This is a genomic window from Variovorax sp. GW822-FHT04A09 (assembly GCF_058801005.1).
This window is the reverse complement of the sequence record NZ_JBXAMV010000006.1, coordinates 224,652-333,203: the sequence shown is the minus strand read 5'-3', so window position 1 is coordinate 333,203 and position 108,552 is coordinate 224,652. Positions and strand designations below refer to the sequence as shown.

Below are 108,552 nucleotides of genomic sequence, written 5' to 3'. Positions count from 1 at the left end.
CGAGCAGGCCGCCGTCACCACCGAGGACGCCACCCAGGAGGCCGTCATCACCCAGCACACCGCCGAGCAGACCGCCGTCACCGCCGAGGACGCCACCCAGGAGGCCGTCGTCACCCAGCACACCGCCGAGCAGACCGCCGTCGCCGCCGAGGACGCCACCCAGGAGGCCGTCGTCACCCAACACGCCGCCAAGCAGACCGCCGTCGCCGCCGAGGACCCCACCCAGAAGGCCGTCGTCGCCGAGCACGCCACCGAGCAGACCGCCGTCGCCGCCGAGCAAGCCGCCCAGCAGGCCGTCGTCACCCAACACGCCGCCGAGCAGGCCGCCTTCGCCGCCGAGGACGCCACCCAGGAGGCCGTCGTCACCCAGCACGCCACCAAGCAGACCGCCTTCGCCGCCGAGCAAGCCGCCCAGCAGGCCGTCGTCGCCCAGCACGCCACCGAGCAGGCCACCTTCGCCGCCGAGGACACCACCCAGGAGGCCGCCCTCGCCGAGCACGCCACCGAGCAGACCGCCTTCGCCGCCGAGCAAGCCGCCCAGCAGGCCGTCATCACCCAGCACGCCGCCGAGCAGACCACCGTCGCCGCCGAGGACACCGCCCAGCAGGCCGCCGTCGCCACCCAGCACGCCGCCCAGCAGGCCATCGCCACCGATCAGGTTGGCCACGCCGTCGGTCACGAAGTCGACCTGCGTGTCCACCGCGTTCAGCAGGCCGTTCGTCGCGCCGGCGCCGAGCAGCTGGTCGACCACCGGGCTGACCAGGCCGCCCACGCCGTCCGTCACGTCGTCGACGAGGCTGTCGGCCGGGTCGAGCACGTTCGGGTCGTTCGGCGTGAAGCTGGAACCGAGCACCGGGGCCAGCAGGCCGTCGACCGTGTCGGTCAGGCTGTCGGTCAGTTGCGAGACCGGGGCCAGCACGTCGCCCAGGCCGAGGTCGCCGAGCACGCCGTTGTTCAGGCCGTTCACCAGCCCGGCCACCACGCTGTCGGCCGGGTCGAGCAGGGCCGCGCCGGTGCCGGGGGTGCCGCCACCGCCGATGCCGCCGAGCACGCCGCCCAGCAGACCGCCGACGAGGCCTTCTTCACCGAGCAGGCCGCCCACGGGGCCGTCCTCGCCCAGCAGGCCACCGACCACGCCGTCCGGTCCGAGCAGGCCGCCGACGCCGTCGCCGCCGAGCAGGCCACCCAGCGGGCCGTTGTCGCCCAGCAGGCCGCCGAGCAGGCCGTCGTCGCCGAGCAGGCCGCCGATGGGGCCGGTGCCGCCGAGCAGACCGCCGACCAGGCCGTTGTCGCCGAGCACGCCGCCCAGCACGCCGTCGCCGCCGAGCAGGCCGCCGATGGGGCCGGCATCGCCGAGCAGGCCACCGACCAGGCCGTCGTCACCCAGCAGGCCGCCCAACGGGCCGTCGCTGCCGAGCACACCGCCCAGCAAGCCGTCGTCGCTCAGCAGGCCGCCGACCAGGCCGTCGTTGCCGAGCAGGCCGCCGATGGGGCCGCCTTCGCCGATGACACCGCCGAGCACGCCGCCCAGCAGGCCGTCGTCGCCACCGAGCAGGCCGCCCAGCGGGCTGTCGGCGAGCAGGCCGGAGATCGCGCCGTCCTGGCCGAGCAGGCTGTCGATGAGGCCGCCCTGGCCGAGCAGTTCGCCGGTGAGGCCTTCCGAGCCAGCCAGGCCGGCCAGTGCGCCGTCGCCGCCGAGCAGGCCGCCCACGAGGCCGTTGTCGCCCAGCAGGCCGCCGATCGCGCCGTCGTCGCCGAGCAGACCGCCCAGCAGGCCGTCCGCGCCGAGCAGGCCGCCGGTCAGGTTGCCGACGGCGCCGTCGCCCAGCAGGCCGCCGACCAGGCCGTCTTCGCCGAGCACGGTGTCGAGCAGGCCGCCGACGGCGGTGTCTTCACCCAGCAGGCCGCCGACCAGGCCGTCCGGTGCCAGCAGGCCACCGACCAGGCCGTCTTCGGCCAGCACGCCGGCCACGAGGCTGCCTTCGCCGAGCACGTTCTCGAGCAGGCCGCCGAGCGCGCCGTCGTCGCCCAGCAGCTGGTCGGTGACACCGCCCAGGCCGAGGGCGTCGGTGAGGCCGCTGACGATGCCGTTGTCGCCGACGAGGTTCTCGAGCCCGTTGTTGAGCGCGTCGGTCACGTAGTCGACCTGGCCGAGCAGGCCGTCCAGGATGGCACCGGCGGCGCCGGCACCGAGCAGCGGATCGAGCACCGGGCTGAGCGCTTCGCCGAGCGGGTCGGTGATGCTGCCGACGGTGTCGTCGATCGGGTCGAGCTGGTTCGGGTTGTTGGCCTGGAACTCTTCGCCGAGCAGCGGAGCGAGCACGTCGTCGACGACGTCGGTCAGGTCATCCACCACCCCCGCCACCGGGGTCAGCGAGCCACCAAGGCCGAGCGCGTCATCCAGGCCGTCGACCACGCCACCCACGATGCCGTCGGCTGGGTCGAGGAGGTGGTCGGCGTCTGCGTCGGAGTCGGAATCGCTGTCCGAGTCCGAGTCCGAGTCCGAGTCGGAGTCGGAGTCAGAGTCGGAGTCACTGTCCGAGTCCGAATCAGAGTCGCTGTCCGAGTCAGAGTCTGAATCCGAGTCACTGTCCGAGTCGGAATCAGAGTCGCTATCCGAGTCGGAGTCGCTGTCCGAATCCGAGTCAGAGTCCGAATCAGAGTCGCTGTCCGAATCCGAGTCGCTATCGCTATCGCTGTCGGAGTCGCTGTCCGAGTCGGAGTCAGAGTCAGAGTCCGAATCGCTGTCCGAGTCCGAATCGGAATCCGAGTCGCTATCCGAATCCGAATCCGAATCCGAATCCGAATCCGAATCCGAGTCAGAGTCGCTGTCCGAATCCGAGTCGCTGTCAGAGTCCGAGTCGGAATCCGAGTCCGAGTCAGCGTCCGCATCGGACTCACCGCCCGGGCCGCCCACGAACAGCGGGAAGCCGGTGGTGCCACCGTCGCCGCCACCGCCGCTCAGTGCAGCACCCAGCGCCGCGGCGCCCAGGGCGCCCAGCGCGAATTCACCCAGGCCGATGCCGCTGCCGGCCGCGGTCTTCTTGGTCACTGCCAGAGCGGCCGCATCGGCGTCGCTGTCCGGCGGGGTCACCTGCAGGTCGCCCGAGGCGACGTCCACATTCACTTGTTCGAGGCCACCGGGCAGCTTGGTCGAGCCGATGGTCGCATCGGTGCCGCCGGTGAAGACGCCGGCCAGCGGCGCCTTGTTGGAGGCCGATCCGGGGAACAGCACGTTGGCCTGGCCGCCGTCCGGCACGATCACGCGGTCGCCGGCCATCAGGGTCTGATTGCCGTCCACCGGAATGCGGACACCCTCGCGCATCACTGCAACGCCGGGCGTAGCATTGGACAATGTGCCCACGCTGGGCGACGCCACGGCCGCAGGCGCGGCGGAGGCGCCGGCGCTGATGCCCGGCGTGCCGAGCGGCGTGACGGTGGCTTGGGCGAGAACCACGGGCGCGCCAGTGGCGGCGAGCCCTTCGGTCGAAACGGTCGATGCTTGTGGAGCGGTCATGGCAGCCTCTGTGACAAAAGATGCATCTACAGGGGCAACTTGCGTGCCGCTTTTCCGCCGCCGTGCCAACGCCGCGCCATCGGCGCCTCAAGTGATTGATTTGTATGGATATTTTTCTGAAAACCGCGCAACGCACCGGCCTCCGAAACAGCCCGTAAGGAGGTCAATTCGCGATTCGTTACGTAACGATGTAACGCCTCGTACCCGGAACGCCGGGCGTGTCACGCGCACTTTCCACAGCCCTGGCGCCCACGCCGCGCCACCCGCTTTTTCTCTTTCCTTCTTCTCTCTTCTATATATGTTCAATCCCTCCCAGGAAGACGTGCGCCGCTTCTTCTGCGACGTGTACGCCAAGCACCGGCAGGGCCTGCCGATGGAGCCGCTGGAGACCATCGCGGCCGGCTGGATCGACGAGCACCCCGAGTACCACGAGGACCTGATCGACGCCGACGCGGCCGTGGCGCGGGTCTACGACGGATCGAACGGCCGCGAGAACCCGTTCCTGCATCTGTCGATGCACCTGTCGATCAGCGAGCAGTGCTCCATCGACCAGCCGCGCGGCATCCGCCAGGCCGTCGAGCTGCTGGCCGCGCGCCGCGGCTCGCTGCTGCATGCGCATCACGAGGCGATGGATTGCCTGGGCCAGATGATGTGGGAGAGCCAGCGCGCGGGGCGTCCCCCAGATGGCGATGGCTACGTAGCGTGCGTGCAGCGCCGGGCAACCAAGGACTGAGCGATCAGCCGGCGGCGCGCGGCGTTCCCTTTCGCGACGGCAACGCGCCCTGCGCTTTCGCCGCTTCGCGCAGCAGCCCCGCCATCGCGGCGCGCAGCGGCGACGGCTCGGCTTCGCTGCGCTGCAGGAGGCCGACCGGCTCCTCGGTGCCGGTGGTGTCGATCGGCAGGCGCACCAGGCGGCCGTCGGCCAGCTCGCTGCGGGCGGCGCCCAGCGGCGTGATCCACACCGCGTCCGACACCGCCACCAGTGCGCGCGCCACCGCCACGTCGAGCGTCTGCAGGGCATTGCGCGGCAGCGCGAGGCCGCGCGCCGACAAAAAACTCTCGGTGTTGTGGCGCGGGATCGTGCCCTCGCCGTACACGACCAGCGGATAGTCGAGCACCGCCTGCACCGGCGCCGGCTTGAGCGCGAGCGGATGGCCGGCGCGCACGGCGAACACCAGCGGCTCGGTGTGCAGCAGCTCGAAGCTCAGGCCGCCCATGAGGCGCGGATCGCTCATGCGGCCCACCACGAGGTCGAGCTCGCCGGCGCGCAGCTCGTCGAACAGCACGGCGTTGGCCGCGCTCTTCACCAGGATCTGCACCGCCGGCCAGCCCTCGCGCAGCCGCGCCAACGCCACCGGCAGCAGCGCGGGCGCCACACTGGGCAAGGCGCCGATGCGCAGGCGCTCGATGCGCCCGCCCGCGGCCGGCGCCACGGCCTGGGCGCTGGCGTCCATCGCTTCGAGCACGCGCAAGGCGTGGGCCAGCAGCTGTTCGCCGGCCGGCGTGAGGCCCTGCACGCCGCGGCGGCCGGCCTGGCTGCGTTCCACCAGGCGGGTGCCGACCACGGCCTCGAGCTCCGACAGCGTCTTGGACACCGCCGGCTGGCTCAGCGCCAGCCGCTCGGCCGCGCGCGCGAGGTGGCGCTCCTGGGCGACCGCGACGAAGGCGCGCAGGTGCCGCAGCTGCACGTTGCGCACGAAATCCTGGCGAAGCTCGGCGGGAGACTTTTTCAATGCCTTCTGGTTATTGAAACTGGAACAATCTTCAATTTACATCATTGATTGCGACTTCTACAGTGCGGGCTTCGGATTCGTCCCACGACAGGAGACAACGTACATGACCAAGACCGGCGGCGTTCAGCCCACCCTCACCCCGCGCGACTGGGACGCCCATCCCAGCTACATCTATCCCGGCTACAAGTCGACCGGCAAGCGCGGCCCGCAGAAGCCCCTGATCCCGCTGAAGGCCTCGCTCGGCGAGCTGCAGCAGCCGGTGTACGGCCACGACAGCATCGGCGAGTTCGACCACGACCTCACGCGCAACGCGCGCGTCAACGGCGAGCCGCTGGGCGAACGCATGATCCTCACGGGCCAGGTGCTCGACGAGCGCCGCCGTCCGGTGGCCAACACGCTGGTCGAGCTGTGGCAGGCCAACGCCTCGGGCCGCTACGTGCACAAGGTCGACCAGCACGACGCCCCGCTGGACCCCAACTTCCTGGGCGCGGGCCGCTGCCTGACCGACAGCGAGGGCCGCTACCGCTTCCTCACCATCAAGCCCGGCGCGTACCCCTGGGGCAACCACCCCAACGCCTGGCGCCCGCAGCACATCCACCTGTCGCTGTTCGGCCAGAGCTTTGCCAGCCGCCTCGTGACGCAGATGTACTTCCCCGGCGACCCGCTGCTGCAGTACGACCCGATGGTCACCGGCACGCCCGAGCGCTACCGCAACCGCCTCATTGCCGACTTCAGCCTCGACATCACCGAGGAAGGCTACGCCCTGGGCTACCAGTTCGACATGGTGCTGCGCGGCGCCGATGAAACGCCGTTCGAGAACCGCTGAAAGGAATTCCCCATGCCATTGATGACCGCACAGGAAGCCGACTTCGGCCAGACCCCCTCGCAGACCGTGGGCCCCTACTTCGCCTACGGCCTCACCGCCACGCAGTACGGCTACAACTTCAACCAGCCCTTCGACGCCGTGCTGGCGCTGGACACCGCCAGCGGCCAGCGCATCCGCCTCGAAGGCCGCGTGATCGACGGCGACGGCAACCCGATCAACGACGCGCTGGTCGAGATCAGCCAGCCCGACGGCGAAGGCCGCTACCCGCAGACGCCCGACGAGGCGCGCGCCCTGGGCTTTCGCGCCTTCGGCCGTGTCGGCACGGGCACCGACGCGCAGAACCGCTTCGTGTTCCACACCGTCAAGCCCGGCGCCGAAACGCCCGGCGAAGCCCCGCATATCAACGTGATCGTGCTCATGCGCGGCCTGCTGCTGCATGCCTTCACGCGCGTGTACTTCAGCGACGAGGCCGAGGCCAACGCGAAGGACGCCGTGCTGCAGAGCGTGCCGGCCGATCGCCGCCACACGCTGATCGCCGAGCGCGTGGAACAAGGCGGCGCGGTGACGTACCGCTTCGACATCCGCATGCAGGGCGCGGACGAGACGGCCTTCTTCGACGTCTGACCCCCGGGAAAATCCGGACGAAAAAAAGCCCGCATCAGCGGGCTTTTTCTTTGGATACCAGTCTGGCCTGGCTTACTGAGGCGCGTGATGCAGGCGCGATTCAGGCACGACCTTCAGTTCGCCAGGCAGCGAGCTGATGTAGGTGGCCAGCGTCTTCAGCTCGGCGTTGGTGAACTTCTTGGGTTCGACCTGTGCGGCCATCACGGCGTTCGAGCGGCCCAGGTGGGGGTTGTTCTTCACGCGGTACGACTTCAGCGCCACGAACAGGTAGTCGGCGTGCTGGCCGGCCAGCTTGGGCACGGTGCCGTCGTTCGGCGTGTTGAAGTTGGCACCGTGGCACTTGGTGCAGCTGTTGTCCTTGTCGCGCGCGATTAGCGCCTGGACGTTCTCGGACGCGGCCTTGGCCGGTGCGGCCGGAGGTGCGTCACCTTCCTTCACGCCCAGCTGGCTGTAGTAGGCCGAGAGGTCGGCGATGTCCTGTTCGGTGAGGCTGTCGGCGATGGCGCGCATCGTCGGGTGCTTGCGGTCACCGCCCTTGTATGCGGTGAGCGCGGCCGAGATGTAGGTGGCGCTCTGGCCCGCGATCATCGGGACCTTGTGGATCTCGGGGAAGCTCGCCTGGTAGCCGATGATGCCGTGGCAACCCACGCACATCTGGACCTTCTTGGCTCCGTCCTGGGCCTTGCCAGTGACTTGTTGGGCTTGGGCCGAGACCGTCACGCAAGCGACAGCAAGGGCAAACATCGTGGTCAACAACTTGTTCATTTTGCGCGCACAATCTCGTGGAGATACAGTTTTTCGAATCAACATTCGATTATATGCAAGGGTCCCACGGGAACCTCGCGCGGGCTGCACAAGAGACTGCGCAATGCAGATCGAGTGTGTTCTTTTCTCCACCCTGCCTCCGCTCCACTCATGAAATTCAAGGGCTCAGACAACTACGTCGCCACTCAGGACCTGATGCTGGCGGTCAATGCGGCCATCACACTCCAGCGCCCCCTGCTCGTCAAGGGCGAGCCCGGCACCGGCAAGACCATGCTGGCCGAGGAAGTGGCGCAAGCGCTCGACATGCCGCTGCTGCAGTGGCACATCAAGTCGACCACCAAGGCGCAACAGGGCCTGTATGAATACGACGCCGTGAGCCGCCTGCGCGACTCGCAACTGGCCGACGTGGACGGCGGCCAGCGTGTCAAGGACATCCAGAACTACATCATCAAGGGCGTGCTGTGGCAGGCCTTCACGGCCGACAAGCCGGTGGCGCTGCTGATCGACGAGATCGACAAGGCCGACATCGAATTCCCGAACGACCTGCTGCGCGAAATCGACCGCATGGAGTTCTACTGCTACGAGACGCGCGAACTCATCCGCGCCAAGCACCGTCCGCTGGTGTTCATCACCTCGAACAACGAGAAGGAACTGCCCGACGCCTTCCTGCGCCGCTGCTTCTTCCACTACATCAAGTTCCCCGATGCCGAGACGATGAAGCACATCGTCGCCGTGCACTTCCCGAACCTGAAGCAGGAGCTGCTCACGTCCGCGATGAAGACCTTCTACGACGTGCGCAACCTGCCCGGCCTGAAGAAGAAGCCCTCGACCTCCGAGCTGCTCGACTGGCTCAAGCTGCTGGTGGCCGAGGACATTCCGCTCGAAGCCCTGCAGAGCAAGGACGACAAGGTCGCCGTGCCGCCGCTGGTGGGCGCGCTGCTCAAGAACGAGCAGGACGTGACCCTGTTCGAGAAGCTCGTCTTCATGCAACGCAACAACCGCTAGGCCATGAGCCGGCAACCGCATTCCACCAGGCAGCTGATGAAGCTGGGCATCGCCCAGGCGGTGCTGTTCGTGGTGGGCGCGCTGATCGGGCGCGGGATCGGGCTCTTGCTCGGGCTCGACGCCTTCGGCACCGACAGCAAGTACGGCACGCGCGAGATCGTCGGCATTGCGCTGATCGGCCTGGGCGGCGGCGCCGGTGCACAGGCCGCGCGTGCGTGGTACGTGCACAAGTACGGCGACCCGCGCGCCTGAGCCCCAGATCCATCGAGACCTGCACGGAGACACGGAGAGTTTGCACATGGCGTTCGTCGAACCCGTCACGCTGAAGGCCCGCGGCCTCGCGCTGGTGCCGCTGGCACTCACCCACGAAGACGGCCTGCGCGCCGCGGCCGCCGATGGCGCGCTGTGGAAGCTGCGCGTCACCTCCGTGCCCGAGCCGCAGGACACGCGCGCCTACATCGAGACCGCCCTGAAGACGGCCGACCGCTTCGCCTTCGCCGTCACCGACGAAGCCAGCGGCACCGTGCTGGGCAGCACGAGCTTCCACGACATCCTGCCGGGCGTGAAGCGCGTGGAGATCGGCTACACCTGGTACGCCGAGCGCTGCCAGCGCACCCACGTCAACACCACCTGCAAGCTGCTGATGCTCACGCACGCGTTCGACACGCTGGGCTGCAACGTGGTGGGCTGGCGCACCGACAACTTCAACTTCGCCTCGCAGCGCGCCATCGAGCGCCTGGGTGCGAAGAAAGACGGCGTGATCCGTGGCCACGTGATGCGCCGCGACGGCACCATCCGCGACACCGTCATGTACAGCCTGCGCGCGGGCGAATGGCCCGAGGTGAAGGCCCAGCTGCAGTACCTGCTCGACAAGCCGCGCGACTGACGACGACACACAAGGAGCGCACCCCATGCTCATCGACTTCTTCTACACGCTGCGTTCGGCCAAGCTGCCGGTGTCGGTCAAGGAATACCTCACGCTGCTCGAGGCGCTCAAGTCCGACGTGGTGGGCCCGAACTCCGACGGCGCCTACGGCATCGACGACTTCTACTACCTCTCGCGCACCGCGCTCGTGAAGGACGAGAAGCACTACGACAAGTTCGACCGTGCCTTCGCCGCCTACTTCAAGGGCGTCGAGATGCTCACCGACTTCACGAAGGAAGTGCCGCTCGACTGGCTCAAGAAGACGCTGGAGCGCGAGTTCACGGCCGAAGAAAAGGCCAAGATCGAGAAGATGGGCTGGGACGAGCTCATGGAAACGCTCAAGAAGCGCTTCGAAGAACAGAAGGAACGCCACGAAGGCGGCAGCAAGTGGATCGGCACCGGCGGCACTTCGCCCTTCGGCAACGGCGGCTACAACCCGCAGGGCATCCGCATCGGCGGCGCGGGCAAGAACCGCAGTGCCGTGAAGGTGTGGGACCAGCGCGCCTACAAGGACTACGACGACACGCAGGAACTGGGCACGCGCAACATCAAGGTCGCGCTGCGCCGGCTGCGCAAGTTCGCGCGCGAAGGCCACGAGGAAGAGCTGGACCTGGACAACACCATCCACTCGACCGCCGCCAACGCCGGCTACCTCGACATCAAGATGCGGCCCGAGCGCCACAACAACGTCAAGGTGCTGCTGCTGATGGACGTGGGCGGCACGATGGACGAGCACATCCAGCGCGTCGAAGAGCTGTTCTCGGCCGTGAAGACCGAGTTCAAGCACCTGGAGTTCTACTACTTCCACAACTGCGTCTACGACTTCATGTGGAAGAACAACAAGCGCCGCTTCTCCGAGAAGTTCGCGACCTGGGACATCCTGCGCAAGTACAACAAAGACTACAAGCTGATCTTCGTGGGCGACGCCACGATGAGCCCTTACGAAATCTTGCAACCTGGCGGCAGCGTCGAATACAACAACGAAGAGGCCGGCGCCGAGTGGATCCAGCGCCTCACGCACACCTTCCCCAAGTTCGCCTGGATCAACCCCGAGCCCCAGGGCGTGTGGCAGTACCGCCAGAGCATCGCGGTGATGCAGCAGCTCATGTCCAACCGCATGTACCCGCTCACGCTGCGCGGCCTCGAAGAGGCGATGCGCATGCTGTCCAAGTAACCCGCGGCCCCGCACAAGTGGGGGGCAGCCGCCACACGGGTGCTGTCAGAATGCCCCCATGGTCAGGGTGGCATCCGTTCTTTCGCCGGCGTTGTGGCCGGCTTTGCTTTTTTCCGGCGTCCTGCTTTTGCAAGGCTGCAGCCTGCTGCCTAAAAAAGAGGCGGCGGACACGGGTGCGTCCACCGCGGGCGTGGTGCGCAGCGGCGACAGCAACGGAGACACCGCCAAGGACGATGACAAGGCCAAGGCCGACGGCCGGCGCAACGCCTTCACCGTCGACGTGCGCGGCCCCGAGACCGAGCGCGACTACCTCGCGCGCCACCTCGAAATCCAGCGCTACCGCGAGCTCGACGACCTGGGCGTGACCGAGGTCTCTCGCCTCATGGTCGCGGCCGAGGCCAATGCGCGCGAGCTGCTGGGCACGCTGGGCTACTTCACGCCCACGCTCACGCTCGAACTCAACGAAACGCCCGACAGCACCGAGGCCCCGCGCGAGGTCGTCATCACCGTGGCGCCCGGCGAGCGAACGAAAGTGTCGACCGTGCAGATCCGCTACGCCGGCCAGATCGCCAACGACCCCAGCGCCGAAGCGCAGCGCGACGCCATCCGCACCGGCTGGGCGCTGCGCGCCGGCGAGCCCTTCACCCAAGGCGCGTGGGACGACGCCAAGACCACCGCGCTGCGCAGCCTCACGGCCAAACGCTTTCCCACCGGCAGCGTGGAAATCAGCCGCGCCGAGATCGACGCCGACCGCCACGAGGCCCGCCTCGGCGTGACCTACCAATCGGGCCCGGCCTACAAGTTCGGCCCGCTGGTGCTGCGCGGCGTGGAGCGCTACGACGCCGACGCCGCACGCCGCATCGCGCGCCTGCCCACCGGCACCGACTACGACCAGCAGAAGCTGCTCGACGCCCAGCAGCGCCTGGCCAGCAGCGGCTACTACGACTCGGTGTTCCTCACGCTCGACACCGACAGCCACACGCCGCTGGCCGCGCCCGTGATCGCGCAGCTGCGCGAGGCGCCGCTGCAGAAAGTGGTGATGGGCGTGGGCTTCACCACCGACAACGGCCCGCGCCTGTCGATCGACCACACCCACAACCGCATGCCGCTGCTCGGCTGGCGCGCGGTGTCGCGGCTCTCGCTGGACAACGACATCCAGTCGCTGGGCACCGAGTGGAACGCCGTGCCCGACGACCGCGGCTGGCGCTGGTTCGCCGGCGGCGAACTCAAGAGCGAGCAGTCGGGCAGCTACGTGGTCGACAGCGGCCGGCTGCGCGGCGGGCGCAACAAGTCCAGCGACCACATCGACCGCAGCTACTTCCTGCAGTACGACTACGCGCACAACCGCGGCACCGACGCGCCGCCCTCGGCCTCGGCCGTCACCGCCAACTGGGGCTGGACCGGGCGCTACTTCGACGACAACTCGGCGCCCTCGCGCGGCTACGGCCTGGCGCTCGAGGTGGCTGCGGGCTACACGCTCACCGGCCAGCAGGTGCCCTTCACCCGCACCTACGCGCGCTGGCTCGGCGTGCTGCCGCTGGGCGCGGCCGAGGACAAGAACGCCCGTGCGCGCCGCAGCCGGCTGCAGATGCGGCTCGAAGCCGGCGCCGTCGCGGCCAAGGACAGCGCGCAGATCCCGTCCACGCTGATGTTCCTCACCGGCGGCGACACCACCGTGCGCGGCTACAGCTACAAGCAGATCGGCACCGTGCGCGCCGACGGCAAGACTGTGTCGGGCCGCTACCTCGGCGTGGCCAGCCTCGAATGGCAGCGCCCCTTCGTCTACAAGGACAAGCTCACCGAATGGGAGAGCGTGGTGTTCGTGGATGCCGGTGCCGTGGCCGACAAGCCCGGCGAGCTCAAGCCCAAGGTGGGCGTGGGCGTCGGCGCGCGCTGGCGCAGCCCCGTCGGCCCGGTGCAGGCCGACCTGGCCTACGGCGTCGACTCGAAGAAATTCCGCCTGCACTTCCGTCTCGGCTTCACCTTCTGACCCGCTTCATGCCGTCCACGCCCACCACAGCCACGCCCCGTCCCCGCTCGCGCACCCGCCGCGTGCTGCGCGCGCTGGGCTGGACGCTGGTGGGCCTGCTGCTCGTCGTGCTGCTGCTCGCCGCAGGCACCTGGTGGTGGCTCGGCTCGAACAAATCATTGGCCTTCGCGCTCGCCCAGGCCGCACAGCGCCTGCCCGCGGGCCAGACGCTCGAGAGCCGCGACGTGACCGGCTCGCTGCGCACCGGCGGACGCATCGGCTGGCTCAAGTGGCAAAGCGAGAGCCTCGCGGTCGAGGTGAACGACGCCACGCTCGGCTGGCAGCTCGCCCCGCTGTTCCAGCGCAAGGTGCAGCTCGGCGAGATCCACGCGGCGAGCCTGTCGATCGAACGCCGCGGCCCGCCCAGCGACACGCCGACCGAGCCGCTCACGCAGGTCGCGCTGCCCGTCGAAGTGGCCGAGGTGCCTTTCCGCATCGACGAGGTGCGCTGGGCCGGACCGCCCGCGCTGGAAGCCAAGGGCCTCGCGGGCCGCTACAGCTACCTCGGCGCGCAGCACGCGCTGGACATCGAAGGCGTCGACATCGCCGACGGCCACTACAGCGCCCGCGTGCGGCTGCAAGGCCCGGCGCCGATGGCGCTCGACGCCACGCTCGACGGCCGCGTGAAAGCCCCGCTCGCCGAAGACCGCCACATCGAAGTGCAGGCCAAGGCCTCCGTGAAAGGCACGCTGGCCGGCCCCGAGGCGCGCCTGCAGGTCGCCGCCGACCTGCAGCCCACCGAGCCCGACGCCGAAGCGCCCATGGCCGCCCAGCTGCGCGCGCAGATCGCCCCCTGGCTGCCGCAGCCCGTGGTCGACGCCAAGGCCGACCTGCGCAACGTCGACGCCGCCAGCCTCTGGCCCGGCGCGCCCCGGACCCGGCTCACCGGCACCGTCGAGCTCGCGCCCGACGCCGCCACCGGCCCCGCCGCGTGGAAGGCCTCGGCCGACATCCGCAACGCCGTCGCCGGCCCGTGGGACCAACAGAAGCTGCCGGTCGAGCAGGTCCAGGCCCAAGTCGGCTTCGACGGCACGACCTGGACCGTGCCCGAAGCCACCGTGCGCGCGGGGGGTGGCCGCATCGACGCCGAAGGCAGCTGGAGCCCCGCGCCCTCGCCCTGGCAGGTGCGCGCCACCGTGCGCGGCGTGCGGCCCGGCGCGCTGTACAGCGAGCTGTCGGGCGCGCCCGTCGGCGGGCAGATCAGCGCGCGGCAGGCCGAAGATTCCGACACCCTCGTCTTCGACGTGGCCCTCCGCGCCGAAGGCAACGGCGGCGCCGGCAGCAAGGCGCTGCCCGGCTTCGGCCTGGACCGCGCGCTGGCGCAGGGCCAGTGGAAAGACCAGGTGCTCGACCTGCGCACGCTGCGCGTCGAAGCGATGCGCGCCAGCATCGACGGCAAGCTGCAGGTGCGCGTGGCCGAGCAGGCCGCCAGCGGCAAGCTCACCCTCTCGCTGCCGGGCGGCAGCGCGCAGCTCGACGGCCGTATCGCGCCCACCACCGGCGGCGGCGACCTCCAGGCGCGCATCGACGACGCCGAAGCCCTGCAGCGCTGGGTGCAAGGCCTGCCGGGCCTGTCGAGCGTGTTCGCGAACGCCAGTGCCAAGGGCAGCGCCCGGCTCGACGCCAGCTGGCAAGGCGGCTGGCAGACCGTACAGCGCCGCATCGAGAACCCCGGCGCCCCCACCGCACGCGGCAACGCCGAGCCCAGCCTCAAGGCCGCGCTCACCGTGCCGCGCCTCGACCTGACCCTGCCCGCCGCCCAGCCCGGCGGCACGGCCACCAGCGTGCAGCTGCGCGCACTGCAAGCTGACCTTGCCGGCAGCATCGCCCAGGCCACGCTGACGCTCAAGGGCGAAGCCACCACCGGCACGCAGAAGCTGGCGCTCGACACCCGCGCCAGCGGCGGCCTTGCCAGCGCCAACCAGTGGCGCGCCACCCTCGCCAGCCTGCGCCTGCAAGCACAAGACACCGTCACCGCGCGCCCCGGCCAGGGCCCCTGGGTGCTGGAGCTGGGCCGCGAAGTCACGGCCACCGTGCGCGCCGCCGACAACCGCCTCGACGTCGAAGCCTCCGCCGCCGACGCCACCCTGCGCGGCCCGCTGCCCGGCACCGTGCGCATCGACTGGCAGCCGCTGCGCTTCAACCAGAGCGGCGCCGCGCCCAACCGCGTGTTCCGCCTGCAGTCCAAGGGCCAGATGCAGGGCCTGCCGATGGCCTGGGCCGGCGCGTTCGGCGCCAACGCCACGCTGAGCGAACTCGGCATCAGCGGCGACCTGCTGTTCAACGGCGACTGGGACATCGACGCCGGCGACACCCTGCGCGCCAAGGCCCGGCTCGCGCGCCAGAGCGGCGACATCCGCGTGCAGGCCGGCGAGGCCGCGCTCGTCACCCGCATCACGAGCACCGGAACCGGCACCGCGAGCGAACGCACCATGAGCTCGGCCAGCGGCAAGAACGAGGTCAACGGCGTCGATGTCACCGCCACGCCCGCCGGCCTGCGCCGCGCCGAACTGCAGCTCGACGCGCAGGGCGACGCCGTGCGCGCCACCCTGGCCTGGGACAGCGAACGCGCCGGCCGCCTCGACGCCGAGCTCGGGACCCGCATGCAGCAGCGCAGCGGCGGCTGGCAGTGGGCGCCCGATGCGCCCCTGAACGGCACCCTGCGCGCCGCGCTGCCCAACCTGGGCGTGTGGTCCATGCTCGCGCCGCCCGGCTGGCGCATCGCCGGCACGCTCGACGCCAATGCCACCCTGTCGGGCAGCCGCACCGCGCCGCGCTGGAACGGCACCCTCGGCGCCGACCAACTCGCGCTGCGCGCCCCGGTCGAAGGCCTCGACCTGCGCGACGGCCGACTGCGCGCCTCGCTCACCGGCGACCGCCTGGAGATCACCGAGTTCACGCTCAAGGGCGGCGCCGGCAGCAACGCGCGCATCGGCGGCCAGAGCGGCAACCGCAGCACCGCCGCCAGCGAAGCGCGCACCGACGGCGGCTCGCTCACCGCGCGCGGCGACCTCAGCTGGGGCAGCAACAACAGCGCGACCAGCACCGGCATCCGCATGGCCCTGCAGGCCGAGCTGCGCGCCCTGCGCGTGCTGGTGCGCACCGACCGCCAGGTGTCGCTGTCGGGCAACCTGCAGGCGCGGCTGGACGACGGCCAGTTCAACGTGCGCGGCAAGCTCAAGACCGACCGCGCCGTCATCATCCTGCCCGACGAGACCGCGCCCAGCCTGGGCAGCGACGTCGTCGTGCGCTCGGCCGCCAAGGACAAGGCCGCCGCCGAGGCCGCGCAGCGCGAATCCGCCAAGGCCGACGCCCAGGCGGCCAAGGCCGCCAAGCCCCAGACCGCCAAGCCGCCCGACATCGTCGTCACCTTCGACCTGGGTGACGACTTCGCCGTGCAGGGCCGCGGCATCACCACGCGGCTCGAGGGCGAACTCGAAATCCGCAGCACCCGCCTGGACGCCCCGCCGCGCATCACCGGCGAGGTGAAGACCGTGAAGGGCCAGTACCGCGCCTACGGCCAGCAGCTCGACGTCGAGACCGGCATCGCGCGCTTCAACGGCCCCTTCGACAACCCCGCGCTCGACATCCTGGCCATCCGCCCGAACATCGCACAGCGCGCCGGCGTGCAGATCACCGGCTCCGCGCAGTCGCCCCGCGTGAAGCTCTATGCGGAGCCCGCGCTGTCCGACGCCGAAACGCTGTCATGGGTCATCCTGGGCCGCGCCTCAGCCACCAGCGGTGGCGAGTCGGCCCTCTTGCAGCAGGCCGCCCTGTCGCTGCTCGGCAAGATCGGCGGCACCACCACCGGCGGCAGCCTGGCCAGCCGCTTCGGTCTGGACGAACTCGGCTTCAAGGGCCCCGGCAACGGCGGCGACCTGCGCGAGTCGGCCGTGACGCTGGGCAAGCGGTTGTCCAAAGACTTCTACATCACCTACGAACGCAGCCTGGGCGGCACCTTCGGCACCCTCTTCATCTTCTACGACCTGACCAAGCGCCTCACGCTGCGGGGCCAGGCGGGGCAGACGAGCGGGGTGGACCTGATCTACACGGTGAAGTACGACTGAGGGCGGCCGGGACACCCCAAGCTGGTAAAGTGCGGGCCGCGCCGCAGCAGCAGCGGCGCACACCGTCTTCGTAGTTCAATGGATAGAACGGGGTCCTCCTAAGACTCAGATACAGGTTCGATTCCTGTCGAAGGCACCAAGGCCCCGGTTCACGGCGTCTCACCCGCCAGCGTGCCATTGGCGAGCAGCACACTACAGGCCGTACCTTCTCCTCCTTGAGCGCCGCCGCGGGCTAGCGGAGCTCGACTTGAACTTCTTCGAGCGTCGGCCTGATCACGCCGACTTACCGCAGAAGCCCAGAATTGCGGCGGCAACATCCGCAGCAGCTTCGCGTTGGGGAAAGTGCCCCACCCCCGGGAGCACGATGCGCTCGTAGCGCCCCTGGAAGAACCGCTCCTTGCCAACGGATGTGTCCGGGTGATTGCATCTATCGGCGCCGCCATGCAGCACCAACGTCGGCAGCGAGAGCAAGGGCGCCGGATTCAGTACCTGCTGATCAGCTAGATAGGCTGGGGCACCGTCAGCAAAACCCCAACGATGCCGGTAGGAATGCAGAACTACAGCGCTCCAGTCTGGATTCTCGAATGCCGCGACAGCTTCCTCGAACTCCGGGTCGCTATACCAGCCCTCTGGAGACCATGTGTCCCACATCAGCCGAGTGAACGCGCGTGCATCTTGCTCGACCGCCTGCTGTCCACGAGGGGTTGCCATGAACCAGTGATACCAATAGTTCTGCGCCTGCGTGTAGCTGATCGTTTGCTTCGGATCGTTGGTGCCGTAGCCAACGGAAAGCAGCACCATCTCCGATGCGGCGTCAGCGCGCAGACCGCATGCATTGGCCACGGCGCGTGCGCCCCAATCGTGGCCCACGAGTAAAGGACGATCGACGCCGAGCGCGTCAATAAAGTCCAACAGATCTCGACCAAGTGCCGCAAGCTCGCCGCTGCGCTGCGTCTCCGGATCCAGGAAGCGCGTTGGGCCGAATCCGCGTAGAGCGGGACAGAGAACGCGAAAGCCTTTATCGGCGAGCCGTTTGGCCACGATGGACCAAGTCTCTGGACAGTCGGGCCATCCGTGCACAAGCACGGCGGTTCGACCGCCAGCAGGGTTCCACTCTAAAAACCCGATTTCCAGCGTTGGCGTTCTAACCAGTGAGTATCTGTTCATCTTGCGTGTCCTGTGGGGTGGCGAAGCCCAAGGCTAGTTCCTCCTGCCTTTCTGATTTGCAAATAATCATCTGGTATTGATCAAGATTTGCGATGAATCTAAAGTGTCGCAATGAACAACACCACGCCCGTTTTCGACATCACGCTGCTCCGAACCTTCCTCGAGGTTGTCGACTGCGGCGGGTTTGGGTTGGCGGCCGAACAGCTGTCCTTGACACCCTCCGCCGTCAGTGGACACATCAAGCGTCTGGAGGTCTCGGCGTCAAGCTTGCTCCTCAAGCGCACCACCCGCAGCCTTCAGCTCACTCCTTCGGGGCATCTTCTCCATGCCTATGCTCGAAGCATCGTAGGTTTGGAGCGTGAAGTCCGAGCGAGGTTGAGCAGCCCCGCGGCTGGGAGGTTGAGGGTCGGGGCCAGCGAGGACTTCGCAGGCACCTGGCTAGCGGACGTGCTCCAGACCTACAAGCGTTGGAATCCCGGTTCATCGATCGAGCTGAAGGTCGGCATTACTTCGGACCTTGTGAAGTTGCTCAATCGAGGACGCCTCGACGTTGTATTCGGCAAGCAATGTGCCGACATCGGGGCGACGGGTAGCTTGCTGTGGGAAGAGGAACTCGTTTGGGCGTACTCATCGGATGAAGTGTTCGACTCCGAGCTCGACCTGGTGCTGGCCATGTTTCCCGAACCATGTGTGTATCGCGATGCCGCGATCACTGCCCTTACCAAGGCGGGGAAGACCTGGAGCGTGGGGTTTGAAAGCGGCAGCATGGCTGGGTGCCTCTCCGCCGCAAAGGCGGGATTCGCGGTGACGCCCATTGCACTCAGCCAACTCCAAGACGGCCTACGCGCGTTGGGCGGTCCAGACGGTCTTCCCGCGCTCCCGCAAGTCCAGTTCTACGCCTTCACAAGGGCTGCGTCATCGGTTGCCGATGACCTGATCGCCTCGGTCACCTCGACCGGCAAGCGCCACCGCTTCTCTTCGTCTTCTCGACGGTAACGAGTGAGTCAGAGTTCGTCGGTGTTCCTGCGGAGGTAGCGTCAGGAAGCTTCCAGTACGGCTTTCCCTCGAATGTCCCGTGCGTAAAGCCTCTTGGCAACTTGATCCACTCGTCCTTCGAATCGACGGTGACCTGTGCCCGGCTTTCCTACGCGGTCGGCGAACGGTACGGCGTTTCGCACGTGCTCAGCAACGCAGTGGCGGCGATGGCGAATGCGTACGAGCGAATGGCTCTGCGTGACATGGTCCGGTGTTCCCTGGTCTTGTGGTGGTGCCGCTCGATGCCAAGGCAGCAGCGCACTGCGTACGCCCCGCCCCGCGCAGGAAAAAGGCGCCCCTCTACGACCCGACGGCGCGCCGGACTACTTTTGGATGCACCGCGTAACGGCATGCTGTCCTTCGTAGCAAGAGACAAGCAACAGGGGGCAAGCGATGAACAAGACCGAGGCCTTGGCGGCCATGGTGGAAGTGGCACGGATCGGGCGCGGCATGACACCTGCCGATGCACTCACGCAACTGGGCGAGCTGATCGCGCAGGAGTCGCCGGACGATCCGGCGCATGACGTGAAGGTCGAAAAGCTGCTGCGCCTCGGCGCCTGCATCTGGTCATTGCGGCGCGGGGTGTTCCTGCCCGAGCCGCCCGGGCGCAGCGACGAAGCGGCGGCTGCGCCGGTGCAGCGACCCCGCGAGATCGCACCCATCGGCACGGTGCCCGCGCGTGCATCGCACCCTGTCTCGCACCACCCGGTAATTCCAGCCCTGAGCACCTCGGTGCACTACGGGCTCGCGTCGGCCTTCACACCACCCGAAACTCCTCCACCACAAAGGCCGTGATCTCCGCCAGGAAGGTCTTGGCGTGCGCCATGGTGCGCTGGCCTTCGGGCGAGGCAAAGGCGGCGTTCAGCGTGTCGGGGTTCTCGAACCACAGCTCGACGATGCCGTCGATCGGCAGCTCGGCGTAGCCGCAGGGCGTGCCCTTTTCGAACTCGCGCGCGACGACCACGTTCTGGCGGTAGCCGGCCACGCCGGGCATGCGGCGCACGTGGTCGGCGTGCACCTTCCATTCGCGGCGGAAGTCTTCTTCCGACTGCGCGACCGGGCGGCGCAGGGTCGAGATGCGCTTGAGCATCGCCGGCCCCGCCGACGATGCGGGCGACGGCGGCGCGATGACCTCGGTCTGCTCGACCGTCACGATGTGCAGCCCACCCAGGAAGTGCCGCTCGTCGGCGCGGATCTCCGTCGCCAGCTCGCCGGTGTTGAAGGCTGCATCGGCCTGCGCTGCCGCATCGAACTGCAGCTGCGAGAAGCCATCGAAGTCCCACGGGCCGCGCGCGAAGTCGATGCCGCGCTGCAGCCGGTCGGTCACGCGGTTCTGGCGGTAGGCGCGCAGCGTGGGCAGGCGCGCGACGAGCGGGCCGTGGCGTTCGCGCCAGTGGCGGCTGAAGGCCTCGTCGGTCCACCCGGGCCGCTTGCGGATCAGGCCCATGCGCAGGGTCGTGGTCGTGGGTTCGGTCATCGGTCGGTCTCCTTGTGGGGTGGCGTGTTCGCTGCCTCGGCGCGCGCACGCGCCAGGCCGGGCGCACGCTTGGCGAGCCACACGCCGTGGCGCACGGGCCAGCGCTGGTACTGCGGGTCGGCGCCGAGCGCGGCGGCCGCGTGGTGCGGCCAGTAAGGGTCGAACAGGGCTTCGCGGCCGAGCGCGACGAGGTCGGCCTGCCCGGCGGCGAGCACGGCCTCGGCCTGCTGCGCGTCGACGATCATCCCGACGGCCTGCGTGACCACGCCGGCCTCGCGCCGGATGCGTTCAGAGAAGGGCACCTGGAAGCCCAGGCCGCGCGGCACGGGCAGCGCGCGCGTCTCTTCGGTGAGGCCGCCGGACGAGCAATCGATCACGTCGACGCCGCAGCGCTTCAGCTCGCGCGCAAGCACCACCGAGTCGTCGAGACTCCAGCCGTCGAGCGTGCCGTCCACGGCCGAGAGGCGGCAGAACAGCGGCTTGCCGGCGGGCCATGCGGCGCGCACGCGCTGCGCGATTTCCAAGGCGAGCGACATGCGGTTCTCGCGGCTGCCGCCGAGCGCGTCGTCGCGGTGGTTGGCGTTGGGCGACAGGAAGCTCGCCACCAGGTAGCCGTGGCCGAAGTGCAGCTCGACCACGTCGAAGCCGGCCTGGTCGGCGCGCACGGTGGCATCGACAAAGCGTTGCACGACCTCGGCCATGTCGGCGGCATCGAGCGCGCGCGGCGCCGACCAGCCGGGGCCGGCCGCGAGCGCGCTGGGGCCCAGGCGCTCCCAGGGTTCTTCATCGGCCGCCATGCGCGCCGGGTCGATGGCCGCCCCGCCCTCCCACAGCGGCTCGCTGCCGGCCTTGCGGCCCGCGTGCGCCAGCTGCACGCCGATGGCGCTGCCTTGCGCATGGACGAAGTCGACCACGGCCTTCAGCGGTGCGATCTGGCTGTCGTTCCACAGGCCGAGGTCGGCGGTGCCGATGCGCCCGCGCGGATCGACCGCGGTGCTCTCGGTGAGGATCAGGCCCGCGCCGCCGAGCGCGAACTTGCCCAAGTGCACCAGGTGCCACGGCGTGGCATGGCCGCGCTCGGCGGCGTGCTGGCACATGGGCGAGATGACGATGCGGTTGGCCAGCGTGAGCTCGCGCAGCTGCAAGGGCTGGAACAGCAGGGGAAGGGAAGAATCAGGCATGTGAAGAAATCAAGGGGCCGGCGCAGCCACGGGCCGCGTGCCGAGCCAGGTGCCGCTCATCACCGCGGCAAAGCCGAACAGGTGCCACCACGTGAGCACCTCGCCCAGCAGCAGCGCCGCGAACAGCACGCCGAACACCGGCACCCAGTAGAGAAAGACGGCCGTGCGCGCCACGCCGATGACGGAGATCGCACGGTTCCAGATGAGGTTGCCCGCGGCGGTGGCCGCGATGCCCGAGAACAGCACCAGCGCCCACGGCCACAGGCCGGGAAAGAGCTGCGCCGTGCCGAGCCGCGACGGCCCGAGCACGGTGTGCACCACGAGCATGAGCGTGCCGATCATGTAGATGACCCAGCTGATCGACAGCGGATCGATCTGCCGCGCCAGCCGCTGCACGCCCACGCCGCCGACCGCGAAGCTCACCACCGACAGCGCGAGCATCAGGTCGCCGATGCCGGCGCTCGACAGCCCCGCGCCCGGGTGGCTGAGCACCACCGCCGCCACGCCCGCGAAGCCCAGCGCCACGCCCACCATGCGGCGCGCCGTGAAGCGCTCGCCGAAGACCAGCGCGGCCATCAGCGCCGACACCAGCGGGCTCAGCGCCATGATGAGCGCGCCGTTGGTGGCGGTGGAACGCAGCAGCCCCTGCGCGAACAGGATCTGGTTGCCATAGACCATGAGGAAGGCGCAGCCCGCCATCACCGCGAGCTGCCGCGCCGTGAGCCGGGGCACGCCGCCGCGCCGCCACAGCACGATGGCGCTGAGCGCGATGCACGCCACGCCCATGCGCAGCGCCGCCAGCGGCAGCGTCTCGAAGGAGCCGGTGAGCGCCTTCACGGCCGAGACGTTCACGCCCCACACCAGCATCGCGAGCAGCATCCAGCCCTGCACGGACGCGGGCGTGGCGCCGTGCGAGGGCGCGGCTTGGTTCACCTCAGCTTTCGAGGGCGTTCCACATCTCGATGTCGCGCTCTGCGGTCCAGATGCGCGGGTGCACGTGGCCCGTGGCCTCGTCGTAGGCACGGGTCACGTCGAAGGGCATGCAGTGGTCGAAGATGACCCAGTGGCCGTAGGTCGGGCGCAGCGCGGCCACGGTTTCCTTGTAGATCACGTTGAGCGACTTGCCCTCGGCCACGCCGTTGTTCACCAGCGTGTAGACGTCGGAGATGAAGGCGCGCGTGGAGGCGATGGCCTTGCGCACGTCGGCGGCATTTTCCAGTGCGGCACCGCGGCCGGGCACCAGCTTCTCGAAGCCGAAGCCGGCCAGGCGGTCCAGCGTGGTGGGCCAGTCGCGGAAGTAGCAGTCGCCCGCGTAGGCCGTGCTCTGGTATTCGACGAGGTCGCCGGCGAAGCAGATCTTCTGGTCTTCGAGGTAGGCGATGGTGTCGCCCTTGGTGTGGCCACGGCCGACCTGCGCGATCTTCACCTCGAGCTTCTTGCCCAGCCACACGCTCATCGTGCCGTCGAAGGTCATGGTGGGCCAGGTAAGGCCGGCCGGCACCGACTCGACGTTGCGGAACAGGCGCGGGAAGCGGCCGATCTCGCTGGCCTTGTCCTGCTCGCCGCGCTCGACGATCAGGTCGTAGGTGTCGCGGCTGGCCAGGATCTGCTCGGCGCCTTCCTTGAAGTACGCCGACGCGCCCAGCACGCGCACCGCGTGGTAGTGGCTCAGCAGCACGTACTTGATGGGCAGCGGCGTGACTTCGCGGATACGGCGGATCACGTCCTGCGCCATCGCGGGCGTGGCCTGGGTGTCGACCACCATCACGGCCTCGTCGCCGATGAAGACGCCGGTGTTGGGGTCGCCCTCGGCGGTGTAGGCGTAGGCGTTCTCCGAGAGGCGGGTGAACGAGACCTTCTTTTCTTCGAGGTCGGCCTGGCTGGCGAATTTCTTGGTGGTCATGAGTGGTCCTTGGAAGTGAGAGGGAAAGTCAGTGCGTGCCGAGGTAGGCGGACTTCACCTTGGGGTTGTCGAGCAACTCGCGGCCGGAGCCTTCGAGCGTGATGCAGCCGGTTTCGAGCACGTAGGCGCGGTCGGCCACGCCCAGCGCCTGCTTGGCCATCTGTTCCACCAGCAGGATCGTGAGACCCGAGCTGCGCAGCTGGCGGATGGCGTCGAAGATGTCCTTGATGATGAGCGGCGCCAGGCCCAGCGAGGGCTCGTCGAGCAGCAGCAGGCGCGGCTCGCTCATGAGCGCGCGGGCAATCGCGAGCATTTGCTGCTCGCCGCCCGACAGCGTGCCGGACAGTTGATGCGCGCGTTCCTTCAAGCGTGGGAAGCGCGCGAACTCGCGTTCGATGGCGCGCTCCACGAAGGCCTTGTCGCTGCGGCGCGAGTAGGCGCCCAGCATCAGGTTCTCGCGCACGGTCTGGTCGGGGAACACGCCGCGCCCCTCGGGCGACAGCGCCACGCCCAGGCCCACACGCTGGTGCGCGGGCACGTGCGTGCAGTCCTTGCCGTCCACGAGCACGCGGCCTGCGGCCACGGGCTCCAGCCCGACGATGCTCTTGAGCAGCGTGCTCTTGCCGGCGCCGTTGGCGCCGATGATGGTGACGACCTCGCCCGCGCGCACTTCCAGGCTCACGCCCTTGACGGCCTCGATGGCGCCGTACGAGACCTTCACCGATTCGATTTTCAACATGATGGTTTCGGTCCTCTGGCTCAGGCGGGCACGGCGGCCATGTCTTCTTCGTCGTCCACGCCCAGGTAGGCCTCGACCACGCGCGGATTCGACTGCACCTCGGCCGGCTTGCCTTCGGCGATCTTCACGCCGTAGTCGAGCACGATCACGTGGTCGGAGATCGACATCACCAGGTCCATGTGGTGCTCCACCATCAGGATGGACACGCCGCACTTGCCGATGCGCACCAGCAGTTCGCCGAGCTCGGCGGTCTCCTGCGGGTTGAGGCCGGCGGCGGGCTCGTCGAGCAGCAGCAGCTGCGGCTCGGTGGCCAGCGCGCGCGCCAGCTCCACGCGGCGCTGCAGGCCGTAGGGCAGGCTGCCGGCGGGCCAGTGCGCCAGGTGGCCCAGGCCCACGAGGTCGAGCAGCTGCAGCGCGCGCTCGCGCGTGGCGCGCTCCTGCTTGCCGGCCGTGGGCCAGGCCACGAGCGACGACAGGAAGCCGTTGCTCATGCGGCTGTGCCGCCCGAGCATCACGTTGTCGAGCACCGAGAGGTCGGCGAACAAACGCAGGTTCTGGAAGGTGCGGCCCATGCCCAGGCAGCAGATGGTGTGCGCCGGCTGGCCCACGATGTTGCGGCCCAGGAAGCGGATCACGCCCGCGTCGGGTTCGACCACGCCGGTGAGCATGTTGATCATGGTGCTCTTGCCGGCGCCGTTCGGGCCGATGAGCGCATGGATGTGGCCGCGCTGCAGGCGGAACGACACGTCCTGCGCGGGCTTCACGCCGCCGTACGACTTGGTCACGCCCTGCACCACCAGCAGCTCGCCTTCGCCGCCGGGACCGATCTGGCCCGGCACGCCGTTGCCGGTCGCCCCTTCGCCGCGGTGGCGTGACTTCAGGAACCACTTGTTGAACAGGCCCACCACGCCGCCCGGCATCACGTACAGCGCGAACAGCAGCAGGAAGCCGTACAGGAAGTGCTGCGCCGAGGGCCAGCGCGCGAGCAGCGCGTCGGTCGCCGTGAGCAGCACCGCGCCCACGATGGGGCCGTACATCGAACCCGCGCCGCCGAACAGCACCAAGAGCAGGATGAAGATCGACAGGTGGAAGGTGATGAAGTCGGAGTTGATGTACTGGTTCTGCTGCGCCACGAGCGCGCCCGCGATGCCGCAGGTGACGGCCGCGACCACGAAGGCCATGACCTTGGCGCGGTACACGCGCACGCCCACCGACGACGAGGCGATCTCGTCCGCCTGCAACGACAGCAGCGCGCGGCCGAAGCGGCCCTGCAGCAGGTTGCGCAGCAGCAGGTGCAGCGCGGCGCTGAGCACGATGCCCAAAATCACCCATTGCACGCTGCTCAGGGGCTGGCCGTTCCAGGTCAGCGGGCGGATGCCGTAGATGCCCTGCGCGCCGCCGAACACGTCGGTCCATTCGCCCACGAGCTTCTCGACCACGATGCCGAAGGCCAGCGTGACCATCGCGAGGTACGGGCCCTTCACGCGCAGCGAGGGCAGCGCGATGAGCACGCCGCACACGCCGGAGACAACCGCCGCGATCACCAGCGCGAGCCACGGACTCAGCTCGGTGCGCGAGGTGATGAGCGCGACCGCGTAGGCACCGGCTGCGAACAGGCCGGCCTGGCCCAGCGATTTCTGACCTGCGTAGCCGACCAGCACGTTCATGCCGGCGGCGCACAGGTAGTAGACGCACATCATGAAGGCGATGCGCAGGTAGTAGTCGTTGCCGGACAGCGAGACGAGGCCGCACAGCACGGCCGCCACCAGCACCACGGCGGCGGGATGGGCGAGGCGCTTCATACCTTCTCCACCGTCGAGCGGCCGAACAGGCCCGTGGGCCGGAACGCCAGCACCAGGATCACGAGCGCGAACACCGCGACCTCGCGCCACTGCGCCTGCCAGAGGTTCACCATCGACTCGAGCACGCCGAGAAGAAAGCCGCCGATGACGCAGCCGCGCGGGTTGCTCAGGCCGCCGATCATGGCGCCCGAAAAACCCTTGAGCCCCACGGTCAGCCCCATGAAGAGCGAGGCCTGCGCGATGGGCGCGAGCAGGAAGCCCGACAGCCCCGCCAGCGCCGAGCTGACGACGAAGGCGCCGATCATCATGGCGTTGGTGTTGATGCCCATGAGACTGGCGACGTTGCCGTTCTGCGCCACGGCGCGCATGGCCTTGCCGATCATGGTGCGGTTCATCACGCGGTCGAAGCCGATCATCACGACCACGGCCACGCCCAGCGTGAGCAGTTCCTGCGGGCGCACGCCCACGCCGAACATGCGGATCACGGTGTCGCCCACGGGCGCGGGCACCACCACGGGCTTCGGGCCCCAGATGGCCAGGCCCACGCTCTGCAGGATCACGCCGAAACCCAGCGTGCTCATGACCCAGGCCATGCCCGGGCGGCCCGCGAACGGACGCACGCCGAGCACGTAGAGCAGCCAGCCCAGGAGGCCCATCACGCCGAGCGCGGCGACCAGCGCGAACAGCTGCGCGCCCGCGCCGGGCACGGCGTCGCCGAAGGTGGTGGAACTGAGCGGCTTGCCCAGCACGAGGAACAGCGCGCTCATGCCGATGAACGCGCCGGCCGAGACGAACTCGCCGTGCGAGAAGTTCAGCGTCTTGGTCGTCGTGAACGTGATGCTGAATCCCAGCGCCACCAGCGCATAGGCACCGCCGACGGCGAGCCCGCTGATGAGCGCCTGCAGGAGCGCTTCAACCATGGTGTGTATCTCCGTTGCAGAACGGGGCGGCGCCCCGTTCCTTTTGTGTCTCAGACGTTTATTGTTTGAAGTCGGCCGGCTTGAGCGCACCGATCAGCGCGTCGCTGTAGGGCAGCAGCTTGCCGTCCTTCCAGCGGATCCAGACCAGGTCCTTGGCCGTGAGGGCTTCGTGGTTGGTCTTGCTGAAGGGCTTCTCGTAGGTCTTGAGCACGCCCTGCACCGGCGTCTTCAGGTCTTCGAGCGCCGCACGCACGGCGGCGCCGTCGGTGCTGTTGGCCTGCTTCATGGCCTGGGCCAGCAGCAGCACCGAGTCGTAGCCGTGCAGCGCGAACGAGAACGAGCCCGGCGCCTTCAGCTTGCTGCCGATGCGGTCGAACAGCTTCTGCTGCACGGGCGTGCGCGTCTCGCTCACGGTGCGCATGAAGATCGGCTTCTCGGCCAGCGCCTTGCCGGCCGCGTCGTAGAAGGTGATGTTGTCGGCCGCCCACGAGGTGAGCGTGAGCGGGAAGTAGTTGATCTTCTCCATGCTGCGCACCAGCTGCGCGATGGGCGTGCCCTGCGCCCACACCACCACGGTGTCGACGTTGGCGGCCTTCATCTTGGAGAGCTGCGAGGTCATGTCGGTGTCGCCGACGCCGAAGCGCTCGGTGGCCGCGATCTTGATGTCCTGCAGCTTGGCGATTTCTTCCATGTCCTTCAGCCCGCCCTGGCCGTAGCCGGTGGTCTCTGCCATGAGGCCCACGACCTTGGAGCCGGCCGTGTTGCGCTTCACGTAGGCCATGAGCGCGGCGACCTGCTCGCGGTCGACCATCGAGACGCGGAACATGTAGTTGTCGGCGCCGGCGCTCATCGGCTTGGTGATGTCGGTGCCCGAGCCCACGTTGCCCAGCACCGGAATCTTCTTCTGGTTGGCGATGTGCTTCCAGGCCATGGCGTTGCCCGAGTTGGTGGGGCCGAACACGGCGACGACCTTCTCGTTGTCGACCAGGTCGCTCATGTTCTGGATCGACTTCGGCGGCGCCGAGACGTCATCGCGCGTGACCAGCGTGAACTTCCGTCCGAGCGCGCCGCCGGCGGCGTTCAGGTCGGCGATGGCCGCCTCCATGCCCAGCACCGCGGCCTGGCCGCTCTGCGCCGAAGGCGACGCCGAGAGGTCGCCGTTGTAGCCGAGCTTGATGTCTTGCGCGTAGGCGCCTGCCGAGAACGCAGCGAAGGCGGCGGTCGCGAGCAGGGTCTTGTACAGACGGATCGTTTTCATTCTTTGTCTCCTAAGGGTTGACGGACGGGGAACGGGAAATCGAAAAGGAAGAGGCGTGGCTCAGACGGCGAGGAAGCCGCCGTCCACCGGCAGCGTGATGCCAGTGACGTAGCGCGACATGTCGCTGGCCAGGAAGATCACCGGGCCCACCAGGTCTTCGGTCTGGCCGACGCGGCCCAGCGGGATGCGCGTCATGAACGACTCGAGGCGCTGCGGGTTCTCGCGCGTGGCGGCGGTCATGGGCGTCTCGATCACGCCAGGTGCCAGTGCGTTCACGCGCACGCCGGCCGGTGCGAGCTCCTGCGCCAGCGACTGCGTGAGCATCTTGATGGCGCCCTTTGAGGGCGAGTAGCCCAGGCTCGCGGCCTGCCCTGCATAGGCGGCGATGGAGGCGATGTTGATGATCGAGCCCTTCGTCTGCTTGAGCACGGGGATGAAGGCCAGCGTGGTGTTGAAGGTGCCGTGCACGTTCACGTCGATGGTCTTCTTCCAGTTGGCCGCGGCGTTCGGGCTGCTGGTGGTCTCGCGGATGATGATGCCGGCGTTGTTCACCAGCAGGTCGACATGGCCGACCTCTTGCGCCACGCGCGCGGCCAGCGCCTGGCAGGCCTCGGGCGCGGTGACGTCCAGCACGAACGACCAGGCCTCGCCGCCTTCGCTGCGCACCAGTTGCGCGGTCTCGGCCACGGTGGCTTCGTTCATGTCGGTGACGACGACGCGCGCGCCCGCCTGGGCCAGGCCGAGCGCGAGCGCGCGGCCATTGCCCTGGCCGGCGCCGGTGATCAGCGCGAGGCGGCCTTCGAGCAGGCGCGGTGCGACGTGAGGAGGAAAGGGCATGGTCGGCTCCTTGGGTTGACTATCGGAACGGGATCAGGCGCCGCGCGGCACCGCCACGGCTTCGCGCTGCTCGACGTGCAGGGGCACAGCCACTTCGGCCTGCGCGACCTGCAGTCCCGCGACATAGCCGAAGGTGAGCGCCGGGCCGAGCGTGATGCCCGCGCCGGGGTAGTTGCCGCCCATCACGCTGGCCGCATCGTTGCCGACGGCGTACAGGCCCTTGATCGGCTGGCGGTCGGCGTCGAGCACGCGGGTCTTCTCGTCAGTGACGAGGCCGGCGAAGGTACCGATGTCGCCGATGACCAGCTTGATCGCGTAGTACGGCCCGTTGTCCAGCGGCGCGACGCAGGGGTTGGGCGTGACATTGGCGTCGCCCTGGTAGCGGTTGTAGGCCTTGCTGCCCTTGCCGAAGGCGGGATCGTCGCCGGTGCGCGCGCCCTGGTTGAACTCCTGCACGGTGGCTTCGAGCGCGGCGGGGGCGATGCCGATTTCTTTCGCCAGCTCGCCGATGCTCGCGCCGCGCTTGAGGTAGCCGGTCTTCAGGTGGCGGCCAATGGGCAGCGGCGCGGGGGCGACGCAGCCCAGGCCGTAGTCGCGCAGCGCCTTGTGGTCGCACAGCAGCCAGGCCGTGACCTCGGGCTCGCCCTCGCAGGCCTTGACCATCGCCTGCACGAAGTCATGGTACGAGTTGCCTTCGTTGGCAAAGCGCTTGCCCTTGGGTGTGACCGCGATCACGCCGGGCTTGGCGCGGTCGATGAAGTGCGGCATGACGCCCTTGCTGCCGTCGGGGCGCGTGGTGACCGAGGCCGGCACCCAGGCCGCGGCATGCGGGATGGTGCCGTCGACGCGGCCGCCCACGGCCTCGGCCAGGCGCAGGCCGTCGCCGGTGTTCGTGGAAGGCGACGGCGAGTAGTGCTCCTTGCCGGTGGGTGCGTGCGGGAACAGTTGCTTGCGGCGCTCCACGTCGTAGGGGAAGCCGCCGCAGGCCAGCACCACGCCGCGCCTGGCAGTGATGCGCACCGTCTTGCCTTCGTGCTGCACCACGGCGCCCGAGACGCCGTCGTACTCGACCACGAGTTTCTTCACGGGCGACGAGAGCCACACGGGAATGTCCAGGTCCATCGCGGCCTTGGCCAGGCGGCCGGCCAGCGCGTTGCCGTTGGTCAGTGTCATGCCGCGGCCGTGGCGGACCACGTCCAGGAAGTGGCGGGTCAGGCGCTTGGTCACGTACCAGAACGAGGTCGGCGACTTGAAGGCCCGCATGAAGTGTTTGATCTCGGGGCCCGAGCCCAACATCATCCCGAACACCGTGAGTTCGGGCAGCGGCGGCGCCAGGTGCTTGATGCGCGCACCGAGCTCGCGGCCGTCGAACGGACGCGTGACCATCGAGCGGCCGCCGGGCTGGCCGCCGGGCGCTTCGGCGTGGTAGTCGGGGAAGACGGCCGGCATGTCGAACTGCACGCAGGTCTGGCGCGTGAAGAAGTCGATGGCCTTGGGGCCCATGTCGAGGAAGGCGCCCACGCGCGCGGCGTCGAAGTGCGTCGTGGTCTCGTGCTTCATGTAGTCGAGCGCGGCGCCGGGCGGCTCATGGATGCCCTGCTCCGTGGCCAGGCGCGTGCCCGGAATCCACAGCCAGCCACCCGAGCGCGCGGTGGTGCCGCCGAAGCGCGGCTCTTTCTCGACCACCAGCACCTTCAAACCCTGCGACGCCGCCGTGACGGCGGTGGCCATGCCCGACGCGCCGCTGCCGACGACGAGGACATCGCATTCCCACGTGTTCTGTTCCATCTCTGCCTCTGTTCGCTCTCGTGTTGTGTGTACGACTTAAGTTGCGGCGGAGTGTAGGCAGCGATGTTGATATGGTCAAGTCGTTTAGTTACTATCAGATGATCAGTCATCGTCGATTGAACACGACAATATCAGTAGAAACCCTGATGGCTATACTCGCTCCCACTCTCAACCCCCACGCCGGGCGCCCCATGGAAAAGCCAAGACGTGGCATTCAATCCGTCGAAATCGGAACGCAATTGCTGGTCGCGCTCGGGCGGCACGTGGCGCCCATGGCGCTGCGCGACCTCGGCAAATCGGCCGGCATTCCGGTCGGCAAGGCGCACCCCTACCTCGTCAGTTTTCTGAAAGTCGGCTTCGTGGTGCAGGACGGCGCCGGCCGCTACGAGCTGGGCCCGCTGGCCCTGCAGCTGGGCCTGGCCAAGCTGCAGCGGCTCGACCCGATCAAGGAGGCGTCGCCCCTCATCGAGGCGCTCGCGTCCGAGACCGAGCAGAGCATCGCGGTCGCGGTCTGGGGCAACTTCGGGCCGACCGTGGTGCGGCTGGAAGAACCGATCCACCCGCTGCACGTGAACCTGCGCACCGGCACCGTGATGTCGCTGGCCTACACGGCCACGGGCCGGCTGTTCGCGGCCTACCTGCCGCCGAAGGTGGTGGAAAAGATGATGCTCGAAGACCTGGCGCGCACGCGTCCGGCCGACGGGCGCGGCGCCAGCGAAGAGCTGTCGAAGTCGCAGATCGAGGCGCTCCTGGTCGAGACGCGGTTGCACGGCATCTCGCGCACGCTGGGCCAGCCGATTCCGGGCATCGACGCCTTCTGCGCGCCGGTGTTCGACTCGACCAACAACCTGGTGCTGGGCATCACGGCCATGGGCCCCGAGGCCACCTTCGACAGCGACTGGAACGGCCGCGTGGCCGTGCCGCTGAAGGCCTGCGCGCTCGAAATCTCGCGCCGCCTGGGCTTCGTGCCCACCGACGAAGCGGGCTGAACCGCCGGCCCGAGCCGTGTAGGCAGGCGCTCACGCGCTTGGTTTGCCTTATCCCGCACGCGCGGGCCGCAGACGCGGCCACCGTAGAGGCCTACCTACCTCACGGAGACCGGTCATGAAAAGCATCATCCTTTGGCTCTGCGGCGTCCCGCTGATCGTGATCATCGGGCTGAAGGTGTTCGGCATTCTCTGACCGGCCACGCGCCACGGCGAACGATCCCGCTTCCTCCTCACGGCGCTTCTTGCGTCGTTACAGCGCCCCTCCCGGGGCGCTTTTTTTGCGGATAGATCCGGTCAGTGCCGCTCAGTGGGTGTCGCGGCGCAGCTGCTGCACGTCTTCATGCAGCGAATGCGCCCAGCTGCGGCGTTCGCGACTGTACGAAGGCTGCGGCTCGCCGAAGCGCACGATGGCCAAGAGCGGCGGCGCGCGCAGCGTGTTCCACACCGAGGCCAGCAGGCTGTCGTCGTCGATGTAGCGCGGCGCCTGGCTGGTCTCGCCGGTGGCGGCGTCGGCAAAGCGCAGCGCGGCCGGGATCACCGGCGCGCCCGAGGAAATCGCGGCCTGCAGCAGGTTGGCATGGAACGGCAGCAGCCCGCGCCCGTCGCTCGTGGTGCCTTCGGGGAACACGCCGATCAGGTCGCCGCCGCGCAGCGCCTCGGTCATGTGGTGCACCACGCGCATGGCGTCGCGCCGACGTTCGCGCTCGATGTAGAGCGTGCCGGAGCCGGTGGACAGCGTGCCGATCACCGGCCACTGCTTGACGTCCGACTTCGACACGAAGCGCACATGGCGCGCCGCATGGATGGCGGTGATGTCGAGCCACGACAGGTGGTTGCAGATGAGCAGCGCCGGCCCGTGCGCGGGCGGCTCGCCCTGCACGCGCAGCGTGACGCCCATGATCTGCAGCATGCGCGCCGACCAGGCCTGCACGCGCGCGTTGCGCTCGTCCTGCGGCAGGCGGGGGAAGGTGAAGCGGATCGTCCACCAGCCCGACAGCGCATGCGAGGCCGCATGCAGCAGGCGCCAGCCGGCCTTCAACGAGTGCAGCATCTGGACGCGGGCCCTCTTCTTCTTTTTGACGGCGTGCCGTGTGGCGGGCGGCTGTCGCTCAGCCGTGCACGACGCGACCGGCCACCAGCGTGTGGCGCGCGCGCCCCTGCATCGGGTAGCTGGAGAACGGCGTGTGCTTGCCCTGGCTGCGCAGCGCCTCGGGCACCACCTGCCATTCGAGCGACGGATCGGCGATGCACAGGTCGGCCACGCCGCCCTCGGCGATGCGGCCGATGCCGCTGGCCGCGTCGGCCGCGTTCAGCAGGCGCGCCGGCGCCGAGGTGACCACCTCGATGGCGCGCGACAGGCCCGCGCCGCTGCGCTCGCCCCACTGCAGCGCGAGCGGCAGCAGCAGTTCGAGGCCGGTGGCGCCGGGCTCGGCTTCGGCAAAAGGCAGGGTCTTGGCGTCGGCCTCGACCGGCGTGTGGTCGGACACCAGCGCGTCGATGGTGCCGTCGGCCAGCGCGGCCGAGAGCGCGTCGCGGTCGCCCTGCTGGCGCAGCGGCGGGTTCAGGCGCGCGCGGCTGTCGAAGAAGCCGATGTCGGTGTCGGCCAGGTGCAGCGAGTTGATGCTGACGTCGCAGGTGATCGGCAGGCCCTGCGCCTTGGCCTCGCGCACCAGCGCCACGCCGCGGGCGCTGGAGATGCGGCACAGGTGCACGCGCGCGCCGGTGCTCTTCATGAGCTCGATGATGGTGAAGATGGCTATGGTCTCGGCCGCCACCGGCACGCCGCCCAGGCCCAGCCGCGTGGCGAGCGCGCCGCTGGCGGCCACGCCCTTGCCGAGGTCGCGGTCCTGCGGGCGCAGCCACACGGTGTAGCCGAAGGTGCTGGCGTACGACAGCGCGCGCTGCAGCACCTGCGTGTCGGCCAGCGGCACGTCGGCCTGGCCGAAACCGATGCAGCCGGCCTCGGTGAGCTCGGCCATTTCGGTGAGCACGCCGCCGGCCAGGTTGCGCGTGAGCGCGCCCAGCGGGAACAGGCGCGCGCACTGCAGCTTTTCGGCGCGGAACTTGAGCATCTCGACCAGGCCAGGCTCGTCGAGCACGGGGTCGGTGTCGGGCGGGCACACGAGGCTGGTCACGCCGCCCGCGATGGCCGCGGCCATTTCGCTTTCGAGCATGCCTTCGTGCTCGTAGCCCGGCTCGCGCAGGCGCGCAGCGAGGTCGACGAGGCCGGGGGTGACGATGCAGCCCGTGGCGTCGAGGGTGCGCTCGGGCTTGAAGCCCGCCGGTGCGCGTCCGATGCCGGCGATCCTGCCGTCGGCGATGGCGATGTCGGTCTGTGTGTCGGTGCCCGAGGCGGGGTCGATGACGCGGCCGTTGGTGATGAGGATGTTCATGCTTCGTTACCGGCGACGATGCTCATGACGGCCATGCGGACCGCGATGCCGAAGGTGACTTGCGGGAGGATCACGCTCTGCTTGCCGTCGACCACGGCGGAGTCGATCTCGACGCCGCGGTTGATCGGGCCCGGGTGCATCACGATGGCGTCGGGCTTGGCCAGCTGCAGCTTTTCCTGCGTGAGGCCGAAGGTCTTGAAGAACTCCTGCGACGAGGGCAGTAACGCGCCGCTCATGCGCTCGTTCTGCAGGCGCAGCATGATGACGACGTCGCAGTCCTTGATGCCTTCTTCGAGCGTGTGGCACACGCGCACGCCCATGCCGGCCATGTCGGCGGGCACCAGCGTCTTGGGGCCGACCACGCGCACTTCGGCGCAGCCGAGCGTGGTGAGCGCATGGATGTCGGAGCGCGCCACGCGCGAATGCAGCACGTCGCCGACGATCGCGACCGTGAGGTTCGAGAAGTCCTTCTTGTAGTGGCGGATCGTGTACATGTCGAGCAGCCCCTGCGTCGGGTGCGCGTGGCGGCCGTCGCCGGCGTTCACCACGTGCACGTGCGGCGCGACGTGCTGCGCGATCAGGTAGGGCGCGCCCGACTCGCTGTGGCGCACCACGAACAGGTCGGCGGCCATGGCGCTCAGGTTGGCGATGGTGTCCAGCAGCGACTCGCCCTTGGTGGCCGAAGAGCGCGCGATGTCGAGGTTGATGACGTCGGCCGACAGGCGCTTGGCCGCGATCTCGAAGGTGGTGCGCGTGCGCGTGCTGTTCTCGAAGAACAGGTTGAACACGCTCTTGCCGCGCAGCAGCGGCACCTTCTTCACCTCGCGGTCGCTCACGCTCGTGAAGTTGGCGGCCGTGTCGAGGATGTGCGTGACGATGTCCTTGGGCAGGCCCTCGATCGACAGCAGGTGGATCAGCTCGCCGTTCTTGTTGAGCTGCGGATTTCGCTTGTAGAGCATTACTTGTTGTCCTCCACCTTGAGGCTGAAGGCGCCGTCGTCGGCGCGCGCGAGGGCTAGCAATTGGGTGTCGGGCAGCTTGAGCGTCGTTGCCGCGAAGTCGGCTGCGACGGGCAGTTCGCGGCCACCGCGATCCACCAGCACGGCCAGGCGCACGCAGGCGGGGCGCCCGAAGTCGAACAACTCGTTGAGCACCGCACGAATCGTGCGGCCGGTGTAGAGCACGTCGTCGAGCAGCAGCACGTCGGCGCCGTTCACGTCGAAGGGCAGCGCGGTCTGCGCGCTGGCCGAGAGGCCGCGGCGCGCGAAGTCGTCGCGGTGCATCGCCGACGAGATGACGCCGGGGGCACCGGCCAGGCCCAGGTCTTTTTGCAGGCGCTCGACCAGCCAGGCGCCGCCGGAGGTGATGCCCACCAGTTTCGTCTCGGGGCGCATCAGCGCCTTCACGCCGGACAGCAGCGTCGTGTAGAGCGCTTCGGCATCGGGGATTGAACTCACGGGAGACTCCTCAAAAACTGTTCCAGGATGATGCAGGCCGACGCCGCGTCGGCGTCGCGGGCGCCGGACGACAAGGCTTCGGTGGTGCTGTAGCGCTCGTCGACCTCGAACACCTGGAGATTGAAACGGCCGCGCAGCTGGCGCGCGAACTTCTGCGCGCGGCGGGTGTTCTCGTGCGGGGCGCCGTCGGGGTGGTAGGGCACGCCGACCACCAGGGCGTCGGGCTGCCATTCCTTGATGCGCGCCTCGACCTGGGCAAAGCGGGCGTCGGCGCCCTCGGCCTTGATGGTGGCCTGCGGGGTCGCCGTGCGCAGCAGCCGGTTGCCGCTGGCCACGCCGGTGCGCTTGGCGCCGAAATCGAAGGCCAGGAAGCTCTGGAAATGCGCGGGAACGGGAACGGAAGCAGGGGCGGATGCGGGCGCGTCGGACATGACGTCGCTCATGCGTGACCCGCGTCGGGGGACAAGGTCCACGCTTCGAGCCCCAGCAGCATCAACGCCTTGTCGTAGCGCTTTTCCACCGGTGTATCGAAGATCACGGCCGGGTCGGCCAGCACCGTGAGCCAGCTGTTCTCGGCCAGTTCGGACTCCAGCTGGCCCTCGCCCCAGGCCGAATAGCCCAGCGAGACCAGCACCTTGCGCGGGCCGGCGCCGGTGGCCAGGGCCTCCAGCACGTCCTTGGAGGTGGTCATTTCGAGCCCGCCGGGGATGGTCATGGTCGAGGCGTAGACCGATTCCTCGGGCTTCTCGGCCTGGGTGAACACCGGCTCGTGCAGCACGAAGCCGCGCTCGGTCTGCACCGGGCCGCCCTGGAAAACGGGGGCGTCGCCCAGTTCGGGGCGGGCCAGATGCAGCTCGATCTTCTCGAACAGCACCTTGAGGTTGATGTCGCTGGGTTTGTTGATCACCAGCCCGAGCGCACCGCGCTCGCTGTGTTCGCAGAGGTAAACGACGCTGCGGTTGAAAGTTTTGTCTTCCATCCCCGGCATCGCGATCAGAAAGTGATGCGTCAGGTTCATCGGGGCAGAATCGGCAGCCATATGCCCCCGATTTTACTGGCCGTAGACAAGACCTATCCCAAAGGGCTCATGTGGTTTCGCAGGGACCTGCGGGTGGACGACAACGCGGCGCTGTACCGGGCCCTGCGGGCCTGCCGGCAGGTGGTCTGCGTTTTCGTGTTCGACCGGGCGATCCTGGACGCCCTGCCCCGCGCGGACCGGCGGGTCGAATTCATCCGCGAATCGCTGGTGGAGCTCGAAGCCGAGCTGCGCGGCCTGGGCAGCGGGCTGATCGTGCGGCACGCGGTGGCCGCCGAGGAGATCCCGGCGCTGGCCCACACGCTCGACGTGCAGGCGGTGTTCGCCAACCGCGACGACGAACCCGACGCACTGGCGCGCGACGCCCGCGTGCTCGGCGCGCTGGCCAACACGGGCATCAGCTTCCACACCTTCAAGGACAGCACCGTCTTCGACCGCGACGAGGTCATGACCAAGGCCGGCCTGCCCTACACGGTGTTCACGCCGTACAAGCGGGCCTGGCTGGCGAAGGTGGATTCGTTCTTCCTGAAGTCGTACCCCGTGCGCAGCCACGCCGACGCGCTCGCCCCGCCGCCCCCGGCCCTGGGCGGGCCCGTGCCCACGCTGGGTGAGATCGGCTTCGAAAGCACCAACCTCCAGACGCTGGAGATTCCCACCGGCACGCGCGGCGCCGGCGCGCTGTTCGAAGATTTCTTCGAGCGCATCGACCGCTACGACGAGGCGCGCAACTTCCCGGCCGTGCGCGGGCCCAGCTACATGGGCGTGCACCTGCGCTTCGGCACGGTGTCGATCCGGCAGCTGGCCAGCGTAGCGCACCAGCTGGCGCTGCAGGGCAACAGCGGGGCCGCGACCTGGCTCAGCGAGCTGGTCTGGCGCGACTTCTACTTTCAGATCCTGGCGCACTTTCCGCATGTGCACGCGAACGGCGAGTCGAAGAGCTTTCGCCCCGAGTACGACAAGATCCAGTGGCACCACGGCAAGCACGCCGACCAGCTGTTCGACGCCTGGTGCGAGGGCCGCACCGGCTACCCGCTGGTCGACGCCGCGATGCTGCAGATCCGGCAGAGCGGCTACATGCACAACCGGCTGCGCATGGTGGTGGCGAGCTTCCTGTGCAAGGACCTGGGGCTGGACTGGCGGCGCGGCGAACGCTACTTCGCGCTGCACCTGAACGACTTCGAGCTGGCCTCGAACAATGGCGGCTGGCAGTGGGCCAGCTCGACCGGCTGCGACGCCCAGCCCTACTTCCGCATCTTCAACCCGGTGACGCAGAGCGAACGCTTCGACCCCGAGGGCAAGTTCATCCGCCGCTACCTGCCGCAGCTGGCGGGCCTGTCGAACGTGGCGATCCATGCGCCGTGGCTGGCCTCGCCGGTCGAGCTGGAGGCGGCGGACGTCAGGCTGGGCGAAAACTACCCGAAGCCCGTGGTGGACCACGCCGAGGCGCGGGAGAAGACCATGCAGCGCTATGCGGCGGCGCGGGCCAAGGCCCTGCAAAAGCCGTAACCAAGAAAAAAGGGCCCCGAGGGGCCCTTTTCTTTTGCGCGCCGATTGCCGGCGCTGCCGAAGCCGGTCAGGCCACCGCCAGCGCGGCCGGCTCGCTCGTGTAGGCACGCACCAGGCGCAGCAGTTCCTCTTCCGAGTACGGCTTGCCCAGGTAGTGGTTCACGCCCAGGTCGCGGGCGTACTCGCGGTGCTTCTCGGCGATGCGCGAGGTGATCATGATGATCGGCAGCTCGGCCAGGGCCACGTCGGCGCGGATGTTGCGGGCCAGGTCGAAGCCGTCCATGCGCGGCATCTCGATGTCCGACAGCACCACGGCCGGGCGCTCCTGCTGCAGCCGCTCGAGCGCCTGCAGGCCGTCGGCCGCGAGCGACACGCGATAGCCTTCGCGCTGCAGCAGGCGCTGCGTGACGCGGCGCACGGTGATGGAGTCGTCCACCACCAGCACGAGCGGAATTTGCGGCACCACCGGGGCAAAGGCGGCCGGCGTCTGCGGCGCGCCGGTGTCCACCGAAGCGGCATGCGTCGGCGCGGCCAGCGCGGCGGTCTGGCGCGCACGCGCCTGGTCGCCGTGCACCGCGGCCAGCGCCACCGGGTTGTAGATCAGCGCCACCGCGCCCGAAGCCAGCACCGAGATGCCGGCCAGGCCGGGCAGCCGCGCGAGCTGCGGGCCGAGGTTCTTCACCACGACTTCCTGGTTGCCCAGCACTTCGTCCACGTGCAGGGCCACGCGCTGCGCCGCGCTTCGCACGATCACCAGCGTGTTGTTCTTGGTGGCGGCGTGCTCGCTGCGGATGGAATGCTGCAGCAGCGCGCCGGCCCAGTAGAACGGCACCTGCTCGCTGCCGAAGGCGAAGCTGTGGTTCAGGTAGGCGGCCTCGAGGTCGGCACCGCTCACGCGCTGCACCAGTTCCACGAGGTTCGACGGCACGCCGATCGACACCTCGCCCGCGCGCAGCATCACCACGTGCGTCACGGCGGTGGTCAGCGGCAGCACCAGCTTGAAGGTGGTGCCCTGGCCCGGCGTGCTGTGCGTTTCGATGCGGCCGCCGAGCGCGGCGATCTGCGCGCGCACCACGTCCATGCCGATGCCGCGGCCGGCCAGTTCGGACACCTGCCCTGCCGTCGAGAAGCCGGGCTTGAAGATCAGCTCGGTGGCTTCCTCGGGCGACAGGTCCTGGTCGGGGCCGAGCAGGCCGAGGGCGCGGGCGCGTTCGGCGATGCGCTTCTGGTCGAGGCCGGCGCCGTCGTCGCGGAAGCTCACCGACACGTCGTTGCCTTCGTGGTGCAGGTCGATGACGATGAGGCCGCTGGCGTCCTTGCCGGCCTTCTCGCGCGCCGCCACATCCTCGATGCCGTGCGCCACGCAGTTGCGCAGCAGGTGTTCGAAGGCGGGCGTCATGCGGTCGAGCACGCCGCGGTCCATTTCGATGGAGCCGCCGACGATGTCCAGGCGCACCTGCTTGCCGGTGTCCTTCGAGGCCTGGCGCACCACGCGGTACAGGCGGTCGGAGATGCCTTCGAACTCCACCATGCGCGTACGCAGCAGGCCGCGCTGCAGTTCGCGCGTCTGGCGTGCCTGCACGCTCAGGTCGTCTTCCGTGGCCTGCACGGTCTTTTGCAAGGTGCGCTGCACGGTGGCCACGTCGTTCACCGACTCGGCCATCATGCGCGTGAGTTCCTGCACGCGGGTGAAGCGGTCGAACTCGAGCGGGTCGAAGCTCTGCTGCGAATCCTTGGCCTGTGCCAGGCGCGACTGCATCTGGCTTTCGGCCTGCACTTCGATGTCGCGCAGCTGCTGGCGCAGGCGGTCGAGGTTGCCCGTGAGGTCGGCGAGCGAGCCGCGCAGTTGGCCCAGTTCGGCCTCCAGGCGCGAGCGCGTGATGATGACCTCGCCGGTCTGCGCGACCAGGCGGTCGAGCAGCTGGGTGCGGATGCGCACGGCCTGGCCCGACGCTGCACGCAGCGGCGCGAGCAGGGCCGGCGCGGGGCGCGGCAGCAGGGACGACGGGGCTTCAGCGGCGGCTTCGGCGGAAGCCGCTTCGGCCTGGTCGTCGTTCGCCGACTCGCGAACCTCGGGCGCCGCCTGCACGCGCTGGATGGCGGGTGCGGTCGGGCTGGCGGTGGCGATCAGCTGGGCCACTTCGACCTGGGCGGCGTCGTCGGCCGCGCGCAGGGCGTCGAAGGTGTGTTGCAGCGTGTCCAGGCGGGTGAGCAGCTTCTCGATGTCGGCCCGCTCCGCCCCCTGGGAGCCCAGCAGTTCGATCTCGGACTCCATGCGGTGCGCGCGCTCGCCCAGGCGCATGGCGCCGGCCAGCCGGGCACTGCCCTTGAGCGTGTGCAGCGTGCGCAGCACCGAGGCGCGCGGCGCGGCGTCGTCGGGGTGGTGCGACCACTGGCGCAGCGCCTCGCCCAATTGCGGCATCAGTTCGGCAGCCTCTTCCTCGAAGATCGGGAACAGGTCGACGTCGACCGCATCGGCCAGGTCGATGGCGTCTTCGTTGTCGTCCAGTACCACGTCGGCAAAGGCGTCGTTGGCAACGACCTGCTTGGGCAGCAGCGTCTCGAAACGGGCCGCGGCGATCTCGGGCGGCATCGGTGCAGCGGCGATCTCGCGCAGCGCCTGCAGCGTGGCTTCGGACGGGTCGCGCAGGAAGCCGACCGCGAACTGGTGCAGCAGGCGACGCAGCTCGTCGGCCGCGGCGACCAGCACGACGCCCTGTTCGCGCGTGCCGCTGCCCTGCATCTGCAGGTGCTGCAGCGCCGATTCGAGCAGGCGGGCCATGCCCGACAGGCTGTGGAAGCCGACGGTGGCCGAGCTGCCGGCCAGCGAGTGGGCCAGCGCGATGGTCGAGTCGGGCAGGCGCTCGTGGGTTTCGAGCGCCCATTCGCCGACATCGGTCGCCAGCTGGCGGGACCATTCGTCAGCTTCGTTGAGGTAGACGTTGTACAGCGCGATGCCGATGCGCAGCGGGCCGATCACCTTGACCTGGTCTTCGGCGCTCGGCGCGATGGAAGACTCGGGTTCAGGAATGGCCTCGGCCAGCACGGGCTCAGGCTCCGACACGGGCTCCGGTTCGGCCATGACGGCGGCTGGCAGCTCTTCGACGACAACGGGGGCTGGGGCTTCGGGGGCGACTTCGATGGTCGCCGACACAGGATCCGGCTCCGGCTGCACTTCGACCGGCACGTCCAGCGCTGGCAGTTCTTCGGCCGCTTCGATGACCTCGACAGGTGCCATCGTCTCGGCGACAGGTTCTGCGGCAGCCAGCGGCAGCGGCTCGGGCGCCCATTCGAGATCGGGCAGGCCCGACGCGGTCGGCACCGTCGCTGCGATTTCCGGCGCGGGCTCGGGCTCGGCGTGCGACACGGCGGGCTCGGCCGGTGCATGCGTCTTCGGGGGCGCGAGGAAATCGAAATCGTCGCCGCTGGGCAGCACGTCGAGCGGCGCGGGTGCGGTGCTCTGCTTGCCTTCGAAGTCGAGGAAGTCGGTGGACGCGAAATCGTCGTCGGGCTCGGGTGTGACAGGCTTGGTCGGTGCGTGTGGCGCTTCTTGCGCCTGCTGCCAATCGGAGAAGTCCAACGTGGCGTCAGGGGCTGCGACATCTTGCGGCGTCAGCGACAGGTCGGGGAGCTCAGGCAGCTCCGGCAGCGCGATCGGCGCCGGCTCGGCGGCGATGTGGCGTGCGGCCACCGCGAGTGCTTCGGCATCGGCCACGCGCACCGGTGCGGGCACGGGCTCGCCAGCCAGCAGCGCGTTGGCCACGCGGCTGAACGGTGCCGAGTGCCAGGTGCCCGCATCGCCGGCAGCGATGGCTTCGACCCACTGGCTGAAATCGCGCAGCATGCGCTCGGTGCTCGACAGCAGCTCGGGCGTGGCATCGCGCTGGTCGGCCAGCCAGGTGTTGAGCACCTGTTCGAGCGACCAGGCGGCATCGCCGAAGTCGGTGAGGCCGACCATGCGCGAGCTGCCCTTGAGCGTGTGGAACGCGCGGCGCAGGATGGTGAGTTCTTCGGTGTCGCCGGGACGGTTGCCGAGCGCGGCGATGGCCGCCAGGCCGTTGCCCACCACTTCGCGGGCTTCGTCCAGGAAGATGTTCTGCAGGTCGTCTTCTTCGAGCTCGGTGACCTCGGTGTCGGGCAGCGCCGACGGGCCCGTGATCTTGGTGGTCCAGCTCTCGGCCTTGCGGCTGAATTCCTCCAGCGGCGACGGCTTGGTCTTGCGGTTGGGCGTGGCCAACGCGGCGAGCTTGGAGGCGATCTGCGCGTCGACCTCCTCGATGCTGAGCACGGGCTCGGCGGCCGGTGCGGCGGCGCCTTCGGCCGGGGCCGCGGCATCGATGGCCTGGCGGCCCATCAGCGGCTTGAGTTCACCGGCTTCGGCGTCGAACACGAACAGGCGCTTGGCCAGTGCGGGCTGGTAGCCCAGCATGTCGATGAGGAAACCGAGCGCGCCCAGGTTGTTGCCGAGCGCGTCGAAGGTGGCCATTTCCTCGACGGGCGAGCGGTTGACCTGCAGCATCTGCTCGACGTCGTCGCGCATGCGTTGCACGGTGTGCGCGGCCTGCTCGAGCCCCAGCACCGAGAACACGCCGCGCATCTGCATGAGCTGCGTGGGCACGGTGCGCAGCAGCGGCTTTTCGGCCGGGCGGCGGAAGTACTGGTCGAGCGACTTCTCGAGTTCGCTCAGGTGGCTGCGCAGCTCGTCGACCACGGTGCCCATGGTCTGGCGGTCGCTGACGCGGCGGTACAGGTCCTCCATCCACGGCTCGAGCGGCTCGGAACGGCCGCCGTCGCGCACGCGTTCGATGCGGCCGGCCAGCTGCAGCGTGCGGGCCGTGAGCTGCGGGTCGCTGGGGTCGAGGTCTTCGAGCGCGGCTTCGAGGTACAGCACCGAGGTGGCGACTTCCATCGCCAGTTCGGTGTCGGGCGGCTGGCCGGAACGCACCGAGGCGTCCACGGCATGCGTCAGCGCCTGCACCATCGGCTGGCTCGGCGGGTGCAGCTTCAGCAGCGATTCGCCGAGCTGCGCGAAGGTGTCGGCCACCTGCCGCGTGCGCGTGATGTCGCCGCCCGAGAGCGCCGACCACATTTCCTTGGCGGTCTCGATGCGCTTGCGTGCCTGCGAGAGCACCAGTGGGTCGAAGCGGCCGAACTGCACGACGGTGTAGTCGACGCGCGGCTCCTGCGTCACGCCCCAGGCGCTGCGCACGGTGCGCAGCGTGGCGGCGTCGTCCTGCGCGCCGGGCACGGCCTGGGCGCAGAAGAAGAGCAGGTCCTGGCCGAGGCGGTCGGACACCACGCTGTCGCCGCGCGCCAGCGTGGCGTACTGCAGCAGCACGCGCGAGGCGGCGCGCTTGACGTAGGTGTCGGCGGGAATCAGGCCCAGCGCGAGGGCTTCGAAGAAGCCCGCGGCCAGCGTCCAGAAGCTCGCCACGCGCGGCAGCAGCGCACCGCGCCCGAGTCCCAGGCACAGCGCATGCAGCCGTCGCGCGGCCTGCGCGTCGCCACTCTTGACCAGCTGCAGCACCTCGCGGTCGAGCCGCGAACGCACGGCCGGGTCATAAGCGAGCGCCGCTTGCGTGAGGGCCGGCTTGACCTCGACCCAGCGCCAGGCGGTGCTCCACAGGTCCGCCGGATGGACGCGCTCATTGCCACCCAGCTCCAGCACGTCGCGGTACTGCGGGAACAGCGCCACCGACGACACGGCTTTGCCGGCCAGCAGTGCGCTGAGGAAATCGGTGACGGCGAAGCCGGCACGCTCGATCTTGTGCACGGCACTCTCGGTGCAGCGCTGCGGCTCGGCGATGAAGCCCTGCACCGCGAATTCGATGGTGCCCAGCACCAGCGCGGGCGAGCTGTGGCCGACCATCTGCAGCGCGCCGACGGCCTGGTGCAGTTGCTGGCGGGCCATCTGCAGCGGACCGCTCTCGGGCTCCGTGGCACTGCCCACGTCGCGCACGAAACGCCGCAGCGACTTGCCGACACCGTCGAGGGATTTCTGGATTTCTCCCAGCACCCAGGCCAGCGGCCCGAGGTCTTCGGTGGCCGGCAGGTTGCCGGCGAGGGGGGCCGTGGCAGGGGTTTGAATCGACACGTTGATTGCTCGCCGTTCTTTATCTGTCAGTTTTTCACTGGGCGCCACGCGCCCTCAATGCATCCAACCATCGCGGTCACTTCAAGGGACACCGCGGAACCGGCTTTGCCGGGCCGCTGGTGTCGCCCCCGGAAGGGGGTTGCCGAAGCGACACGAAGTGCGCGAAGGCTGGGGGAGAGCTTCATCACGCGATCTTGAAACGAGCCACGGAGCGACGCAGTTCTTCGGCCATCTGCGAGAGCTCGCGCACCTGCTGGGCCGTGGTCCGCGTGCCTTCTCCGGTCTGCTCCGTCACCGCAAAAATGTGCTGGATGTTGGCGGCCACCACGTTGGCCGAATCGGCCTCGCGGGAGGCAGACTGCGAAATCTGCTCGATGAGGTCGGCGAGTCGGCGCGACACGCGGTCGATCTCGGACAGCGCGGTGCCCGCGTTGTCGGACAGCTTGGCCCCTTCGACCACACCCTGCGTGGAACGCTCCATGGCGCCCACCGCATCCTGCGTGTCGGTCTGAATCGCCTTCACCAGCGCCGAAATCTGGCGCGTGGCGTCTGCGGAGCGTTCAGCCAGTCGCTGAACTTCTTCCGCCACCACCGAGAAGCCCCGGCCGGCTTCACCGGCGGATGCCGCTTGAATGGCGGCGTTCAGGGCCAGCACGTTCGTCTGTTCGGTAATGTCCGAGATCAGCTCGGTGATTTCGCCAATCTCTTGCGACGATTCGCCCAGGCGCTTGATCCGCTTGGAGGTTTCCTGGATCTGGTCGCGGATGGAGTTCATACCGCCGATGGCGTTCTGCACGGCCTGCAGGCCCGACGATGCGGCTTGCAGCGACTGGCGCGCCACCGTGGCGGACTCTTGCGCTTGCGAGGACACGCCGTTGATTCGCTCGGCCATGGTCAGCACCGACTGGCCGGTTTCGCGAATTTCGCGCAGCTGTTCGGTCGAGGCGGCGAGCAGTTCGGTCGAGGTGTTTTCCACCTGCGACGTCGTCTGCGCCACGCGGGTTGCCGTGTTCTGCACGTTGCCCACCAGCAAACGCAGTTCTTCCACCGTGTAGTTCACCGAGTCGGCGATGGCGCCGGTGATGTCCTCGGTCACGGTCGCTTCCTGCGTCAGGTCGCCTTCGGCCACTGTCTGCAGTTCGTTCATCAGGCGAAGAATGGCGGCCTGGTTGGCGTTGTTCACGCGGCCGGCTTCTTCCGATGCCTGCTCGGCAGCCAGACGCTCGCGTTCGGCGACGGCGGCACGTTCGCGGCCTTCGCGCACCTGCACGAAACCGATGGCGCCGGCGAGCGCCAGGGCGGCCAGCGACAGCACGAAGAGCAGCACGATGGTGCCGGCGCCCAGGCCGGTACGGGCCGAGAGCTTCTCTTGCAGTTCGCCCAGCGACTTACGCAGCGGCTCGCTGTCGGTCAGGATGGACGCCTGCGCTTCGCGCGCGGCCACCAGACCTTGCAGGTTGCCCAGAATGGCGGAAGCCTGCGTGCGCATCTGCTCGTAGGTCTTCAGAATGGCTTCGAGCTGCTGGCGCGTCTGCGGGTCTTTCGAGCCGGGGAAGCGCTGCTGCGCGTTGCCGTCGAGCAGGCCGCGGGTGGTTTCCTGGAAGGTGTTCAGGTCCTTGCCCAGCAGGAACACGGCGTCGGGGTTCACACCCTCGACCGTGAAGAACTCGTTGGTCGACTTGCCGATGCGCTGCGTCAGCATCACGAGCTGGCCGGCGGCCGAGATCTCGGGCAGCGTGGCGTTCTGCTGCATCTTGAGCGACGCGACGGTCTCCGTCATTTCGAGCAGCGTGGACGACTGCTGGTTGATGTCGCGCAAGGCGGCGCCCACCTGCGTCAGGATCTGGCGCTGGGCCAGCACGGCCTTGGCGCTCGCGTCGGCGCGGGCGACCAGCGGGTTGATCTTGTTCATCTCCTCGTCGTACTGGTTGCCGACGGCTTCCAGGCGCAAGGCGTCGTCGCCGTTGGTCAGGCCCTGCACGCGGCGCGAGAGGTCGTCGGCGCTGTCCTTCACTTCGACGAACGCCGAGGCGCTGCCGACGAGGGCCTGCGAGATCGACTTGGCCAGGCGCTGCGACTGCATCAGCGACTGGCCGGTGGCCGCCACCTGCTGCGCCAGGCGTTCCGCGCGAAGGATGGCGGAGCCGGCCACCAGCAACAGCGCCAGCACCACGATGGCCAGCATGATGGCCAGCACGCGCTGCTGCTTGGCGGGGTTGGCGCCCATGCCGCCCGCGGCGGGGGCCAGCGGAGCCGCTTCGAGCGTGGCCGCGTTGGCGGCTTCGACGGACGCCGGGTCGCCCAGCGCGTCGATGCCGCCGAAGCCGGTGTCGGCTATGGCGGCGGATGCGCCCTCGCCCTTCTTGGCGAGGCGGATCGTTTTTTCGTCCGGAACCTGAACCGTGTCGACATCGTCGAGCGATATCGAACCGGAGCCGTCGACGCGGGCCTTGTCGTTCCCGTTGGTCGCGGGGAGTAATTTCTTGAACTTGTCGGCGATCGAGCTCACGGTCGGTCCTTCAGGTGGTTGCCAGTGCCATGTGCCGAAGCACTACGCACCAATACTCAAAAACTGGGGTTGCTGCGAAAGCGCCTGCAGGTTGACTTCCTGCCAGCGCTCTCCTGCTGCGTCGGTGTACAGATGCCCGTGCCAGGCCGGGGCCTCTGCGCCCGGAGCGTCGGCGGCCGTGAAGGCCTCCGCACCCCGCAACCCCGCCAGTCGATCGACCAGCAAAGCGCAGTTGACTTCGAGCAGCTCGTTGAATGCCACGAGCCGCGATTGGATGCGTGCCGCCTCGGTGGCGGCGGGGGCGCCCGGCGCACCGGACGCAAACGCCGACAGCTGCACGACGCCGTACAGGCCGCCGCGCAGGTTGGCGACGCCGAGGAACCAGGGCTCCGTGTAGGGCACGGGCTGGGGCGGCGTCCAGGGAAAGATTTCGCCGGCGTGCGCCAGCGGAAAGAGGTACTTGCCCTCGCCCGCCTCGACCGCCAGCCAGCTCGCGGCCACGCCTGTGGTGCGCGCGGCCTGGAGGCGGCTCGCAAGCCGGGACTGGAAGGCGCGCAGCGCGTCGCGATTCGCCATGGAGTGCGCAGGTTCCCGCTCAGGCGAGCGCGCTGATCTTGGACATCAGATCGGCCGCGTTGACCGGCTTCACGATGTAGTCGCGTGCGCCCTGGCGCATGCCCCAGACACGATCGGTTTCCTGGTTCTTGCTGGTGCACAGGATGATCGGGATGGCCGCGTACTTCGGGTCGCGGGCGATGGCGCGCGTGAGCTGGAAGCCGTTCTGGCCGGGCATGACCACGTCCATGAGGATCAGGTCGGGGTGGTCTTCCTCGAGGCGGCGCATCGCGTCGTCGGCGTTTTCGGCCGTCTTCACGGAGAAACCGTTCTTCTGGAGGAGGTCGGTCAGGAACACCAGTTCCGTCTTGGAGTCGTCGACGACGAGGATTTTTCGAATGGGCATTACTGCACTTCCTGTTGAACAATGCCAAACTGCTGCACGGCCTGCAGCAGCTGGTCTTTGGTGAATGGCTTGGTGAGATAGTCCTGGGACCCGACCATGCGGCCGCGGGCCTTGTCGAATACGCCATCTTTCGAAGACAGCATGACGACCGGGACATTGGAGAAATGCGCGTTGCGCTTGATGATGGCGCAGGTCTGATAGCCGTCGAGGCGAGGCATCAGGATGTCGCAGAAAATCAGGTGAGGCTTGTGGTCGTTAACCTTGGAGAGCGCGTCGAAGCCGTCTTCCGCGAGAAGAACCTCGTGCCCACCCTGCTTCAGAAAAATCTCGGCACTGCGCCGGATGGTGTTGCTGTCATCGATGACCAGCACCTTGTAACCAGATCCATTCGGGCCCATTGCAAACGCTCCTGCTCATGAGACTTGGATGCCCGCCGCGCCGAACATCGACGCAGATCGCGTAGCCCTATGCCATGCTTGTCAGATCTCAACCATTTCGAAGTCTTCCTTGCGCGCACCGCACTCAGGACAGGTCCAGTTCATCGGCACATCGGCCCAGGCCGTGCCTGCCGCGATGCCGTCTTCCGGTACACCAACCGCTTCGTCATAGATCCACCCACAAATCAGGCACATCCAAGTTTTCGTGTTCATCGGAGCTTAAAGTCCTTGTTCATTAAATGCAACGAGTGTATCTATGCGTATCTCACTGGCAGACCGTAAACGTCGCGCCTATGCCACCATCCAGGGGATTTCGCTAGGCGTATGACCATCTACTTACATCCAGACGAGAACGCCCGCAAACCGGGCAATCTTAACGACCCCTCGCAGGACGACGAGGCGCTGAGCGAACGCGACCTGAATCCCCCCTGCGTGCTGGTGTTCAATGCCAGCGATCCGAGCGGCGCGGGCGGCCTGGGCGCGGACGCGTTGGCCATGGGATCGGTGGGCGCTCACATCCTGCCGGTGGTGACGGGCGCCTATGCGCGCGACACGGCCGAGATCTTCGACCACTTCGCCTTCGAGGAAGAGGCCGTGGCCGAGCAGGCGCGCGCCATCCTGGAAGACGTCGAGGTCCAGCTGATCAAGGTGGGCTTTGCCGGCACCCCCGAGGCGCTGAGCACCATCGCCGAAACCGCCGCCGACTATCCCGACGTGCCCGTGGTGGCTTACATGCCCAACCTGTCGTGGTGGGACGAGAACCTGATCGAGGCCTATCTCGACGCTTTCCGCGACCTCGTGCTGCCCCAGACCACGGTGTTGGTTGGAAACCACAGCACGCTGTGGCGCTGGCTGCTGCCCGACTGGAGCGGCGAGCGCCCGCCCGGCGCGCGCGACATCGCCAAGGCCGCCGGCGAGTTCGGCGTGCCCTACACCCTGGTCACCGGCATGGTCTTGCCCGACCAGTTCATCGACAACGTGCTGGCCTCGCCGCAGTCGGTGCTGGCCAGCGAGAAGTACGAACGGCTCGAAGCCGTCTTCGCCGGCGCCGGCGACACGCTCTCGGCCGCGCTCGCCGCCCTGCTCGCCAGCGGCACCGACCTCGTGGCTGCCACGACCGAAGCGCTCGCTTACATGGACCGCTGCCTCGACGCGGGCTTCCGCCCCGGCATGGGCCACGTGCTGCCCGACCGCCTGTTCTGGGCCGAGCCCGAGGACGACGAAGACGATGACGACGCGCCCGACACCCCTCCCGATTTCGCTTTACCCCCGCACGACACGCGACACTGATGACTGACCAGAACGAACTTCTTTTCGAGCGCGCCCGCGCCGTGATCCCCGGCGGCGTGAACTCGCCCGTGCGCGCCTTCAAGGCCGTCGGCGGCACGCCCCGTTTCATCCAGCGCGCGCAAGGCGCCTATTTCTGGGACGCCAACGACAAGCGCTACATCGACTACATCGGCTCCTGGGGTCCGATGATCCTGGGCCACGGCCACCCCGCCGTGGTCGAGGCGGTGCAGAAGGCCGTGCTCGAAGGCTTCTCGTACGGCGCGCCGACCGAGCGCGAGATCGAACTGGCCGAAGCCATCCTGGCCCTGGTGCCGTCGATGGAAATGGTGCGCCTCGTGAGCTCTGGCACCGAGGCCGCGATGAGCGCGCTGCGCCTGGCGCGCGGCGCCACCGGCCGCAAGACCATCGTCAAGTTCGAAGGCTGCTACCACGGCCATGCCGACGCGCTGCTGGTGAAGGCCGGTTCCGGCCTCGCCACCTTCGGCAACCCGACCTCGGCCGGCGTGCCGCCCGAGGTGGTGCAGCACACGCTGGTGCTCGAGTACAACAACCTGCAGCAGCTCGAAGAGGCCTTCGCGCTGCACGGCAAGGACATCGCCTGCCTGATGATCGAAGCGATCGCCGGCAACATGAACTTCGTGCGCGCCACGCCGGCCTTTGCCAAGCGCTGCCGCGAGCTGTGCACGCAACACGGCGCGCTGCTGATCTTCGACGAGGTGATGACGGGCTTCCGTGTCGGCCTGCACGGCGCGCAGGGCGTGCTGGGCATCACGCCCGACCTCACGGTGCTCGGCAAGGTCATTGGCGGCGGCATGCCGCTGGCGGCCTTCGGCGGCCCGCGCGCCATCATGGAACAGCTCGCGCCGCTGGGCCCGGTCTACCAGGCCGGCACGCTGTCGGGCAACCCGGTGGCCACCGCCTGCGGCCTGGCCACGCTGAAGGAAATCTCGAAGCCCGGCTTCTACGAAGCACTGGCCAAGAAGACCCGCACACTGGTCGACGGCCTGAAGGCCGCCGCGGCCGCCGAGGGCCAGCCCTTCAACGCCGACAGCGAAGGCGGCATGTTCGGCTTCTTCCTCATGAACGAGCTGCCGCAGAACTACGCAACGGTGATGACCACCGACAACGCGCAGTTCAACGCGCTGTTCCACGGGCTGCTCGATCGCGGCGTGTACATCGCGCCGGCACTCTATGAAGCAGGCTTCGTGAGCGCCGCGCACAGCGAGGACGACATCGCGGCCACCATCGAGGCGGCGCGCGACATCTTCAGCAAGCGCTGACGCGCGCCCTCCCCACTCAGGCGGGGTCGACCGCCGCCACCGGCCCGGCCTCAGCCTCGAGCACTTCGGCCGCGGCCAGGCACAGGTCTTCCCGGAAGCGGTCGCTCACGAGCTGCACGCCCGTGGGCAGCCCGTGGCGCAGCCCCATCGGCACCGACAGCCCCGGCAAGCCCAGGATCGCGGTGGACAACAGCGGGCTCTGCGCATCCAGGATCTCCCGCATCGCAGCGCTGCCGCGCTGGTCAGCGTCGACCGGGAACGGATGGCGCCACGACACCGGCATCAGCAGCAGCGGATGGCGCTGCAGGAACAGCGCCCATTCGCGCATCAGGCCCGTGCGCGCGGCCAGGGCGCGCATGTAGCTCACGGTGTCGAACTGCGGCACGTGCGCGTCCATGGCGCGGTAGGCCTGGCGGATGGTGTCGTCGCCGTCGCGCATCAGCGCCTCTTCCACCAGCAGCCGGCTGTCGGCCATCGTCAACGACAACCAGAGGTCGGCCGTCTCGCGCAGGCGCGGCGGCTGCGCAGGCTCGACGCGGTAGCCGGCGCGCTCCAGCCGGCGCGCGGCGCGCTGCAACGCATCGGCCACCTCGGGGTCGCAGGCGTAGCCGGGCAGCTCGGTGCACAGCGCCACGCTGACCGGGCTGCCCGACGTTGCGGATTCCAGCGGCGCGGGCGCCCACCAGGGATCGCGCACATCGCGCTGCGCCATCGCGGCAAAGGCCACCCGCAGGTCGCGCACGCTGCGCGCCAGCGGCCCCTGCACCGACGTGAGCTGGACCACCATCGGCCGCTCGCCCGCACCCGAAGGATTGAAGGCCGGCACGCGCCCGAAGCTCGGGCGCAGGCCGTACACGCCACAGGCATAGGCCGGGTAGCGGATCGATCCGCCCTGGTCGTTGCCGTGCGCGATGGCGCCGATGCCGACCGCGACCGCCGCCGCCGCGCCGCCGCTCGAGCCGCCCGGAGTGACGTCGGCGTTGTGCGGATTCAGCGTGCGTCCGTGTGCTGCGTTGTCGGTGAACCAGCGCATCGAGAACGCGGGCGTGTTGGTGCGGCCGACCACGATCGCGCCGGCGCGCTGCAGGTTCGCCACCACGGGGCTGTCTTCCGTGGCCACGACGCTGCGGTAGGCCTCCACGCCGTTGGTGGTGGCATGCCCGCGCTGGTCGACGTTGACCTTGATGGTGACCGGAACGCCGTGCAGCGGCCCGGTCGCCTCGCCCTTCGCGAGCACGGCATCGGCCTGCGCCGCCGCGCCGAGGGCCTCGTCGGCGCAGCCGTCGACCACGGCGTTCACCCGCGGGTTGACGGCCTCCAGCCGCGCCAGGCTGCTGCGCACCGCCTCGACGCACGAGACCTCGCGCGCCTTGATGCGCTGCGCCAGGTCGGCGGCTTCCAGTTGCCAGAGTTGCATGCGTTGTCTCCTTGAGAAAAATGAAATCGATCGGGCCGTGCGTCAGTCGCCCTTGACGCCCGCGCGCCGCACGGCGTCGGCCCAGCGCGGCTTCTCGCGCTTCATCAGCGCGCTGAGTTCCTCGGGGCTCGAGGGCAGCGCCTCGATCGACAGCGCGGCGTTGGCGCGCACCACGGCCGGGTCGGCCAGCGCGGTACGCAGCGCGGTGTTGAGCCGGTCGACCGTCTTGCGCGGCGTGCCCGCCGGCGCCATCAGCGCGCCCCAGGCCACCACCTCGAAACCGGGCACGCCGCTCTCGGCCACCGTCGCCACCTCGGGCAGCACCCCGGCGCGCTTGGCGCTGGTCACGGCGATCGCCTTGACCCGGCCTTGCTGGATGAACGGCAGCACCGCCGAGATGTTCTCGATGGTCACGTCGAGCTGGCCGTTGACCATGTCGCCGACCGCCTGGGTGCCGGTCTTGTAGGGCACCTGCACCATCGTCAGTCCGGTCTCGGCCTTGAGCAGTTCGCCGGTCAGATGGCCTGCGCTGCCGATGCCGGGCGAGCCGGCCGAGAGCTTGCCCGGGTGCTCGCGGCCATAGGCGACCAGTTCCTGCAGGTTGCGCACCGGCAGGTCCTTGCGCACGATCAGCACGTAGGCGTTGCTCGAGATCAGGCCGACCGGCACCAGGTCTTTCTCGGGCGCGTAGGGCAGCTTCGAGAAGAAGGCGGGGTTGATGCTCAGCGTGACGAGGTTGCCGTAACCGACCGTGTAGCCGTCCGGCGCGGAGGTGGCCAGCGCCTGCGTGCCGACGATGCCGCCGGCGCTGGGGCGGTTGTCCACCGCCAGGGCCTGGCCCAGCTCGCGGCCCATCGCATCGGCCACGGGCCGCACCGCCACGTCCACGCCCGACCCAGCGGCGTAGGGCACGATGAATTTCAACGGGCGCTCGGGAAACTGGGCCGAGGCGCCCATCGAGGCGCCCAGGGCGACGGCGGCCAGCCCGGCCAGGACGATGCGGCGGGTCCACGCGAATGACAGTGCAGGCACGAAGGTATCTCCTGTGAGAGTCCCGCCGCTCACCATGAGACGACCGGTGCGCAAAGTCTAGAAATCGGCCGCGCGCCGGAAAAGACAATCGCTTGTCGCGATGACAACCTGCGTTTGTCTGGGGATCACCCGGTGGCGCCGGGCGGCAGAATGCGCCGCATGAAGGACCACCAGCTCAAGGCCTGGCTGCGGCTGGCCGACACCGGCAGCATCCGCGCCGCCGCGCGCAGCCTGCACCTGAGCCAGGCGGCCGTGACCAAGGCGATCCGCGAACTCGAGGCCGAGGTCGACGCCCAACTGGTGCTGCGCAGTTCGCGCGGCATCGAGTTCACCGAGTGCGGCCGCCAGCTCACCGTGCGCGCGCGGCTGGCGCACCAGCAGCTCGAACTCGCGCGCCAGGACATCCGCATCCTGCAAGGCAGCCAGCACGGGCGCGTGGCCGTCGCCGTGACGCCGATGGTGTTCCTGGGCGTGCTGCCCGAGGTGGTGCGCGCCTTTCGCAAGGCCATGCCGCATGCACAGCTCAAGCTCTTCGACGGCCTGATTCCCCAGGTGCTGCCGCTGCTGCGCGAAGGCACGATCGACTTCGCGGTGGCCGGCCCGGTGGCCGCGGCGCTCGATGCCGACTTCGCGTTCGAACGGCTCGACATGATCGAGATGGCGGTGCTCTGCCGGCGCGGCCATCCGCTGAACCGCGCCACCCGCTGGGAAGAAGTGGCGGGCGCCGAATGGCTGATGCACCTGGCGCCGGGCAGCCAGCACACCTTCTTGCTGGAGCAGTACGCCGCGCAGGGCCTGCCGCTGCCGGAGCACCGCATCGAGGTGGCGTCGTTCGGCGTGAGCTGGGGCCTGCTGACCCGCAGCGACGCGCTGATGGTCGGGCCGGCCGGCATGCTCACCATGCCGCCGTATGCCGATCTGGTGGAGCGCGTGCCGCTCGCGATGCCGGTGCCGCCGCTGGAGCTGGGCATCGTCTCGCCGCGCGGCAAGCCGCTGTCGCTGGCGGCGCTGCGGCTGGCCGAGCTGTTTCGCAAGTACCTGGCGCGGCCCGCCTGAGCGATGTCATCGTTTTCGTGATCGCCGCGTGTATATTGCGCCGGCGTTCGCGGGGCCATGCCCCCGCGCGCAGACCCAAGGGAAGCCGTCATCGCAGCCACCATCGAAGCCGCGAGACAGACCAATTTCAGGATGCCCCGCCCATGACCCCCTTGCGCATGCTGCCACTGCTGAGTGCCCTTCTTTTGCCGGGCCTCGCGCTGGCGCAGTCCTTCGAGCCGAAGAACATCTGGGTCAACCCCGGCTTCTACTCGGCCCACTTCGACAGCGGCAAGGGCCTGGAAAACGCCAACCCGGGCCTGGGCTTCGAGTACCCGCTGAACGACACCTACCGCGTCACGGCCGGCACCTTCCACAACAGCAACCGGCGCCAGTCGCACTATGTCGGCCTGTACATCCTGCCCTTCGAGTTCTACGGCGTGAAGTTCGGCGCGGTGGTGGGCGGCTTCGACGGCTACCCCGACTACCGCAACGGCAACTGGTTCCCCGCCATCATTCCGACCGCCGCCATCGAGGGCAAGAACTGGGGCCTGAACATCGCCTACGTGCCGACGATCAGGAACCGGCTGTACGGCGCGATCAGCTTCCAGCTCAAGTACCGCTTCGGCACGCACGAGTAGCAGCCACAAAAAAGCCAGGGCCGCGCGAGCGACCCTGGCCTTGTTCTGTTCGGGCAGGCCCCGCAGGGCCGCAGGCTCAGTGGCGGAAGTGGCGCACGCCCGAGAACACCATCACCACGCCGCGCTCGTCGGCCGCGTCGATCACTTCCTGGTCGCGCATCGAGCCGCCCGGCTGGATGACGCAGCCCGCGCCCGCATCCACCACCACGTCCAGGCCGTCGCGGAACGGGAAGAAGGCGTCGCTCGCCACCGCCGTGTCCTTGAGCGACAGGCCCGCATGCTCGGCCTTGATGCTGGCGATGCGCGCCGAATCGAGGCGGCTCATCTGGCCGGCGCCCACGCCCATCGTCATGCCGTCGGCGCAGAACACGATCGCGTTGCTCTTGACGTACTTCGCGACCTTCCAGGCGAACAGCAGGTCTTGCAGCTGCTGCGGCGTGGGCTGCTTCTTGCTGACCACCTTGAGGTCAGCCAGTGCCAGCTCGTGGTTGTCGGCGGTCTGGATCAGGAGACCCGAGCCGACGCGCTTGACGTCCATCGCGTTGCGGCCGTTGTCCCAGTCGGTGGCGCCACCCTGGGGCAGTGCGATCTCGAGCACGCGCACGTTGAGCTTGGCCTTGGTGGCCTGGAACACTTCCAGCGCCTCGGGCGTGTAGCCCGGTGCCATCAGCACTTCGACGAACTGCTTGTTGACGGCCTGCGCGGTGGCCAGGTCGACCGGACGGTTGAAGGCGATGATGCCGCCGAAGGCCGAGGTCGGGTCGGTCTTGAAGGCCTTGCTGTAGGCCTCGAGCGCATCGGCGCCCACGGCCACGCCGCAGGGGTTGGCGTGCTTCACGATCACGCAGGCCGGCACGTCGAAGCTCTTCACGCATTCCCACGCCGCATCGGCGTCGGCGATGTTGTTGTAGCTCAGCTCCTTGCCCTGCAGCTGCCTGGCCGACACGAGCGAACCGGGCGCCGGGTACAGGTCGCGGTAGAACGCGGCCTGCTGGTGCGGGTTCTCGCCGTAGCGCAGGTCCTGCACCTTCACGAAGCGGCCGTTGCTCTGCGCGGGGAACAGCGAGCGCGTGGGCGCGGGCTGGCCGATGCTGGCGTCGAAATCGATGGCCGAGAGGTAGTCGCTGATCGCGCCGTCGTAGTCGGCGATGCGGTTGAACGCGGCCACCGAGAACGCGAACTTGGTCTTGTCGCTGAGCTTGCCGTCGGCCTTGAGTTCGGCCAGCGCCACGGCGTACTGCGAGGCGTCGGTGAGCACGCCCACGTCCTTCCAGTTCTTGGCGGCGCTGCGCACCATGGCGGGGCCGCCGATGTCGATGTTCTCGATGGCGTCTTCCAGCGTGCAGCCGGGCTTGGCCACTGTGGCTTCGAACGGATACAGGTTGACCACCAGCAGGTCGATGGTGTCGATGCCGTGCTCCTTGATCGCAGCGACGTGCGCGGGCAGGTCGCGGCGCGCCAGCAGGCCGCCGTGGATCTTCGGGTGCAGCGTCTTCACGCGGCCGTCGAGCATTTCGGGAAAGCCGGTGTGGTCGGCGACCTCGGTCACCGGCAGGCCGGCGTCGGCCAGCAGCTTGGCGGTGCCGCCGGTGGACAGCAGCTTGACGCCCAGGCCATGCAGGGCCTGCGCGAATTCAAGGATGCCGGTCTTGTCGGAAACGGAAAGGAGTGCGGTCTGAGCCATGGGATATGCCGTGGAGTTATTTCAAAAGTTTGTGCTCGACCAATTTCTTGCGGAGCGTGTTGCGGTTCAGGCCCAGCCATTGGGCGGCCCGGGACTGGTTGCCTTCGGCGCGCGTCATGACGACGTCGAGCAGGGGTTTCTCGACCACGCGCACGAGCATCTCGTACATGCCGTCGGGTTCGGTGCCCCGCAGATCGCGAAAGTAGCTGTCCAGACTGCTGCGAACGCAGTCCTCGATGTGTTTCTTGCTCATTGCTTCTTCTCTTTTTGTCTTCGCTCAATCGACGGCGCAGGCCGTCTCCTCTTCTCCCGCCGGCTCCTCGTCTGCCGTCGGGGCGGGCATGCGGTCCATGCGGTCCGCAAGCCCCTGGAAATAGTCGTCGACCGCGCGCAGCTGGCCGGCGCAGTCTTCGATGGCGTTCATCCGTGCGCGGAACGCCTCGCCGTCAGGCAGCGCACGCACATACCAGCCGATGTGCTTGCGCGCCGTGCGCACGCCGCTGAACTCGCCGTACAGCGCGTAGTGCTCCACCAGGTGGTCGAGCAGCAGCCGGCGCACCTCCGCCACCAGCGGCGGCGCCAGGTGGGTGCCGGTGTCCAGGAAATGCGCGATCTCCCGGAAGATCCACGGCCGGCCCTGCGCGGCGCGGCCGATCATCACGGCGTCGGCGCCCGTGGCCGCGAGCACGTCGCGCGCCTTCTCGGGTGAGCGGATGTCGCCGTTGGCCACCACCGGCACGCGCACCGCGGCCTTCACGGCGGCGATGGTGTCGTACTCGGCGTGGCCCTTGTAGCCCTGCTCACGCGTGCGCCCGTGCACCGTGAGCATCTGCACGCCGGCCGATTCGAAGTCGCGTGCGAGCTTCACCGCGTTGCGGTGGTCTTCGCTCCAGCCGGTGCGCATCTTGAGCGTGACCGGCACGTTGAATGGTTGCGCCGCGTCGACCACGGCCTGCACGATTTCGAGGGCCAGCGGCTCGTCGCGCATCAGCGCCGAGCCGGCCCACTTGTTGCAGACCTTCTTGGCCGGGCAGCCCATGTTGATGTCGATGATCTGCGCGCCGCGCTCGATGTTGTAGACCGCGGCCTCGGCCATCATGGCCGCGTCGGTGCCGGCAATCTGCACCGCAATGGGGCCCGGCTCGCCGTCGTGGTTGGCGCGCCGCGAGGTCTTCAGCGTGTTCCAGAGTTCCTTGCGCGAGGTGACCATCTCGCTGACCGCATAGCCCGCGCCGAGTTCGCGGCACAGCATGCGGAAGGGCCGGTCCGTCACGCCGGCCATGGGCGCGACGAACAGCCGGTTTTCCAGCGTGTGGGTGCCGATCTGCAAGGTCATGGGAAGGAGTGCTGTGCGGGTCGGCTGCTGAAAAATGAGGCACGATTGTAGCCACGTGGCATTTCAGCGACTGAAACGATTTACGCCTTTTTGCGCTTGCGACACAGGCGTAAACACCAGTATTTCGCGGGGCCTTCTCCCACGCGCTTGCGACGTGAGCGCTGCCTATACTTCGCCGACCTTATGCAAGCCTGGCTCGACGCACTCCTGGCGCTCCTCGCGCTCCCCCAGTACGGACTTTCGACGCTGTTCATCGCGGCCTTCGTGTCGGCCACGCTGCTGCCGGTGGGCTCCGAACCGATTTTGTTCGGCCTGCTGAAACTCAACCCCGAGATGTTCTGGCAGGCCATTGCCGTGGCCACCATCGGCAACACGCTGGGCGGCGCGGTCGACTGGTGGATGGGCTACGGCGCGCACAAGGTGGCCGACAAGTACTCGCACTCGAAACACCACCTGCGCGTGCTCGGCTGGCTCGAGCGGCTGGGCCCGAAGGCCTGCCTGCTGAGCTGGCTGCCGATCGTGGGCGACCCGCTGTGCGCGGTCGCCGGCTGGCTCAAGCTGCCGTTCTGGCCCTGCGTGGGCTACATGGCGATCGGCAAGTTCCTGCGCTACGTGACGATGACCTACGCGCTCCTTTACGTCTTCCCGTCATGAAGCGCGCGGTCGAAAAAACTCAGCTCAGCAGTTCGTAGGGGCCACCGCGCTCCAGCGCGCGCTTGTAGGCCGGGCGCGCATGGATGCGCTCCAGGTAGGCCATGAGCTTGGGGCGCCGCGCATCGAGCCCGCCGCGCGCCTGCGAGGCTTCGACCACGAAACTCATCTGGATGTCGGCGCCCGTGAATTCATTGCCCGCAAACCACTCGCTGCGGCCGAGTTCGGCCTCCATGAAATTCAGATGGCCCGTGATGTTCGGATGAATGAAGGCCGACTTCGCCTTCGCCGCGATGGCCTTGGCGATCGGCTTGGCGAAGAAGGGCATCTTGCTCGTCTCGATGCGGTCGAACACCAGCTTGAGCAGCAGCGGCGACATCGCCGTGCCTTCGGCGAAGTGCAGCCAGTAGCGGTAGCGCAAGGCCTCGGGCGAGCCCGGCGCGGGCGCGAGCCGACCCTGGCCGTAGCGTTCGATGAGCGACTCGATGATCGCGCCCGATTCCGCCAGCGTCGCGCCGTCGTCGGTCGTCACCACGGGCGACTTGCCCAGCGGATGCACGGCCTTCAGCGAAGCGGGCGCCAACATGGTCTTGGGGTCGCGCTGGTAATGGACGATCTCGTAGGGCAGCTCGAGCTCTTCGAGCAGCCAGAGCACACGTTGCGAGCGCGAGTTGTTCAGGTGATGGACAGTGAGCATGGCGAATGAAGGCCTTCCGGCAGAGGATGCAGCGGGCGCGCAGTCTAACCACAACACGTGCGGGCTTCAGGCGCCCGCTGCGACAGCGTCATCGCCTACGGCAAACCGTAGGGCCGCTTCCTACACTGACCCGGATGGCCCTTCACTCCACGCGGCGCCGCCGCACCTCGCTGTTCATCACCGGACTCTGGCTCGGCCTTGCGGCCTGCCAAGCCTGGGCACTCACGCCCGAGGAGGTGTTCCGCAAGGTCGCGCCCGCCGTCTGGACCGTGAAAGGCGAACGCGGCAACAACCAGACCGCCATCGGCAGCGCGGTGGCTGTGACCCCGGGCGCGCTGGCCACGGCCTGCCATGTGGTCGACGGCGCCGTCGCCGTCACCGTGGAGCAGGGCCCGACCACGCTGCGCATCGCCCGCATCGTGCGCGACCCCGACCCGTCGCGCGACCTGTGCGTGCTCACGAGCGAAACGCCGCTGCAGCTGCCCGCCGTGCAGATCGTGCCCGCCGCCGAGTTGCGCGTCGGCCAGCGCGTGTTCGCGGTCGGCAGCCCGCACGGCCTCGAACGCACGCTGAGCGAGGGCCTGATCTCGGCGCTGCGTCCGCGCGCGCCCGGGCAACTGCCGATCGTGCAAACGTCTGCGCCCGTGTCTTCAGGCTCCAGCGGCGGCGGGTTGTTCGACACCGAGGGCCGGCTGGTCGGCGTGACCGACAGCGTGGCGCCCGGCGGCGCGAACCTCGGCTTTGCCTATCCGGCGCAATGGGTGATGGAACTGCCTCAGCGCGTGACCACGGAGCTGGCGACATGGCGCGATCTGCTGAAGACCACCGGCGTGGTGTTCGGCCCCAACGGGGAACCCGCGCCGTCCGGCCACGCCGAGCTGTCGGACCTGCAGGCCCTGCCCTCCATCGGCGCCGACCCGACCCCGGTGCGCAATGCGTACCGCCAGTTCCTGCTGCAGGCCCGGCCCCGGATCTTCCTGATCACCGGCGATCAGAAGTTCGGCACTGCCACCAGCTCGGCCGCGCTGACCGAGCATCTGAAAGGCTGCACTGAACGCAAGGTGACGTGCGCCGCCTATGCGGTGGACGACACCGTGGTGTGGGGCAAGCAGAAGACCGAATGATCGAAGCGGCTCGCCGTCAGGCGGCTCCTTCGTGAAACACCGAGGAACCGGCTTCGCCGGGCCTCAGGTGTTGCCCCCGGTGGGGCGCGCGAAATCAGGAACTGAACAGGAAATTCATCACGTCGCCATCCTTCACGACGTATTCCTTGCCTTCCGACCGCATCTTCCCCGCGTCCTTCGCGCCCTGCTCGCCCTTGAAGGCGATGTAGTCGTCGAACGCGATGGTCTGGGCGCGGATGTAGCCCTTCTCGAAGTCGCCGTGGATCACGCCGGCAGCTTGGGGGCCGGTGTCGCCGATGTGGATGGTCCAGGCGCGCACTTCCTTCACGCCGGCGGTGAAGTAGGTCTGCAGGCCCAGCAGCTTGAAGGCGGCGCGGATCAGGCGGTTCAGGCCCGGTTCTTCCTGGCCGATTTCGGCCAGGAACATCTTCTTGTCTTCGTCGTCCATCTCGGCCAGGTCGGCTTCGATCTTGGCGCAGATGGCGACCACGGGCGCGCCCTGCTTGGCGGCGTACTCGCGCAGGCGGTCCAGGTAGGGGTTGTTCTCGAAACCGTCTTCCGACACGTTGCCGACGAACATCGCGGGCTTGGCGGTGATGAGCGTGAAGCTCTTCACCAGCGGCATCTCTTCCTTGGTGAACTCGAGCGCGCGCACGGGCGTGTTCTCGTTCAGCGCGGCCTGGCAGCGTTCGAGCAGGCCGACGAGCTTCTGCGCGTCCTTGTCGCCCGAGCGGGCCACCTTGGTGTGGCGGTGCAGTGCCTTCTCGACCGTGGCCAGGTCTGCCAAGCAGAGTTCGGTCTGGATCACTTCGATGTCGGAGATCGGGTCGACCTTGCCGGCCACGTGGATCACGTTCTCGTCGTCGAAGCAGCGCACCACGTTCACGGTGGCGTCGGTCTCGCGGATGTGCGCCAGGAACTTGTTGCCCAGGCCTTCACCGGTGCTGGCACCGGCCACCAGGCCGGCGATGTCGACGAACTCGACGATGGCGGGCACCACGCGCTCGGGCTTGACGATCTCGCTCAGCTGGTCGAGCCGCGGATCGGGCACTTCCACCACGCCCACGTTGGGCTCGATGGTGCAGAACGGATAGTTTTCCGCTGCGATGCCGGCCTTGGTCAACGCATTGAAAAGGGTGGATTTACCGACGTTGGGCAGGCCGACGATGCCGCATTGCAAACTCATGGGAGGTCCTCTTGGGTAACCCCCGATTTTAGGCTGACCGGGTTCTCCCCCGGGTCGGGCACCTTTCCCGCCACGCCGGCACGCCTTTTCCAAGGCGCCCGACCCTGCCCGAAAGCCCTCTGGCAGAGGCTTCGAGAGCTGAAAAGCTCAGGGTTTGACCCGACTGGCAAACGTTTGCGCAAACGTTTCCCTCGATTAACATCGGGGCCCCCGGCACAGACCGGCGTTCCGCTCTGACCCCTCATTTCAGGAGACATCCACCATGAAGTTCACCCGCCGTACCCTGCAAAGCGCTGCCGCATTGACCTTGCTGGGCGCCATCGCCGGAACGCCCGCCTTCGCGCAGGACAAGCCGAAGGTCGCGCTGGTCATGAAGTCGCTGGCCAACGAGTTCTTCCGCACCATGGAAGACGGCGCCAAGGCGCACCAGAAGGCCAACGCCGCGCAGTACACGCTGGTGGCCAACGGCATCAAGGACGAGACCGACACCGCCGCCCAGATCAAGATGGTCGAGCAGATGGTGGCGCAGAAGATCAACGCGCTGGTCATCGCGCCCGCCGATTCGAAGGCGCTGGTGCCGGTGATCAAGGCGGCCATCGACAAGGGCATCCTGGTCGTGAACATCGACAACCGGCTGGACGCCGACGCCCTGAAGGAAAAGGGCATCCAGGTGCCCTTCGTCGGCCCCGACAACCGCGCCGGCGCCAAGCTGGTGGGCGATGCGCTGGCCAAGGAGCTGAAGTCGGGCGACAAGGTCGGCATCATCGAAGGCGTGTCGACCACCTTCAATGCGCAGCAGCGCACGCTGGGCTACCAGGACGCCATGAAGGCCGGCGGCATGACCGTGGTCGGCGTGCAGTCGGGCCAGTGGGAAATCGACAAGGGCAACACCGTGGCCGCCGGCATGATGCGCGAGCACCCCGACCTGAAGGCCCTGCTGGCCGGCAACGACAGCATGGCGCTGGGCGCCGTGGCCGCCGTCAAGGCCGCGGGCAAGACCGGCAAGGTGCTGGTGGTGGGCTACGACAACATCGGCGCCATCAAGCCGATGCTGAAGGACGGCCGCGTGCTCGCCACCGCCGACCAGTTCGCCGCCAAGCAGGCGGTGTTCGGCATCGAGACCGCGCTGAAGGCCATCGCCGACAAGAAGAAGCAATCGGAAATGCCGGCCGAAGTGAAGACCGACGTGGTGCTCGTCACCAAATCCTCCAAGTAAGCCCTCCGCTCCCCTCAACAAGAAGAAGACTCCGTTTTGACTGCCGCCACCGACGCCGCCCTGCACCCGCCCTTACCCACCGCGGTGCTCTCTTTGAGCACCGTCGGCAAGGACTACGCGGCGCCGGTGCTCGACGGCGTTTCTCTCGAGCTGCGCGCCGGCGAGGTGCTGGCGCTCACGGGCGAGAACGGCGCGGGCAAGAGCACGCTGTCGAAGATCGTCTGCGGGCTGGTGCAGCCCACGCGCGGCGGCATGCTGCTCGATGGCCAGCCCTTCGCGCCGGCCTCGCGCCGCGATGCCGAGCGGCTGGGCGTGCGCATGGTCATGCAGGAACTCGGCCTCGTCACCACGCTGTCGGTGGCCGAGAACCTGCTGCTCGACCGCCTGCCGCACAAGAGCGGCTGGATCCGCCGCGCCACCCTGCACGAGCTGGCCGAGCGCCAGCTCGCCAAGATCGGCCTGGACGGCATTGACCCGGCCACGCCGGTGGCGCGGCTGGGCATCGGCCAGCAGCAGATGGTGGAGATTGCACGCAACCTGCAGGACGACACGCGCGTGCTGGTGCTCGACGAGCCCACCGCCATGCTCACGCCGCGCGAAACCGCGCACCTGTTCGAGCAGATCGAGCTGCTGAAGCTGCGCGGCGTGGCGATCGTCTACGTGTCGCACCGCCTCGAAGAACTGCAGCGCATCGCCGACCGCGTGGCGGTGCTGCGCGACGGCAAGCTGGTCGACGTGCGCGCCATGGCCGGCGTGCGCGAATCCGAACTGGTGCAGCGCATGGTCGGGCGCGCGGTGCACGAGCACGAAGGCCGCGCGCGCCGCGTGGCGGGCCCGGTGCTGCTGAGCGCACGCGGCATCGGCCGGGCGCAGGTGGTGCGCGACGTCGATCTCGAACTGCGCGCGGGCGAAGTCATGGGCCTGGCCGGCCTGGTCGGCTCGGGCCGCACCGAGCTCGTGCGGCTGCTGTTCGGCGCCGACCGCGCCGACCGCGGCGAGGTCGTGCTGCACGACGGCACCCCGGCCGCGCAGCCCGTGCGGCATGCGCGCAAGGGCTGGCGCTCGCCGATGCAGGCCATCCGCGCGGGCATCGGCCTCGTCACCGAAGACCGCAAGTCGCAGGGCCTGCTGCCCACGCAGCCGATCCGCGTCAACGCCACGCTGAGCGACCTCGGCGCGATCTCGCACGCCGGCTGGCTGCGCCGCGCCAAGGAACGGCAGATTGCGCGCCGGCTGGTCGAGCTGCTGCGCATCCGCTCGCGCAGCATCGAACAACCCGTGTCCACGCTCAGCGGCGGCAACCAGCAGAAGGTGGTGTTCGCGCGCTGGCTGCACCGCGAGTGCAAGGTGCTGCTGCTGGACGAACCCACGCGCGGCGTGGACGTGGGCGCGCGCGCCGACCTGTACGCCGAACTCGACCGCATGACCGACGCCGGCAAGGCGCTCCTGATGGTGTCCAGCGACCTGCGCGAGCTGATGGCCATGTGCGACCGCATCGGCGTGATGAGCGCTGGCCGGCTGGTCGCTGTGTTCGAGCGCGGCGAGTGGAGCGAACAGTCGCTGCTCGCCGCCGCCTTCAGCGACGCCACGGGCCGCGTGCCCGGCTCCCCGGCGGATTCCGCCCCTTCTTCCGCAGCCTCCGCCCCGACTTCCGCCGACGCCTGACGACCATGAACGCAGCCTCTCCCTCTTCTCCTGCTCCCGCCGCCGCCGGCAAGCCACCGTCCGCGCTCAAGGGCCAGCTCGGCACCTACCTGGGCCTGACGGTCGTGCTGCTGGGCATGATCGCGCTCTTCGGCTCGATGAGCGAATACTTCCTCACGCGCGAGACCTTCATCTCCATCGCCAACGAGATCCCGGCGCTGGCCGTGATGGCGGTGGGCATGACCTTCGTGCTGATCATCGCGGGCATCGACCTGTCGGTGGGCTCGGTGCTCGCACTGAGCGCGGCCGTCACAGCCGCCGCCATCCTCGAATGGAAACTCTCGGTGCCGCTGGCCGCCCTGCTGGGCCTGGCCACCGGCCTCATCTGCGGCACGGTGACGGGCGCGGTGTCGGTCGCCTGGCGGCTGCCCAGCTTCATCGTCTCGCTGGGCATGCTCGAGGCCGTGCGCGGCGGCGCCTACCTGGTCACCGACTCGCGCACGCAGTACGTGGGCGACGCCATCTCGGGCCTGGCCGCGCCGTGGATCGGCGGCATCTCGGCCGCCTTCGTGCTCGCCGTAGTGCTGGTGGCCGTGGGGCAGCTGGTGCTCACGCGCAGCGTGTTCGGCCGCCACGTGGTGGGCATCGGCACGAATGAAGAAGCCATGCGCCTGGCGGGCATCGACCCGCGGCCGATCCGCATCATCGTGTTCGCCGTCACCGGCCTCTTGGCCGGGCTCGCGGGCCTGATGCAGTCGGCCCGCCTCGAAGCGGCCGACCCGAACGCGGGCGTGGGCATCGAGCTGCAGGTGATCGCGGCCGTGGTCATCGGCGGCACCAGCCTCATGGGCGGGCGCGGCTCGGTGGTCAACACCTTCTTCGGCGTGCTGATCATCGCGGTGCTCGAGGCCGGCCTGGCGCAGGTGGGCGCGAGCGAACCGAGCAAGCGCATCATCACGGGCGCGGTGATCGTGGTGGCCGTCATCATCGACACCCTGCGCCAGCGCCGGGCCGATCGTCGACTGGCTTGAGCCTGAGCCACAAGGAACCCACACAACCATGGCCACCATCAAGGACGTCGCACTCCAGGCGGGCGTTTCCGTCACCACCGTGTCGCACGTCGTCAACGACACGCGCCACGTGAGCGCCAAGGTGCGCGAGCGCGTCGAGCTGGCGATCCGCGAACTGGGCTACGTGCCCAACGCGATGGCGCGCAGCCTCAAGAGCAACACCACCTCGACGCTGGGCATGCTCATTCCCAACAGCTCGAACCCCTACTTCGCCGAGATCGTGCGCATCGTGGAAGACCGCTGCTTCGGCGCCGGCTACACGCTGGTGCTGTGCAACACCGACGACGAGCCCCGGCGCCAGAGCGTGTACCTGCAGGTGCTGGCCGAGCGCCGCATCGACGGGCTCATCGTGGTGTCGACCGGCGCCGACGAGGACGACTCGCTCGCCACCCAGCTGCGCGGCCTGCGCATTCCCACCGTGCTGGTCGACCGCGAGATCGCCGACCCCGCCTGCGACCTGGTGGAAACCGCCCACATGCAAGGCGGCCTGCTCGCCGTGCGGCACCTGCTGTCGCTGGGCCACAAGCGCATCGCCTGCATCGGCGGGCCGCTGGGCGTGACCTCGAGCGAGCAGCGCATCGAAGGCTGGCGCATGGCGCTGGCGGAGACCGGCTCACCGCCGAACGCCGACGCGCTGCTGTGGCGCGGCGGCTTCACCAGCCAGGGCGGCTACGAGGCAATGCACGCCATCCTGCGCACCGAGCAGAAGCCCTCGGCCGTGTTCGTGTGCAACGACCTGATGGCCATCGGCGCGCTGCGCGCCGCGCATGAAAGCGGCGTGCGCGTGCCCGACGAACTCTCCATCGTGGGCTTCGACGACATCGAACTGTCGGCCTACACCAGCCCGCCGCTCACCACCGTGGCCCAGCCCAAGGAGCGCATCGGCGCGCTGGCGGTCGACATGCTGCTGGAGCGCATGGGCGGCAAGCGCCGCGACGCGCGCAAGGTCGTGCTGCAGCCCGAGCTGCGCGTGCGCGCCTCGACCGCGCGCCACGCGGGCTTTCGCGAAACCGGCGTGACCCCCGCCCCTTCCACCACCGCCACACCTTCCAAGTCCCGCACCTCGTGAGCCTTCAGCCTCTTTCTTCCTCCAAGGCACCGCGCATCGTGGTGCTCGGCAGCCTGAACATGGACATCGTGCTGCGCGTGCCGCACGCGCCGGCCGCGGGCGAAACCCTGCTGGGCCGCTCGATCGACGCCATCCCCGGCGGCAAGGGCGCCAACCAGGCCGTGAGCTGTGCACGCGAAGGCGCGCAGGTGCAGATGATCGGCTGCGTGGGCGACGACGCGCATGGCGCGGCCCTGCGCGATGCGCTCGCGCGCGACGGCATCGACACCGCCGCGCTGCGCACCGTGGCGGGCGAGCCGACCGGCACGGCGCTGATCCTCGTGGAAGACAGCGGCCAGAACCGCATCGTGATGATTCCCGGCGCCAACGCGCGCGTCGCCATCGACGAGACCTCGCTGACGCAGCAGGTGCAGGGCGCGGCCTTCCTCGTCGCGCAGTTCGAGACCCCGATGGACCAGGTGGCACGCGCCATCAACGTCGCGCACGACGCGGGCTGCGCGGTGATGCTCAACCCCTCGCCGGTGCAAGCCATCGCCGAGGCGCTCTGGCCCCGCATCGACACGCTGGTGGTCAACGAGATCGAGGCGCAGACCCTGTCGGGCCAGAACGCCGACAGCCCCGAAGAAGCAGCGCAGGCCGGCCAGGCGCTGCGCGCGCGCGGCATCGCCCGCGTGGTCGTGACGCTGGGTTCGCGCGGCGCCGTGGCGGTCGACGCCGACGGCGCGCGCCACCATCCCGCGCCGAAGGTGCAGGCGGTCGACACCACCGCCGCCGGCGACACCTTCCTGGGCGCGCTCGCCGTGGCGCTGGGCGAAGGCCAGTCCTTCGACGAGGCCGTGCGCCTGGGCATCCGCGCCGCGGCGCTGTGCATCCAGCAACCCGGCGCCCAACCCTCCATCCCGCTGCGCGACGCCGTGCTGCGCAGCCCCCTGCCCCCCGACTGGATCACGCTGTGAAACGCTCTCCCCTGCTGCACGCCGAACTCTCCCACGTGATCGCCTCGATGGGCCACGGCGACATGCTGGTGATCGGCGACGCCGGCCTGCCGATTCCCGACGGCCCGCGCCGCATCGACCTGGCCGTGGCACGCGGCGTGCCGGGGATCAGCGATGTGCTGAAGGCAGTGCTGTCCGAGATGCAGGTGGAAAGCGTGCTGATCGCGCGCGAGGCGCTGGAGCCCTTGCCCGCCGGCACGCTGCCCGCGTGGTGCGAAGGCCAACTGAGCGTGGTGCCGCAGGTCATCTCGCACGAAGAACTGAAGCGCGTGAGCGCGCGCGCCAAGGCCGTGGTGCGCACGGGCGAGTTCACGCCCTATGCCAATCTGGTACTGGTCGCAGGCGTCGTGTTCTGAAAATGGGTCTGGACGCATCGGTCCGCTGCAACTGCTGGGAGCGCGGCCTGACCCGGCCGACGTCCCTGGCATCGCGCATCGCCATCGACGAAGAGGGCTACCCCGCGCTGAAGGACGAGGACGACCCGGACTTCAGCGTGTTCTGGGAGTGGCTTCAAACATGCTGCGTCCACCCGAGCATGGAACAAGCCTGCGAGCACCTCGCGAACTGGTACGGCTATCGGGAGTTTCAGCACGCATTGCACCAGGCAGGCGGTGCCGAGCGCTTTCCGACGCTGTTCGACAACCTGCCAGAGGCGAATGGCGGTCTGGCACCCGCCGCCGTGGCACCGCGCATGCTCGCGGAGCTGTCGGATTTCGAACAGTCCGCGCGCTTCGGCCAACGCTTCGTGCTGTTGGACTCGACCTCTGGAGATGAACTGCGCAGTGCCTCAGCGTCGCACCAGTTTGTGCTGACGTCCGAACTGCGTCTGGGCGTCGATGCCGAGGGCTTCTTCGTCGTGTCGGGAGACGCCGAGGTGCTGTTTCGCAGCAAGCGCTTCACGCAGGCCCTGCTGGCGCCCGAAGGATCGGACCCGGTCAGGTCGGGCCCTGCGCTTTTGACCGATCTGGATTCAGGCAGGCGCTTTCGCTGCGCGCTTGCGATGCCCGGCTCCGCCATTGCCTGGCCAGACGGTCGCATGCAGAACGATGCCGGACAATTTCGCTCCAGCTACCCAACGGCGGTTCATTTCGAGAGGCGCGACCACACGAGTGCCGACTTCAGCTACATCGTCGAGCCGCTTCGAGTTTTGTGCAGCGCAGCCATCGAAACGGGAAATCCGATTCGCTGGTCGTAAAGACCACGGCGCTTACTCGAACCTGTAATTCGCGCCCACCACCTGCCCCACCTTCAGCATGTGCTCCACACCCTGCACCACGATGCAGTTCATGCCGAAGGTGATGCCGCCGTCCACGCGCGCGTCGGCGCGGTAGGTGCGCAGCATGTCGCCGACCTCGGGGCTGCTGAGCGCGGTGGCCGGGTCGATGTCGGGAATGGGGCAGCGCGTGCAGGGCTTGACCGGGCGCAGCTCGGCCTCGCCTTCGCCGGTGGTGACGTGCAGCGCGTCGACCCGGTCTTCGTCGTGCGACTCGATGCCGGCCAGCACGATGTTCGGGCGGAAGCGCTCGATGCCGACCGGATCGTGGCCGGCCGCCGCCAGGCGCTCGTTGAGCTCGGCGATCGAGCCTTCGCTGGCCACCAGCAGCGGGAAGCCGTCGGCGAACTGGTTCAGCGCCTCGACGCCGTCGGTCCACTTCAGGCTCGACAGGCGCTGGTGCTCGGGGTCGAAGCGCACCAGGCGCAGCGCCTGCGGCTTGCCGGGCTCGGAAAGAAAGTCGCTGAACCACTGGGCGGCGATGTCGCCCATGTCGTAGGCCGCCACTTCGTCCTTCCACACGCGCACGCGCACCGGCTGCTCGACGCGGTCGAAGGCCAGGTGCAGCGCCAGCATGCCGGGCGCGCGCAGCACGACCTCGGTGTGCTTCATCTGCGGCTGGATGAGCGCCATGCGCGGCAGCTGCCGCTGGGTGACGAACTCGCCCTGCGCATCGACCACCATCCAGGCGCGGTCGAACTCCAGGCCGGTTTCGGTGAGCAGCATCTCGTCGAGCTCGACGCCGGCGCACGACTTGACGGGGTACACGAACAGGCGGGCGATGGTGGCCTGGAGATCGAAAGCGGGCGGCTGCGACACGGTGGGGGTTCCTTTGAAATCGCTGGCCATTCTCCCGCATGAACGGGTATCGGCGCCCGCGCGCGAGGCAACTCCTACAATCATCCGATGGCCCTTTCCCCCGAAGTTTGTATCCGCGGCGCCGGCATCGTCGGCCGCACGCTGGCGCTGCTGCTGGCGCGCGAACGCGTGCGTGTCGCGCTCGTGGTGCCGCCGGCCCCTGCGGGCAAGGAAGACATCCGGGCGTACGCGCTCAACGCGGCGTCCCGCACCATGCTCGAATCGCTGCGCGCCTGGCCCGACACGGCCCATGCCACGCCGGTGCACGAGATGCAGGTGCACGGCGACGACGGCGGCCGCGTGCAGTTCAGCGCCGCGCGCCAGAAGGTCGAGGCGCTGGCCTGGATCGTCGACGTGCCCGCGCTCGAACAGCAACTGGCCGACGCGGTGCGCTTCCAGCCCCTGATCGACGTGGTGACCGAGCCCGTGGCCGCGCCGCTGACGGTGGTGTGCGAAGGCAAGGCCAGCGCCTCGCGCGCAGCGCTGGGCGTGAGCTACGAGGTCACGCGCTACCCGCAGCACGCCATTGCCGCACGGCTCGAAGCCGCGCACACGCACGACGGCATCGCGCGCCAGTGGTTCAACGACCGCGGCGAGGTGTTCGCCCTGCTGCCGCTGGGCGGCGTGCACGGCAAGACGCTGGCGCTGGTGTGGTCGGTCGACCAGCTGCGCGTGCCCGAGCTGGTCGCGCAGGGCGTCGACGAATTCAGCGCCGCCGTGAGCGAAGCCAGCCACGGCGAGCTGGGCTCGCTGCGGCTCACGAGCGAACGCGCCGTGTGGCCGCTGTCGCGCGCCATCGCCGACCGCTGGTCCGGCACGATGCCCGGCCAGCCCACCCAGTCGTGGGTGCTCGCGGGCGACGCCGCGCACACGGTGCATCCGCTGGCGGGCCAGGGCCTGAACCTCGGCCTGGCCGACGCGGCCGCGCTGGCCGACGTGATCCGCACCCGCGACTACTGGCGCAGCGTGGGCGACGCCCGGCTGCTGCGCCGCTACGAACGCGCCCGCCGCGCCGACGTGCTGCAGATGAGCCTGGCCACCGACGGATTGCAGCAACTTTTCTCGCACAACCTGGGTCCATTGCCTGCGTTGCGCAACTGGGGCATGCGCGGTTTCGACCGCACGCGCTTCGTGAAGCACTGGATCACCGCACAAGCCATGGGCCTGAAGGCCTGACGCCCCGCGCCCACCAGCCCTCCACCTTTTTCCCGAAACCTTCCCGATGACCTTCGTCCGCCACCTTCTCGTCGCCGCCTGCGCGCTGCTCACGCTCTCCACCGCCGGCGCGGGCGAGGCCGAGATCCGCAAGAACCTGCCGACGCACATTCCGCAGCTGCCGGCCATCGAGGAAGTCACCAAGACGCCCGTGCCGGGCCTGTACGAAGTGCGCGTCAACGGCAGCCAGATCCTGTACACCGACGAGCAAGGCGGCTACCTGCTGCAGGGCAGCCTGATCGACGCCAAGACCCGCCGCAACCTCACCGAAGAGCGCGTCGAGAAGCTCACCGCCGTCGCCTTCGACAAGCTGCCGCTGAAAGACGCCATCAAGATCGTGCGCGGCAACGGCAAGCGCAAGGTCGCGGTCTTCGAAGACCCGAACTGCGGCTACTGCAAGCGCTTCGAGAAGGACATGAAGAAGGTCGACAACGTGACCGTCTACATGTTCCTGTACCCCGTGCTCGGCCCCGATTCGACCGCCAAGTCGCGCGACATCTGGTGCAGCAAGGACCCGGGCAAGGCCTGGGCCGACTGGATGGAAGGCAACGTCAAGCCCGCCGCCGCCGCCACCAGCTGCAACGTGACGGCGCTGGAGCGCAACGTGGAGTTCGGCCGCAAGTACAACATCACCGGCACGCCCACGCTGATCTTCACCGACGGCAGCCGCGTCCCGGGCGCCATTCCCGCCGAGCAGGTCGAGAAGCAGCTCGCCGCCGCCAACTGATCCGATGGCGACGACCTCCGCTTCCCGGCGCGCAGCCATGGCCACCGCCGTACCCGCCGTGCATTGCCGCGTCGAGTGCGCCGACCTGCATGCGCGCCTGTTCGCCGTCACGCTGACCATCGCCGCGCCCGCCGCGCAGCAGCGCGTGGCGCTGCCGGTGTGGATTCCGGGCAGCTACCTCGTGCGCGAGTTCGCCAAGAACCTGCAGGGCCTGCGCGCCACGCAGGGCCGCCGCAAGCCGGTGCTGACGCAGCTCGACAAATGCAGCTGGCAGGTCGATTGCGTGCCAGGCCAGCCGCTGGTGCTGCACTACCAGGTGTGCGCCTACGACAACTCGGTGCGCACCGCCTGGCTCGACGCCACGCGCGGCTTCTTCAACGGCACCAGCGTCTGCCTGCGTGTCGAGGGCCAGACCGAGGCGCCACACGCGCTGGAAATCGTGCCGCCCGCGCTGCCGGCCGGCGCCGCGCGCTGGTCGTGCGCCACCGCGCTCGTGCCGACGAAGGCCGACAAGCACGGCTTCGGTAGCTACCGCGCCGCCGGCTACGACGAACTGGCCGACAGCCCGGTCGAGATGGGCGCCTTCTGGAGCGCCGAGTTCGACGCCTGCGGCGTGCCGCACCGCTTCGTGATCGCGGGCGCCGCGGCCTCGTTCGACGGCGAGCGCCTCATTGCCGACACCAAGGCCATCTGCGAAGCCGAGATCCGCTTCTGGCACGGCGACAAGGCCGGAAAGCGCGGCGGGCCGAAGCTGCCGATTGACCGCTACGTGTTCATGCTCAACGCGGTGGACGACGGCTACGGCGGGCTCGAGCACCGCCATTCCACCGCGCTCATCTGCAACCGCCGCGACCTGCCGCTGCGCGGCGAAAAGAAGAAGCAGCCCGAGGGCTACACCACGCTGCTGGGCCTCATCAGCCACGAGTACTTCCACACCTGGAACGTCAAGCGCATGCGCCCGGCGGAGTTCGCCAGCTACGACTACAGCCGCGAGAACTACACGCAGCTGTTGTGGTTCTTCGAAGGCTTCACGAGCTACTACGACGACCTGCTGCTGCGCCGCGCCGGCCGCATCGACGACGCCGCGTACCTGCGCCTGCTCAACAAGACCATCAACCAGGTGCTGCAGACGCCCGGCCGGCTGGTGCAGCCGGTGGCCGACGCGAGCTTCGACGCCTGGGTCAAGTACTACCGCCAGGACGAGCAGACGCCCAACAGCACCGTCAGCTACTACACCAAGGGCGCGCTGGTGGCGCTGTGCTTCGACCTCACGCTGCGCCAGGAAGGCAAGGGCACGCTCGACGACGTGATGCGCCACCTCTGGACGCAAGGCAACGGCGGCCCGATCAGCGAGGCCGACATCGCCGCCGCGCTCGAAGCCGTGGGCGGACGCTCGTACGCCCCTGAACTCGCGCGCTGGGTGCACTCGACCGACGAACTCCCGCTGGCCGACCTGCTGCGCGCGCACGGCGTGGCCACGCTCGACGACCCGTCGCAACCCGCGCAGGCGCTCGGCCTGCGCGTGGCCGAAGCCGGCGGCAGCGTGCAGATCAAGGTGGTGCTGCGCGGCGGCGCCGCCGAGAAGGCCGGCTTCTCGGCCAACGACGAATGGCTCGGCATCGAGCTGCCGGCCGTCGGTGGCCGCAAGGGCGCGGCGCAACCCGCGCAAGCCTGGCGCCTCACCAAGCTCGACGACCTGGCGCTGTACCTCGGTGATGCCACCAAGTGCACCGCCCTCGTCGCGCGCGACCGCCGGCTGCTGCGCCTGCCGCTCACGCTGCCGACGGGCTCGACCACGTGGCGGCTGTTCTCGCACGACGCGGCCAAGATCACGGCCTGGCTCGCCGCCAAGCCTTGATTTCTTCCGTTCAGGCCGGGTGATCGACGGCCGCCGCCAGCGGCGGCCGCACGAACAGCATCGGCTGCGGCTCGCCCACCAGCACGCAGGGCTTGCCCGTGCGGCGGCAGTGGTCCTGCACGCGCCAGTAGGCACCATGGCTCACGCAACCGGTCTGGCAGATCACGAGGTCGGCGGCGCGCAGGCCCGCCTCGAGCGCCGCGGGGTCGTCGGCCTCGTCGCCGCCGTCGTGGTGCAGGTAATGGCCGCCGGCAATCTCCACGAGCTGGCGCGCCAGCGAAGGCGCCTCGGGTGCCGCTTCCGAACGGCCGACGCACAGCACCGACTTGGCCCGCAGGTCGGCCGGCACCTGCGGCCCCGGCGGCAAGGCATGGTGGCGCCGGCCGCCCGGCGCCAGCAGCGCATGCAGGCGCTGGGGCAAGGCGCTGCCTTTGGCGGCGCGCGCCGCCAGTTCCTCGCGCACGATGGCAATCGCCGAGTCGCGCGCCACCAGCGCGCCGCGCAGCCGCACGACCTGCGCCTCGAGCCGCTCGACCCGGGCGGCCTGCTCCATCAGCAGGCGCGAGCAACGCTCCTGCACCCGGGCATAGGCCCGCAGCAACACGGCATGTTCTTGCATCGGGAAGTCCATGGCGGCCATTCTAGATGAGAACAATTCTCAAATGAAACACCCGCGCGTCAGCGGGCCCGAAGCCTGGCTGGGTATAGTGGGACGCGTTTTTTTCCCCACCTCCCCCGGAGACAGCGACACCATGAGCTACGAAAACATCGACGTGCGGACCGAAGCAGGCAAGGTCGGCATCATCACCCTCAATCGCCCCAAGGCCCTCAATGCGCTGAACGACGCGCTGATGACCGAGCTGGGCCAGGCGCTCAAGGCCTTCGACGCCGACGACGCCATCGGCTGCATCATCCTCACGGGCAGCGAGCGCGCCTTCGCGGCCGGCGCCGACATCGCGGCGATGGCCAAGTACAGCTTCATCGACACCTACAAGGGCGACTACATCACGCGCAACTGGGAAACCATCCGCTCGATCCGCAAGCCCGTCATCGCGGCCGTGAGCGGTTTCGCACTGGGCGGCGGCTGCGAACTCGCGATGATGTGCGACTTCATCATCGCGGCCGACAACGCCAAGTTCGGCCAGCCCGAAATCAAGATCGGCGTGATCCCCGGCGCCGGCGGCACGCAGCGCCTGCCGCGCGCGGTGGGCAAGAGCAAGGCCATGGACATGGCGCTCACCGCCCGCATGATGGACGCCGCCGAAGCCGAGCGCGCGGGCCTCGTGAGCCGCGTGGTGCCCTATGAGAAGCTGGCCGACGAAGCGCTGGGCGCCGCGCTGATCATCGCGGGCTTCTCGCAGATCGCCGTGATGGCGGCCAAGGAATCGGTCAACCGCGCGTTCGAGAGCGGCCTGAGCGACGGCGTGATGTTCGAACGCCGCCTGTTCCACGCGCTGTTCGCCACGCAGGACCAGAAGGAAGGCATGGACGCCTTCCTGGCCAAGCGCCAGCCGGATTTCAAGAACGCCTGATCCGCTGATACGCGGGCCCGGCGGCCGCAGCAGCGGTTGCCGTCAGCGGGCTCGCGACAGCGCCGTGCGCAGCGCCTCGAGCGCCTGCGCCGGCGGCGTGCCGATGGATGCGGGGCCGCCCGGCTGCGGCGTCCACCGCACCTGGTCACCCGCGATCTCGAGCACGGCCAGCAACGCGCCGTCGCGTCGCAGTTCGATGCGCGCCTCGACCGGCGCACCCAGTTCCCCGCCCGACACGGTGGCCGCGCGCGCCACGGTGTTCACCAGCGCCGCGAGGCCTTCAGTGTCGCCGCGCGCCTGGCGCGTGGTGGCGCCGGCGCGCGTGAGGTCGAGGGCGGTCCAGCGGTCCAGTGCGGTGAAGCCGCCGCTCGCCACGGCTTCGGTGGCTGCACGCGGCGCCGCCTTGGCGGCGGCCGACGGAGCCGGTGCGGCTTGCACGGGAGCGGCGCGGCGCTGCATGCCGGCGACATTCGCGCTGGCACCGCCTTGCGCGGCGAGCGATGGCGCCGTGTCTGCGGACTCGCGCTGCATCGGCGCTGGCGCTGCAGGCGCTGCAGGTGCTACGGCCGGCGCCGACGGTGCGGCTGCGTAGGGCATCGGACTCTGACCGACATCGGCCATGGGCGGCGCGGCCGGCATGGGCGCAGATGCGATGGCCGGCGCAGCAGGTGCAGTCACGGGCGCCGGGGCTTGCACCACCGGGGCCGCGGGCGCCGCCTTTTCCATCGCCCGTGCTTCATCCTTCTGGACCGACGCCGCCGCAGGGGCTTCGCGCCGCCGCGACGCTTCACGCGTGTCCTGCGTCTCGCGCTGCTTCAGGGCTTCTTTCGCATCGCGCGCCGCTTCGCTGCGCTGCGCTGCGGGCGGCGCCGTGTCCGCCGTTGCGGCCGGTTCAGCGGCGGGCGCAGGTGCCGCGGCGACTGCCGGCGCCTCAGCCGATTGCGCAGGCGGTGCCGACGCCGGCGCGGGCGCCCCGGCCACTTGCGCCTCGCCATCGAGCCGCGCGTCGGGCACCGGCTCGCGATGCCACAGCACGGTGACGAAGGTCGCCACGAGCACGGTCGCGAAGGCTGCGTTCCATGGCATGCGCGAGCGGGGGCTGCCGCCGCCGAACAGGCGGCACCACCACGGCGCGGCCTGAACCGCAGGCCCGGCCGCCGGCGCGGAAGCCGCGGCGAGGTTGTGCGCCATCTTCAGGATCGCCTCGCGCGTGTGGGCCGCAGGCACGGCGTCACGATCAGGCGCGTGGTCCAGCGCGCGACGCAGCCGCGGGTCGTGCAGGTCGTCGTCGTCCATGCCGGTGCTCATGCTCGCTGCTCCAGCACCGACAGGTAGCGTTCCATGCAGCCGCGCAGCTTCTGCAGCCCGTAGCGCAGACGGCTGCGCACGGTCTCGAAGCCGATCTCCAGCCGGGCCGCGAGCGCGTCGACGGTGAGGCCGTCTTCATGGTGCAAGAGAAAAGCGGCGCGCTGCTCGGCCGGCAGTTCGTCCAGGCAGGCCAGCAGCCGACGCCCGGCGGCGCGCCAGAACGCCAGCTCTTCGGCCGACGGGTGCGCCGACAAGTCGGTGGCCCCGTGCACGCCGCGGTCAAGCGCGGGCACGGCGTCGCCGTCGTCGTCGGTCGCATGGCCATCGAGCGTCACCTCGCGCCCGCTCACGCGCAGGCGGTCCATCGCGAGGTTGTGCGCGATGGTGAAGGCCCAGGTGCGCCAGGTGGCGCCCTGCGGCGAGAAGCTGTCGCGCGCCGAAATGATCCGCACCCAGGTGTCCTGGAACACCTCGTCGGCCTGCGCGGCCAGCCGCGCGCCGAGCAGGCGCTTGACGAAGCGGAACAGGCCGCCTTCGTGGCGCGCATAGAGCACGTCGAAGGCGGCGGCGTCGCCGTGGGCGTAGGCCAGCATCAACTGATCGTCGGGCATGGCGTCGCGCTCGGTGGCGGTGCGGGCAGCAGCAGAAGGGGCGCGTGGCAGCGCAGACATCGCAGGATTGTCACCCGAGCTTGTACGGCGCACGGCGGCGATCGGGGTTAGGTCGAAACGCGATCCGACGCATTCGATCGCAGAAAAATCGACCTGAAAACACCGGGAGTTGAACTGGGCCCAAAGCCTGGGCTATAATTTTGGGCTCGGTGCTGAATTGCACTGACGGCTCTTTAGCTCAGTCGGTTAGAGCGATGGAATCATAATCCACAGGTCCGCGGTTCGAGTCCGTGAAGAGCCACCAACACAGCCTCCCCGCCCCGGCGGAACGGCTCAAAAAGCCCTAAGTTTTCAACGACTTAGGGCTTTTTTCGTTCAGGCGTCCGGTGCCGTCTCGCCCACCGGCACCCGGTCCAGCCGGAACGCCTCGGGCTCGCAGTGCACCAGGCGCCAGCCGTGGGCGCCGTGCAGCTGCAGTTCGTCCACCACGTCCGTCAGGGTGCCGATGAGTTCGTTGCCCCAGAACCTGCGCGCGCCGCGCACGGGGTTGAGCATCTGCCGCAGCCGCGGAATCGACAGCACGCGTTCGGCGTTGAAGAAGAACTCCAGCGCGAGGTCGAAGGTGACCGGGTCGACGCGCTGCGTGCGGCCCGCGAAGCTCACGCTGCGGTCCATCGGCTGGAAGCTGTAGGCGCCCCACACGAGCGGCGTTGGCATCGCGCACGCCAGGCCGCGCGTTCGGAGCGACAGCAGGATGGAGCGATAGAAGTCGTCGAACGCCGGTGCCGCCGCAGGCGGGCGCCCCCGCAGGTGCCGCGTGGGCGCGGGCGCCTCCTGCGCCAGTGGCACGACCTTCGTCCCCATCAACGACAGCACGTCCGGCGCCTCTTCGCTCGCCGCCTCGGGCACGTCGGCCAGGAACAGCAGGTTCAGGCGGTCGCCCAGCGTCGCCAGTTCGTCGATGCTGGTGAAGACCAGCGGCGCCACGCCCAGCGCGCGCAGCACGCGCCGCGCGTACTCGCGCTCGCGCAGCGCATGGCCGAGCACGCCGATGCGGCGGGCGGGGCGCGCCAGGGGCTCCGAGGGTGCGGCGAAGAAGCGGCTCATGCGGGCGCCCCTTCACAGTCCGCTGCGGCAACAACATGCCCGAGGCAATGCTTTCGGGGGCTCGGGCCGCGGTTCGCGACCCCGGTGATCAGGACCGGCATGGGTGCTCGAAATTCTCAAAAGAATGAATGAAGCCGCGTCCGCTGCGCCCGCGCTTCATGCCGCATGCGATGCAGCACAAGGCAGCGGGCCCACTGAGGCAACCCGGCGCTCACCCATCCTAGGAAGGCCCGCACGGCCCGTACATAGGACTGTTCCGAAAAGCCCCGCCTTTCGCGCCCCTCAGAGCACCTTTGCGCCGCGCAGCCAGTCCAGCAACATGGCCGAGTCGGCGCGCATGCGCAGGTCGGCCGCCTCGGCGTCGAAGCGCGTCGTCACCTGGGCCGACTGGTTGTTGTAGTGGTCGCTCTCGGCGGTGAGCACGTCCAGCAGCGTGCGCTTGCCCAGGTGGTACCACTGCTCGTAGAAGATCTTGCGCACGCGGTCGGTTTCCTGGATCAGCTCGGTGTACTCGCCGGCACGGCTGGCCGCCGCGTCGCGCTGCTCGGCCGAGGTGCGCAGCCGGTAGGCCAGGTCGCGTGCCGAGGCCTCGGCCTTTTCCTCGCCGGCCGCCGCGCGCTCGAAGGCCGCGCGTTCCGACGCACGCCCCGAGCCGCCCTGGAAGGCGTTCCACTGCAGCGACAGGCCCGTGGACCACGGTTGCTTGTTGCCCGCCGAATCTTCCTGTGTGCTCTTGCCGACCACCCAGTTCAGCTGCGGCAGGCGCCCCGCCTTCACCGACTCCGCATACAGGCCCGCGGCCTTCGCCTCGGCCCGCGCCTGCTGCATGGCCGGATGCTCGGCGCCCGCAATCAGGGCGTCCTGCAGCGCGACCGGACGGATTTCCCACGCCAGGTCGGCCGGCCACTGCACCTCTTCGCCGACCAGCTTCACGAGGCTGACCTGCACTTCGCGCAGCTTGGCCACGATGGCGTCGCGGCCGGTCACGGCCTGCAGGCGGCGTGCGCGCGCCTGCGTGAGTTCGCTGGCGCGGCCGCGGTCGCTCTGCACGATCTGGCTCAGCATGTCGACCAGTTCTTCCATGCGCTTGACATAGCCCTGGCTGGCCTCGAGCGCCGCCTGGTGGCGCCGCTGTTCGAGCAGCGCCGACACGGTGTCGTAGGCGATCTTCTGGCGCACCTGCTGCGCCGCCTGGTAGGCCGCCTTCGAGGTCTCGGTGCGGCTGTCGATGGTGGCGCTCAGGCGCCCCCAGTCGTACACCGGCGTGGTGATCGCGAGGTTGCCCGTCGCGCTGCGCGTGCCGCTGTTGGCGCCGCCGCCGAAGGTGGCGGACGGCGACGACACGCCCACCTGCACCTGCGGCCAACGCTGGCCCTTGGCCTGGTCGATGTCGTACTCGGCGGCCTTCCAGTTGGCCTGCGCCTCGCGCGCCTCGGCGCTGAGCTCGAGCGCCTTGCGCACGTTCTCGTCGAGGTAGGCGCGCAGGCGCTCGCCCGCGTCGGCGCTGAGGCCCATCGCGGAGGCGGACGCCGCCACCTTGCGCATCTGGAACGGCGGCGGCGATGCGGCCACGAACGGCGCAGGCATGGCCACCGGCGCCACGGCAACGGACACGGCCGGTGCTGCAGCCAACCGCCGCGCCACCTTCAGCGCCGGCGCCTCGTCCTGCGACGCATGCGCCACCGACGCGCCGGCGCCAAGCAGCATCGACACCGACAGCAGCGCGCACACGCCCGGCTGCATGGATTTGTTCTTCTTCGTTTTCATGATGACTTCGACTCCTGCTCAGCGTTCGCGAAACGCTTCGCGTGCCTTGAGCACCGGCTTCAGCAGGTAGCTCAGGACTGATTTCTCGCCCGTGCGGATCTCGACCGTGGCGGTCATGCCGGGAATGATGGGGAACTCCTTGTCGCCCGCGCTCAAGGAGGCTTTGTCCGTGCGCACCAGCAGCCGGTAGTACGAGGTGTCGCCGCGCGCGCCCTGACGCGCCTTCTCGTCGTCCTTCAGCGTGTCGGGGCTCAGGTGCTCCACCGTGCCGGTGAGGCCGCCGTAGATGCCGTAGTCGTAGGCCGAGATCTTCACGGTGGCCGGCAGCGTCGGGCGGATGAAGGCCACGTCCGAGGGCTTGATCTTGGCTTCCACCAGCAGCTGGTCTTCCAGCGGCACGATCTCCATGATGTCCGCGCCCTGCTGGATCACGCCGCCGATGGTGTTCACGCGGATGTTCTTCACGGTGCCCTTCACGGGCGCCTTGATGGTGGTGCGCTTCATCACGTCCTCGCGCGCGCCCATGTTCTCCTTGGCCTGCGCCAGCTCGCCCTCGAAGCGCGTGAGCTCGGCGTTGGCCTCGGCGCGGTACTTGTTCTGGCGCTCGGCGATCTGCAGGCGGAACTCGTTGGCCTGGCGCTTCATGCGCAAGACCTCCACCTCCGACATGAGGCCGCGCGCCGACAGCGGCTCCGACAGCGAGATCTCGCGCTCGGCCAGCTGCAGGCTTCGGTTCAGCGCGCCCACACTCTCGTTGAGCGTCTGGCGGCGTGCGTTGTAGGCCTGCGTCTCGTCGCGCACGATCGAATCCACGCCCTGCACGTCCGGCGGAAACGCCAGCGGCTGCGCATAGGCTTCGGCGCGCAGCCGAGCAATGGAGCCCTTCAGCGCCTGCACCTTCGAGAGCCCTTCGCGGTACGACGCACCCGCGCGCGTCGGGTCGATCTCGAGCAGGATCTGCCCGCGCTCGACCACATCGCCTTCGTGCACGTTCATCTCTTCCAGGATGCCGCCTTCCAGGCTCTGGATGATCTGCTCGCGGCTGGCCGGAATCACGCGGCCTTCGCCCTGCGTGATCTCTTCCACCTTGGCAAAGTGCGCCCACACGCCGCCGACCACGAGGATCGTCGCGATGAGGTACAGCACCGCCAGGCTGCCCGGCGTCTTCTGCACCAGCATCGCCTCGCGCAGGTCCTTCACGAAGGGAGAGTCTTCGTGGCGTGCCTGGCCGCTCGGGCCCGGGCGCTTCGCGGGCAGCTTCGCCACGGGGGCCGGCACCTTCACCGGCAAGGCCGCGCCGGGCATGGGCCCCGCGGTGGTTTCAGTCGTGTTCATGGCATCGTTTCCTTGCATCGGGTGCGCGCTCACGCGGGCACCGGTTGTTCGTTCGGTTCATTGCCGGCCGCGCCACGCAGGCGCGCCAGCACGGCGTCTTTCGGTCCGTCGAGGAACACCTTGCCGTCGCCGTCCATCACGACGATGCGATCGACCAGGTCGAGCACCGACAGCCGGTGCGTGGCCACCACCAGGGTCTGGCCCTGCGTGACGTGCGCCATGCGGCGCAAAAATTCGTGTTCGGTCTGCAGGTCCATCGAGCTGGTGGGCTCGTCCATCAGCAGGATGCGCGGGCGCAGCAGCAGGCAGCGCGCGAGCGCCACCAGCTGGCGCTGCCCGCCCGACAGGCCGTGGCCGCCCTCGCCGATGGGCATGTCGTAGCCGCGCGGATGGCGCGCCGCAATCGCGTCGATGCCGGTGATGCGCGCCACGTGCAAGAACTCTTCCGTGGTGGCCGAGGGGTGGCCGATGGTCACGTTGTCGCGCAGCGTGCCGTGGAACAGGCGCGCGTCCTGGCTCAGCAGGCCCACGGCGGCGCGCACATCGGCCGGGTCGATCTGGCCCACGTCGACACCGTCGAGCAGCACCTGCCCGGCACCGGGCTGGTACATCGCGGCCATCACGCGCAGCAGCGTCGACTTGCCGCAACCGATGTTGCCCAGGATGGCGATGCGCTCGCCCGCCTTGATCGTCAGGCTCACGTCCTGCAGCACCGGCGGTGCCGGCTGCATCGGCGGCGCGGGGTAGGCAAAGTTGATCTTCTTGAGCGTGACGTGGCCGTTGAACACCGGCTTGGCCAGGTAGCGTCGCTCCGCCACGCGGTCGGCCGGCTTGGCCATCACCTGGTTGAGTGAGGTCAGCGCCGTCTTGGCCTGCTGGTAGCGCACCGCCAGGCCCACAACCGCCGCCAGCGGCGAGGTCGAGCGCCCGGCCAGAATGACCGTGCCGAACAGCGCGCCCATCGTGAACTCGCCCGCGTGGATAAGGTACACGCCCCACACCACCAGCACCACGGTCTGCACCTGCTGGATCAGCGTGACGAGGTTCACCGCCATGCTCGACAGCTTGCGCGACTTCATGGAGCTGGTGGCCGCGAGCGCGCTGAAGTTTTCCCACTTCTGCTGCATCACGCCCTCGCCGCGCGCGGCCTTGAGCGACTCGATGCCTTCGATCGATTCGATGAGCAAACCCTGCTTGAGCGAACCCTCGCGCAGGTTCTCCTGCATCACCTTGGCCAGCGGCCACTGGATGGCCACGCTGATGAGAATGATGAGCGGAATGGACAGCAGCGGCACCAGCGCCAGCGGCCCGCCGATCATGAAGATGATGCCCACGAACAGCAGGCAGAACGGCAGGTCCGACAGCGTCGAGATGGTGGCCGAGGTCACGAAGTCGCGCACCGATTCGAACTCGCGCAGCTGGTTGGCCGACGAACCCGACGACTGCGGCTTGTGCTCCATGCGCGTGGACAGCAGCTTGCGAAACAGCATCGAGCCCAGGATCAGGTCGGCCTTCTTGCCCGCCATGTCCACCAGGTGCGAGCGCACGTGGCGCGCGCTGAACTCGAACACCATCGCGAACACCACGCCGATGGCCAGCGACCACAGCGTGACATACGCCTGGTTGGGCACCACGCGGTCGTACACGTTCATGGTGAAGAAGGTGCTCGCCAGCGTGAGGATGTTGATCAGCAGCGCCGCCAGCGCCGCGCTCGCGTAGTAGCGCCGGTAGCGCCACAGCGTGGAAAAGAGCCAGTGCCCTTCCGACTCTTCGGCCTCGGGGCCGGCGCGGTCGTCCAGCTGCGCATGCGGCTTGGCCAGCAGCGCGTGGCCGCCGTACAGCGCGGCCATTTCCTGCACGGTGAGCGTCACCGTGCCCGTGCCGGCTTCCGGCAGGATCACGTCGTAGGTGGCCTTGTCGCCCTGGCCGTTGCGGCCGGTGATCACACACGCGCCGCCTTCCTTGCGCAGCGCCACCACGGGGAACAGGTACGACAGCAGATCGCCCACCTCGCGCTTGACCCAGCCCGCGCCGATGCCCGCCTGCTCCAGGATGCGCACCGCCAGCGTGGGCGACAGGCGCATCTCGCGCGGCAGGCCCGCCTGCAGTGCGGCCTCGCTCAGCGTGCGGCCGTGGTGCGCGCACAGCCAGTGCACGGCGCGCAGCAGCGTGTCGCGCTCTTCCGCCACCATCGCCATCGGCGACGCCTCGTTGCCGGGGGCTCCCGGTACGCCGGGTACGGCGTCATGCGCGATCACTGCAGCCATGTGGTTCTCTTTTCTCTTCGCCCGTTGGCAGGCCTGTGGCAGCGCGGCGGGGCCGTGGATGCCGGTGGTGTGAAACGTCGGGGCAACACCCGTCCCTGCCCCACGGCATCGGACTTTCATGGCATTGCACCGACAAGGAATTCGCAGGGGCCCGCATGCGCTTCGGCAGCGGGGGATCTCGACGTGGGAACCGCGCAGCAGGCGCCGTTCCCATGCCAAGGACTTTACAAATGGGCCCGTGAACAATCCATCGGACTCGTCCGAAACTGCGGGCCGCATGCACGCCAAAAGGGGCGTTGTCCTTGCCGCTGCGGGCAAGGGGCAACGCCCCGCGGCGCACGCAGCGCCGGAATGCCCGCCGCGCCGTGCGACTTACGCGACTTACTTCACGCCCTGCACTACCACCTCGACGCGGCGGTTGGGGGCGTTGCACGCAATGCGGGCGTCGCGCGAGCGGTTGGCCGTGCACGACACCACGGTCTCGACGCTGCCCATGCCTTCGGCCGCGATGCGGTCCGCCGGCAGGCCTTCGTCGGCCAGCACGCGGCGCACCGTCTGTGCGCGCTGCTCCGACAAGCGCAGGTTCTCGGGCGCCGAGCCGATCGGATCGGCATGGCCGCGCACTGCGATGCGCGTCACGCCTTCCAGCGAGTTCGCGCGGATCTGCGCAGCCACGTCGGCCAGTGCCGTACGGCCCTTCTGCGTCATCGCGGCGAGGTCGGAGCGGCCGAACGCGAACAGCGTGTCGGTGTTGAGCGTGTAGCGCGCCTTTTCCACCGGCTGCACCGCGGCCACCGGCTCCCGGCAGCGCTCGACCGCGCTCGCGCGGCTGATCACGTGACGCTGCTCGTGCGCGCCCGCCAGCATGCGTTCGGCATCGGCGCGGCGGTAGGGCACGGGCGAGCCCGAGCCGTCCTGCTCCGACACGGCCACGAACACCGTCTTGCCGCCCTCGAGCTCGGCGCGCGTGCGGGGCTGCGACTTGCCTTCGTAGGTGGGCGCATCGCCGAGGTAGGCCTCGACCGAGTGGTTGCCCGGGGCCACGCACAGGCGCGTGAAGCTGTTGGGCAGCAGCGCGGCGTGGAACTCGCCGTTCACGTACACGTGCGCCGCACCGGGGCGCTGGCCGGCGGCCGAGGTGCTGACGGGGCGAAAGAAGATCACCTGGGCCTGGTCGGCCGCTGCAGCAGGCACGGCACGGTAGGCCGGCCCCTGCCGGACCGCAGCAGCGCCCGGCTTCTGCGGTTGCTGGGCCTGCGCCGCGGTCGCCGCCAGCACGCCCAGTGCCAGGAGTGCGGCGGCGCGGACGCCGCGGTAGGAGAAAAGAAAAGTCGAAGGAAGCAACGAGGACATGAATGGCTCCGGGTGCCCCGCACGGGGCACGCATGAAAAATGAATGAGAAAAAAGTGGGGCCTCGACGCCACGGCCGGGCGACGGGCCCCGTCGACTTAGAGGATCGTCACGTGGACCTTGTCCTCGACCAGCAGTTCGGCGGTGCCGGCCAGGTTGGTGTAGACGTGGTACGTCACGCCGCCCACCGTGGCATTGCTGCCCTGGGTCCAGCCGTCGTCGCCGTGGGTGCCGCCGAGCAGGTCGACTTCGCCATTGGCGCCGTTGACCAGCATCTGCACCTTGCCGTCGGCCACGACCATGTCGCGCGCACCGCCAGCCAACAAGTCGTGCGTGCTCAGCGCCAGCGTGTTGCCGCCCGACCCGAGGTCGAACTTCTCCACGCCCTGCACCTTCGGGCCGAGGGCCGACAAGTCGATGTGCATCGCCTTGCCGTGCATCACCAGGGTGTCGATGCCCAGGCCGCCGTCGATGTGGGCGAAGTCGCCGCTGTGGACGCGGATGACGTCGTCGCCCGCACCGCCATGCACCGTGTCGCCCGTGCCCACCTTCATGAAGGTGTCATTGCCCGCGCCGCCTGCGAGGCGGTCGGCGAAGCCGAGTTTGGCGATGAACGTGTCGTCGCTTTCGGTGTAGACCTGGGCCGGGCTGTCGATGATGTTGTCGTCCGTCATCTCCACAGGTTCGAAGACACCGAAGGTGCCGGCGGGGTAGGCCCAGAAGTGACTGGTCTTGTTGACGGGGACGGAGACAAAAGCCGTCAGGTTGCCCGCCGCATCTTCGAACGCCACCTTGATCGGGATTCCCGCCGGGATGGGGAGGTCCCGCCACACGCTGGTGATCGTTCCATCCCTGTGGCCCTCGGTGACCTGGAGGTAGTAGTCCTTCTCGATGTTGTTTTCGACGTAGCGAATGACGACCCGAGCCGCGTCCTTGACCCCGGGATTCTCAGCGACTGGAATGTCGAGGGCCCACCAGTACCACAAGTGGGCGTACGACAGATAGATGCCGCCCTGGGCAAGAACCGGCGGTGCCGTATCCACCGTGAACTCGAACGCACCCGAGGGCGCACTCGTGTTGCCCGCCTGGTCCGCCCCCGCCACCGTGATGCTGTGCGCACCTTCGCCCAGCGCCTTGGCCGGCGTGTAGGTCCAGTTGCCCGAGGCGTTGGCCTGCACGCGGTCGATCTCCACGCCCTTGTCATAGATGATCACGGTGCCGTTCGCATCGGCCTTGCCGCTGAAGGTCGGCTTGGCGTCGTTGGTGGTGGTGCCGCTGGCAATGGCGCCTGTGATGGCCTCCACGTCGTCGACCACCGACACGATGGTCGGCTTGCCCGGCGGCGTGGTGGCCACCGTGAAGCCGAAGGCATCCGACGCCACGCTGGCGTTGCCCGCCTTGTCCACCGCCGTCACCGTGATGGTGTGCACGCCATTGCCCAAGGCCGTTGCCGGTGTCCAGCTCCAGTTGCCCGACGCATCGGCTTGCACCTGCGTGAGCTTCACGCCCTTGTCGTAGATGACCACGGTGCTGTTGGCCTCGGCCTTGCCCGAGAAGTCGGGGCGTGCGTCGTCGGTGGTGCCGTTGAGCGCCACGCTGCCCACGATGCTGCCGACGTCATCGACCACCGACACGATGGTCGGCCTGGCCGGCGGCGTCGTGTCCACCACGAAGTTCCAGCTGCCGCTGGCCTCGCTGGTCTGGCCCAGCGGATTGGTGGACGTGGCGGTGATGCCGTGCGCACCCTCGGCCAGATTGGCCAGGGGCGTGAAGCTCCACTGGCCCGAGGCGTCGGCGACGACCTGGCCCAGCAGCGTGCTGCCGTCGTAGAACTTGACCGTGTGGTTCGCCTGTGCCCTACCCGCCAGCGTCGGCCTGGCGTCGTTGGTGGCTTCGCCGGGTTGCAGCATGTGCGGCGTGCCCACATCGTCGAACACGCTCTCGATCACGGGTGCGCTCGGCTTGTCGGTGACGACGTTGACGGTGTAGCGCCCGGTCGGCATGGTCTCGTTGCCGGCGGCATCGCGCTCCACGAGCGTGAAGGTGTTCGGGCCTGCGGCCAGCGGGGTGTCGACCTGGAAGGTCCACTGGCCGTTTTCTCCGATGGTGGCCTGCCCCAGTTCGCGGGTGCCGGCGGCATCCCTGACCATCACGGTGACCGTGTGGCCGGGCACGCCAGTGCTGATGCCGCTGAGCAGCGGATGCGTGTCGTCGGTGGTGGCGCCGGAGGCCACGTTGCCGGTGACGCCGCCCACGTTGTCGGCGACGCCCGTGATGGCCAGTCGGCTGGCGTCGGGCGGGGTCACGTCGATCTCGAAATTGAACGCGGGCGAAGGCGCGCTCTCGTTGCCGCTGCTGTCGCGCGCGACGATGGTGATGGCGTGCAGGCCTTCGAGCAGGTCGGTCGAGGGCGTGAAGGTCCAGGTGCCGTCTTCGGCGACTTCGGTGGTGCCGATCTCGGTGCCGTTGTCACGGATGACGATGGTGTCGCCCGGCGTGCCCTGGCCGCGGAATTCGGGTTGGCGGTCGTCGGTGACGCCGCCGGGGGCGATGCTGCCCAGGATGTCGCCGGCGTCGTCGGCGGCGCCGCCCACCGAAGGAGGAAGGGGCGCGAAGGTCGATGCGCCTGCGCTCATGGCGGGGGCGATGGTCGCGTGGGGGGTGACGTTCGTCTGTTCGAATGTCATGGGATTCCTATGCTCTGAAATGGGAAAGGAAGACCGGATCGGCACGCGAAACAAGCGCAGCGCGATCCAGCGTTTTGAGGGGTGGCCTACTCTAGAAATCGCCGTCGGGCCGGGCCATCGGACGAATCTGAAAGCCGGGTACGAAGGAGTAGGTCGGTGCCGAAATCGCGCACAAAGTCGTCGACAACGGCACAGGTCAAAAAGAAAAACGCGGCAGCCGCACCGGCAGCTGCCGCGTCATGCGCGGCGCTGTGGTTGCGCCGCGTGACCGACCAGCGGCCTTACAGGATGGTCACGTGGACCTTGTCCTCGACCAGCAGCTCGGCGGTGCCGGCCAGGTTGGTGTAGACGCCGTACGTCACACCGCCCACCGTGGCGTTGCCGCCCTGGGTCCAGCTGTCGTCGCCGCCGAGCAGGTTCACGTCGCCGTTGGCGCCGTTGACCAGCATCTGCACCTTGCCGTCGGTCACGACCATGTCGCGCGCGCCACCGGCCAGCACGTCGTGCGTGCTCAGCGCCAGCGTGTTGCCGCCTGCGCCCAGGTCGAACTTCTCGACCCCCTGCACCTTCAGGCCGAGGGCCGACAGGTCGATGTGCATCGCCTTGCCGTCCATCACCAGGGTGTCGACACCCAGGCCGCCGTCGATGCGTGCGAAGTCGCCGCTGTTGACGTGAACCCTGTCATTGCCCGCGCCGCCGTGTACCACGTCACCCGTGCCCACCTTCAGGAAGGTGTCGTTGCCTGCACCGCCTTCGAGGCGGTCGGCGAAGCCGAGCCTGGCGATGATCTGGTCGTCAGCTTCGGTGTAGCCCTGCGTCGGGTGATCGAGCACGTCGGTGCCGTGGGCTGCCGCATCGGCACCGGCACCGGCACCGGCACCGGCACCGGCACCGGCACCGGTACCGGCACGGTCGCCCGTTTCATCCCCATCCAAAGCGAAGGTCCCGGACACATCCGGCATGGTCTGCGCCGACACATTGCCCACCGGGTCGATGATGACCGCCGAGGCATCGAGGTTGGCGGTGGGGCCGCCGCCGATCTGGAGGTTGTCCATGGCGGCGACGACATCCCGTCCATCCTTGGTCTCGAATGTCACACGGCCGATCTCCCGGCCCACGGGTGCCGCAAAGCTGTAGTCATTGGGAGTCGCCCCGCCCGGGATCGCGACAACGTCGATCACACCGCCCTTCATGTCATAGATCGTCATGGTCGTAGGGGATGATTGATCGGTGCCGCGCCAGCGGAAACCGATGAAGTCCGTTCCCTCCGCCACCGCGAACTGAAGGGTGGGTCCCGCTCCGGCGGGCATGCCGAATGCCAGGTAATTCCCCGACATGCCCCAGAACATCTCCGATACTGAGGTCTTCGGGGAAACGTACATCTGGCTGCCGGTGATCGTCAGGCGACCGCTCTCCAATGAAGGCACGTAGGTGCCCTCCGGTGCGATCGGCATCCCCTCGAAGCCGACGGTGAACGGCGGCACCGGATTGGCCACGTACGCCTTGCCTGCGGCAATGTCGGCCGCCGTGAGCACATGGTCGACGGGCCCGTCGCCGAAGATCACGCGCACCTTGTCGCCCGCCTTCGCATCGGTGGTGTCGAAGTACACGTCCACGCCCGTCGCGGTGGCCACCAGCTTGGTCGGGGCCTTGGGCGGCGTCGTATCCACCGTGAACCCGAACGCCGCCGAAGGCACGCTGGACACGCCCGCCTTGTTGATCACGATCGCACTGATGCTGTGGCCGCCGTCGGCCAGCGGGGTCGCCGGCGTGTACGTCCATTTGCCCGAGGCATCGGACTCCACGCGCGTCACCTCCACACCGTTGTTGAAGACGATGACGGTGCTGTTGGCCTCGGCCTTGCCCGTGACCAGGGGCTGGGAGTCGTCGGTGAAGTCGCCGCTGTACAGGTCGCCCTGCTCGCCGCCCACGTCGTCGTACACCGACACGATGACCGGCTTGGGCGGCGGCACGGTGGACACCGTGAAGCCGAAGGGATCCGACGGCGCGCTGAGGTTGCCCGCCTGGTCGACGGCCTTCACGGTGATGGTGTGCACGCCGTTGTTCAGCGCCGTCGTCGGCGTCCAGGTCCAGTTGCCCGACGCATCGACAGGCACGCGCTTGACCTCCACACCCTTGTCATAGATGACCACGGTGCTGTTGGCTTCGGCCTTGCCCGTGAAGACGGGGCGCGGGTCGTCGATGACGCCGTTCAGCGTCACTTCGCCCTGGATGCTGCCCACGTCGTCGACCACCGACACGATGGTCGGCTTGGCCGGCGGCGTCGCGTCGACGGTGAAGTCGAAGGCGGCCGACGGCGCGCTCACGTTGCCTGCGGCGTCCGTAGCGGTCACGGTCACGTTGTGCGCGCCGTTGCCCAGCGGCGTGGTCGGCGTGACGCTCCAGTCGCCTGCGGCGTTGGCCGTGGTCTCGCCCAGCAGCGTGCCGCCGTCGTAGACCTTCACGGTGCTGCCCGGCTCGGCCTTGCCCTTGAACTGCGGCCGGGTGTCGTCGGTGACGCCGCCCTGCACCACGTTGACGGTGATGCTGCCCACGTCGTCGAGCACCGCCACGATGGTGGGCGCGCCCGGCGCGGTGAAGTCGACGGTGAAGTCGAACACCGCCGTCTTCGCGCTCTCGCCGTGCGCCGCCGTGGTCACGGTGGCGCTCAGCTCGTACTGTCCTTCGCGCAGCGGGGTGGCCGGCGTGAGGCTCCAGTCGCCGTTGGCGTCGGCCACGACCGAGCCCAGCACGGTGGTGCCGTCGTACACCTTCACGGTGCCGCCCGGGGTGGCCTTGCCGTGCAGGGTCGGGGTGGCGTCGTCGGTGACGCCGCCCTTGGCGATCTCGCCGAGGATGTCGCCGGTGTTGTCGGTCGCGCCGGCGATGCTGATGGTCGCGGGTTGCACATCAACGGTGAAGTCGATGGCCGCGCCCGGCTGGCCCACGTTGCCGGCCACGTCGATCACGGCGTTGCTGAAGCTGTGCGCGCCCGGCGCCAGCGGCGTGGACGGCGTGAAGCTCCAGTCGCCCGCGGCATTGGCCTGCACCCTGTCGATTTCCTTGCCGTCGTCATAGATGACCACGGTGGCGTTCGGCTCGGTCTTGCCCGCGTAGGTCGGGGTGTCGTCGTCGGTGACGGTGCCGCTGGTGATCGGCCCCTTGATCTCGCCGGCATCGTCGCTCAGCGTCGCGACCGAAGCCGCGGGCGGCGTGTAGTCGGTGGTCAGCACGAACTCGGCCGAAGGCGCGCTCGTGTTGCCCGCCTTGTCGGTGGCGGTGACGGTGAACTTGTGTTCGCCCTCTGCCAGCGGCGTGGTGGGGGTGTACACCCAGTTGCCGTTGGCGTCGGCCACGACCGTGCCCAGCTTGGCGCCGTTGTCGTTGATGGTCACGGTGCTGCCGGCTTCGGCCTTGCCCGAGAGCGTGGGCGACGGGTCGTCCGTCACGCCGCCGTTGACCAATGCACCCTGCTTGGCGCCCACGTCGTCTGCTGCCGCGTCGATGCTCGGCGCGGTCGGTGGCACGGTGTCCACGGTGAAGTTGAACGGCTTGGTCGGCTCGCTCGGGTTGCCGGCCTTGTCGGTGGCCGTGGCGGTGATGGCGTGTGCGCCCTCTCCCAGGTCGGCGGTGGGCGTGACGCTCCACGTGCCGTCGGCCTTGACCACGGTCTCGCCCAGCAGGGTCGAAGCGTCGTACACCTTCACGGTGCTGCCGGCCTTGCCCGTGCCCTGGATTTCAGGGCGGGTGTCGTCAGTGGTTCCGTTGAGCGCGATGCTGCCCTTGTTGGTGCCCTGGTCGTCCAGCAGCGTGTCGATCGACACCGTCACGCCCGAGTTGTCGACCACGATGTTCAGGGGCGCGCCCTGTCCGCTGCTGTTGCCCGCCGGGTCCACCACCTCGGTGGTGAGCGCGTGCGGCCCGTTCGCCAGCGGCGCGTTCGGCGTGAAGCTCCAGTCGCCGTTGCCATCGACCGGCGCGCTGCCCAGCAGCGTGCCGTTGTCGTAGACCTTCACGGTCGCGCCGGGCTCGGCCTTGCCGTTGAAGGTGGGCTTGGTGTCGTCGGTGGTGTCGCCGTTGGCGAGCGGACCCGTCTTGGCACCCACGTCGTCCAGCACTTCGAGACCCGTCACCTGGCCCGGAGGCGCGGTGTCGACCACGAAGTTCCAGATGCCGGTGGCATCGCTGGTCTGGCCCACGGAGTTCGTGGCCGTCGCAGTGATGTCGTGCGGGCCGTCGGCCAGGTTGGCGTCAGGCGTGAGGCTCCACTTGCCGTTGGCGTCGGCCACGGTCTCGCCCAGCAGGGTCGCGCCGTCGTAGACCTTGATGGTGTTGCCGGCCTGCGCCGTGCCGATGATGGTCGGCTTGGCGTCGTCGGTGACTTCGCCCTTTTGCAGCATGTGCACCACGCCCACGTCGTCCTGCACGTTCTGGATCACCGGCACGCTCGGCGGCACGCTGTCCAGGATCACGGTGTACGACGCGCTCGGTGCGGTCGCGTTGCCTGCGGGGTCCACTTCGATGGCGGTGAACTCGTTGCTGCCTTCCAGCAGCGGCGTGGTCACTGGCAGCGTCCACTTGCCATTGGCCTCCACGTTCGTGCGGCCCAGCTCGCGGCTGCCCGTGCTGTCCTTGACCATCACGATGATGGTGTCGCCGGCCGTGCCGGTGCCGCTGATGACCGGGCGGCTGTCGTCCGTCGTCGCGCCCGAGGCCACGTTGCCCGTGATGCCGCCCACGTCGTCTTCCACGCCCGTGATCGCCAGCTTGCTGTAGTCAGCCGGCGTGTAGTCGGTGGTCACCACGAACTCGGCCGAAGGCGTGCTCGTGTTGCCCGCCTTGTCGGTGGCGGTGACGGTGAACTTGTGTTCGCCTTCTGCCAGCGGCGTGGTGGGGGTGTAGCTCCATTTGCCTTCGGCATCGGCCACGACCTTGCCCAGCTCCACGGAGCCGTCCTTGATGATCACGGTGCTGCCCGCTTCGGCCTTGCCCGACAGCGTCGGGGACGGGTCGTCCGTCACGCCGCCGTTGACCAATGCACCCTGCTTGGCGCCCACGTCGTCCGTGACCGACTCGATGCTCGGTGCGGTCGGCGCAACGGTGTCCACGGTGAAGTTGAACGGCTTGGTCGGCTCGCTCGGGTTACCGGCCTTGTCGGTGGCCGTGGCGGTGATGGCGTGTGCGCCCTCTCCCAGGTCGGCCGTGGGCGTGACGCTCCACGTGCCGTCGGCCTTGACCACGGTCTCGCCCAGCAGGGTCGCGCCGTCGTACACCTTCACGGTGCTGCCGGCCTTGCCCGTGCCCTGGATCTCAGGGCGGGTGTCGTCGGTCGTGCCATTGAGCGCGATGCTGCCCTTGATGGCACCCTGGTCGTCCACCAGCGCGTCGATCTGCAACGTGCCGGGGATGTTGTCCACGATCAGGTTCAGCGGTTCACCCTGGCCGCTCGAGTTGCCCGCGGGGTCCACCACCTCGGTGGTGAGCGCGTGCGAACCGTTGGCCAGCGGCGTGGTGGGCGTGAACGTCCAGTCGCCGTTGCCATCGACCGGCGCGCTGCCCAGCAGCGTGCCGTTGTCGTAGACCTTCACGGTCGCACCCGGCTCGGCCTTGCCGTTGAAGGTGGGCTTGGTGTCGTCGGTTGTGTCGCCGTTGGCGAGCAGGCCCGTCTTGGCGCCCACGTCGTCGAGCACTTCGAGACCCGTCACCTGGCCCGGAGGCGCGGTGTCGACCACGAAGTTCCAGATGCCGGTGGCATCACTGGTCTGGCCCACCGGGTTGGTGGCCGTGGCCGTGATGTTGTGCGTGCCGTCGGCCAGGTTGGCTTCAGGCGTGAAGCTCCACTTGCCCGAGGCGTCAGCCACGACTTCACCGATCTTGGTGCCGTTGTCGTAGACCTTCACGGTGGTGCCGGCCTGCGCCGTACCGATGATGGTCGGCTTGGCGTCGTCGGTCACCTCGCCCTTTTGCAGCATGCCCGTGTGGATGCCCACGTCGTCCTGCACGTTCTGGATCACCGGAACTTCCGGGCGACCCGTGTCGACGTTGATGCTGTACGAAGCGCTCGGCGCGGTCTGGTTGCCCGCCGGGTCCTGCTCGATGGCCGTGAACTCGTTGGCGCCCGCAGCCAGCGGCGTGGTCACTTGCAGCGTCCACTTGCCATTGGCGTCCACGTTCGTGCGGCCGAGCTCGCGGCTGCCCGTGCTGTCCTTGACCATCACGATGATGGTGTCGCCGGCCGTGCCGGTGCCGCCGATCGCAGGCAGTGCGTCGTCGGTGGTGGCGCCCGAGACCACGTTGCCCGTGATGCCGCCCACGTCGTCTTCCACGCCCGTGATCGCCAGCTTGCTGGCGTCCGGCGGCGTGTAGTCGGTGGTCAGCACGAACTCGGCCGAAGGCGCACTCGTGTTGCCCGCCTTGTCGGTGGCGGTGACGGTGAACTTGTGCTCGCCTTCTGCCAGCGGCGTGGTGGGCGTGTACACCCAGTTGCCGTTGGCGTCGGCCACGACCTTGCCCAGGAAGGCGCCGTTGTCATTGATGGTCACGGTGCTGCCGGCTTCGGCCTTGCCCGAGAGCGTCGGGGACGGATCGTCCGTCACGCCGCCGTTGACCAATGCACCCTGCTTGGCGCCCACGTCGTCTGCCGCTGCGTCGATGCTCGGCGCGGCCGGTGGCACGGTGTCCACCGTGAAGTTGAACGCCTGGGTCGGCCCGCTCGGGTTGCCGGCCTTGTCGGTGGCCGTGGCCGTGATGGCGTGCGCGCCCTGGCCCAGATCGGCCGTGGGCGTGACGCTCCACGTACCGTCGGCCTTGACCACGGTCTCGCCCAGCAGCGTCGCGCCGTCGTACACCTTGACGGTGCTGCCGGCCTTGCCCGTGCCCTGGATCTCGGGACGCTTGTCGTCGGTGATGCCGTTGGCGGCGATGGGGCCCGTCACCGTGCCCTGGTCGTCCACCAGCGCGCTGATCCGCAGCTCACCAGGGATGGTGTCCACGATCAGGTTCAGCGGAGCGCTTTGACCGCTCGAGTTGCCCGCGGGGTCCACCACCTCGGTGGTGAGTGCGTGCGAACCGTTCGCCAGCGGCGTGGGAGGCGTGAAGCTCCAGTCGCCATTGCCGTCGACCGGCACGCTGCCCAGCAGCGTGCCGTTGTCGTAGACCTTCACGGTCGAACCCGGCTCTGCCTTGCCCTTGAACTCGGGCTTGTTGTCGTCGGTGGTGTCGCCGTTCTTCAGCGGTCCCTGCACCGCGCCCTCGTCGTCCAGCACTTCGAGGCCCGTCACCTGGCCCGGGGGCGCGGTGTCGACCACGAAGTTCCAGATGCCGGTGGGTTGGCTGGTCTGGCCCACGGGGTTGGTGGCGGTGGCGGTGATGTTGTGCGTGCCGTCGGCCAGGTTGGCTTCAGGCGTGAAGCTCCACTTGCCCGAGGCGTCGGCCACGACTTCACCGATCTTGGTGCCGTTGTCGTAGATCTTGACGGTGGTGCCGGCCTGCGCCGTACCGATGATGGTCGGCTTGGCGTCGTCGGTCACCTCGCCCTTTTGCAGCATGCCCGTGTGGATGCCCACGTCGTCCTGCACGTTCTGGATCACGGGCGCGCTCGGCGGCACGCTGTCCAGGATCACGGTGTACGACGCGCTCGGTGCGGTCGCATTGCCTGCGGGGTCCACTTCGATGGCGGTGAACTCGTTGCTGCCTTCCAGCAGCGGCGTGGTCAGCTGCAGCGTCCACTTGCCATCGGCGCCCACGGGCGCTTCGCCCAGCTTGTGGGTGCCCGTGCTGTCCTTGACCATCACGATGATGGTGTCGCCGGCCGTGCCGGTGCCGCTGATGACCGGGCGGCTGTCGTCCGTCGTCGCGCCCGAGGCCACGTTGCCCGTGATGCCGCCCACGTCGTCTTCCACGCCCGTGATCGCCAGCTTGCTGTAGTCAGCCGGCGTGTAGTCGGTCGTCACAACGAACTCTGCCGAAGGCGCGCTCGTGTTGCCCGCCTTGTCGGTGGCGGTGACTGTGAAGGTGTGCTTGTCTTCCGTCAGCGGCGTGGTGGGCGTGTAGCTCCAGTCGCCGTTGGCATCGGCCACGGTCGTGCCCAGCTTGGCGTTGTTGTCATACACGGTCACGGTGCTGCCGGCTTCGGCCTTGCCCGACAGCGTGGGCGACGGGTCGTCCGTCACGCCGCCGTTGACCAATGCGCCCTGCTTGGCGCCCACGTCGTCCGTGACCGATTCGATGCTCGGCGCGGTCGGCGCGACGGTGTCCACGGTGAAGTGGACCGCCTGGGTCGGCTCGCTCGTGTTCCCAGCCTTGTCGGTGGCCGTGGCGGTGATGGCGTGTGCGCCCTCGCCCAGATCGGCCGTGGGCGTGAAGGTCCACGAACCGTCGGCCTTGACCGTCGTCTCGCCCAGCAGCGTGGCGCCGTCGTACACCTTGACGGTGCTGCCGGCCTTGCCCGTGCCCTGGATCTCGGGACGCTTGTCGTCGGTGGTGCCGTTGGCGGCGATGGCGCCCTTCACGTCACCCTGGTCGTCCACCAGCGCGCTGATCCGCAGCTCGCCAGGGATGGTGTCCACGGTCAGGTTCAACGGAGCGCTTTGACCGCTCGAGTTGCCCGCGGGGTCCACCACCTCGGTGGTGAGTGCGTGCGTCCCGTCCGCCAGCGGCGTGGGGGGCGTGAAGCTCCAGTCGCCGTTGGCGTCGACCGGCACGCTGCCCAGCAGCGTGCCGTTGTCGTAGACCTTCACGGTCGAACCCGGCTCGGCCTTGCCCTTGAACTCGGGCTTGGTGTCGTCGGTGGTGTCGCCGTTGTTCAGCACCCCTTGCTTGCCGCCCACGTCGTCCAGCAGCTGGACGGTCGCCGGGGCGGGGGCCTTCGTGTCCACCGAGAAGTTCCAGATGCCGGTGGGAACACTGACCACGCCCACCACGTTGGTGGCCGTGGCGGTGATGTTGTGCGTGCCGTCCGCCAGGTCGGCTTCAGGCGTGAGGCTCCACTTGCCTTCCGCGTCGGCCACGACCTGGCCCAGCAGCTTCGTGCCGTCGTAGACCTTGACCGTGCTCCCCGCCTGCGCGGTGCCGATGATGGTCGGTCGGGCGTCGTCGGTCACGTCACCCTTCTGCAGCATGCCCGTGTGGATGCCCACGTCGTCCTGCACGTTCTGGATCACCGGCATGAGCGACGGGCCGTTTTGCAGGATCACGGTGTAGGGCGCGCTCGGTGCGGTCGCATTGCCTGCCGGGTCCACTTCGATGGCGGTGAACTCGTTGTTGCCCTGCAGCAGCGGCGTGGTCACCTGCAGCGTCCACTTGCCGTTGGCGTCCACGATCGTCTCGCCCAGCTTGTGGTTGCCCGTGCTGTCCTTGACCATCACGATGATGGTGTCGCCCGCCGTGCCGGTGCCGCTGATCGCGGGACGGCTGTCGTCGGTGGCGCTGCCCGAGGCCACGTTGCCCGTGATACTGCCCTCGTCGTCTTCCACGCCGGTGATCGCCAGCTTGCTGGGGTCCGGCCGCGTGTAGTCGGTGGTCAGCACGAACCCGGCCGAAGGCGCGCTCGTGTTGCCCGCCTTGTCGGTGGCGGTGACGGTGAACGTGTGCTGCTCTTCCGTCAGCGGCGTGGTGGGCGTGTACACCCAGTTGCCTTCGGCGTCGGCCACGACCGTGCCCAGCACGGCGCCGTTGTCCTTGATCGTCACGGTGCTGCCGGCTTCGGCCTTGCCCGAGAGCGTGGGCGACGGGTCGTCCGTCACGCCGCCGTTGACCAGCGGGCCCTGCACCAAGCCCACGTCGTCCAGGGCCGATTCGATGCTCGGCGCGGTCGGTGGCGCGGTGTCCACGGTGAAGTTGAACGGCTTGGTGGGCTCGCTCGTGTTGCCTGCCAGGTCGGTGGCGGTGGCGGTGATGGCGTGCGCGCCTTCACCCAGATCGGCCGTGGGCGTGACGCTCCACGTGCCGTCGGCCTTGACCACGGTCTCGCCCAGCAGCGTGGCGCCGTCGTACACCTTGACGGTGCTGCCGGCCTTGCCCGTGCCCTGGATCTCGGGACGCTTGTCGTCGGTCGTGCCGTTGGCGGCGATGGGGCCCGTCACGGCGCCCTGGTCATCCACCAGCGTGTTGATTTCCAGCTTGCCCGGAATGCGGTCCACGATCAGGTTCAGCGGATCGCCCTGGCCACTCGAATTGCCCGCCGGGTCCACCACCTCGGTGGTGAGTGCGTGCGGCCCTTGCGCCAGCGGCGTGGAGGGCGTGAAGCTCCAGTCGCCGTTGGCGTCGACCGGCACGCTGCCCAGCAGCGTGCCGTTGTCGTAGACCTTCACGGTCGAACCCGGCTCTGCCTTGCCCTTGAACTCGGGCTTGTTGTCGTCGGTGGTGTCGCCGTTCTTCAGTGGTCCCTGCACCGCGCCCTCGTCGTCCAGCACTTCGAGGCCCGTCACCTGGCCCGGAGGCGCGGTGTCGACCACGAAGTTCCAGATGCCGGTGGGTGTGCTGGTCTGGCCCACGGGGTTGGTCGACGTCGCGGTGATGTTGTGCGTGCCGTCGGCCAGGTCGGCCTCAGGCGTAAGGCTCCACTTGCCTTCCGCGTCGGCCACGACCTGACCCAGCAGCTTCGTGCCGTCGTAGACCTTGATGGTGTTGCCCGCTTGCGCGGTGCCGATGATGGTCGGCCGCGCGTCGTCGGTGACCTGGCCCTTCTGCAGCATGCCCTGGAGCACGCCCACGTCGTCCTGCACGTTCTGGATCACGGGCTCGCTCGGCGGCACGCTGTCCAGGATCACGATGTACGACGCGCTCGGTGCGGTCGCGTTGCCTGCGGGGTCCACTTCGATGGCGGTGAACTCGTTGCTGCCTTGCAGCAGCGGCGTGGTCACCTGCAGCGTCCACTTGCCGTTGGCCTCCACGATCGTGCGGCCGAGCTCGCGGCTGCCCGTGCTGTCCTTGACCATCACGATGATGGTGTCGCCGGCCGTGCCGGTGCCGCTGATCGCGGGACGGCTGTCGTCGGTCTTCTCGCCCGAGGCCACGTTGCCCGTGATGCCGCCCACGTCGTCTTCCACGCCCGTGATCGCCAGCTTGCTGGGGTCCGGCGGCGTGTAGTCGATGGTCAGCACGAACTCGGCCGAAGGCGCGCTCGTGTTACCCGCCTTGTCGGTGGCGCTGACGGCGAATTTGTGCTCGCCTTCGTTGAGCGGCGTGGTGGGCGTGTAGCTCCAGTTGCCTTCGGCGTCGGCCACGACCTTGCCCAGGAAGGCGCCGTTGTCGTTGATGGTCACGGTGCTGCCCGCTTCGGCCTTGCCCGAGAGCGTGGGCGACGGGTCGTCCGTCATGCCGCCGTTGACCAATGCACCCTGCTTGGCGCCCACGTCGTCCAGCGCCGATTCGATGCTCGGCGTGGTCGGTGGCACGGTGTCCACGGTGAAGTTGAACGCCTGGGTCGGCTCGCTCACGTTGCCAGCCTTGTCGGTTGCGGTCACGGTGATGCTGTGCGCGCCGTCGGCCAATGCCGTCTCGGGCGTGACGCTCCACGTGCCGTCGGGCTTGACCGTCGTCTCGCCCAGCAGGGTCGCGCCGTCGTACACCTTGATGGTGCTGCCGGGCTTGCCCGTGCCCTGGATTTCAGGGCGCGCATCGTCGGTGTTGCCGTTGGGGGCGATGGCGCCCTGGATCGTGCCCTGGTCGTCCATCAGCTTGCCGAGAGTCACGACGCCAGGAATGGCATCCACCACCACATTCAGCGCATCGCCCTGGCCGCTGCTGTTGCCGGCTTGGTCGACCACTTCGGTGGTGAAGGCGTGCTCGCCGCTGGTCAGCGGCGTGGTGGGCGTGAAGCTCCAGTCGCCGTTCTCGTCCACCGGCGCTTCGCCGATCTTGGTGCCGTTGTCGTACACGTTCACGGTGGCGCCCGGCTCGGCCTTGCCGCTGAAGGTGGGACGGTCGTCGTCGGTGGTTTCGCCGTCCTTCAGCGCACCCTGCTTGCCGCCCACGTCGTCGGTGATGACGAGGTCGGTGACCTTGCCCGGCGGCGTGGCGTCGACCACGAAGTTCCAGACGCCGGTGGCGTCGCTGGTCTGGCCCACGGGGTTGGTGGCCGTGGCGGTGATGTTGTGCGTGCCGTCGGCCAGGTCGGCTTCGGGCGTGATGCTCCACTTGCCATTGGCGTCGGCCACGGTCTGGCCCAGCAGCTTGGTGCCGTCGTAGACCTTGATGGTGTTGCCCGCTTGCGCGGTGCCGATGATGGTCGGCCGCGCGTCGTCGGTGACCTGGCCCTTCTGCAGCATGCCCTGGTGCGGGCCCACGTCGTCCTGCACGTTCTGGATCACGGGCACGCTCGGCGGCACGCTGTCCAGGATCACGGTGTAGGGCGCGGTGGGCGCGGTGTGGTTGCCCGTGGGGTCCATCTCGATGGCGGTGAACTCGTTCTTGCCTTGCAGCAGCGGCGTGTTCACCTGCAGCGTCCACTTGCCGTCGGCCTCCACGATCGCGCGGCCCAGCTCGCGGCTGCCCGTGCTGTCCTTGACGGTCACGATGATGGTGTCGCCGGCCGTGCCGGTGCCGCTGAGCAGCGGACGGCTGTCGTCGGTCTTGCCGCCCGAGGCCACGTTGCCCGTGACTTCGCCCACGTCGTCGGCCACGCCCGTGATGGCCAGCTTGCTGGCATCGGGCGGGGTCACGTCGATCTCGAAATCGAAGGGGTCGGAAGGCTTGCTCTCGTTGCCGGCCGGATCGCGCGCGATGACGGTGATGGAGTGGTCGCCCTCCTTCAGGTCGGTCGAGGGCGTGAAGGTCCAGGCGCCGTTCTCGTCCACGTCGGTGGTGCCGATCACGGTGTCACCGTCCTTGATGACGATGGTGTCGCCCGGCGTGCCTTCGCCATGGAACTCGGGCTGGCGGTCGTCGGTGACGCCGCCCGGGGTGATGGGGCCCTGGTACTCGCCCATGTTGTCGTTGGCGCCGCCCACCTGGGGCTGCTCGGGCGGGGTGATGTCGACGACGAAATCGAACGGGTCGGAAGGCTCGCTCTCGTTGCCCGCGGGGTCGCGCTCGACGATGGTGATGGAGTGGTCGCCCTCGCTCAGGTCGGTCGGCGGCGTGAAGGTCCACACGCCGTCCCCATTCACTTCGACGCGGCCGATTTCCTTGCCGTGGTCCTGCACGATGATGGTGTCGCCCGGGGTGCCCTGGCCGTTGAACTCGGGACGCTGGTCGTCCGTCGCGCCGCCCGGGGGCACGCGGCCGGTGATGCTGCCGACGTCGTCGATGACGGCGCCGGGGCCTTCGCTGCTGCCGCCGTCCCACTCGGGCTTGGGCGGCGGGGTGGTGTCGACGCCGAACTCGAACGGGTCCGAAGGCTCGCCTTCACGGCCGGCCGGATCGCTCTCGGTGATGGTGATGGAATGGTTGCCCTCGCTCAGGTCCTTCGGTGGCGTGAAGTGCCACGCGCCGTTGCCGTCCACAAGGGTCTTGCCGATTTCTTTGCCGTTGTCGTACATGGTGATGGTATTGCCGGGGGTGCCGGTTCCGAAAAAATCAGGTCGCGTGTCGTCGGTCTGGCCGCCGGGTTGGATCTGGCCCTTGATGGGGCCGACGTCGTCGTAGGCACCGCCGATGCCGTCGAAGCCGGGCTTGCCGGGAGGACGCACGTCGGGCGGGGGCAGCACGGGCGGAAGGCTGGGCGCGGTCGCGCCGTCGCTGCCGCTGGCCGCGGCAATGGCGCCGAGACCGAGCGCGGCCAGGCCGCCGGTCATCAGCAGGGGCAGCATGCCGCCGAAGAGGTCGTTGCCACCGGCTTCGGTGCCGGCCAGGTACGGCGCACCCGCGCCGTACGAATCGCCACCCAGCGCCACGGGCGCCGACTGGCCTTCGGCCAGCGCGTAGATGTCGCCCGCGCCATCGGTGCGCGCGTAGGCGTACAGCTGGCCGTCCTCGGCCACGCCGTACAGGCCCACGGGTTCGGACTGCGCGTAGTAGCCCTCGAGCACCAGGCCCGGGCTCGTCTCGCCTTCGAGCGTGATCTGCAGGTCGTTGCCCACGCGCGTGAGCGTCACGTTCTCGGGCGCGAAACCGTCGTCGCCCTTGAGCAGGTACTTCGCGCCCTTCTGGACCTTGATGCGGACCGGCGCCTTGCCGTTCGTTGCCGCTTCCACCGTGTGATCGATGTTCCTGCCGTTGCTGTTGACGACGACCTTCGTCTTCTTCGTTGCCATGTGATTCCTAGTGCTTGCTGAATGAAAAACGGGACCGCAGCGGCGCGCGCACGCGCGGCGCCAGCTCATACGGTTTGTTGACCGATGACTTTAGGAAGACGGTCCCGTTCCATCCATCGGACGAGTCCGAAAGCGGGTGCGACAAACATAGGCACAGGGCGAAACTGTGAACAAAGCCCCCAGGAGTTCGTACAAAGCACAAGGCCCTCGCGAGTCAGCGACTCGCAAGGGCCTTGAAGAAGACCGCGCCGCAGCGCGAAGCGGTCAGCGTCCGAGGTCTTTGGCGGACACGCCGCCGATGCCCCAGTTTTCCTTGGGCATGTCGTGCAGCCACACGCGCACGTTCTCCTTCGGCACGTCGACGGCCTCGACGATGGCGCGGGTCACTTTCTCGATCAGCGCGCGCTTCTGTTCTTCGGTGCGGCCTTCGATGAGGTAGATCTGTGCAAAGGGCATTCGTGTACTCCTGCTGTGTGCTTCAGTGGTTGATGCAGATCAGACGAAGCGCAGGCCCACGCTGCCCATGCCCTGCACCTTCAGCGTGACGGCATCGCCCGCCTGCACGGCCACGGCCTCGGTGATGCCGCCCGACAGGATCAGCGTGCCCGCCGGAATCTCCTCGCCGCGCGCGCCCAGGTGGTTGGCCAGCATCGCGATCGCCGCGGCCGGGTGGCCGAGCACGGCGGCGCCCGCGCCGAAGGCCACGGGCTGGCCGTTCTTCTCGAGCACGATGCCCACGGTGCGCAGGTCGACCTCGCTCGCGGGCACGGCGCGCCCGCCCACCACGAAGCGCGAGGCGGAGGTGTTGTCGGCCACCACGCTCTTCAAGTCGAACTTGAAGTCGCGGTAGCGGCTGTCGATCACCTCGATGCCCGGCAGCACGAAGTCGGTGGCCGCGAGCACGGCGCCGATGTGGCAGCCCGGGCCGCTGAGCGCGCGCTTGGTGACGAACGCGATCTCGGGCTCGACCTTCGGGTGGATGAGCTCGCTCACCTTGCATTCGCCGCCCTCGGGCAGCGCGTAGTTGTCGGCCATGAAGCCGAAGACCGGCGTGGTCACGCCCATCTGCTTCATCTTGGCGTGCGAGGTGAGCCCGGCCTTCAGCCCGATGATGCGGTGGCCGCGCGCGAGCTTGCGGCGGCGGATCTCGTTCTGGATGGCGTAGGCATCGTCCCAGTCCATCTCGGGATGTTCGTCGGTGATCTTGGGCGTGTCGCGCGCCTCGAGCTCGCAGGTCTCCAGGTGCTCGGCGAGCGCGGCGATGGTGTCTGGGCTGAGCTTCATGCCGCCACTCCTTCCTGTTGTTGCTGCGCCGCCTGGCGTGCGCGGGCCAGCGTGATGGCCGTGTCTTCGATCATGTCTTCCTGCCCGCCGACCATGCCGCGCCGGCCCAGCTCCACCAGGATCTCGCGCGCGGGCACGCCGTACTTCTTCTCGGCGCGCTTGGCGAACAGCAGGAAGCTCGAGTACACGCCCGCGTAGCCCAGCGTGAGCGAGTCGCGGTCGACGCGGATCATGTGGTCCATGATCGGCACCACGCGGTCCTCGGCCACGTCCTGGATGCGGAACACATCGACACCGGTCTCGATGCCCATGCGGTCGCACACCGCCACGAACACCTCCATCGGCGTGTTGCCCGCGCCCGCGCCCAGGCCTGCGGCGGCGGCATCGATGCGGTTGGCACCGGCCGCAACGGCCGCGACCGAGTTGGCCACGCCCATCGCGAGGTTGTGGTGGCCGTGAAAGCCCAGCTCGGTGTCGGCCTGGAGCGCCGCACGCACCGCGCCGATGCGCGCCGTGACGTCGTCCGGCAGCATGTAGCCCGCCGAGTCGGTCACGTAGATGCAGTTGGCGCCGTAGCCTTCCATGAGCAGCGCCTGGCGCACCAGCGTCTCGGGCGAGGCCATGTGGGCCATCATGAGAAAGCCCACCGTGTCCATGCCGAGCCGGCGCGCCATGGTGATGTGCTGCTCGGACACGTCGGCCTCGGTGCAGTGCGTGGCCACGCGCACGGTGTGCACGCCCAGGCCGTGCGCCATGCGCAGGTGGTCCACGGTGCCGATGCCGGGAATCAGCAGCGCCGACACCTTGGCCTGCTTCATGAGCGGGATCACGGCGCCCAGATACGCCTCGTCGGAATGCGCGGGAAAGCCGTAGTTGACCGAGCTGCCGCCCAGGCCGTCGCCGTGCGTCACCTCGATCAGCGGCACGCCCGCTTCGTCGAGCCCGATGGCGATGTGCGTCATCTGTTCGAGCGTCATCAGGTGGCGCTTGGGGTGCATGCCGTCGCGCAGCGTCATGTCGTGCAGGGTGACGCGGCGGCCCTTCAGATTCGTGTTCGTCGTGGTGGTCATGGGGGTGCTCCTAGGCCACGGCGGGCTCGGGTTGCGGGAGGCTGGCGAGCATCGCTTCGGCGAACATTTCGGCCGTGCGCGCCGCGGCGGCGGTCATGATGTCGAGGTTGCCGGCGTACTTGGGCAGGTAGTCGCCCAGGCCCTCGACCTCCAGGTAGATCGACACGCGGTGGCCGTCGAACACCGGTCCGTTCACGAGCTTGTAGCCCGGCACGTACTTGCGCACCTCGGCAATCATTTCGTGCACCGAGGCCGTGATGCGCGCCTCGTCGGGTGGGCCTTCGGTGAGGCAGTGCACCGTGTCGCGCATGATCAGCGGCGGCTCGGCCGGGTTGACGATGATGATCGCCTTGCCCTTGGCCGCGCCGCCCACGCGCTCGACCGCACCGGCCGTGGTGCGCGTGAACTCGTCGATGTTCTTGCGCGTGCCCGGGCCGACCGAACGGCTCGACACGGTGGCCACGATCTCGCCGTAGGCCACGGGCTGCACGCGCGACACGGCCGCCACCATCGGGATGGTGGCCTGCCCGCCGCAGGTGACCATGTTGACGTTGGCCGGCCGCGCGCCGCCTTCCATCAGCAGGCTCTTCAAGTTGACCGGCGGCACGCAGAACGGGCCGATGGCCGCGGGCGTGAGGTCGATCATGAGCACGCCCAGTGCATTGAGCTTGGCACTGTTCTCGGCATGCACGTAGGCACTGGTGGCGTCGAACGCGATCTGCACGCCGTCGACCTGCACATGCGGCAGCAGGCCGTCCACGCCCTCGGCCGTGGTCTTCAGGCCCATCTCGCGGGCGCGCTTGAGGCCGTCGGACTCGGGGTCGATGCCCACCATCCACACGGGTTCGAGCACCGGGCTGCGTTGCAGCTTGGCGAGCAGGTCGGTGCCGATGTTGCCGGGGCCGATCAGCGCGCACTTGATCTTGGTTGTGGTCGTCATGGGGTTGTCTCCTTCAATGGAAGCGCACCGAACAGCCGCCGAGGCCGCCGATCGAGACGCGGAAGTTGTCGCCGGCCTTGGCGGGGAACATCGCGGCGAGCGCGCCCGACAAAATCACCTCGCCCGCCTTGAGCCCGATGCCCAGCGCACCGAGCGTGTTGGCCAGCCACGCGACCGCGTTCACCGGCGAGCCGAGCGCAGCGGCGCCCGCGCCGGTGGCGATGATTTCGCCGTTCTTCTCCAGCACCATGCCGCAGGTGGCCAGGTCGATGCGGCGCGGATCGACCGCGTGGTCGCCGAGCACGAACACGCCGCACGAGGCGTTGTCGGCCACGGTGTCGGCGATCTGGATCTTCCAGTCGCGGATGCGCGAATCGACGATCTCGAAGCAGGGCATCACGCACTCGGTGGCGGCCAGCACGTCGGCGTTGCCGATGCCGGGGCCCATGAGGTCGCGCTTGAGCAGGAAGGCGATCTCGCCCTCGGCCTTGGGCTGGATGAGCGTGGTGCTGTCGATCGACTCGCCCTCGCCGACGACCATGCCGTCGAGCAGGTAGCCGAAGTCGGGCTGGAACACGCCCAGCATGTTCATCACGGCGCGCGAGGTGACGCCGATCTTCTTGCCGACGACGCGCTCGCCGGCTTCGAGGCGGCGCGCGATCATGCGCTGCTGGATGCCGTAGGCGTCGGCGATGGTGATGCCTGCGTGCCGGCTGGTGAGCGGGTCCACGACGCTGCGCTCGCGCAGCGCGTCGTAGAGCTCGTCGCCGAGCCGCTGGATGAGGGTGGGGTCCATGGTGGGTTCTGTCCTTTGCTCTGTCTCGGGTGAATCAATCAATCGGTCGATCGGCTTCGTTCAGGAAGTCGCCGACCAGGCGGGCGAAGCGCGCGCTGTGCTCGATCTGCGTCCAGTGGCCGCAGCGGCCGAACACATGCAGCTGGCTGCGGGGAATCCACTGGCTCAGCGTGAGCGAGGTGGCCAGCGGAATCACCTGGTCTTCGCGGCCGTGGATCAGCAGCGTCTCGTGCGGCAGTGCGCGAATGGCGGCCTTCGGGCTCGCCATGGCATCGACCCAGCGCTGGCGCGGCGCCGGGAACATCGCACCGAAGGTCTCCTGGAAACCGGGCCGCATGCTGGCCTCGTAGCGCAGCTGCGCGAGCTCGTCGGTGACGAGGGCGCGGTCGAACGCGAACACATCCATGATCCGGCGCATGTTCGCGAACGAGGGCGTGTAGCCCCACACGGCATCGAGCCCCGGCGTGATCGCGAAGGGCACGCCCACGCTGCCCATGAGCACCAGCCGGCGCACGCGGTGCGGCGCGCGGATGGCCAGGGCCAATGCCAGCGCACCGCCGAAGGAGTTGCCCACCACGTCGGCGCGTTCGATGTCGAGCGCGTCGAGCAGGTCGAGCGCCTGCTGCACCCAGGCGTCCATGGCGTAGGCCGCGCCGGGCACGCGCTCGGTGAAGCCGAAGCCGGCCATGTCGGGCGCGATCACGCGGCGCGTCTGCGCGAGCACCGGCAGCACCAGCCGCCAGTTGGCCCACGCACTCACGCCCGGGCCCGAGCCGTGGATGAAGAGCACCGGCGCGCCCTCGCCCAGGTCGTGCACGTTGGTGTGGAAGGCACCCGTGCGGATGCTGTTCGCGATCTCGAGGTTGCTCACCGCCAGGCCCTCACAGCTTGATGCAGACGTTGCGAAGTTCTGTGTAGAACTCGAGCGAATGCACGCCGCCTTCGCGGCCGATGCCCGACGACTTGGCACCGCCGAAGGCCGTGCGCAGATCGCGCAGGAACCAGCTGTTGACCCAGCAGATGCCGACCTGCACCTGCTTGGCCACGCGGTGGGCGCGGCCCAGGTTCTCGGTCCACACGGTGGTCGCCAGGCCGTAGTCGGTGGCGTTGGCCAGCGCGATGGCTTCTTCCTCGGTGTCGAAGGGCGCGATGTGGCAGCAGGGGCCGAAGATTTCCTCGCGGATCACCGAGGCCGTCTCGGGCAGGCCGGTCCAGATGGTGGGCTGCACCCAGTGGCCCTCGGCCAGCGCGCCGGGCATCGAGGGCACGCCGCCGCCGGTGACGACGGTGGCGCCTTCCTTCACGGCCTTCGCGTAGTACGACAGCACCTTCTGCTGGTGCTCGCGCGAGATCAGCGGGCCGATGCCCACGCCGGCTTCTTCCGACGGGCCCGGCTTGAGCGCCTCGGCCCTGGCCTTGAGCGCCGCGACGAACTTGTCGAAGATCGGCCGCTGCACGTAGACGCGCTCGGTGCCCAGGCACACCTGGCCGCAGTTCTCGAAGGCCGAGCGCGTGATGCCGGCCACGGCCTTGTCGAAATCGGCATCGGCGAACACGATGCCGGCGTTCTTGCCGCCCAGCTCGAAGGACACGGGCCGCACGCCCTTGGCGGCCGCGCCCATGATGGCCTCGCCGGTGCGCGTCTCGCCCGTGAAGGTGATGCCGTCCACGCCCGGGTGCGTGGTGAGGAACTCGCCGGCCGAGTCGGGGCCGAAGCCGTGCACCACGTTGTAGACGCCCGGCGGAATGCCGACCGCGTTCATCACCTCGCCCAGCAGCGTGGCGGTGGCCGGCGTTTCTTCCGAGGGCTTGACCACCACCGTGTTGCCGCAGGCCAGCGCGGGCCCGACCTTCCAGGTCATGAGCAACAGGGGCAGGTTCCACGGGCACACGACGCCGATCACGCCCCGCGGCGAGCGCACGGCGTAGTTCAGCGCCTGCCCGCCGTCGGGCGTGGCCATCTCGAAGCTCTCGGTGGGCACGTTCTTCACGATGTCGGCAAACACCTTGAAGTTGGCCGCGCCGCGCGGGATGTCGACGTGCGAGGCCAGCGCGTGCGGCTTGCCGGTGTCGGCCATCTCGGCCGCCAGGAAGTCGTCGAAGCGCCGGTTGATCTCGTCGGCCACGGCATGCAGCAGCTCGACGCGGCGCGCGACGCTCATGCGGCCCCACTCGCCGTTGAGGGCCGCACGCGCGGCGCGCACGGCCGCGTCGACCTCGCCGCGGCCGGCTTCGTGCACCTTGCCGATGACGCGGTTGTCCACGGGCGCGCGGTTGTCGAAGGTCTTCGTCGTGGCGACGAACTCGCCGCCGATGAAGTTCATGAACTGTTTCATCGCACCGTCTCCTTCAGGTCACCACGCTCAGGAAGTTCTCGTTGAGCTTGCGGTCGTGATAGAAGATCGCGCGCCCGAGTTCGTCGTCGGTCCACACCAGCGGCGGCTTGTCGGGGTAGAAGATGTAGCCGCCCGAGAACACCTCGTTGCGGTTGCCGCTCGGGTCGAAGAAGTAGATGGTTTCGCCGCGCGTGATGCCGTGGCGCGTGGGGCCGATGTCCAGCGACACGCGCTTCTTGGTGATGATGTCGGCCGCCTTGAGCACCTCGCCCCAGTTGTCGAGCAGGAACGAGGCGTGGTGGAACTTGTTCTTCTCGGGGTGGCGGATGAAGGCGATGTCGTGCGGCTTGGTCGAGCAGGTGAGAAAGGCCGCGATGTACATGCGCTCGGGGCCCGCCACCACGCTCTCGGCCAGCTGGAAGCCCAGCACCTCGGTGAACAGCTTCATGGTGCCGTCGAGGTCGTCCCCGTACAGCAGGCAGTGGTCGAAGCGCGAGGGCGCCATGCCCTTGAGG

The 108,552-nt window shown here is 68.8% G+C and carries 81 protein-coding genes, 2 tRNA genes and 1 pseudogene (1 of these 84 cut by a window edge); 32 read left to right on the top strand and 52 right to left on the bottom strand.

Translation table 11 applies throughout. From position 1 onward, the window contains the following. The coding region (locus AC1RLW_RS27100) for a hypothetical protein (protein WP_493195786.1) at positions 1-3,325 on the bottom strand (3,325 nt) is incomplete at its 3' end. 490 nt (positions 3,326-3,815) lie between these two features. Between AC1RLW_RS27100 and AC1RLW_RS27095 the strand changes: the two genes are divergently transcribed. After that, positions 3,816-4,250 carry a DUF1841 family protein gene (locus AC1RLW_RS27095; RefSeq protein WP_062482964.1) on the top strand — a complete coding sequence of 145 codons (435 nt, stop codon included), beginning with the start codon at positions 3,816-3,818 and terminating at the stop codon, positions 4,248-4,250. Between the two features lie 4 nt (positions 4,251-4,254). Here the strand turns inward: AC1RLW_RS27095 and AC1RLW_RS27090 are convergent, their stop codons facing one another. After that, complete coding sequence (locus AC1RLW_RS27090; RefSeq protein ID WP_493195752.1) at positions 4,255-5,250, bottom strand: LysR substrate-binding domain-containing protein; 996 nt, start codon at positions 5,248-5,250, stop codon at positions 4,255-4,257. Positions 5,251-5,353: 103 nt separating this feature from the next. Here AC1RLW_RS27090 and pcaH point away from each other — a divergent pair, with 103 nt between their 5' ends. Both pcaH and pcaG read left to right on the top strand, forming a co-directional pair. Further along, positions 5,354-6,076, top strand: coding sequence for a protocatechuate 3,4-dioxygenase subunit beta (gene pcaH, locus AC1RLW_RS27085; RefSeq protein ID WP_307584532.1), 723 nt, complete (start codon positions 5,354-5,356; stop codon positions 6,074-6,076). Between the two features lie 12 nt (positions 6,077-6,088). Then, positions 6,089-6,700: a protocatechuate 3,4-dioxygenase subunit alpha gene (pcaG, locus tag AC1RLW_RS27080; RefSeq protein WP_159279303.1), complete on the top strand. Its 612-nt coding sequence runs from the start codon at positions 6,089-6,091 to the stop codon at positions 6,698-6,700. 72 nt (positions 6,701-6,772) lie between these two features. On the opposite strand, the gene AC1RLW_RS27075 is transcribed toward pcaG, so the two are convergent. Further along, a complete protein-coding gene (locus tag AC1RLW_RS27075) occupies positions 6,773-7,465 on the bottom strand; it encodes a c-type cytochrome (protein ID WP_095948066.1) in 693 nt (230 codons plus the stop codon). A 150-nt stretch (positions 7,466-7,615) separates the two neighbouring features. Between AC1RLW_RS27075 and AC1RLW_RS27070 the strand changes: the two genes are divergently transcribed. The 7 genes from AC1RLW_RS27070 (at position 7,616) to AC1RLW_RS27040 (ending at position 16,804) form a co-directional block, all read left to right on the top strand. Continuing rightward, the gene (locus tag AC1RLW_RS27070) at positions 7,616-8,470 is read left to right on the top strand and encodes an AAA family ATPase (RefSeq protein WP_447747080.1); all 855 of its coding nucleotides are present in this window, start codon (positions 7,616-7,618) and stop codon (positions 8,468-8,470) included. 3 nt (positions 8,471-8,473) lie between these two features. Beyond that, positions 8,474-8,722 (top strand): hypothetical protein, encoded by a 249-nt coding sequence (locus AC1RLW_RS27065; protein WP_095746765.1) that lies wholly within the window; start codon positions 8,474-8,476, stop codon positions 8,720-8,722. Between the two features lie 46 nt (positions 8,723-8,768). Continuing rightward, entirely contained in the window at positions 8,769-9,356 is a 588-nt protein-coding gene (locus AC1RLW_RS27060; RefSeq protein ID WP_159272916.1) for a GNAT family N-acetyltransferase, read from the top strand. Between the two features lie 25 nt (positions 9,357-9,381). Beyond that, positions 9,382-10,569: a vWA domain-containing protein gene (locus AC1RLW_RS27055; protein ID WP_062482585.1), complete on the top strand. Its 1,188-nt coding sequence runs from the start codon at positions 9,382-9,384 to the stop codon at positions 10,567-10,569. Between the two features lie 58 nt (positions 10,570-10,627). After that, on the top strand, positions 10,628-12,559 hold the full coding sequence (locus tag AC1RLW_RS27050; RefSeq protein ID WP_492737818.1) for an autotransporter assembly complex protein TamA: 1,932 nt from the start codon (positions 10,628-10,630) through the stop codon (positions 12,557-12,559). Between the two features lie 8 nt (positions 12,560-12,567). Further along, positions 12,568-16,665 (top strand): translocation/assembly module TamB domain-containing protein, encoded by a 4,098-nt coding sequence (locus AC1RLW_RS27045; protein WP_493195751.1) that lies wholly within the window; start codon positions 12,568-12,570, stop codon positions 16,663-16,665. Between the two features lie 64 nt (positions 16,666-16,729). Further along, a tRNA-Arg gene (locus tag AC1RLW_RS27040) sits at positions 16,730-16,804 on the top strand. A 134-nt stretch (positions 16,805-16,938) separates the two neighbouring features. Here AC1RLW_RS27040 and AC1RLW_RS27035 read toward each other — a convergent pair. Further along, positions 16,939-17,832: an alpha/beta fold hydrolase gene (locus tag AC1RLW_RS27035; RefSeq protein WP_493195749.1), complete on the bottom strand. Its 894-nt coding sequence runs from the start codon at positions 17,830-17,832 to the stop codon at positions 16,939-16,941. A gap of 111 nt (positions 17,833-17,943) precedes the next feature. On the opposite strand from AC1RLW_RS27035, the gene AC1RLW_RS27030 reads away from it, so the two are divergent. Further along, positions 17,944-18,828: a LysR family transcriptional regulator gene (locus AC1RLW_RS27030; RefSeq protein WP_493195748.1), complete on the top strand. Its 885-nt coding sequence runs from the start codon at positions 17,944-17,946 to the stop codon at positions 18,826-18,828. A gap of 432 nt (positions 18,829-19,260) precedes the next feature. After that, entirely contained in the window at positions 19,261-19,662 is a 402-nt protein-coding gene (locus tag AC1RLW_RS27025; RefSeq protein WP_493195747.1) for a hypothetical protein, read from the top strand. Here the strand turns inward: AC1RLW_RS27025 and AC1RLW_RS27020 are convergent. The 10 genes from AC1RLW_RS27020 to AC1RLW_RS26975 are packed head-to-tail and all read right to left on the bottom strand — an operon-like array spanning position 19,625 to position 30,772. After that, positions 19,625-20,344, bottom strand: a complete 720-nt coding sequence (locus AC1RLW_RS27020) for an EthD domain-containing protein (protein WP_493195746.1) — start codon at positions 20,342-20,344, stop codon at positions 19,625-19,627. The two genes, AC1RLW_RS27025 and AC1RLW_RS27020, sit on opposite strands and share 38 nt — an antisense overlap. After that, a complete protein-coding gene (locus AC1RLW_RS27015) occupies positions 20,341-21,525 on the bottom strand; it encodes an NADH:flavin oxidoreductase/NADH oxidase (protein WP_493195745.1) in 1,185 nt (394 codons plus the stop codon). Before AC1RLW_RS27015 ends, AC1RLW_RS27020 begins: the two co-directional genes overlap by 4 nt. A gap of 9 nt (positions 21,526-21,534) precedes the next feature. Further along, positions 21,535-22,458, bottom strand: coding sequence for a DMT family transporter (locus AC1RLW_RS27010; RefSeq protein ID WP_493195744.1), 924 nt, complete (start codon positions 22,456-22,458; stop codon positions 21,535-21,537). Position 22,459: 1 nt separating this feature from the next. Continuing rightward, positions 22,460-23,428, bottom strand: coding sequence for an MBL fold metallo-hydrolase (locus AC1RLW_RS27005; RefSeq protein WP_095746773.1), 969 nt, complete (start codon positions 23,426-23,428; stop codon positions 22,460-22,462). Positions 23,429-23,456: 28 nt separating this feature from the next. Continuing rightward, positions 23,457-24,167: an ABC transporter ATP-binding protein gene (locus tag AC1RLW_RS27000; RefSeq protein WP_493195743.1), complete on the bottom strand. Its 711-nt coding sequence runs from the start codon at positions 24,165-24,167 to the stop codon at positions 23,457-23,459. 20 nt (positions 24,168-24,187) lie between these two features. Next, positions 24,188-25,969 (bottom strand): branched-chain amino acid ABC transporter ATP-binding protein/permease, encoded by a 1,782-nt coding sequence (locus AC1RLW_RS26995; RefSeq protein WP_493195742.1) that lies wholly within the window; start codon positions 25,967-25,969, stop codon positions 24,188-24,190. Beyond that, complete coding sequence (locus AC1RLW_RS26990; protein ID WP_062469725.1) at positions 25,966-26,889, bottom strand: branched-chain amino acid ABC transporter permease; 924 nt, start codon at positions 26,887-26,889, stop codon at positions 25,966-25,968. Before AC1RLW_RS26990 ends, AC1RLW_RS26995 begins: the two co-directional genes overlap by 4 nt. Before the next feature lie 58 nt (positions 26,890-26,947). Beyond that, positions 26,948-28,147 carry an ABC transporter substrate-binding protein gene (locus AC1RLW_RS26985; RefSeq protein WP_062469728.1) on the bottom strand — a complete coding sequence of 400 codons (1,200 nt, stop codon included), beginning with the start codon at positions 28,145-28,147 and terminating at the stop codon, positions 26,948-26,950. 60 nt (positions 28,148-28,207) lie between these two features. Then, positions 28,208-28,984, bottom strand: a complete 777-nt coding sequence (locus tag AC1RLW_RS26980) for an SDR family NAD(P)-dependent oxidoreductase (protein WP_369630137.1) — start codon at positions 28,982-28,984, stop codon at positions 28,208-28,210. A gap of 33 nt (positions 28,985-29,017) precedes the next feature. Then, the gene (locus AC1RLW_RS26975; protein WP_493195741.1) at positions 29,018-30,772 is read right to left on the bottom strand and encodes an FAD-dependent oxidoreductase; all 1,755 of its coding nucleotides are present in this window, start codon (positions 30,770-30,772) and stop codon (positions 29,018-29,020) included. 191 nt (positions 30,773-30,963) lie between these two features. Here AC1RLW_RS26975 and AC1RLW_RS26970 point away from each other — a divergent pair, with 191 nt between their 5' ends. Beyond that, positions 30,964-31,761 (top strand): IclR family transcriptional regulator, encoded by a 798-nt coding sequence (locus AC1RLW_RS26970; protein ID WP_447747110.1) that lies wholly within the window; start codon positions 30,964-30,966, stop codon positions 31,759-31,761. A 304-nt stretch (positions 31,762-32,065) separates the two neighbouring features. On the opposite strand, the gene AC1RLW_RS26965 is transcribed toward AC1RLW_RS26970, so the two are convergent. Genes AC1RLW_RS26965 through AC1RLW_RS26940 form a run of 6 tightly spaced genes read right to left on the bottom strand, consistent with a single transcriptional unit; the run spans position 32,066 to position 36,649 of the window. Then, the gene (locus AC1RLW_RS26965; protein ID WP_493195740.1) at positions 32,066-32,812 is read right to left on the bottom strand and encodes a lysophospholipid acyltransferase family protein; all 747 of its coding nucleotides are present in this window, start codon (positions 32,810-32,812) and stop codon (positions 32,066-32,068) included. Positions 32,813-32,870: 58 nt separating this feature from the next. After that, entirely contained in the window at positions 32,871-34,154 is a 1,284-nt protein-coding gene (locus tag AC1RLW_RS26960) for a dihydroorotase (protein ID WP_493195739.1), read from the bottom strand. Continuing rightward, positions 34,151-35,113: an aspartate carbamoyltransferase catalytic subunit gene (locus tag AC1RLW_RS26955; RefSeq protein ID WP_056577783.1), complete on the bottom strand. Its 963-nt coding sequence runs from the start codon at positions 35,111-35,113 to the stop codon at positions 34,151-34,153. Before AC1RLW_RS26955 ends, AC1RLW_RS26960 begins: the two co-directional genes overlap by 4 nt. After that, positions 35,113-35,610 (bottom strand): bifunctional pyr operon transcriptional regulator/uracil phosphoribosyltransferase PyrR, encoded by a 498-nt coding sequence (pyrR, locus tag AC1RLW_RS26950; RefSeq protein ID WP_056577781.1) that lies wholly within the window; start codon positions 35,608-35,610, stop codon positions 35,113-35,115. The genes AC1RLW_RS26955 and pyrR overlap by 1 nt, the downstream gene beginning before the upstream one ends. Then, complete coding sequence (gene ruvX / locus AC1RLW_RS26945) at positions 35,607-36,053, bottom strand: Holliday junction resolvase RuvX (RefSeq protein WP_370870130.1); 447 nt, start codon at positions 36,051-36,053, stop codon at positions 35,607-35,609. The genes pyrR and ruvX overlap by 4 nt, the downstream gene beginning before the upstream one ends. Next, positions 36,050-36,649, bottom strand: a complete 600-nt coding sequence (locus AC1RLW_RS26940; RefSeq protein WP_095948042.1) for a YqgE/AlgH family protein — start codon at positions 36,647-36,649, stop codon at positions 36,050-36,052. Before AC1RLW_RS26940 ends, ruvX begins: the two co-directional genes overlap by 4 nt. Between AC1RLW_RS26940 and AC1RLW_RS26935 the strand changes: the two genes are divergently transcribed. Beyond that, positions 36,650-38,152, top strand: a complete 1,503-nt coding sequence (locus tag AC1RLW_RS26935) for a cryptochrome/photolyase family protein (protein WP_493195738.1) — start codon at positions 36,650-36,652, stop codon at positions 38,150-38,152. A gap of 67 nt (positions 38,153-38,219) precedes the next feature. Here the strand turns inward: AC1RLW_RS26935 and AC1RLW_RS26930 are convergent, their stop codons facing one another. The 6 genes from AC1RLW_RS26930 to AC1RLW_RS26905 form a co-directional block, all read right to left on the bottom strand. Further along, positions 38,220-44,246: a hybrid sensor histidine kinase/response regulator gene (locus tag AC1RLW_RS26930; protein WP_493195737.1), complete on the bottom strand. Its 6,027-nt coding sequence runs from the start codon at positions 44,244-44,246 to the stop codon at positions 38,220-38,222. Positions 44,247-44,430: 184 nt separating this feature from the next. Then, positions 44,431-46,755 carry a methyl-accepting chemotaxis protein gene (locus tag AC1RLW_RS26925; RefSeq protein WP_493195736.1) on the bottom strand — a complete coding sequence of 775 codons (2,325 nt, stop codon included), beginning with the start codon at positions 46,753-46,755 and terminating at the stop codon, positions 44,431-44,433. Positions 46,756-46,797: 42 nt separating this feature from the next. Next, entirely contained in the window at positions 46,798-47,331 is a 534-nt protein-coding gene (locus tag AC1RLW_RS26920) for a chemotaxis protein CheW (RefSeq protein ID WP_062479111.1), read from the bottom strand. A gap of 19 nt (positions 47,332-47,350) precedes the next feature. Further along, positions 47,351-47,716 (bottom strand): response regulator, encoded by a 366-nt coding sequence (locus AC1RLW_RS26915; protein WP_062479114.1) that lies wholly within the window; start codon positions 47,714-47,716, stop codon positions 47,351-47,353. Then, the gene (locus AC1RLW_RS26910) at positions 47,716-48,114 is read right to left on the bottom strand and encodes a response regulator (RefSeq protein WP_021012487.1); all 399 of its coding nucleotides are present in this window, start codon (positions 48,112-48,114) and stop codon (positions 47,716-47,718) included. The genes AC1RLW_RS26915 and AC1RLW_RS26910 overlap by 1 nt, the downstream gene beginning before the upstream one ends. Positions 48,115-48,195: 81 nt before the next feature. Further along, on the bottom strand, positions 48,196-48,366 hold the full coding sequence (locus AC1RLW_RS26905) for a rubredoxin (protein ID WP_007838397.1): 171 nt from the start codon (positions 48,364-48,366) through the stop codon (positions 48,196-48,198). Between the two features lie 111 nt (positions 48,367-48,477). Between AC1RLW_RS26905 and thiD the strand changes: the two genes are divergently transcribed. Together thiD and hemL are read left to right on the top strand one after the other, a co-directional pair. Beyond that, entirely contained in the window at positions 48,478-49,443 is a 966-nt protein-coding gene (thiD, locus tag AC1RLW_RS26900; protein WP_062479115.1) for a bifunctional hydroxymethylpyrimidine kinase/phosphomethylpyrimidine kinase, read from the top strand. After that, positions 49,443-50,723: a glutamate-1-semialdehyde 2,1-aminomutase gene (gene hemL / locus AC1RLW_RS26895; RefSeq protein WP_493195734.1), complete on the top strand. Its 1,281-nt coding sequence runs from the start codon at positions 49,443-49,445 to the stop codon at positions 50,721-50,723. Before thiD ends, hemL begins: the two co-directional genes overlap by 1 nt. A gap of 16 nt (positions 50,724-50,739) precedes the next feature. On the opposite strand, the gene AC1RLW_RS26890 is transcribed toward hemL, so the two are convergent. Further along, entirely contained in the window at positions 50,740-52,140 is a 1,401-nt protein-coding gene (locus tag AC1RLW_RS26890; protein WP_493195733.1) for an amidase family protein, read from the bottom strand. 42 nt (positions 52,141-52,182) lie between these two features. Continuing rightward, on the bottom strand, positions 52,183-53,172 hold the full coding sequence (locus tag AC1RLW_RS26885) for a Bug family tripartite tricarboxylate transporter substrate binding protein (RefSeq protein WP_493195732.1): 990 nt from the start codon (positions 53,170-53,172) through the stop codon (positions 52,183-52,185). 159 nt (positions 53,173-53,331) lie between these two features. On the opposite strand from AC1RLW_RS26885, the gene AC1RLW_RS26880 reads away from it, so the two are divergent. Together AC1RLW_RS26880 and AC1RLW_RS26875 are read left to right on the top strand one after the other, a co-directional pair. Continuing rightward, on the top strand, positions 53,332-54,228 hold the full coding sequence (locus AC1RLW_RS26880; protein WP_062479122.1) for a LysR substrate-binding domain-containing protein: 897 nt from the start codon (positions 53,332-53,334) through the stop codon (positions 54,226-54,228). A gap of 143 nt (positions 54,229-54,371) precedes the next feature. Next, positions 54,372-54,848: a hypothetical protein gene (locus AC1RLW_RS26875; RefSeq protein ID WP_062479124.1), complete on the top strand. Its 477-nt coding sequence runs from the start codon at positions 54,372-54,374 to the stop codon at positions 54,846-54,848. 76 nt (positions 54,849-54,924) lie between these two features. On the opposite strand, the gene purH is transcribed toward AC1RLW_RS26875, so the two are convergent. Genes purH through dusB form a run of 3 tightly spaced genes read right to left on the bottom strand, consistent with a single transcriptional unit; the run spans position 54,925 to position 57,868 of the window. Further along, the gene (gene purH / locus AC1RLW_RS26870; protein WP_493195731.1) at positions 54,925-56,532 is read right to left on the bottom strand and encodes a bifunctional phosphoribosylaminoimidazolecarboxamide formyltransferase/IMP cyclohydrolase; all 1,608 of its coding nucleotides are present in this window, start codon (positions 56,530-56,532) and stop codon (positions 54,925-54,927) included. Between the two features lie 16 nt (positions 56,533-56,548). Further along, entirely contained in the window at positions 56,549-56,785 is a 237-nt protein-coding gene (locus AC1RLW_RS26865; RefSeq protein ID WP_056577757.1) for a Fis family transcriptional regulator, read from the bottom strand. Positions 56,786-56,809: 24 nt separating this feature from the next. Next, entirely contained in the window at positions 56,810-57,868 is a 1,059-nt protein-coding gene (gene dusB / locus AC1RLW_RS26860) for a tRNA dihydrouridine synthase DusB (RefSeq protein ID WP_070062764.1), read from the bottom strand. 183 nt (positions 57,869-58,051) lie between these two features. On the opposite strand from dusB, the gene AC1RLW_RS26855 reads away from it, so the two are divergent. Further along, entirely contained in the window at positions 58,052-58,522 is a 471-nt protein-coding gene (locus tag AC1RLW_RS26855) for a YqaA family protein (RefSeq protein WP_056577751.1), read from the top strand. A gap of 19 nt (positions 58,523-58,541) precedes the next feature. On the opposite strand, the gene AC1RLW_RS26850 is transcribed toward AC1RLW_RS26855, so the two are convergent. Further along, positions 58,542-59,216: a glutathione S-transferase gene (locus tag AC1RLW_RS26850; protein ID WP_070062765.1), complete on the bottom strand. Its 675-nt coding sequence runs from the start codon at positions 59,214-59,216 to the stop codon at positions 58,542-58,544. A gap of 134 nt (positions 59,217-59,350) precedes the next feature. Here AC1RLW_RS26850 and AC1RLW_RS26845 point away from each other — a divergent pair, with 134 nt between their 5' ends. Then, on the top strand, positions 59,351-60,340 hold the full coding sequence (locus AC1RLW_RS26845; protein WP_493195730.1) for a trypsin-like peptidase domain-containing protein: 990 nt from the start codon (positions 59,351-59,353) through the stop codon (positions 60,338-60,340). A 94-nt stretch (positions 60,341-60,434) separates the two neighbouring features. Here the strand turns inward: AC1RLW_RS26845 and ychF are convergent, their stop codons facing one another. Continuing rightward, a complete protein-coding gene (gene ychF, locus AC1RLW_RS26840; protein ID WP_095948031.1) occupies positions 60,435-61,526 on the bottom strand; it encodes a redox-regulated ATPase YchF in 1,092 nt (363 codons plus the stop codon). Between the two features lie 262 nt (positions 61,527-61,788). Between ychF and AC1RLW_RS26835 the strand changes: the two genes are divergently transcribed. From AC1RLW_RS26835 to AC1RLW_RS26805, 7 genes are read left to right on the top strand one after another with little or no spacing between them, the layout of a single operon-like run. Further along, positions 61,789-62,742 carry a sugar ABC transporter substrate-binding protein gene (locus tag AC1RLW_RS26835; protein WP_062479141.1) on the top strand — a complete coding sequence of 318 codons (954 nt, stop codon included), beginning with the start codon at positions 61,789-61,791 and terminating at the stop codon, positions 62,740-62,742. Positions 62,743-62,778: 36 nt separating this feature from the next. Then, positions 62,779-64,407, top strand: a complete 1,629-nt coding sequence (locus tag AC1RLW_RS26830) for a sugar ABC transporter ATP-binding protein (protein WP_493195729.1) — start codon at positions 62,779-62,781, stop codon at positions 64,405-64,407. Between the two features lie 5 nt (positions 64,408-64,412). After that, entirely contained in the window at positions 64,413-65,417 is a 1,005-nt protein-coding gene (locus AC1RLW_RS26825; protein ID WP_493195728.1) for an ABC transporter permease, read from the top strand. A 28-nt stretch (positions 65,418-65,445) separates the two neighbouring features. Then, the gene (locus AC1RLW_RS26820; RefSeq protein ID WP_062482006.1) at positions 65,446-66,525 is read left to right on the top strand and encodes a LacI family DNA-binding transcriptional regulator; all 1,080 of its coding nucleotides are present in this window, start codon (positions 65,446-65,448) and stop codon (positions 66,523-66,525) included. Further along, positions 66,522-67,481, top strand: a complete 960-nt coding sequence (gene rbsK, locus AC1RLW_RS26815) for a ribokinase (protein WP_493195727.1) — start codon at positions 66,522-66,524, stop codon at positions 67,479-67,481. The genes AC1RLW_RS26820 and rbsK overlap by 4 nt, the downstream gene beginning before the upstream one ends. Further along, positions 67,478-67,876 (top strand): D-ribose pyranase, encoded by a 399-nt coding sequence (rbsD, locus tag AC1RLW_RS26810; protein WP_493195726.1) that lies wholly within the window; start codon positions 67,478-67,480, stop codon positions 67,874-67,876. The genes rbsK and rbsD overlap by 4 nt, the downstream gene beginning before the upstream one ends. Positions 67,877-67,878: 2 nt before the next feature. Beyond that, a complete protein-coding gene (locus tag AC1RLW_RS26805) occupies positions 67,879-68,715 on the top strand; it encodes a hypothetical protein (RefSeq protein ID WP_493195725.1) in 837 nt (278 codons plus the stop codon). Between the two features lie 12 nt (positions 68,716-68,727). On the opposite strand, the gene AC1RLW_RS26800 is transcribed toward AC1RLW_RS26805, so the two are convergent. Next, positions 68,728-69,642, bottom strand: coding sequence for an MOSC domain-containing protein (locus AC1RLW_RS26800; RefSeq protein WP_493195724.1), 915 nt, complete (start codon positions 69,640-69,642; stop codon positions 68,728-68,730). A gap of 57 nt (positions 69,643-69,699) precedes the next feature. Here AC1RLW_RS26800 and AC1RLW_RS26795 point away from each other — a divergent pair, with 57 nt between their 5' ends. Genes AC1RLW_RS26795 through AC1RLW_RS26785 form a run of 3 tightly spaced genes read left to right on the top strand, consistent with a single transcriptional unit; the run spans position 69,700 to position 73,451 of the window. Further along, positions 69,700-70,827: an FAD-dependent monooxygenase gene (locus AC1RLW_RS26795; RefSeq protein WP_493195723.1), complete on the top strand. Its 1,128-nt coding sequence runs from the start codon at positions 69,700-69,702 to the stop codon at positions 70,825-70,827. A gap of 46 nt (positions 70,828-70,873) precedes the next feature. Continuing rightward, positions 70,874-71,593, top strand: a complete 720-nt coding sequence (locus tag AC1RLW_RS26790) for a DsbC family protein (protein WP_493195722.1) — start codon at positions 70,874-70,876, stop codon at positions 71,591-71,593. Positions 71,594-71,597: 4 nt separating this feature from the next. Further along, a complete protein-coding gene (locus AC1RLW_RS26785) occupies positions 71,598-73,451 on the top strand; it encodes a M61 family metallopeptidase (RefSeq protein ID WP_493195721.1) in 1,854 nt (617 codons plus the stop codon). A gap of 10 nt (positions 73,452-73,461) precedes the next feature. On the opposite strand, the gene AC1RLW_RS26780 is transcribed toward AC1RLW_RS26785, so the two are convergent. Continuing rightward, positions 73,462-74,070 carry a DUF2325 domain-containing protein gene (locus tag AC1RLW_RS26780; protein ID WP_493195720.1) on the bottom strand — a complete coding sequence of 203 codons (609 nt, stop codon included), beginning with the start codon at positions 74,068-74,070 and terminating at the stop codon, positions 73,462-73,464. Positions 74,071-74,203: 133 nt separating this feature from the next. On the opposite strand from AC1RLW_RS26780, the gene AC1RLW_RS26775 reads away from it, so the two are divergent. Next, a complete protein-coding gene (locus AC1RLW_RS26775) occupies positions 74,204-74,983 on the top strand; it encodes an enoyl-CoA hydratase (protein ID WP_159272885.1) in 780 nt (259 codons plus the stop codon). A gap of 42 nt (positions 74,984-75,025) precedes the next feature. Here the strand turns inward: AC1RLW_RS26775 and AC1RLW_RS26770 are convergent, their stop codons facing one another. Beyond that, positions 75,026-76,291, bottom strand: a complete 1,266-nt coding sequence (locus AC1RLW_RS26770; protein WP_493195719.1) for a hypothetical protein — start codon at positions 76,289-76,291, stop codon at positions 75,026-75,028. Continuing rightward, entirely contained in the window at positions 76,288-76,962 is a 675-nt protein-coding gene (locus AC1RLW_RS26765; protein ID WP_062475124.1) for a sigma-70 family RNA polymerase sigma factor, read from the bottom strand. Before AC1RLW_RS26765 ends, AC1RLW_RS26770 begins: the two co-directional genes overlap by 4 nt. 167 nt (positions 76,963-77,129) lie before the next feature. Here AC1RLW_RS26765 and AC1RLW_RS26760 point away from each other — a divergent pair. Beyond that, positions 77,130-77,206 (top strand) — tRNA-Met (locus AC1RLW_RS26760). A gap of 71 nt (positions 77,207-77,277) precedes the next feature. Here the strand turns inward: AC1RLW_RS26760 and AC1RLW_RS26755 are convergent. The 15 genes and pseudogenes from AC1RLW_RS26755 to AC1RLW_RS26685 form a co-directional block, all read right to left on the bottom strand. Next, positions 77,278-78,009, bottom strand: a complete 732-nt coding sequence (locus AC1RLW_RS26755) for a hypothetical protein (RefSeq protein ID WP_493195718.1) — start codon at positions 78,007-78,009, stop codon at positions 77,278-77,280. Positions 78,010-78,291: 282 nt separating this feature from the next. Then, positions 78,292-79,776, bottom strand: a complete 1,485-nt coding sequence (locus AC1RLW_RS26750; protein ID WP_493195717.1) for a TolC family protein — start codon at positions 79,774-79,776, stop codon at positions 78,292-78,294. Between the two features lie 18 nt (positions 79,777-79,794). Then, a complete protein-coding gene (locus tag AC1RLW_RS26745) occupies positions 79,795-81,111 on the bottom strand; it encodes an HlyD family type I secretion periplasmic adaptor subunit (RefSeq protein WP_493195716.1) in 1,317 nt (438 codons plus the stop codon). A 29-nt stretch (positions 81,112-81,140) separates the two neighbouring features. Continuing rightward, a complete protein-coding gene (locus AC1RLW_RS26740) occupies positions 81,141-83,378 on the bottom strand; it encodes a type I secretion system permease/ATPase (protein ID WP_493195715.1) in 2,238 nt (745 codons plus the stop codon). A gap of 381 nt (positions 83,379-83,759) precedes the next feature. After that, a complete protein-coding gene (locus AC1RLW_RS26735; protein WP_493195714.1) occupies positions 83,760-84,731 on the bottom strand; it encodes an OmpA family protein in 972 nt (323 codons plus the stop codon). A gap of 96 nt (positions 84,732-84,827) precedes the next feature. After that, complete coding sequence (locus tag AC1RLW_RS26730) at positions 84,828-87,416, bottom strand: Ig-like domain-containing protein (RefSeq protein ID WP_493195713.1); 2,589 nt, start codon at positions 87,414-87,416, stop codon at positions 84,828-84,830. Positions 87,417-87,697: 281 nt separating this feature from the next. Beyond that, the gene (locus AC1RLW_RS26725; protein ID WP_493195712.1) at positions 87,698-101,611 is read right to left on the bottom strand and encodes an Ig-like domain-containing protein; all 13,914 of its coding nucleotides are present in this window, start codon (positions 101,609-101,611) and stop codon (positions 87,698-87,700) included. A gap of 264 nt (positions 101,612-101,875) precedes the next feature. Next, a pseudogene (gene thmT / locus AC1RLW_RS26720) lies at positions 101,876-102,073 on the bottom strand (2-hydroxymuconate tautomerase); the annotation flags it as partial. 33 nt (positions 102,074-102,106) lie between these two features. Then, complete coding sequence (dmpH, locus tag AC1RLW_RS26715) at positions 102,107-102,895, bottom strand: 2-oxo-3-hexenedioate decarboxylase (protein WP_493195711.1); 789 nt, start codon at positions 102,893-102,895, stop codon at positions 102,107-102,109. Continuing rightward, positions 102,892-103,965, bottom strand: coding sequence for a 4-hydroxy-2-oxovalerate aldolase (gene dmpG / locus AC1RLW_RS26710; RefSeq protein ID WP_493195710.1), 1,074 nt, complete (start codon positions 103,963-103,965; stop codon positions 102,892-102,894). Before dmpG ends, dmpH begins: the two co-directional genes overlap by 4 nt. 10 nt (positions 103,966-103,975) lie before the next feature. Further along, the gene (locus AC1RLW_RS26705; RefSeq protein WP_493195709.1) at positions 103,976-104,905 is read right to left on the bottom strand and encodes an acetaldehyde dehydrogenase (acetylating); all 930 of its coding nucleotides are present in this window, start codon (positions 104,903-104,905) and stop codon (positions 103,976-103,978) included. A 13-nt stretch (positions 104,906-104,918) separates the two neighbouring features. Further along, positions 104,919-105,701: a 2-oxopent-4-enoate hydratase gene (gene dmpE / locus AC1RLW_RS26700; protein WP_493195708.1), complete on the bottom strand. Its 783-nt coding sequence runs from the start codon at positions 105,699-105,701 to the stop codon at positions 104,919-104,921. A gap of 34 nt (positions 105,702-105,735) precedes the next feature. After that, positions 105,736-106,578: an alpha/beta fold hydrolase gene (locus AC1RLW_RS26695; protein WP_493195785.1), complete on the bottom strand. Its 843-nt coding sequence runs from the start codon at positions 106,576-106,578 to the stop codon at positions 105,736-105,738. A gap of 4 nt (positions 106,579-106,582) precedes the next feature. After that, positions 106,583-108,037: a 2-hydroxymuconic semialdehyde dehydrogenase gene (locus AC1RLW_RS26690; protein WP_493195707.1), complete on the bottom strand. Its 1,455-nt coding sequence runs from the start codon at positions 108,035-108,037 to the stop codon at positions 106,583-106,585. 13 nt (positions 108,038-108,050) lie between these two features. After that, positions 108,051-108,552 carry the 3' portion of a catechol 2,3-dioxygenase gene (locus AC1RLW_RS26685; RefSeq protein WP_390348552.1) on the bottom strand. It continues 431 nt past the right edge of the window, so 502 of the gene's 933 nt are visible here — the last part of the coding sequence; its start codon lies off the right edge, out of view; its stop codon occupies positions 108,051-108,053.

Coding starts and splice junctions, on each gene's coding strand:
- AC1RLW_RS27095 (WP_062482964.1), top strand. CDS start 3,816: ATGTTCAATCCCTCCCAGGAAGACGTGCGCCGCTTCTTCTGCGACGTG.
- pcaH (WP_307584532.1), top strand. CDS start 5,354: ATGACCAAGACCGGCGGCGTTCAGCCCACCCTCACCCCGCGCGACTGG.
- pcaG (WP_159279303.1), top strand. CDS start 6,089: ATGCCATTGATGACCGCACAGGAAGCCGACTTCGGCCAGACCCCCTCG.
- AC1RLW_RS27075 (WP_095948066.1), bottom strand. CDS start 7,465: ATGAACAAGTTGTTGACCACGATGTTTGCCCTTGCTGTCGCTTGCGTG.
- AC1RLW_RS27070 (WP_447747080.1), top strand. CDS start 7,616: ATGAAATTCAAGGGCTCAGACAACTACGTCGCCACTCAGGACCTGATG.
- AC1RLW_RS27065 (WP_095746765.1), top strand. CDS start 8,474: ATGAGCCGGCAACCGCATTCCACCAGGCAGCTGATGAAGCTGGGCATC.
- AC1RLW_RS27060 (WP_159272916.1), top strand. CDS start 8,769: ATGGCGTTCGTCGAACCCGTCACGCTGAAGGCCCGCGGCCTCGCGCTG.
- AC1RLW_RS27055 (WP_062482585.1), top strand. CDS start 9,382: ATGCTCATCGACTTCTTCTACACGCTGCGTTCGGCCAAGCTGCCGGTG.
- AC1RLW_RS27050 (WP_492737818.1), top strand. CDS start 10,628: ATGGTCAGGGTGGCATCCGTTCTTTCGCCGGCGTTGTGGCCGGCTTTG.
- AC1RLW_RS27045 (WP_493195751.1), top strand. CDS start 12,568: ATGCCGTCCACGCCCACCACAGCCACGCCCCGTCCCCGCTCGCGCACC.
- AC1RLW_RS27035 (WP_493195749.1), bottom strand. CDS start 17,832: ATGAACAGATACTCACTGGTTAGAACGCCAACGCTGGAAATCGGGTTT.
- AC1RLW_RS27030 (WP_493195748.1), top strand. CDS start 17,944: ATGAACAACACCACGCCCGTTTTCGACATCACGCTGCTCCGAACCTTC.
- AC1RLW_RS27025 (WP_493195747.1), top strand. CDS start 19,261: ATGAACAAGACCGAGGCCTTGGCGGCCATGGTGGAAGTGGCACGGATC.
- AC1RLW_RS27020 (WP_493195746.1), bottom strand. CDS start 20,344: ATGACCGAACCCACGACCACGACCCTGCGCATGGGCCTGATCCGCAAG.
- AC1RLW_RS27015 (WP_493195745.1), bottom strand. CDS start 21,525: ATGCCTGATTCTTCCCTTCCCCTGCTGTTCCAGCCCTTGCAGCTGCGC.
- AC1RLW_RS27005 (WP_095746773.1), bottom strand. CDS start 23,428: ATGACCACCAAGAAATTCGCCAGCCAGGCCGACCTCGAAGAAAAGAAG.
- AC1RLW_RS27000 (WP_493195743.1), bottom strand. CDS start 24,167: ATGTTGAAAATCGAATCGGTGAAGGTCTCGTACGGCGCCATCGAGGCC.
- AC1RLW_RS26995 (WP_493195742.1), bottom strand. CDS start 25,969: ATGAAGCGCCTCGCCCATCCCGCCGCCGTGGTGCTGGTGGCGGCCGTG.
- AC1RLW_RS26990 (WP_062469725.1), bottom strand. CDS start 26,889: ATGGTTGAAGCGCTCCTGCAGGCGCTCATCAGCGGGCTCGCCGTCGGC.
- AC1RLW_RS26985 (WP_062469728.1), bottom strand. CDS start 28,147: ATGAAAACGATCCGTCTGTACAAGACCCTGCTCGCGACCGCCGCCTTC.
- AC1RLW_RS26980 (WP_369630137.1), bottom strand. CDS start 28,984: ATGCCCTTTCCTCCTCACGTCGCACCGCGCCTGCTCGAAGGCCGCCTC.
- AC1RLW_RS26975 (WP_493195741.1), bottom strand. CDS start 30,772: ATGGAACAGAACACGTGGGAATGCGATGTCCTCGTCGTCGGCAGCGGC.
- AC1RLW_RS26970 (WP_447747110.1), top strand. CDS start 30,964: ATGGAAAAGCCAAGACGTGGCATTCAATCCGTCGAAATCGGAACGCAA.
- AC1RLW_RS26965 (WP_493195740.1), bottom strand. CDS start 32,812: ATGCTGCACTCGTTGAAGGCCGGCTGGCGCCTGCTGCATGCGGCCTCG.
- AC1RLW_RS26960 (WP_493195739.1), bottom strand. CDS start 34,154: ATGAACATCCTCATCACCAACGGCCGCGTCATCGACCCCGCCTCGGGC.
- AC1RLW_RS26955 (WP_056577783.1), bottom strand. CDS start 35,113: ATGCTCTACAAGCGAAATCCGCAGCTCAACAAGAACGGCGAGCTGATC.
- ruvX (WP_370870130.1), bottom strand. CDS start 36,053: ATGAGCGACGTCATGTCCGACGCGCCCGCATCCGCCCCTGCTTCCGTT.
- AC1RLW_RS26940 (WP_095948042.1), bottom strand. CDS start 36,649: ATGGCTGCCGATTCTGCCCCGATGAACCTGACGCATCACTTTCTGATC.
- AC1RLW_RS26935 (WP_493195738.1), top strand. CDS start 36,650: ATGCCCCCGATTTTACTGGCCGTAGACAAGACCTATCCCAAAGGGCTC.
- AC1RLW_RS26920 (WP_062479111.1), bottom strand. CDS start 47,331: ATGGCGAATCGCGACGCGCTGCGCGCCTTCCAGTCCCGGCTTGCGAGC.
- AC1RLW_RS26915 (WP_062479114.1), bottom strand. CDS start 47,716: ATGCCCATTCGAAAAATCCTCGTCGTCGACGACTCCAAGACGGAACTG.
- AC1RLW_RS26910 (WP_021012487.1), bottom strand. CDS start 48,114: ATGGGCCCGAATGGATCTGGTTACAAGGTGCTGGTCATCGATGACAGC.
- AC1RLW_RS26905 (WP_007838397.1), bottom strand. CDS start 48,366: ATGAACACGAAAACTTGGATGTGCCTGATTTGTGGGTGGATCTATGAC.
- thiD (WP_062479115.1), top strand. CDS start 48,478: ATGACCATCTACTTACATCCAGACGAGAACGCCCGCAAACCGGGCAAT.
- hemL (WP_493195734.1), top strand. CDS start 49,443: ATGACTGACCAGAACGAACTTCTTTTCGAGCGCGCCCGCGCCGTGATC.
- AC1RLW_RS26890 (WP_493195733.1), bottom strand. CDS start 52,140: ATGCAACTCTGGCAACTGGAAGCCGCCGACCTGGCGCAGCGCATCAAG.
- AC1RLW_RS26880 (WP_062479122.1), top strand. CDS start 53,332: ATGAAGGACCACCAGCTCAAGGCCTGGCTGCGGCTGGCCGACACCGGC.
- AC1RLW_RS26875 (WP_062479124.1), top strand. CDS start 54,372: ATGACCCCCTTGCGCATGCTGCCACTGCTGAGTGCCCTTCTTTTGCCG.
- purH (WP_493195731.1), bottom strand. CDS start 56,532: ATGGCTCAGACCGCACTCCTTTCCGTTTCCGACAAGACCGGCATCCTT.
- AC1RLW_RS26865 (WP_056577757.1), bottom strand. CDS start 56,785: ATGAGCAAGAAACACATCGAGGACTGCGTTCGCAGCAGTCTGGACAGC.
- dusB (WP_070062764.1), bottom strand. CDS start 57,868: ATGACCTTGCAGATCGGCACCCACACGCTGGAAAACCGGCTGTTCGTC.
- AC1RLW_RS26855 (WP_056577751.1), top strand. CDS start 58,052: ATGCAAGCCTGGCTCGACGCACTCCTGGCGCTCCTCGCGCTCCCCCAG.
- AC1RLW_RS26850 (WP_070062765.1), bottom strand. CDS start 59,216: ATGCTCACTGTCCATCACCTGAACAACTCGCGCTCGCAACGTGTGCTC.
- AC1RLW_RS26845 (WP_493195730.1), top strand. CDS start 59,351: ATGGCCCTTCACTCCACGCGGCGCCGCCGCACCTCGCTGTTCATCACC.
- ychF (WP_095948031.1), bottom strand. CDS start 61,526: ATGAGTTTGCAATGCGGCATCGTCGGCCTGCCCAACGTCGGTAAATCC.
- AC1RLW_RS26835 (WP_062479141.1), top strand. CDS start 61,789: ATGAAGTTCACCCGCCGTACCCTGCAAAGCGCTGCCGCATTGACCTTG.
- AC1RLW_RS26825 (WP_493195728.1), top strand. CDS start 64,413: ATGAACGCAGCCTCTCCCTCTTCTCCTGCTCCCGCCGCCGCCGGCAAG.
- AC1RLW_RS26820 (WP_062482006.1), top strand. CDS start 65,446: ATGGCCACCATCAAGGACGTCGCACTCCAGGCGGGCGTTTCCGTCACC.
- AC1RLW_RS26805 (WP_493195725.1), top strand. CDS start 67,879: ATGGGTCTGGACGCATCGGTCCGCTGCAACTGCTGGGAGCGCGGCCTG.
- AC1RLW_RS26800 (WP_493195724.1), bottom strand. CDS start 69,642: ATGGCCAGCGATTTCAAAGGAACCCCCACCGTGTCGCAGCCGCCCGCT.
- AC1RLW_RS26795 (WP_493195723.1), top strand. CDS start 69,700: ATGGCCCTTTCCCCCGAAGTTTGTATCCGCGGCGCCGGCATCGTCGGC.
- AC1RLW_RS26790 (WP_493195722.1), top strand. CDS start 70,874: ATGACCTTCGTCCGCCACCTTCTCGTCGCCGCCTGCGCGCTGCTCACG.
- AC1RLW_RS26785 (WP_493195721.1), top strand. CDS start 71,598: ATGGCGACGACCTCCGCTTCCCGGCGCGCAGCCATGGCCACCGCCGTA.
- AC1RLW_RS26780 (WP_493195720.1), bottom strand. CDS start 74,070: ATGCAAGAACATGCCGTGTTGCTGCGGGCCTATGCCCGGGTGCAGGAG.
- AC1RLW_RS26775 (WP_159272885.1), top strand. CDS start 74,204: ATGAGCTACGAAAACATCGACGTGCGGACCGAAGCAGGCAAGGTCGGC.
- AC1RLW_RS26770 (WP_493195719.1), bottom strand. CDS start 76,291: ATGAGCACCGGCATGGACGACGACGACCTGCACGACCCGCGGCTGCGT.
- AC1RLW_RS26765 (WP_062475124.1), bottom strand. CDS start 76,962: ATGTCTGCGCTGCCACGCGCCCCTTCTGCTGCTGCCCGCACCGCCACC.
- AC1RLW_RS26755 (WP_493195718.1), bottom strand. CDS start 78,009: ATGAGCCGCTTCTTCGCCGCACCCTCGGAGCCCCTGGCGCGCCCCGCC.
- AC1RLW_RS26750 (WP_493195717.1), bottom strand. CDS start 79,776: ATGAAAACGAAGAAGAACAAATCCATGCAGCCGGGCGTGTGCGCGCTG.
- AC1RLW_RS26745 (WP_493195716.1), bottom strand. CDS start 81,111: ATGAACACGACTGAAACCACCGCGGGGCCCATGCCCGGCGCGGCCTTG.
- AC1RLW_RS26740 (WP_493195715.1), bottom strand. CDS start 83,378: ATGGCTGCAGTGATCGCGCATGACGCCGTACCCGGCGTACCGGGAGCC.
- AC1RLW_RS26735 (WP_493195714.1), bottom strand. CDS start 84,731: ATGTCCTCGTTGCTTCCTTCGACTTTTCTTTTCTCCTACCGCGGCGTC.
- AC1RLW_RS26730 (WP_493195713.1), bottom strand. CDS start 87,416: ATGACATTCGAACAGACGAACGTCACCCCCCACGCGACCATCGCCCCC.
- AC1RLW_RS26725 (WP_493195712.1), bottom strand. CDS start 101,611: ATGGCAACGAAGAAGACGAAGGTCGTCGTCAACAGCAACGGCAGGAAC.
- dmpH (WP_493195711.1), bottom strand. CDS start 102,895: ATGAAGCTCAGCCCAGACACCATCGCCGCGCTCGCCGAGCACCTGGAG.
- dmpG (WP_493195710.1), bottom strand. CDS start 103,965: ATGACCACCACGACGAACACGAATCTGAAGGGCCGCCGCGTCACCCTG.
- AC1RLW_RS26705 (WP_493195709.1), bottom strand. CDS start 104,905: ATGACGACCACAACCAAGATCAAGTGCGCGCTGATCGGCCCCGGCAAC.
- dmpE (WP_493195708.1), bottom strand. CDS start 105,701: ATGGACCCCACCCTCATCCAGCGGCTCGGCGACGAGCTCTACGACGCG.
- AC1RLW_RS26690 (WP_493195707.1), bottom strand. CDS start 108,037: ATGAAACAGTTCATGAACTTCATCGGCGGCGAGTTCGTCGCCACGACG.